Genomic DNA, 113,682 nt, shown 5'->3' on the forward strand with positions numbered 1-113,682 from the left:
AGTTCCCCGCGCCCCTTGGATGGGCCCTTCGGGCCCTCCTTCAGGGGCGCGGGGAACTGCGCGACCAGCCCCCACCGGCCCGCAGACGAAAACGGGGTGCAGGGGCGCAGCCCCGCTTGCCCACCCACCGGGGCCCGGGGCGGAGCCCCGAATCGGGGTGCAGGGGGCGCAGCCCCCGCGAAGGGGTCCGGGGGCGTAGCCCCCGGGAAACGCCCCCTCCCCCCCTCAACCCCCACCCACCCCCGGAGGGTTTAGGGAAGGGGCGGGGTGGGGGCTACTCCTCCGGGGGTGACTCCCGCGCGTACCCCTCGTCCGAACCCCCCGTCGCCCCCGGCGGCAGCCGCGGTGGGCGGTACGACGACACCGGGCCCGCCGCCGGGTCGGGGCGGACCGCGCCGAGCAGGGGGTTCGCCGCGATCGGGGAGATCTTCACCCGCGTCCCGGGCCGCGGCGCCTGCACCACCAGGCCGTCCCCGAGGTACATCGCCACATGCGTGGCCTTCGGGTAGTACACCACCAGGTCCCCGGGCCGCAGCGCCCGCAGCGGCACCCGGGGCAGCTCCGCCCACTGCTCCTGGCTGGTGCGCGGGATGGCCCGGCCCGCGTGGGCCCAGGCCTGGGAGGTGAGGCCCGAGCAGTCGTACGAGCCGGGCCCCTCCGCGCCCCAGACGTACGGCTTCCCGAGCTGGTCCACCGCGTACCGCAGCGCCTGTTCGCCCTCCTCGGACGGCGCGCGCACGCCGCTGAGCGCACCCGTGGCGAGCAGATCGCGCTGGGCCCGCGCCATGCCCTGCTGCTCAAGGCGGGCCAGCTCGGCGAGCTGGTCCGCGCTGAGCGCGGAGAGCAGGCCCTCCACGTCCTTGAGCCGCGCCCGCACCGCGTCCCGCGCGCGCCGCTGGCGCGCGGCCAGTGTCGTCTGCTCGTCCAGTGCCTTGCGCGCCGCCCGCGCCAGCGCGTCGGCCTGCCGCTCGGTCCGCGCGAGCCGGGTCACCGTCGCCCGGCGCTCCTCGGCGGCCCGCCGGAGCAGATGCCCCTGGTCCAGCGCGCCCTGGGGGTCGCGGGCCAGCAACAGCTGCATATACGTGGAGAGTTCACTGTGGCCCTGGTACTGCTCGCGGGCCAGGCGGCCCGCGGCGGCGCGGCTCACCGCGAGCGCGACGCGCGCCTTCGTCAGCCCGGCCGCGACCTTCTTCTCGTCCGCCGCCCGCAGCTTCAGCCGTTCCTCGGCCGCGTTGTACGCCTCGGACGCCTCCTCCGCCTGCCGGTACAGCGTCTGCAACTGCGTCAGGAGTCCGCTCACCGAGGTCTCGGGCGGCGTGGGCGCGGCGTGCGCGGCGGGGACGGCCGACACCAGTGCGGCCGCCACGGCCGCAGCGGTGCACACCGAGCGCAGAGTTCCGACTGACACGTGCTCACCTCCGGTCGGATGGTGGCACGGTGGCCCGGCGCAAAGCGCGCCGAGACGGGTGAACGGTGCGAATCCCTCACCCGTCCGGCCGTACGCCGGTGCGGCCGCTTGCGTACGGGCTACGACACCTGCTTACGGCAGTCGCTCACGACACCGGCAGCGCGTACAGCGTCGCCCCGTGCCACACCACCGCCGTGTCCGCGTCCGCCGCCACCGCCCGGTAGCCGCCCCGGTCCGCCGACTCCTCCTTGGTGCCCGCGTCCTGGAACTTCCACAGCCGCGCGCCGCTAGCCGCGTCGAACGCCGTGACCTGGAACGGGTCGAGAGCGAGGACGGTGCGCCCGGACGCGCCCGCGACCATGTGCGTCTCCACCGGCGTGCCCAGTGCGAGGTCGGTCGTCCCGGCCCACCGCTGCTGCCCGTCCGCCGCCCCGAGCGCCGTCACCTGCGTACCGCTGTCCGGGACGTACACAACTCCCTTGCCCGGGGCCGGGGTTCCGTACGGCGCCTTGCCCTTGGGGTGCTGCCAGCGCGGATTCGTGGTGGTGAGGTCGAACGCCTGGAGACCACCGCCCGCCGTCGTGAGCAGGGTGCCGTCCGGCGCGAGCACCGCCTCGTCGGTCGGGAGCACCGAGCCGTAGGTGCGCGACCACACGTCCTTGCCGGTCTTCGGGTCGACGGCGAAGAACTCCGCGAGCACCTGCTTGGCGCCCTTGGGCGGGGCGGCCGCCGGGCGGCGGGAGACCAGCTGACCGCCGTACGGCGTCGCCCACTCGAAGGTCTCGCCCCGGCCCACCGGCCTGCGCCACAGGACGGTGCGGTGCGCGATGTCGTACGCGTAGAGGGCGGCGTCCTTGCCCGCGGTGGCGGTGAACCACACCGTCGTGCCCGCGTGCGCGCGGACCTCCGGCGTGCCCATGCCGGGGGCGAGCGACGCGTACGGGACCTTCTGGTGGATCGAGCCGTCGGCGACGGCGAACCAGACGAAGTCGGCGGGGCCCGCGCCGAACGCCAAGTCGGTGTCGGCGGGCTGGAGTTGGGCCACCCCGGCCAGCTCCGGGCGGTTCCACAGCTGCCTGCCGGTGCGCAGGTCGACGCCGGTGAGGGCGGCGCCGGGGACGACCAGGACCGTGCCCTGGGCGAGCGGGGTGCCGAGCAGCTTGCCGCCGGGGACCGCGTATCCCCAGCGGGCGGTCGGCGGCGCGCCGGGCACCGGCAGCGGGCGGGCCGCGGGCTTGGCGTCGGCCGTGCTCTTGCTGTCCGTGCCCCCGGAGTCCCCGTCGAACGCGAGTACCGCGCCCGCCCCGAGCGCGAGCCCCGCGACCGAGGCGAGCCCGGCGGTCAGCAGCGACCTGCGGTCGGCGGCGATACGGGCGAGCGGCGAGCCGCCGCCGGGGGCGGTGGCGGCCGGAGCCGGGACCGGCTGCGGGAAGGGCTGCGGGGCGGACCAGGCGGGGAGCGGGGGCGCGGAGTCCGGTGTTGCGGGGGTGGCCGGTGGGGCTTGCGGGGCGGCGGGCACGGGGGCGGCGCCAGGGGGCGCGTCGGCGGGCCACAGCACCGTGCCGCCGAGCGTCACTCCGGGCAACTCCCGTGCCTGTGCGGCCCGTTCCGCGATCGCCGTCGCCACGCGCGGCGGCAGCCAGCCGTCCGGCAGCACCGCGTCCACCCCGCCGGGGACCAGCTCCGCCGCCACCTCGGCCGGGGTGGGGCGGGCGCCGGGCGCCTTGGCCAGACAGCGGCCGAGCAGCGGGCGCAGCGCGGCCGGGACCGGGGTGAGATCGGGGACCGAGTGCGCGATACGGTGCGCGGCCGCGTCGGCCGGGCCCGCGTCGAAGGGACCCGCGCCCCCGGCCGCGTACGTGAGCAGCATGCCCAGCATGAACACATCGGCGGCGGGTCCGGGCTTCTGACCGGCGACCTGCTCCGGCGTCAGATAGCCGACGGTCACGCCGAGGCGCCCGCCCTCCCCGGCGCTCGCCGCGCTCGCGCCGCCCAGTACGCCGAACGCGGTGACCAGCGGCCCGTCCGCGGTGAGCAGCACCACGTCGGCGCCCAGGCCCTGGAACGCCCGGCCGGTCACCGCGTGCGCCCGCTCAAGCGTGGTGGCGAGCGCCGCGCCGAGCGTACGCACGGTCGCCTCGGGCAGCGGTCCGGCGAGCGCCACCGCCTCGGCGAGGGTGAGCGCGGCCGCGAACGGGGTGGCCAGCCACGGCAGCCACTCCTCGGGACCGGTCGCGAGCACCGGCGCCACCCAGGGACCGGCCAGCCGCTCGGCGGCCCGTGCCTCGTCGCGGAAGCGGCTGCGGAAGGCGGGCAGCGCGGCCAGATCGGGCCGGGCGGCGGTGACGGACACGCCGCGCCCGTCCGCGCCGTGGGCGAGATAGACCCGGGCCGTGCCGGTCTCGCGCAGTCTGGCCCGCATCCGGTACGGACCGAGCTCGCGCGGTTCCTCGGCGGTCAGCGCCTCCATGGCTCAACTCCCCCTGCGGCACGGCGTGGACCAGCGAGCTTATCGCGCCACGGGGGTGCTCAGGCGCGCGGTGCCGGCTTGGTCCAGGGCCAGCGGCGGGGCTCGCGGCCCTCCGGCGCGTAGGTGTACTTCCAGCCGCGCTGGATTCCCAGCCGCTTGCTGTGTCCGGCGGGTTCGCGCCGGTACGCGTACACCGTCGCCGGGCCGCCGTCGGCGTCCGGGACCGGTACCTCGTACCACTGGGGCGGCTTGCCCGTCGGGCCGATCAGGACGGGCAGGACGCGCCCGTCGAGGGGCCCGCCCACAAAGAGGGTGTTCTCGCTCTGCACGCCACAAGTGTCACACCGGCGACGGTACGAACGGGCAGGTCGCCCCGCGCGTCACCGCGTCACCGCGTCACAGCAGATGGGCCGCCCCGGCGACGACGGGCACGATCCGGCGGGCGAGGACCCCGGCCGGGCCCTCGGGCGACTCCAGGGCGAGCGCCGCCCCCACGACGGCCGCCGTCTGCGGGTCGGTGGCGGCGGTCGCGGTGAGCAGGGCGACGAGGTGGTCGACCAGCCAGTCGCGCAGTTCGGGCAGCGGCGGCTGCTTCTCCTCGTCGAGCCAGATCAGCGACGCGGCCTCGACGGCCGCGATCCAGGTGCGCACCATCAGCCGCAGCCGTGCACCCGGTGCCTCCACCCCCAGGTGCACGAGGATCTGCTCGGCGGCCGCGCGGCGCACCTCGTCGACTATCGCGGTGGTCCGCGAGGTCTCGGCGACGCTGCCGCCCTGTAGCAGAGCGGAGAACCCGGCGTCGTGCTCGTCCACGAAGGCGAGATAGCGGTCCAGGGCCTGGGCGAGGCGATGCGTGAGCGGGCCGGTCTGGGCCTGCGCGAAGCACAGCTCCAGCTCGTCGGCGGCCGAGCGCAGGGCCGCCTCGTAGAGCTGCTGCTTGCCGCCCGGGAAGTACCGGTACACCAGCGGCCGCGACACACCGGCCGCCTCGGCCACGTCGTCCAGCGACACGTCCTCCGGCGCCCGGTGCGCGAAGAGCGACAGCGCGGCGTCGAGCAACTGGGTCCGCCGCGCCTCTACGCTGAGCCTGCGGTACGCGGGGGTGGCGGCGGGTGACGTCATACGGGCAGCGTAATCCCCGCGCGTGGGCTCCGCCCCGGGCGCGGTCTGGTTCGTCTGCGGACCGTGCGATGGGGGTCCCCCCTGCTCGAACGAAGTTGAGAGCTTGGGGGATGGTCGCTCCCCCAAGTTCTCGGCTCCGCTCGAACAGGGGGGACCCCCATCGCGGCGAAGCCGCACAATGTCACAGCCCCGCGCCCCTCGGTGGCGCTAGCGCGCCAGCAAACCCGAGCTCACCCACAGCCTCCGGCTCACGCCGTTCAGTACCCCGATGTCGTCCAGGAAGTCGGTCAGCCGCTTCGCGCCGTTCTGCATCACCTCGCGGCGGTGGCCGCTCGCCTTCACCTGGGCGACGGCCTCCCTGCGGTCGAGGCCGACGTTCTCGTACACCTGCGGGTTGACGAAGCAGGTGGAGAAGACGCGCGCGGCCTCCCCGCAGCTGACCCGGGTGAGCTCCCGCTCCCAGCGCGGCGCGCTCACCATCTGGCGGCGCAACTCCTCGCGGGCGTACCGGACATGGCGCGCCTCCTCCACCACATGGATCCGGGTGACCCCGCGCATCAGCGTCTGCACCCGGTCGTCCGGGAAGGTGAGCCGCTGCATCCAGTCCAGGATCTCCTCGCCGAGCAGCGTCGCGGCGAACGAGCCGGGCGTCGTCGAGACGGTCTTCAGGACGCGCGCCAGGTTGTGGTAGAGCCGGGGGACCGGGTACGTGGGCGATCCGCTCTTCTTGATCATGCGGGCGAACATCATCGAGTGCCGGCACTCGTCGGCTATCTCGGTGAGCGCGTAGCGGACATGGTTGCTGGTCACCGGCTTGTCGTAGATGTGCCGTACGAGCAGCTGCATCAGGATGATCTCGAACCAGATCCCCAGCGAGCCCAGCGAGGCGGCCTCGTGGCGGGCGAGCTCGAAGCGCTGGTCCTCGGACATCTTGTGCCACAGCGGGGTGTCGTAGAGGGAGAGGAGCTCGGGCGGCCAGAGCCACTTGCCGTCCTCCAGCGGCGCGTCCCAGTCCAGCTCCTTGTCGGGGTCGAAGGAGTGCCGCGCGGAGGACGCGAGGAGTCGTTCGGCGACCTCCTCGCGGTCCCTGAGCAGGCCGAGCGCGTCGTGCAGCAGCTCGCTTTCGGTCACGGTCGTCATGGCTGGTGGCACCTCGGCTGGGGGTCGGTCCGGGCCGATTCGCGATCGGCCGGGGCGGTATCGGTCGTGACGTACCGGCGGTCACCTCTTATGAGACTGCTTGTCAGCAAGCCCGTCAATCCCTTGGCCCCGACTTGTTGACCCGGCGTCTACCAACGTGTGAGCCTGCCAGTGAACCGGCGTGTAACGGACAGTCAGACATCCCCCGGGGCGGTCCGTGAGAGGTCCACAAGAGTTCCGCGAATGACCTGAAGAGTGATTCCGCGAGGCGAAGGAGCCGCACGTGTCGACGCAAGACCTGTATGTGAACGGCCCGCACGACCCCCTGTGGCAGGTCCCGGCGTCGGGCGCGGCGCGCTTCAGCTGGGAATACGACGACGGGCGCGACCGTCTGCTCGCCCTCTACCAGAAGGGCAAGGACAAGCAGTGGGACGGCGCCAGGCGCATCGACTGGGAGCTCGAAGTCGATCCGTACGACCCGCTCGGCACCCCCGACGAGGCGATGACGCTGTACGGGACGCGCTACTGGGCCAAGATGACCGACGAGGACAAGGGCGAGCTGCGCAGGCACTACTCGTCGTGGCAGTTCAGCCAGTTCCTGCACGGCGAGCAGGGCGCGATGGTGTGCGCGGCGCGGATCGTGGAGTCGGTGCCCGACCTGGACGCCAAGTTCTACTCCGCCACCCAGACCATGGACGAGGCCCGGCACGCCGAGATCTACAGCCGGTTCCTGCACGAGAAGATCGGGATGCTCTACCCGGTCAACGACAACCTCCAGGGGCTGCTCGGCGACACCCTGCGCGACTCCCGCTGGGACATGCCCTACCTGGGCATGCAGGTGCTGATCGAGGGCCTGGCGCTGGCCGCGTTCGGCATGCTCCGCGACACCACGGACAAGCCGCTGCCCAAGCAGATCCTCGCGTACATCATGCAGGACGAGGCGCGGCACGTGGCGTTCGGCCGGATGGCGCTGCGCGACTACTACAAGCAGCTCTCCGACGCCGAACTGCGCGAGCGCGAGGAGTTCGTCATCGAGGGCTGCTATCTGATGCGGGACCGGCTGCGCGGCATAGAGGTCCTGGAGAACTTCGGCATTCCCAAGGCGGAGGCCGAGGAGCTGTCCGAGCAGTCCGAATTCCTGCACCTCTTCCGCAAGCTGCTGTTCAGCCGGATCGTGCCGTGCGTCAAGGACATCGGCCTGTGGGGCGAGCGGCTGCAGAAGGCGTACCTCGACATGGGCGTCTTCGACCTCGGCGACTCCAACCTGGACCTCTTGATGGCCGAGGACGAGGAGATCGCCGAACGCCTGGACCGCGAGCGGTTCGCCCAGGAGGAGACGGCACGGGTGGCGGAGGTCGAGGAGGCGATCGCGGACGGGGCGGCCTGAACGGTCGCGTCGACGGCATCGCGGTCGTCCGCCGTCGCCCGCCCGCCGAACAGCGGCCGCGGGCCCGGGGGTCACCGGAGGGGGCGCCCCCTCCGGTCAGCCCGCCAGCGCCGCCTCCATCACCGCCTTCGCGATCGGTGCCGCGTCGCCGCCGCCGCTGATGTCCATCCGCTTCGCCTCCGCGTCCTCGACGACCACCGCGACGGCCACGGCGGGCCGTGCGGCGTCCGGGGCCTGGGCCCAGGAGATGAACCAGGCGTACGGCAGGCCCCGGTTGCCGACGCCGTTCTGGGCCGTGCCGGTCTTGCCGCCCACCCGTACCCCGGGGATGGCGGCGCTGGTGCCCGTGCCCTTCTCCACCACGTCCACCATCAGCTGCTGGAGCTGCACGGCGGTGGCCGGGCTCATCGCCTGCTGGTAGTCGCGCTCGGCGGTCCGGGCGAGCGTCGTGCCGTGCGCGCTGGTCGTGCGGTCCACCAGATACGGGTACTTGAGCTCCCCGCCGTTGGCGACCGCCGCCGCCACCATCGCCATCTGCAGCGGTGTGGCCGTGGTGTCGAACTGCCCGATGGAGGACAGTGCCAGCTGGTCGGGGCCCATCTTCTTGTCGAAGTTGGACTTGGCGACGCCCGACGGGATGCGCAGCCGGGTGTCGTTGAAGCCGAACCTGCCGACCGCTTTGAGCATCCCGGCGAGTCCCACCTTGACCCCGAGGTTCGCCATCACCGTGTTGCAGGAGACCTCCACGGCGTACGCGAGGGAGGCGTTCTCGCAGCCGCTCGCCTCGTTGGGCAGCGTGGTGCTGGTGCCGGGCAGGATGTACGGGTCGGGCGTGACGGTCGGCGCGTTCACATCGCTGACGGCCCCCGCGTCCAGCGCGGCCGCGGCCGTCACGATCTTGAAGGTGGAGCCCGGCGGATACGTCTGCCGGATCGCCCGGTTGAGCATCGGCTGCTCGGGGCCCGTGGTCATCGCGGTCCAGGCCCTCTTGACCGCCGGCCCGTTCCCGGAGAGCCTGCCGGGGTCGTACGAGGGGCTGCTGACCAGGGCCAGGATCCGGCCGGTGGCCGGCTCGACGGCGGCGACCGCGCCCTTCTTGCCGCCCAGGCCCCGGTAGGCGGCCCGCTGCATCGACGCCTTGATGGTGGTGACCGCGTCGCCGCCGCGTTGGCGTTTACGGGTGAGGTCGCCCCACAGCGGAGTGAGCAGCGGGGAGGTGCCGGACAGGACGGCGTCCTCCGCGTTCTCGACTAGCGTGGTGCCGTAGATCTGGGACGCGTAGCCGGTGACGGGCGCGTACAGCGGGCCGTCGGTGTAGGTGCGCTCGTACCGCAGCGGCTGGCCGGTGTCCAAGGAGTCGGTGACCGCTTCGCCGTCCACCAGGATGTCGCCGCGCGGCTGCCCGTAACGGGCCAGTGTGGCGCGGCGGTTGGCGGGGTTGTCGTCGAGCGCGTCGGCCTGGAGGATCTGGACGCGGGCCGCGTTGACCAGGAGCGCGACCAGCAGGACGAGGCAGCAGGCGGCGGCCCGCCGGATGTAGCGGATCATCGGGCCCCCGTGCGGACAGGTGCGAGGGTGCCGGTCTCGACGGCCGGGCGCGGGGTGCGCGCGCTGTCGCTGGCCCGGATGAGCAGGGCCACGATGATCCAGTTGGTGACCACGGACGAGCCGCCCTGCGCCAGGAACGGCATCGCCATGCCGGTCAGCGGGATGAGGCCCGTCACCCCGCCCGCGATCACGAAGACCTGGAGGGCGAGGATCGAGGAGAGCCCGACGCAGAGCAGCCGCCCGAACGAGTCGCTGAGCGCCAGGCCCGCGCGGTAGCCCCGGGCCACGAGCAGCGCGTACAGCAGGAAGATCGCCGTGAGTCCGGCGAGCCCCAGCTCCTCGCCCGCCGTCGCCAGGATGAAGTCGGACTTCGCGGCGAAGCCGATGAGGATCGAGTGGCCCGCGCCCAGCCCCGTGCCGAGCATGCCGCCCGCGGCGAACGCGAACAGCGACTGGGCGAGTTGACCAGGGCCCTGACCGGCGTCGATGGAGGCGAACGGGTGCAGCCAGTCCTGGACGCGGCTGTGCACATGGGGTTCGAGCGAGCCGACCGCCGCCGCGCCGACCGCCGCCAGCAGCAGCCCCACCGCGATCCATCCGGTGCGGCCGGTCGCCACGTACAGCATGATGACGAAGAGTCCGAAGAAGAGCAGCGAGGTGCCGAGGTCGCGCTCCAGGACCAGCACCCCGACGCTCAGCAGCCAGATCGCCACGATCGGGCCGAGCACCCGGCCGGTGGGCAGTTGCAGGCGCCAGATCCGGCGGCCGGTGTACGCGAGCGCGTTGTGGTTGGCGGCCAGGTACGCGGCGAAGAAAACCGCGAACAGGATCTTGGCGAACTCGGCCGGCTGGAAGGAGAGTCCGGCGAGGCGGATCCAGATCTTGGCGCCGTTGACGGCCGGGAAGAAGATCGGCACGACCATCAGGACCAGAGCGGAGGCGGCCGAGAGATACGCGTACCGGGCGAGCACCCGGTGGTCGCGCAGGATCAGGACGACCGCGCCGAACAGGGCGACACCGAGGGCCGACCAGACCAGCTGGGCGGAGGCGGCCGGGGTGTGCGGGGTCTCCAGGTCGAGGCGGTAGATCAGGACCAGGCCGAGGCCGTTGAGCAGGACCGCGATGGGCAGCAGGAGCGGGTCGGCGTACGGGGCGCGGAGCCGGACCGCGAGATGCGCGAGCAGGGCGAGCAGCCCGAGCCCCGCGCCGTAGCCCGCCGCGTCCGGCGGGATGGCGCCGCTCTTGGCGAGCCCGACGTCGGCGTATCCGTAGACCGAGGCGAGGACGGCGCCGACGAGCAGCGAGAGTTCGACGCCCCGGCGGCGGGGGAGGCGAAGGGCGGGCGGTGGCCGGTCCACCGTCGTCGGTGCGCTCATGCCGGGAAACGTAGCAAGCGCGGCCGCTTATGTCCTTTATGTCATAGTGTGCCGAGGGTATCTCGACCAAGAGAACTGACGGACCGTCACTGAGGAGTACGGCCATGGGGCCCGTGGAGTTCATCGTCCTCGCCTTCCCCGAGGAGCAGCTGCGGGTGCAGGCCGTCGACTCGCTCGTCGGGGTGCGCCGATCCCGGGCGGTACGGATGGTCGACGCGCTCGTCGTCACCAAGACGGCGGGCGGCGAGGTGCTGGCGGCCGAGCTCGACGAGTTCGAGGAGCTGAGCGGCGTCCTGGTCGGTGACGGCGTCGAGCGGCTGATCGGACCCGAGGACGTCCAGGAGGCGGCGGGGCTCCTCGACCGGGGCAGCTGCGCGATCATCGCCCTGATCGAGCACCTGTGGGCGGAGGAGGCGGCCAAGGGTGTGCGCGCGGCGGGCGGCCATGTCGCGGGCTCGGTGCGGCTTCCGCCGGAGCGCCTGGACGAGGTGAGGGCCGCGCTGGCCGAACGTGCGGCCGCGCGGAGCGAGAAGGGCTGAGCCGTGTTGGTACGGGACGAGAGCGCCGTGTGCATCCGAGAGGAAGACTGAGCCGTGTTCATCAGATCCACCCGGGCGGTGGTGCGCCCTGTGACCCGTCCGCCGGGCGCGCCCCTGCTGCGCGGGCTGCTGGAGAACGCCCCGCGACCGCCGCGCCCCGAGCCCCCGGCTCCCGCTCCCGGGGCGCCGCCCGAGGCGGCTCCCGGGGCGCCCGACCCCGACGGCGCCGCCCTGGTCGACCGGCTGACCCAGCTGGGGCGGCTCGCCAAGGAAGGGCTGCTCACCCCCGAGGAGTTCACGGCCGCGAAGGCGAAGCTCCTCGGGAAGTGAGCCGGCGGATCAGCACCAGCGCGGCACCGGGCCGAGGTTGTCGATGTAGAACGCCGACCCCCACGCCCAGGTGCCGTCCATCAGCAGATACCAGCGGTTGTTGCCCTCGACGCTGTCGCCGCGCGTCTTGCAGAAGATGTGGACGATCGAGTTGTAAGGCGCCGTGCCGACGATCCGGCTGCTGCGGGTCGGCTTGTCCCGTAGGAGCAGGCCGGACTTGGCCGTCACGCGGCCGGTGTAGCCGCTGTGGTCGGACGGTTCGGCGCTCGCGGGACCGGCCGCCGCGAGGGCGGCGACGGCGCCGGTCGCCAGGCACACGCCGAGCGAAGCAAGGGGAGAACGCGGGGACATGGATGCCTCCTGGGGGAGGGGAGGGCCGTGGGGGACGGTCCTTGGCTCGCCCGGCTCACCCTAGGTTCGCTCCTTACCGTCCGCAAAGAGTCACGAAGGGTGCGTGCCGCCGGACGGACTACCCGCGGGACCCCGCGCACCGGACCCGGGACCCCGCGTACCGGCCCCGGCCTGCGGGTCACCACCGCCCGGCCCGTTCGCGTGCTCGCCGGACCCCGCGTACTCCGGCAGGGACAGCCGTGCCACCGCGCCGCCGTCCGGCGCGTTGCCGAACCGCAGTCCGGCGCCGAGCACCGACGCCTGGCCGACCGCGATGGTCAGGCCGAGCCCGTGGCCCTTGTTGCCGCCCTCGGTGCGGAAGCGCTGGGGTCCGTGGTCGAGCAGATAGGCGGGGTATCCGGCGCCGTGGTCCCGTACGGTCACGACCGGGCCGTCGACGGTCAGGACCACCGGCAGTTCGCCGTGCTTGTGGGCGTTGGCCACCAGATTGCCGAGCACCCGCTCCAGGCGCCGCTTGTCGGTCTCCACACAGGTGTCGCGGACCACCACCACCTCGGTCGGGGTCCCCGACGCCCGCACCACGCGCTCCACCAGCGGCCCCAGATACTCCAGATCGAGGTCGACGGGCTCACTGCCCGCCTCAAGCCGGGAGATCTCCAGCAGGTCCTCGGTGAGCGAGCGCATCGCGCGCACCCGGTCCCGTACCAGCTCGGCGGGCCGTCCCTCGGGCAGCAGTTCGGCGGCCGCGTGCAGGCCGGTGAGCGGGGTGCGCAGCTCGTGCGCCACGTCGGCGGTGAAGCGCTGCTCGCTCAGCAGCTTGTTCTGCAGCGTCCCGGCCATGGTGTCGAGCGCTCCGGCGACCGTGGCCACCTCGTCCTGGGGGCGCGAAGGGTCCTTCGTGCGGGGGTCGTTGACCCGGGCGTCCAGGTCGCCCGCGCCGATCCGGCGGGCCACCGTCGCGGTCTGGTGCAGCCGACGGGTGACCCGGGTGACGCCGAAGACGCCGACCAGCAGGGTGGCGCCGATGGCCAGGATGGAGGAGCCGAGGATCGCCTGGTCGAGGCCGTTGATGGTGCGTGCGCTCTGGCTGTAGTCGATCGTGACGGCCAGCGCGCGCCGCCCGTCCGCCGGGCCCGCCGCCCACATGGTGGGGCGCCCGCGCAGGTTGTCGGCGACGAGCGTGCCGCGCCTGCCGGAGAGGGCGAGCCTGCGCAGCGAGTCGGGCAGGCCCGTCGGGTCGAGTCCGGCACCGGGCGGCAGCGGCTCGCCCGCCTCGTACGCCTCGGACACGTCGTCCAGTTTCGACAGCGCCTTGTCCCGGGCCTGGCCGACGGTCTGCCGGGTCACCGAGACATGGACGAGCACACTGAGCAGGGCCGCCAGGGCGCAGCACATGACGGTGATGAAGACCGCGGCCTTCCAGGTGAGCGTCGCCGTCCAGGCCGGCAGTCGGGGCCGCCTCATCGCTTGCTCGCGGTGGGAGTCGGTGTCTTGGGGTGCGGCGGCACCGGGTTGAGGGAGTGCTGCGGCTCCACCCGGATGATCTCGTCGCGGGTCGGCAGCATGGCGCGCTGGTGGTCGTCCCAGGACCAGGCGGTGCGGTACTCGTAGCCCGGGATGCCCGCGGAGACCGAGTGCAGGATGACGTCCCGGCCGGCCAGCTCCACCCCGATCAGCTGGTCCGAGGTGGACATGATCCGGGTCAGGGTGCCGTTCTTGTCCGGCGTGTAGCAGCGCACGGCGAGCTGCTGCTCGGGCATCTTGATGCCGAGGATCATCTCGTCCCTGCCGTCGCCGGTCAGATCGCGGAAGTACGCCTTGAGCACCGGGCAGCTCTTGGGCTTCGACCGGCACTGAGTGAGCTGGCGAACCGTTTCCTCGTAGAGCCCGTCGGCGCCCGTGTACTGGTCGGGGTGGGCGCGCACCTCGGCCTGGACGACCGCGACCGGGTCGAGGTTGTGGACGTCGCCACCGGGCACCTTGATGCCGGGAACCCGTTCGGTCTGGGACTCGCCGTAGTCCTGCGGCGTCGCCGTGGGCTTCGGCAGGTCCGGCCACAGCTGCACCGGGCCGACCGCCGTCTGGGTGGGGCCCGCGCCCTGCAGCCCGCCCGCGTTGCCGCAGCCGGACAGCAGCAGGGTCACGGCCCCGCCGGCGAGCAGCGCGAGGGCCGCGGCGGCGGGGCGGCGGCGGTGGCGGGTCACGGTGCTCCTGTCGTGAGGGCCTCGGCGCCGGTGGCGGCGAGGGCTACTGCGCCTTCACCAGGTCGGCGTAGAAGATGATGTTGGCCGAGCGGTGGCCGTTCTTGATCGGGCCGCCGCAGGTGATGAGGCGGAGCTCCGGACGGTCGGTCCTGCCGTAAACCTTATTCGTGGGGAAGTCGGTTTTGTCCACCTGCTGAGTCTCGCGGATCCGGAACACGGCCGTCGAACCGTCCGCCCGCCCGACCTCGATCACATCTCCGACGTGCATCTTCTTCACATTGCGCAGGAGCGCCGGGCCCTTGGCCGTGTCGTAGTGCGCCACGATCACCGAAGCGCCCTTCTCGCCGGGCGTGACACTGCCGGTGTACCAGCCCGCCAGCTCCGCCTTCTCCACCGGCGGCACCTGGAGCTCCTGCTTGTCGTCCAGGCCCAGGTGGAGCACCGGACCGGCGTCGACCCCCGCCGACGGGATGACCACCCGGGTCGGCTCGGCCGCCTTCAGCGGGCCGACCTGCTGCCGCGCCTGGGTGGTGGCGGCGTTGCGTACCGAGACATCGGGCGCGGGCGCCTTGCCGCCGCCGGACGAGCCCGAGCCGCAGGCCATCAGCCCGCCGCCCAGGGCCAGGGCGAGCGCGGAGGCGGCCGCGAGCCGCGCCGTGTGGCGCGGACGGGGGCGGGAGGTCGTGGACGCAGTCATGGTCACCACCGTAGGCAGCGGTTGTCGCGGAGCCTTCCCGGCTCTGTAACAGCTCTCCATATCCGTGGTGACCGTGCCGTCACTGCTGGTACGGGTTCTGCCCGTGCATCTGACCCGGCTGCTGCTGGTACCCGGGCTGCGGGGCCATGCCCTGGCCCGGCTGCGGCCCGGCGGCCATCGCCTGCAGCTGCTCGGCCTGCTCCTTGGTGATCTCCTGCTCCAGACCGCAGAACGTGCACTGCGTACGGAACCGGGTCGACAGGGGGAAGAGCGGGATGAAGAAGAACGTGAACTTCTTGACGTACTTGCGCAGTCCGTGGGCCGCGGGGTTGCCGCAGTTCCCGCAGACCAGCGTCATCATCGCCAACTGGTACAGATATCCCCTGGTGCCCCAGATGATCATAGGTGGTGCCTCTCCCGTTCCGATGGCGCGTGCGGCACGCGCCCAGCGGCTCCGCACTATACGAGCCGCGATATTGCCCTGCGCGGGCGGTGCTGGTCCCATGGGCGTGGGGGTGATGCGGGATGTCGGGACTGCGGGTGACACCGGTGCACCGGCACGGACAGGCACGGCTGTACGTCAGCCTCCCGGACGGGAGGAGCGCGGCCTGGTACGACCGGGAGAGCGGGCGGGTCAGCCTGCTCCTGGAGGAGCGCCGGGACGAGGTGCTGGCGGCCCTGGCGCCGTTCGTGGTGGGTGACGTGACGGTCGGGCCGCCGCCCGCGCCGACCCCCGCCGACCTGGCCCGGCTCTCCCTGCACCCCGACGACGACCTCGCGCCCAACCGGCCCGGCGAGGCGCTGTTCGCGGAGCTGGAGCGGCACGGGGAGCAGCGGCGGCTGCGGGCCGACCCGCGCCGGGTGGCGCTGGCCGCGCAGGAACGGGTGGGGGCCGGGCTTGACGGGCTTGAGGGCGCGGGGTGGCGGGTGTTGCACTCGGTGCCGCTGCCGGGGGAGGGGCGGATCGACCATCTGCTGATCGGGCCCGCCGGGGTGATGACGGTGCGGACCGTGCCCGCGCACCGCCACCGCGTCCGGATCGCGGACCCGCTGGTCTCGGTGGGCCGCGCCGCGCCCGCGCCCCAGCTGCGCTGGGCCCGCCGCGACGCCGAGCGCGCGTCCCTGGCCCTGGCGGCGGCGGTCCGCCCGGTCCTGGCCCTGCCGGGCGCGGACCGGGTGGACTGCGTCGCGCCGCCACGGGACGTACGGGTGCTGCGCGATGCGGAGCTGCCGGAGCTGGCGCGGCTGGGGGGCGTCCTGAAACCGGCGGACATCGAGGCGCTGTACTGGACGGCGCGGGATCGCAGGACGTGGGCGCGGGTGTGACACACGGGTGCTGGGCCCCTCCCCGCCCCTTCCCTGAACCCTCCGGGGGTGGGTGGGGGTGGAGCTGGTTTCCCGGGGGCTACGCCCCCGGACCCCGGGCGGGGCTGCGCCCCTGGACCCCGGGCGGGGCTGCGCCCCTGGACCCCGGGCGGGGCTGCGCCCCTGGACCCCGGGCGGGGCTGCGCCCCGGGCCCCGTTTTCGTCTGCGGATCGTGCTGGGTTGCTCGCGCCCACGCGGCGGAGCCGCAAATCGACACAGCCCCGCGCCCCTTAGATGGGCCCTTCGGGCCCTCCTGTAGGGGCGCGGGGAACTGCGCGACCAGCCACACACAACCCGCAGACGAAACGACAACCGCCGGAGCCACGCGGCGGAGCCGCAAAATGTCACAGCCGGGAAGGGGCGGGGTGGGGAAATACCCGCCGCAGGCGGCCCGCAGACGAGCGACAACGCGCCTCACCCGTTACCCCTCAACCCCCCCCGCAGCCGCAGCACCGTCGTCACCGGATGCCGGACCGTCCCCCGTTCCACCTCCGCCAGCAAGTGGCCCGGTTCGACCGGTACGTACGTGATCTCGCCCCAGCCGGGGGCGATCGCCGTGGGGGTGCCGGGGGAGGGGCGTAGGCCGGCGCGGCCCGCCTCCGCACGGAGCGCGGGGCCCAGGGGGCTGGAGACCGCCACCGCGTCGTCGCCCGGGAGCGCCAGGACCAGGGCCGTCGGGCGTCGCGGCGGGCCCACGTAGCCCACCACCACCGCCTCCCACGTATCCGTGTGGCGGAGTTTGCGCCAGGCTCGGGTGCCGGGGCGGTACGGGGAGTCGAGGCGCTTGGCCACCAGGCCCTCCACCCCGCTCGCCGGGAGCGTTTCGTACCAGGTCAGGGCTGTTCGGCGGTCGGTCGTCGCCGGGACCGGTTGCAGCGGAGGGCCCAGGGGGCTCAGCAACGTGAGCAGGTGGGCCCGGCGGGTCTCGTACGGGAGGCGGCGGATGTCCTCGTCGGCGACCGACAGGACGTCGAACGCCGCGTACGACGCCGGCAGGCGCCGCGCCAGCAGCGCCGCCCGCGCCGGCGTGGCCGCCGCCCGCCGCTGGACCGCCGCGAAGTCGGTGCGGCCGCCCGTCCAGACCACCACCTCCCCGTCGAGCACGCACCCCGCGGGGAGCGCGAGCGCCGCCTCCACCAGGTCCGGGAACGCGGCCGTCACGATCCGGCCCGAGCGGGCCTGGAGCACCACACCGTCGGCGGTGCGGAAGACCAGCATCCGGTGGCCGTCGAACTTCGGCTCGTACCCCCAGCCGGGCCCGGTCGGAAGCTCCCGCACCGACTGGGCCAGGGCCACCTTCAGCGGCGGTCGCAGCGGTGTCATGGCAGGCGGCCCGCCCGGTTCAGGTTGATCAGGGGGGCCATCAGGTCCCCGTCCCGGGCCAGCCGCGGCTCTATGTCGCCCAGGAGGAAGACCAGGTCGGACGGGGCGCGGCAGGACTCGACCTCCGGCCAGGACACCGGCGCCGACACCGTCGGGCGCTCCCGGGCCCGCAGGGTGTACGGCGCCGCCGTCGTCTTCGCGGCCGCGTTCTGGCTGTGGTCGACGAACACCTTGCCCGGCCGCAGTGCCCGCGCCATCCGATGGGTGACCAATTGCGGAAGTGCGGCTTCCGCCTCCTGGGCGAGCCCCTTCGCGTACGCCGAGACCCGCTCGGACGGAGTGGGTTCGAGGGGGACGAGCAGATGCAGGCCCTTGGAGCCGGAGGTCTTCGCGTACGCGTGCAGACCGTCCGCCGCCAGGCGCTCGCGCAGCCACCGCGCCACCGCGCAGCACTCCACCACCGTCGCCGGGGCGCCCGGGTCCAGGTCGAAGACCATCCGGTCGGCCTGCGCGGGCGCGTCCGCCTGCCACTGCGGCGTATGGAACTCGACCACCAGGTTCGCCGCCCACATCAGGGTGGACAGGTCCGGGATCAGGACCTGGCGCGCGGCGCTGTCCTGGGAGCGCGGCACCGGGGCGGTCGTCACCCAGGAGGGTGTGCCGGGCGGCGGATTCTTGGTGAAGAAGAGCTGGCCGTCGGGGCCGTCCGGGTAGCGCAGGAACGACACCGGGCGCCCCCGCAGATGCGCGAGGAGTGCCCCGGCCACCGACGCGCAGTAGTGCAGCACCTCGCCCTTGGTGGTGCCGGTCGCGGGATAGAGCACCTTGTCGAGGCGGGAGAGCGCGATCCGCCGCCCCTCCACCCATGTGATCGGCGTCATACGATGAGAATCCCACTAATCCCGGCAGAGGGGATGAAGAGTGCGATCCATATGGAACGGTGCGATCTCCTTTGGGCTGGTCAGTATTCCGATCAAGCTCTTCAACGCCACCGAGAGCCATTCGATCTCGTTCCGGCAGATCCACACCGAGGACGGCGGCCGGGTGCGCTACCGCAAGGTGTGCGAGCTGGACGGCGAGGAGCTGGAGGCCGCCGAGATCGGCAAGGCGTACGAGGACGCGGACGGCTCGCTGATCCCGATCACCGACGACGACCTGGCCGCGCTGCCGCTGCCCACCGCCAAGACGATCGAGATCGTGGCGTTCGTCGCGGCCGACTCCATCGACCCGCTCCAGATCGACACGGCGTACTACCTGAGCGCCAGCGGTGTCCCGGCGGCCAAGCCGTACACGCTGCTCAGAGAGGCGCTGAAGCGCAGCCGCAAGGTGGCCATCGCCAAGTTCGCGCTGCGCGGCCGGGAACGGCTCGGCATGCTGCGGGTCGTCGACGACGTCATCGCGATGCACGGGCTGCTGTGGCCGGACGAGATCCGCGCCCCCGAGGGCGTCGCCCCGGAGACCGGAGTGAAGGTGCGCGACGCCGAACTCGACCTGGCCGACGCCCTGATGGACACCCTCGGCGAGGTCGACGTGGACGCGCTGCACGACGACTACCGCGAGGCCGTGGAAGCCCTCATCGCCTCCAAGGCGGGCGGCGCGCTGCCCCCGTCCGAGACCCCGCCCGAAGCCGGTGGCGGCAAGGTCATCGACCTGATGGCCGCGCTGGAGAAGAGCGTGCGCGCGGCGAAACAGGCGCGCGGCGAGGAGGCCGAGTCCGCCGAGGTGACCGAGCTCAAGCCGCGCAGGACGGCCGCGCGCAGGAGCGAGGCCAAGAGCGAGACCAAGAGCGCCCCCGCCAAGAAGGCGGCCGCGAAGAAGACCACGAAGGCGACCGCCAAGTCGACCTCCGCCGCGAAGAAGTCGGCGGCGTCCCCCAAGACCGGCGCGTCCGGCGCCAAGAAGTCCACCGCGACCACGGCCAAGAAGGCGGCCGCGAAGAAGACGACTCCCCGCAAGCGCGCGTCGGCCTGAGCAACCGGCGTACGCCTACGGGGAGTTCGAGGTCCTGCGGTCGGCGTCGAGGTGTCACACCCCTCGGGCGACCGGCTCGCCCAGCGCTTCGAGCTCCGCGTCCAGGTCGCGCGCGTGCACCTCGCGGGGCAGCGCGAACATGCCGAGCGCGACCAGCACCAGGATGCCGATCCCGTACCAGAGGCTGAGGTCGAAGCTCTTGACGAAGTTGTGGCTCACGGCCTTCTGGCCCTGCGCGGTCAGGATCGGCTGGACCTTGTCGGCGCCCTGCACCGAGGAGGGCAGACAGCTGGCCGGGACCTTGGTCGGGTCCGACTCGGCGGAGCGGTCGTGCACACAGGCCCGGAAGCCCTTGACGATGTCGTCGACGCCGCCCGCCGGGACGCCCGCGGTGACCAGTTCCTGGCGCAGCGCCGGGGTGACCTTGTCGACGCCGTGGTCGGAGTCGCTGGCCAGGTGGCCGAAGAAGAGCACACCGACCAGGGCGACGCCGAGCGCCATGCCGACCTGCTGGGTGGTGCCGAGCAGCCCGGAGGCCGAACCCGCGTCCTTGACCGGCACCTTGGTGAGGATCGCGTCGATCATCGGCGCCACCACCAGACCGAAGCCGAAGCCGGTGACGATCAGCGGCGCGATCATCTGCCAGGACGGAATGCCCGGGCCGTAGTGGTGCGCGACGAGGATGTACGCGCCGAACCCGGCCGCGTTCAGGAGCGCGCCGCCGATCAGCGTCATCCGCCCGATGCGCGGCGTGAACACCTCGACCGCGAGGCCGGAACCGGCGGCGGCGCCGACGGCGAAGGCCGCGCCCGTCAGACCGGCGCGCATCGGCGACCAGCCCAGACCCAGCTGCATGTACAGCGTCCACACCAGGAAGAAGCCGCCGAGCGCGATCCAGAAGAGCGTCCACACCAGCATGCCCGCGGTGAACGCGCGCTCCTTGAAGAGGCTGAGCACGACCAGCGGCGAGCCCACGGTCCGGGTGCGGTACCGCTCGAAGAGGGCCAGCAGGGCGAACACCACGACCGAGCCGCCCATCAGGACGTACGTCCAGGCGGGCCAGCCCAGCGTGCGGCCCTCGGCGAGCGGATAGACCAGCATCAGGATGCCGGTCACCGCGATCACCACGCCGATGGGGTCGAGCTTGGGCGCGGCCGGCGACTTCGACTCCCCGACGAAGAACCAGGCCGCGATCAACGCGCCGATGCCGACCGGGATGTTGACCAGGAAGATCGGGCGCCACTCCAGGTCGGCGATGTTCGCGTCGACCAGCACACCGCCGACGATCAGACCGGCCACGGACGCGGAGCCGAGCACACCGCCCCAGATGCCGAGCACCTTGCCGCGCTCCTCGGACGGGAACGTGACATGGATGATCGCGAGGATCTGCGGGACCATCAGTCCGGCCATCGAGCCCTGGAAGAACCGGGCGGCGATGAGCATGCCGGGGCCGCTGGCCACACCGCAGAGCGTCGAGGCGACGGTGAAGCCCGCGACGCCGATCAGGAACATCTTCTTACGGCCGAAGATGTCACCGAGGCGCCCGCCGGTGATCAGCAGGGCCGCGAAGCCGAGCACATAACCGGCCACCACCCATTCGATCTGCGTGTAGTCCGCGTGCAGGTCCTTCTGGATGCTCGGGATGACGACGTTGACGATCGTCACGTCGAGCATGTCCATGAACCCGGCGACCAGAACGATGATGAGTGCGAGCCAGCGGCGCGGGTCGAGCGTCGGCGCTTCGCCGTGCGCCGCCCCCGCGTGGCTGCCGCCGGGCAGGTCGGCTCCGGCGTGCGTGTCGTGAGTCATGGCGTGTCTACCTCTGGCCGATCGTGGTGACCGAGGCCGTCCCAGCCCGGTCATGACGGATGGAGCGTGATGGGGTGAGTGCCATTTACTGTTCTCCTCGCCCTACAAGGCAGGAAAAATTCGCGTCACAAGGATGACGAAGCAGGGTGTGGCGGTGTGACTTTTCGCAGGTCACATGCCGTATCCGCGGGTCACACCGGGGTCTTGTGAGAGCAGGTCCCGAGGCGGCCGGCCCGGCCGGACAGACCGCCGCCCCGCGAGAGCGGTAGGGAGCTCTCGCAGGGCGGGGGCGCGGCGGGCGGCGGACACGTGAAAGCGCCCTCCCGCACAGGGTGGTGAGCCGAAAGGGGATCTTCGGCACCCTGACTCGTCAAGGCACTCACACGCTCCGGCGACCTGAGCGGCCCAAGCGGAGTGAAGGCAGCCGGCGGCCCAAGTGGTCGACGTGACCCAGGTGACCCAAGTGGCCTGACCGGCTGAGGCGTTCTAAGTGTGCGGAGCTGCCTAAGTCGTTCAAGAGACCGGCTGCTCGGTGTACTCGGCGAGCAGGCGCTGCGCCACCGCGTCGGCCTCACCGGCCGGGACGAGAACGCCCTCGGGGGTCAGCCGCATCGGCTCGCTGCCGGCCATCCGCCAGTCGAACTTCGCGGCGAGCTCGAAGAGATCGGACTGGATCAGCGGCCCGCCCTTCTCGTGCTCGGCCGCCAGCGCGGTCGGGTGGTACAGCTCGTAACCGCCGGGCAGGTGCAGCGTCAGGAAGTGGCAGCCGCCGGAGAGGGTGGTGGACCAGGTGTGCTCGGTGCCCTTGGAGATGTGCGCCATCGAGCCGGGGCCGAGCGTCGTCACCTCGCCGTCGATGTACATGATCAAGGAGCCTTCGAGGACGTAGTACGTCTCGTCGGACTCGGCATGTGTGTGGAGCGGCGGCCCGGGAGTCGCGGCGGCTATCTCGCCCTCCACCATGGCGGCGGTACCACCTGTCGCGCCACTCGGCAGGACTATTTCAAACCCGCGGCGGCCGGCAGGACGGTCCTCGGGGCGGATGATGGTCGTCATGAAACCCTCTCTGGCTGGATTTCTTATCAAGTGGTTACGGGTTTAGCACGGGACGGCGGGTGCGGGTCAAGCAGCGCTCAACTTGTCCGTCATACGCGGCTCTAGCGGCACTCCGGCGGCTAATGCCGTCGGCCGACACGGCAGCGTGCGAGCGCGGGAATTCCGCAGTTGGACACTTGCGCAGAGCGGTCGTTGTCCCGTCAACGAAATTGCCGGGAGTTCACGGCTGTGGAGAAGGCCGTGGAGATACGTGGGGAGATACGTGTGGAGAAGAAAGACACGCGGTTGCCATGAGTGGCCGAATTCTCCGGGTGTCGTCGCTGAGATTTCACGATATGCGCGGGGCGTAGCGGCCGAGATGTACCGGTGGATACGACGCAGGGCGGGAGCAAGCGCTCTCGGCGCCCGCTCCCGCCCTGCGACCCGCACCGGTGTCAGCCCCGCGCGGGGGTCCGTACGTGCTCGGGGCGCGGCCCGTACCCGATCATCCGGGCGATCAGTTTGCCCACCGGCCGCACCCGGTCCGCGACCGCGATCACCCTCGGCGGCCGCGACTCGCGCGTCCCGTCGAGCGTCGGCGCGATGAGCTGGTTCTGCAGCAGGATCTGCATCCGCTGGATGGCGACCGTCGGCGGCAGCCGGCGCTTCTGCACGGCCGCCAGGTGCGCGGTGCTCAACGTGCCCAGCCGCAGCGGTTCGGCCAGCAGATTGGCGGTGGCCACCGCGTCCTGCACGGCGACGTTGATGCCGAACCCGCCGACCGGCGACATCGCGTGCGCGGCGTCCCCGATGAACAGCAGCCCCGGCCGGTACCAGCGCCGCAGCCGCTCCACCCGGACCTCCAGCATCCGGGCGTCCGAGAACTCGATCTTGTCCGGCCGGTCGCCCATCCACGGCAGCAGCGCCCGCACGCTCGCCCGCAGCGCGTCGATGCCCTCCGCCTTCAGCTGCGCGTACATGCCCTTGGGGATGACATAGGCGAACTGCCAGTAGTCCTCCCGGCAGATGCCGATGAGCAGACCCTCGGCGCCGAGGCGGATGAAGGTGTCCGGCGGATCGCTCTCCTCGCGCGGGATGCGGAACCACAGGTCGTCCATCGGCGCCCCGAACCCCCGCGGGACCAGCCCGGCCGGGGCCCGCAGCGCCGAGTCGCGGCCGTCGGCGGCCACCGTGAGCACCGCCCTGAGCTCGTGCTCGCCGTCGGCGTCCCGGTAGCGCACGCCCGCCGCCCGGTCGCCCTCGCGGATCAGCCCGTGCACCTCCGCGCCCATCTTCAGGTGGAAGTGGGGGTACGTGGCGGCCTCCTCGGCGAGCAGGCTGAGGAAGTCCCACTGCGGGACGAACGCGATGTACGGATACGCGCCGGACAGCAGCCGCTGGTCGGCGACGAGTACGTCACGGGTGTCGGTGACCATGTTGATCCCCGGCGTGGTGCGGTGCGGGAGCGCCAGGAACCGGTCCACCAGGCCGAGTTCGGCCATCACGTCCAGGGTGGAGGGGTGGATCGTGTCGCCGCGGAAGTCCCGCAGGAAGTCCCGGTGCTTCTCCAGGACGGTCACTTCGATGCCGGCCCGGGCCAGCAGCAGCCCCAGCATCGTGCCGGCCGGTCCACCGCCGACTACGCAGCAGGTGGTTGTCTCGGTTGCCATGTCGTGCCACCTCGGCGAGCTGATCGAACGGGTCGTCAATTGCCTTGTGGAGCAGTGAAGTTGGCTGCGCGGCGGGTCACCACGTCTGGCCGCCCTGCTGCCGGGTGGCGGCGTTGAGGCGGTTGTAGAAGTTGCTGACAGCGATCCACAGGACGAGGGCCGCGAGCGGCTGCTCCTCGTAGTGCCGGACGGCCTCGGCCCATACGTCGTCGGGGACCGGCTCGGTACGGTCGTTGAGGCGGGTCATCGACTCGGTGAGGGCGAGCGCGGCCCGCTCGGCGTCGGTGAAGTACGGCATCTCGCGCCAGGCGGCCACCGCGAGCAGGCGCTCCGCGCTCTCGCCGCCCTTCATCGCGTACCGGGTGCCGGAGTCCACGCAGGCGCTGCACGCGTTGATCTGGCTGGCCCGCAGATGCACGAGATGCATGGTGGTGGCGGGTACTCCGGCGCTGTGCGTGGCCTTCGTCAGCTCGCGAATGGCTTCCATCGCCCCCGGGACGACGGTCGCCGGGCTCGGCATCCTTGCTTCCATGACGGTTCTCCTGGCTGCCACTCGCGTCGTGGCCTTGGTTCCACTGTCATGGTGGTGACGGAACCGGACAGGAAAGTGTGACGGACGCTCCGCCGGGCTCGCGGCGGACTGCCGCGAGCCCGCTCAGCTCCTGGGACCTCCCACGGCGCCGGCTCCGTCCGGCTCCCCGCGTCTCACCGAACCCGGAGCCCTCCGGGACGGGTGGTCTGCTCGGGCCGCCGAGGTCAGTTGCCAGGGGACGCTGGTGACCATCACCCCGGGGGTGAAGAGGAGGCGGCTCTTGAGCCACAGGGCCGACTGGTTGTGCAGCAGGTTCTCCCACCAGTGGCCCACCACGTACTCGGGGATGAAGACCGCGACCACATCGCGCGGACTGTCCCGCCGCATCGAGCGTACGTATTCGACGACCGGCCGGGTGATCTCGCGGTACGGCGAGGCGAGCACCTTCAGGGGCACGCTGACGTCGAGCTCCTGCCAGCGGCGCTGGAGGTCGTCGGTGGCGGGCTTGTCGACGGCGACCGTGAGCGCTTCGAGGCGGTCCGGCTTGAAGGCGCGCGCGTACGCCAGGGCGCGCAGCGTCGGCTTGTGGACGGTGGAGACCAGGACCACGGCCAACACCCTTGACGGTGGCACCAGTTGCTCGCGCGGGTCCTCGACCGCGAGCTCGGCGGAGGTGGCGTCGTAGTGGCGCCGGATGCCCCGCATCATCACCCACAGCGCGAGCGCCGCGACCACCGCTAGCCAGGCGCCCTGGGTGAACTTGGTGATCAGGACGATCACCAGGACCAGGCCGGTGACGACCGCGCCCAGCGCGTTGACCACCCGCGCCGACTGGTGGCGGCGGCGTTCGGCGGGGTCGGGTTCGGTGCGCAGGGCGCGGTTCCAGTGCCGGACCATGCCGAGCTGGGAGAGCGTGAAGGAGGTGAACACGCCGAGGATGTAGAGGTGGATGAGGCCGGTGACGTCCGCCTTGTACGCCCACAGGAGCGCGCCCGCGACGACGGCGAGCGCCAGGATGCCGTTGGAGAAGGCGAGCCGGTCGCCCCGGTTGTGCAGCTGGCGGGGCAGATAGCGGTGCTGGGCCAGGATCGAGGAGAGCAGCGGGAAGCCGTTGAAGGCGGTGTTCGCGGCGAGGATCAGCACCAGCGCGGTGACCGTCTGGAGGAAGTAGAAGCCGATGCTGTGGTCGCCGCCGAAGACGGACGAGGCGAGCTGGGCGATGACGGTCTTCTGGGTGAAGGTGTCGCAGCTGCCGTCGATGCCGGTCAACTGGCAGGAGTCCTCGGTGATGTGGACCTTCGCCACGATCGCGAGGGCCGTGACGCCGACGAACATCACGACGGCGATGATGCCCATGGCGGCCATGGTGGACGCCGCGTTCTTCGCCTTGGGCTTGCGGAAGGCGGGCACGCCGTTGGATATCGCCTCCACGCCCGTCAGCGCGGTACAGCCGCTGGAGAAGGCGCGCAGCACCAGCATGACCAGCGCCATCCCGGCGAGGTGCTGGTCGCCGGGCTCGGCGTGGATGCCGTACGCGGCGGACTCGGCGACCGGCGCGTCCCCCAGCACGTACCGGATCAGACCGGTCGCGACCATGATGATCACGCCGCCGATGAAGAGGTAGGTCGGGGCGGCGAAGGCGCGGCCCGACTCGCGCACCCCGCGCAGGTTCATCGCGGTCAGGATCGCCACGAACGCGAGCGCGAGCAGCACGCGGTACGGGTTGAGCCCGGGCACCGCCGAGATGATGTTGTCGACGCCCGAGGCGACGGAGACGGCCACCGTCATCACGTAGTCGACGAGCAGGGACGCGGCCACCACCAGACCGGCCGAGGGGCCGAGGTTGCGCGACACCACCTCGTACGAACCGCCGCCGCTCGGATACGCGTGCACGACCTGGCGGTACGAGAGCACCACGACCGCCATCAGGGCGACGACCGCCGCCGCGATCCACGGCGTGAAGTGGAGATAGGCCAGCCCGCCCAGGGTCAGGACGAGCAGGATCTCCTGGGTCGCGTACGCCACCGAGGACAGCGGGTCGGAGGCGAAGATCGGCAGGGCGAGCCGCTTGGTCAGCAGGGTCTCGCCCAGCTCCTCGCTGCGCATCGCCCGGCCGATCACGAGACGCTTGAGGACACCAGTCACGTTCAGCACGCGGCGAGCGTATGAACGGCCACGTGGGCTTGAGTGTTAAGAATCCGTCAGGATCGATGACGCGGGTGGACGAACCATGACAAACCGGCTAGCCGAGGCCGGAGACCTTGAACACAGCGCGGGCCGTCTCGCCGTCGATCCGGGCCGAGACCTGGCGCAGCGCCGTCTCGCCGCAGCAGAGCATGCCGCGCGCCACGCTCGTACGGGCGCCCTCGTCCACGAAGCGCCACAGCGGCGGGTTGTGGACCAGCACCTGGGGGTCGATCTCGGCCCGGTTGCCGTCGGCGTCGCGCAGCAGCAGCCGCTGGGCGACCCCGTCCGACCAGCGCACCGACACCAGCCGGTCGGTGCGCACCGCGCGGGTGCGGGTCAGCGTGCGCGAGACCAGCAGACCCGGGCCGGCCGACACCCGGGCCGGCCACAGCACCGCGAGCAGCAGCGCGGCAAGTCCCAGCCACAGCGCGGCGCGCGGGGCGGTCAGGGTGCCCGCACTCGTGTCGATGAGCAGGAGCAGGCCGAGCACCACCGCCGCGCACCCACCCGCCGTGCGCGCCTCACCGGCCCATCCGAGGTCGTACGCGAGGGGTGCGGATGGCCGCGAGTCACGCGTCGTGGCGGTCGCCGCCGTGGCGGCGGACGCCCACGGGGATCTGCGCCGTCCCATGGCTCTCATGGCTCTCATGTTCCGTGACGCTAGGGCTCGGGCCGGGTCTGTCGTCGCGCGTTGACGAAGTGTTGATGGGCGGCCGGTAAGTCTTGACGGTGGTCATACGGAGCCCCTGACATCCGGCGCATGTGACGCCTTGTCAAGATGCCGTCAAGACGGAGCCTCGCGGCGTCAGGAGACCGTCAACACGGTCTGCGGCTCGAACGGTTGACCTGATGCTGGTGTTCGCACGGGATCGTACGAGCGGCCCGTGGCGAGGTGGGAGGGGCGCGTGAGTATCACCGCCGAGCAGAGCCAGGGGGCGGGGGCCCCGGTGACAGCAGGGAACCTCCCCGCGCCGGCCGTTCGTCACGGGGGGATCCCGCCGGCGCGGCCCGGAGGGGGGCCGCGCAAGGGGCAGCCGTGGCGACGGCCTTCAGTGGTCGTCGCCCGGCTGGCCCGCGAACTGCGGGCGGCGGCCGGGCGCCAGTGGTCCACGACGCCGGGCCGGCTGCGGTTCATGGGAACGGGCTGCGCGCTGCTCGGGGCCGGACTGCTGATCCTGCTGGTGGTCGCCGCCACCGGCGCGTCGGGCACCTGGGACGCCATCGAGCACCGCAACGCGCCCCGCACCGTCGCCGCGACCGAACTCGACCTGGCGCTCAACGACCTGGACGCCCAGACCGCCAACATCCTGCTGTCCAGCGGCGATTCGGGCACCGGAAAGGGCCGCCTCGACCGGTCGTACACCGAGGCGAGAGGCCGGTACACGAGCGCCCAGGAGACCATCAGCCGCTCGTTGCGCACGCTCGGGGCGGCCTCCGAGGGGGACAAGGGGACCGAGGACGCGGTGGTCGCGCTCACCGACGAGTTCGCGCACTACCAGGAGTTCGTCGGGCGGGCGCTGGAGAACGACGGGCACCCCGGCGGCAAGGACGCGGCCCGCGCCGACTACCGGTCCGCGACCGACCTCCTCGCCCATGTGATGCTGCCCGGCGCGGGTCGGCTCGTGGACGCCAACGACACGGTCTACCAGGCGGACTACCGTGCGGCGCACTCCGATGTGAACATCCAGCTGGCCGCCGAGATCGTCCTGGGCGGGCTGCTGGTGGCCGCCCTGGTCTGGCTGCAGATCCAGCTCGCCCGCCGTTTCGGGCGGGTCCTCAACCCGGGCCTGCTCGCGGCGACGCTGTGCGCGCTGGTCGCGGTCGCCAGCGGGGCACAGTTGCTGACCACCACCTCCCACCAGCTGACGGTGGCCCGCCACGACTCCTTCGACTCGGTGGTCGCGCTGTCCCGCTCCAAGGCCCTCGGCTACGACCTCAACGCGGACGAGAGCCGCTACCTCCTGGACCCCGACCACCGTACGGAGTACGCCACGGGCTTCCTGGAGAAGTCGCGGAGGCTGTACGGGGTGGCCGGGGACGACGTGGACGCGTACGGGACGCAGCTGGAGGTGACCTGGGCCGCGTACCGCAACGACAGCACGGACAAGAAGTTCACCGGCGAGTACCGCCGCGAGCTCGACAACCTCACGTTCCCGGGGGAGCGGGAGGCCGCCGAGAAGACGGTCGACGCGTTCGTGGTCTACCAGAGGGACGACCGCGAGTTCCGCGGCCTGGTCGCCCGGAACAAGATCCGGGAGGCCACCGAGTTCTGCGTCGGCTGGGCCCCGGACACCTCCAACGCGCACTTCGGCGCGTGGATGCAGGCGCTGGACGAGGTCACGGCGATCAACAGCCGCCACCACGCCCGGGCGATCGCCTCGGGCCGCACCGCGCTCGCCGACCTGGCCCCGACGGCCGGGGCCGGGCTGGTGCTGATGGTGGGACTGGTGGCGTGCGGGTTGCGGCCGCGGCTGGCGGAGTACCGCTGAGGGGCTGACGGGCGGGGCGGCCGGCCGCTGTGGCGCGCGGCCGCCCCCGCCACGGCGTTCAGGTCGCCGTGGCGCGGGGCATACGGGCTCAGCCGAGCCCCGGAACCATCGACACCAGCAGGTCGATCAGCTTGATCCCGACGAACGGCAGGACGAGCCCGCCGAGGCCGTAGACCGCGAGGTTGCGGCGGAGCAGGTCGTGCGCGGAGGCGGGGGTGTAGCGCACGCCCCGCAGGGCGAGCGGGATCAGCGCGACGATGATCAGGGCGTTGAAGATGATCGCCGAGGTGATGGCCGAGGTCGGGCTGTGCAGGCCCATCACGTTGAGGTGGTCGAGCCCCGGATAGGCGGAGGCGAACATCGCCGGGATGATCGCGAAGTACTTGGCCACGTCGTTGGTGATGGAGAACGTGGTCAACGCCCCCCGGGTGATGAGGAGTTGCTTGCCGATCTCGACGATCTCGATGAGCTTGGTCGGGTTGGAGTCGAGGTCGACCATGTTGCCGGCTTCCTTCGCGGCCGACGTGCCCGTGTTCATCGCGACACCGACATCCGCCTGGGCCAGCGCGGGTGCGTCGTTGGTGCCGTCGCCGGTCATCGCGACCAGCTTGCCGCCCGCCTGCTCCCGCTTGATGAGGGCGAGTTTGTCCTCGGGGGTGGCCTCGGCCAAGTAGTCGTCCAGGCCCGCCTCTTCCGCGATGGCCTTGGCGGTCAGGGGGTTGTCGCCGGTGATCATCACGGTACGGATGCCCATGCGGCGCAGTTCCGCGAACCGCTCGGCGATGCCGTCCTTGACCACGTCCTTGAGGTGGACGACACCGAGGACGCGGGGCCCGTTCCAGTCGTGGATGCCGACGAGGAGGGGTGTGCCGCCCGAGGTGGACACGGCGTCCGCGAACCGTCGTGCCTCGATGGGTACTTGGCCCCCGTACATCTGCACCCAGTCGATGACCTGGGCGGCGGCGCCCTTGCGGATGTGCGAGACGGCGCCGTTGTCCCAGCGCAGGTCGACCCCGCTCATCCGGGTCTGGGCGCTGAACTCCACGAACCGGGCGCCCTGGAGCTCCCCCTCGGCCGGCTCGCGCAGCCCGTACCGCTCCTTGGCGAGGACGACGACCGAGCGGCCCTCGGGGGTCTCGTCGGCGAGCGAGGCGAGCTGGGCGGCGTCCGCGAGGTGTGCCTCCTCGATGCCCGGCAGCGGCAGGAAGGCGGCGGCCTCGCGGTTGCCGAGGGTGATGGTGCCGGTCTTGTCGAGCAGCAGGGTGTTGACGTCACCGGCGGCCTCGACGGCCCGCCCGGACATCGCGAGGACGTTCCTCTGCACCAGCCGGTCCATGCCCGCGATGCCGATCGCCGAGAGCAGTGCGCCGATCGTCGTCGGGATCAGCGTCACCAGGAGCGCCACCAGGACGGTCGTGGACTGCGCGGCCTGCGCGTACTCGGCCATCGGCTGCACCGCGACCACCACCAGCACGAAGACGATGGTGAGCGCGGCGAGCAGGATGTTCAGGGCGATCTCGTTCGGCGTCTTCTGCCGGGACGCGCCCTCCACCAGGGCGATCATCCGGTCGAGGAAGCTGTGTCCGGGCCGCGAGGTGACCCGGACCACGATCCGGTCGGACAGGACGGTCGTGCCGCCGGTGACGCCCGAGCGGTCGCCGCCCGACTCCCGGATCACGGGCGCGGACTCGCCGGTGACGGCCGACTCGTCGACCGCCGCGACGCCGTCCACCACGTCTCCGTCCGCCGGGATCAGCTCGCCCGCCTCGACCAGCACGAAGTCGAACGGCTTGAGGTCGGTGGCCGCCACCGCCTCGGTGCGGGCGTGCCGCAGGTCGGTGCCGACCCGCCAGTTGTCGCGCAGCCGCAGCGCCACCGTGTCCGTCCGGGCCCGCCGCAGCGACTCGGCCTGGGCCTTCCCGCGCCCTTCGGCGACGGCCTCCGCGAGGTTCGCGAAGATCACGGTCAGCCAGAGCCAGACGCCGATCACCCAGGTGAAGACGGACGGGTGGACGAGCGCGGAGAGCGTGGTCAGCGCGGCCCCGATGGCGACCACGAAGAGCACGGGCGTACGCACCAGGGCGCGCGGATGCAGCTTGCGCAGGGCGTCGGGAAACGCCTTCAGCAGCTGTACGGGTTCGAACAGGCCTCCGGGGCGGCGACCGGCCCGACGCCCCGGCCGGGGGGCCTGCGGACCTCGGGGCGGGGGACCGGTCGGGGCCGGGGCGGGCGGGGCCTGCTGGGGAGCGGCGGGAGACATCGAGAAAGCCCTTCGGGGGCGGGAGATGTTCCGGGGCGGCGATGGTCGGGGCCGCACGGGAGCCGGGTCGGCGCCTGGGCCCCGGCGCCGACCCGGCCGGGTGGGACGCGGGGCGGGGAGGCGCTGCCGCGTACTACCGGAAGGTAGATCCATGCATGAGCCACGAAGGGCGTTTTGACGGCCTCCTAATGGCGTTCTGGCGGCCTTCGTACGGCTCGCCCGGAAGGAATTTCCGGCTGCCCCGTGACGGCTTGGCAGCGGTCGAATCCGGGTGGCCGCCCGGGATTGGCCGGGATCCGCGTATGAAAGGCGTCAAGGACGCAGGGGTGGCCGTATGGGGGCCGTCAACGGAACGTGCGGGGGCCGTGCGGAGAGGTTTGCTCTACAGGTCCGCTCGTTTCACGGCTCGTTTTCGGGCCTCTTCCAGTTTCAGGGAGCTTGCGATGGCCGACGTGGCCTTCGTCGTCACCACGATCGCGGTTTTCGCGTTGGTGGCGTTCATTGCCAAGGGGGTGGCGAAGCTGTGACTGCCGAGAACGTTGTCGGTCTGATCGTGGCGGTCGCCCTGCTGGGTTACCTCGTCCTCGCCCTCGTCAAGCCGGAGAGGTTCTGAGCGCCGCTATGTCTCCCGTTCTTTCCGGTGTGCTCCAGTTCGCCGCGCTCGCGGTCGCGCTGGGTCTGTCCTATCGTCCGCTGGGCGACTACATGGCCCGGGTCTACTCCTCCGACAGGCATCTGCGGGTCGAGAAGTGGATCTACAAGGCGGTCGGTGCGAACCCGAACACCGAGATGCGCTGGGCCGCGTATCTGCGCGGGGTGCTCGCGTTCTCTGCGGTCAGTGTCCTGTTCCTGTATCTGCTGCAGCGTGTGCAGGGGCATCTGCCGGGCTCGCTGGGGTTCGTGTCGATCCCGGCGGACCAGGCGTTCAACACGGCGGCGTCGTTCGTGTCGAACACGAACTGGCAGTCGTACTCGGGTGAGCAGTCGATGGGCCATGTCGTGCAGACGGGCGGCCTGGCGGTGCAGAACTTCGTGTCCGCGTCGGTGGGCATCGCGGTCGCGGTTGCCCTGGTGCGTGGTTTCGCGCGTTCCCGTACGGGTGAGCTGGGCAACTTCTGGTCCGACCTGGTGCGCGGCACGGTCCGCGTCCTGCTGCCGATCTCGGTGCTCGGCGCGCTCGTGCTGGTGGCGTGCGGGGCGATCCAGAACTTCTCCGGCATTCATGAGGTCGGGCAGTTCATGGGCGGCTCGCAGCAGTGGAACGGCGGGGCGGTCGCCTCGCAGGAGGCCATCAAGGAGCTGGGCACGAACGGCGGCGGTTACTTCAACGCCAACTCCGCTCACCCGTTCGAGAATCCCAACGGTGTCTCGAACCTGTTCGAGATCTTCCTGATCCTGGTGATCCCGCTCGCGCTGACCCGCACGTTCGGCAAGATGGTCGGCAGTGTCAGGCAGGGCTACGCGATCCTGGCGACGATGGTCACGATCTGGGTCGGTTTCACGGCCCTGATGATGTGGACCGAATTCGCCCACCACGGCCCGGCGTTCGATGTGGCGGGCGGGGCGATGGAGGGCAAGGAGACCCGCTTCGGTATCGGCGGCTCGTCCATCTTCTCGGTGGCGACGACGCTGACGTCGACGGGTGCGGTGAACTCGTTCCATTCCTCGTTCACGGGGTTCGGTGGTGGTATCCAGCTGCTGGGTATGCAGTTGGGTGAGATCGCGCCGGGCGGTACGGGTTCGGGTCTGTACGGCATGCTGATCATGGCGATCATCGCGGTGTTCATCGCGGGCCTGATGGTGGGGCGTACGCCGGAATACCTGGGCAAGAAGATCGGCACCCGTGAGATCAAGTTCGCGGCCTGCTACATCCTGATCACCCCGGCGCTGGTGCTGACGTTCACGGCGATCGCGATGGCGATGCCGTCGACGCGGGACTCGCTGGCCAACTCGGGCGCGCACGGCTTCTCCGAGGTCCTGTACGCGTACACCTCGGGTGCCAACAACAACGGCTCGGCGTTCGCGGGTCTGAACGCGAACACGCCGTGGTTCAACACCTCGATCGGTCTGGCGATGCTGCTGGGCCGGTTCCTGCCGATGGTGTTCGTCCTGGCGCTGGCGGGTTCGCTCGCCGAGCAGAAGCCGATCCCGGAGACCGCGGGCACCCTGCGTACCGAGAAGCCGCTGTTCACGGGCCTCCTGGTCGGCACGATCCTGATCGTCACCGGTCTGACCTACTTCCCGGCGCTCGCGCTGGGCCCGCTGGCCGAGGGGCTGGCGTCATGACGACCGACACCAAGAAGTCTGAGAACCCGAAGTCTGAGGACGAGATGTCCACTGCCACCCCAACCCGCGCCCCGCACAGCGACGTCCCCAGCGGTCACAAGGACCAGGGGAAGGTCGGCGGCGGCCTGTTCGACCCGAAGCAGCTGGTCAAGTCGTTCCCGGACGCGATCAGGAAGCTCAACCCGAAGACGATGGTCAAGTCTCCGGTGATGTTCGTGGTCGAGATCGGTTCCGTACTGACCACGGTCCTCGCGATCAAGCACCCGGGTGACTGGTTCGGCTGGGCGATCGCTGCCTGGCTGTGGCTGACCACGATCTTCGCGAACCTCGCGGAGGCGGTCGCGGAGGGCCGGGGCAAGGCGCAGGCCGACACCCTGCGCAAGGCCAAGACCGACACCGTGGCGCGACGGCTGTCCGCGGACGGCAAGAGCGAGGAGCAGGTCCCCGGCACCGAGCTGAAGATCGGCGACCTGGTCGTCTGTGAAGCGGGTGACATCATTCCCGGCGACGGTGACGTCGTCGAGGGTGTCGCGAGCGTCGACGAGTCGGCCATCACCGGTGAATCGGCTCCGGTGATCCGGGAGTCGGGCGGTGACCGTTCGGCGGTGACCGGCGGGACGAAGGTGCTGTCCGACCGGGTCGTCATCAAGATCACGACGAAGCCGGGCGAGACGTTCATCGACCGGATGATCAGCCTGGTCGAGGGCGCGGCCCGGCAGAAGACCCCCAATGAGATCGCTCTCAACATCCTGCTGGCGTCGCTGACGATCGTCTTCCTGCTGGCGGTGGTCACGCTCCAGCCGTTCGCGAAGTACGCGAACGCCGAGCAGTCCATGATCGTCCTCGCGGCCCTGCTGGTCTGCCTGATCCCGACCACGATCGGCGCGCTGCTCTCGGCGATCGGCATCGCGGGCATGGACCGGCTCGTCCAGAGGAATGTCCTCGCGATGTCGGGCCGCGCGGTCGAGGCGGCGGGCGACGTCTCGACGCTGCTCCTCGACAAGACCGGCACCATCACGCTCGGCAACCGCCAGGCATCCGAGTTCGTCCCCGTACGCGGCACGACGGCCGCCGAGCTCGCGGACGCCGCCCAGCTCTCCTCGCTCGCCGACGAGACCCCCGAGGGCCGCTCCATCGTCGTCCTGGCGAAGGAGACGTACGGGCTGCGCGAGCGCCACCAGGGCGAACTCGTGGACGCCGAGTGGATCGCCTTCACCGCCCAGACCCGCATGTCGGGCGTGGACGTCGACGGACGCAAGGTCCGCAAGGGCGCGACCGGTTCGGTGGTGGCCTGGGTCAAGGAGCGCGGCGGCGAGGTCTCGGCCGAGGCGCAGCAGCTGACCGACACCATCTCGCAGGCGGGCGGCACCCCGCTGCTCGTCGCCGCCGAGGACGCCGACGGCGCCCGGGTCCTGGGGGTCATCCACCTCAAGGATGTGGTGAAGGAGGGGATGCGGGAGCGGTTCGACGAGCTGCGCCGGATGGGCATCAAGACGGTCATGATCACGGGTGACAACCCGCTGACCGCGAAGGCCATCGCCGAGGAGGCGGGCGTCGACGACTTCCTCGCCGAGGCCACCCCCGAGGACAAGATGGCGCTGATCAAGCGGGAGCAGGCGGGCGGCAAGCTGGTCGCGATGACCGGTGACGGCACCAACGACGCACCCGCGCTGGCTCAGGCGGATGTCGGTGTCGCGATGAACACGGGCACGTCGGCCGCGAAGGAGGCCGGCAACATGGTCGACCTCGACTCCAACCCGACCAAGCTCATCGAGATCGTCGAGATCGGCAAGCAGCTCCTGATCACCCGGGGCGCGCTGACCACGTTCTCGATCGCCAACGACGTCGCGAAGTACTTCGCGATCATCCCGGCGATGTTCGCGGTGGTCTACCCCGGCCTGGACAAGCTCAACATCATGGCCCTGTCCAGCCCCAAGTCCGCGATCCTCTCGGCGGTCATCTTCAACGCGCTGATCATCATCGCGCTCGTCCCGCTCGCCCTCAAGGGCGTGCAGTACAAGCCGACCAGCGCCGACAAGATGCTGCGGCGCAACCTCGGCATCTACGGCCTGGGCGGATTGATCGCCCCGTTCATCGGCATCAAGATCATCGACCTGCTCATCTCCCTCATCCCCGGAATCGGCTGACCTGCCATGAACAACTCTGTCGCAAACACCGCCCGCCTGCTCGGCGCGGGCCTGCGGGCCCTGCTGGTCCTCACCGTGATCTGCGGCGTCATCTACCCGCTCGCCGTGACCGGCATCGCCCAGGCCGCGTTCGGCAACAAGGCCAACGGCTCCGAGATCAAGTCCCAGGGCAAGGTGGTCGGCTCCACGCTGATCGGCCAGAGCTACAACCTCCCGAAGAAGAACCCGGACGACGCCAACGAGGCCGCCCGCCCCGACCTGCACTGGTTCCAGCCCCGGCCCTCCGCCGGTCTCGGCTCCAACAAGGCCAACGGCCTCAACACCCAGTACGACCTGCTGGTCTCCGGTGCCACCAACCTCTCCGGCGACAACGAAAAGCTGATCCAGCAGGTCAAGGACGCCAAGGCCGCCGTGGTCAAGGACAACTCGACGGCCACGTACAAGGTGAACCCGTCCGACGTCCCCGCCGAAGCGGTCACCTCCTCCGGCTCGGGCCTGGACCCCGACATCTCCCCCACCTACGCCAAGCTCCAGATCCACCGCGTCGCCGAGGTCAACCACCTCGACGTCAAGCAGGTCGAGAAGCTGGTCGCGGACAACACCACCGGCCGGATCCTCGGTTTCATCGGCGAACCCCGGGTCAACGTCCTCAAGTTGAACATCGCGCTGAAGTCCCTGGTCGCGAAGTGACGGTGACGGTGTGAGCGCGGCGGGGTTACGGGTGCGGGTGCGGACATGGAGCGCGAGTGGCGGAAAGGCGGCGTACCGATGACCCGGGTGCTGGTGGTGGAGGACGAACCACAGCTCGTACGGGCCCTGGAGATCAACCTCCGAGCGCGGAAGTACGACGTCGACGCGGCGGGGGACGGCGCGACCGCGCTGAGCCTGGCGGCCCAGCACCCGCCGGACGCGGTCCTGCTCGACCTGGGCCTGCCGGACATGGACGGCATCCAGGTCATGCGGACGCTCCGCCGCTGGTCACGGGCCCCGATCCTGGTGGTCTCGGCCCGTAACACCTCCGACGAGAAGGTCGAGGCGCTGGACGCGGGCGCGGACGACTACATCACCAAGCCGTTCAGCATGAACGAGCTGCTCGCCCGGCTGCGCGCGGCTACCCGCCGTACGGACGGGCCGAGGGGCGGGGCGGAGCCGGCCGTGGGGCAGGGTGTGGAGCCGGGGGTGGTGCGGGCCGGGGGGTTCACGCTCGACCTGCCGGCGAAGAAGGCGACGCGTGACGGCGCCGCCATCCGCCTCACCCCCACGGAATGGCACCTCCTGGAGGTCCTGATCCGCAACCGGGGCCGCCTGGTCACCCAGCGGCAGCTGCTCCAGGAGGTCTGGGGCCCGACGTACCGGACGCAGAGCAACTATCTGCGGGTGTACATGGCCCAGTTGAGACGGAAACTGGAAGCGGATCCGTCGCATCCGAGGTATCTGGTGACGGCACCGGGAATGGGGTACCGCTTCGAGGCGTGAGGGCCGCCGCGATGCGGGGCGGGAGGACCGCTCATAGACTGACGGCGACGATATGTCCCCGTTAGTCCCATGAGGGGTCCTGAGTGGTCCCGAGTGGTCCCGAGTGGTCCCGAGTGGTCCGATTAGGGAGATGGCGATCCATGTCGAAACGAGGCAACAAGCGCCGCGCGCGGAAGAAGAAGAGCGCCAACCACGGAAAGCGCCCGAACACCTGAAACCCGTGCCCCAGGAGCACCGCGGACGTCTTGCGGGCTCCGGCCCCGGCTGCTGCCATGGTGATGGCATCAGCCGGGGTTTTTGTCGTCGGGGGCCGGGGCTGGGGGCTCAGGTGGGCGATCTGCGGATTACGGCATGGCAGCGGTACGGCCACGACCGGCTGTATGTGAACCTGCGCGACGGTACGGCGGTGGCGTACCTCGACCGGGCGACGGGCCGGGTCACGGTGGTGCGCCCGGAGTACCGCGTCGCCGCGAACGAGGCGCTGGCCGGGTACGTGGCCGCGCTCCCGGCGGACAGACCCCCGCCGCGTCCGGCGCCCCGCCCGCTGCCCGCGCTGGACGCGGCCCACGACCTGGCCCTGAACCGCCCCGGCGCGGCACTGCGCGCCAAGCTCGCGGCGGAGGGCCCGGGCCCGCTGCGCCGGGCCGCCGACCGCCTGCTGCGCCGCGACTCCCCGTGGGACTCCTGGCGCAAGGGCCTGGCGGGCGAGCAGCGCGTAGGGCGTGAGCTGCGCCGATTACGGGCGGTGGCGTCGGGCTGGCGAGTCCTGCACTCCATCGCCCTGCCGCGAGGAGTCGACATAGACCACCTGCTCCTCGGCCCGGGCGGCGCGTTCAGCATCAACACCAAGCACCACGAGGGCAGAACGGTCTGGGTCGGCGACGACGTCGTCAAGGTCGACCACGGCAGACCCCACCCGTACGTCCGCAAAAGCCGCTCCGAGGCGCGGCGCGTGCGGCGGGTCCTGGAGGGCTACTGCGACTTCGACGTCCCGGTGACCCCGGTCCTGGTCTTCGTCGGCGTACGCCGCCTGGACCGGGCGGTCACCCAACTCGACGTACGCGTCTACCGCGAACGCGACCTGGCGGCCCTGGCTCCGACGAACGGGGTGTTCAGCGGGGAGCAGGTGGAGCGGCTGTACGAGATCGCGCGGCGGGGGAGTGTGTGGAGGGAGGCGTGAGGACGCATCCGTTGCCGTAGTCGTTTGTCGCTGTCGTGCGGGCCCACAATGTCCGCATGGACGTGGACCTGGAAGCGGCGCGCGCGTTGCTCGCCATCGCCCTGGAAGAGGCCCGGGCGGGCCGAGCCGAGGGCGGCATCCCCATCGGAGCGGCCCTCTTCGACGCGACCGGCACACTCCTCGGCCGGGGCCACAACCGCCGAGTCCAGGACGACGACCCGTCCACCCACGCGGAGACGGCGGCGTTCCGCGCCGCGGGCCGCCAGCCCACGTACCGCGGCACGACGATGGTGACGACCCTGGCCCCGTGCTGGTACTGCAGCGGCCTGGTCCGCCAGTTCGGCATCTCCCGGGTGGTCATCGGCGAGGCGCGGACGTTCCGGGGTGGGGAGGAGTGGCTGGCGGAGCACGGGGTGGAGCTCGTGGTCGTCGATGACGCGGAATGCCGGGAGTTGATGCGGGAGTTCATCGCGGCTCGGCCGGGGCTGTGGGGCGAGGACATCGGGGAGCCGTCGCCGGGTGGATAGCTGGTCCGGCCCGGGTGCGCGTACTTGTGGCTGGCAGCGGGCGGGGGCGAAAGGCTCCCCGGCCACAGATAGCCAGGTCAGGGGTGGTGCCACCATGGGGAACCTGTGAGCCTGCTGTTAGAGTCGCCCCACTTGCGTGGGGGGTTACGGCCGGGGGGCCTGTTCACTTCGTCCGACGGCGGTATGCGTATTCCCTGCCGCCGTGTCCTTCCATGCCTTCGTGAGGCTTGCGGGAGGGACCATCTTGAGACGTCACACGCTCGTGCGGAGCGCGGTCGCGGCGGTGCTGGGGTTCACCGCGGGAATCGTGCCGCTGAGCGGATCGCCTGCGAGCGCGGCGGAGATGCCCGGTGAGGTTGTCATCCCAGCCGAGCAGCAGACGGATCCCGACGCGGCCGACCTGGTGGGTGCGGGCGAGACGGGCTATCTCTGGGGCGTGCCCGGACAGGGGTACAACTGGACTTCGTACCTCGACGGTTCCACTCGATGGCTCGCCGTTCCCAGCGGGATGCGGGTGGAGGCTCACGGCACGGGCACGGACGTGGTCGCGTTCGCCAACGACGTTCAGCGTTTCGTCGTCCAGCGCAACATGAAGGACGGCTCGGAACGGACCATCGGCCTCCACGACGGGCAGTCCTTGGAGGGTTACTTCGACGACGTGGTGGTGACCAGCGAGCGCCTCCAGGACCGGACGAGCCGGATTCACCTGTTGTTCTGGGAGAACGGAGACGTCGTCGACCGTGTGGTTTCCGGGCTGCCCGAGGGCGCGGAACTGCTGCACGGCCATACTCAGAGCGGCAAGAGCGGAGCGCTCGCCTTCTATGAGCCGAGTGGTGGTCAGCCAAGTGCCGTGTGGATCGACCGTTCCGGTCAGGCCCGCCCGGCAAATGTGCGGGGCGTATCGCGCAGCACCTTCAGTGGGGATCGCTACGTCCAGTGGTGGCCGAGCGGCCTCGTACGGGTGTGGAATACCGCCGACTTCTCCGCGCCCGTCAGCGACTTCAAGATCACCATCCCTTACGACGAGCAGTCGGATCTGATCGGGGTCGTGGGGAACGATCTTCTGGTCGCCCGCAACAATCCGGGTGACGCCCGGCTGGACACTGCTCCCAATCGTCGCATCGTCGCGGTCCCGCTGGGTGGTGGTCCGGAGCGCCTGGTGATCGACAAGGCGGCCGCGCGCCCGGTCTTCAAAGCCGATGGGACGCTGCTGGTCGCACGGGCCGGTGAGGCAGGCGAGGAGTCGGCGCGGTCGGTGTACGCGGTGCGGCCGGGCGCTGACGGCGCGTTCACGGTCGACAAGGTCGCGGACGCTCCCAAGGTTCGTACGCTGATCGAGGGCATGTCCATGGCCCAGGGCCAGTTGGCCACGGTCGACCAGGTGCCGTGGAGACACTTGCGGCTCCGCCGGAGCGACATATCGGTCGCAGGCCCGCTGAAGGCCGGGCCGCGCATCGACCGAGGTTCCGGTGACCACGTCTTCTCCGAGGGCTGCACCGGAGAGTTGTGCCCGGCTCTCCAGGCCACGGGTGACGGCCGAGTGGTGTACGACTCGTACGAAGACCGCGACCTGCACGTGCTCGCCGACGGTGCGTCGCTGCCCGGTGGGAAGGTTTCCCTCCCGCCCGAGGCCTTTCCTCAGCTCGACAGGTCCCACGCGTCCGGGCGCTATGAAGCCGTGGCCTTCAGAGGCTCGGCCGACGACAGGTACGCGCATCACATCCAGGTGATCGATCTGGATACCGGAAGGCCGGTGTACACCAGCCCGGGGTCCAAGGAACTGCCTTCGTATGGGATGGCCGGCTCCACTCTGTGGGTCGAGGACGAGGACAACCGCCCCGGTGCCCTGTACGCCGTGGACGTCCGTACCGGCAAGGTCGTCAGCAGGCCGCGGGTGGCGGACTGCGGCATCACGCGTGTGCAGGCCAACGCGGGCTTCGTCTACTGGGCCTGTGATGCGGCCGGCCTGTCGGTTCCGTCCGCATCGGGCGTGTACGACCTGGCAGCCGAGCGGTCCATCCGGCTGCCCGAGCACCGGAGCGCCATGCTCGGTGACGGGTATGTGGCCTGGGAGAAGGACGGTGTCCTGAACGTCACCGACTTCCGAGGGGCAACCGGCACCCGTGCTGTCGGCCGCCCCGTCCTGCAGGACAAGGACAAGGGCTGGACAGTGGACCGCTTCGGCGGGCCGGTCGCCTACGCCGACAAGGACGGCGACGTCCACCTCGTCCCCTCCGGTGTGAAGACCTCCGACCTCGACGTGATCGACGCGGACACGCCGGCGTCCGCCAATGGCAAGTCCGGTGAATGGAAGGCCCGTTGGTGGCTCTCGAAACCGGCTTCCTCTTGGCAGCTGGTGCTGAGGAACGCGTCCTCGGGCGCAACGGTCCGTACGTTCGACGGCGGCGAAGCGCGAGGGCTCCTCAAGTCGGCCTGGGACGGCAAGGATTCGGCCGGGCAGCTGCTCCCCAAGGGTGCCTACACCTGGAGTCTGACCGCGCGTCCCGCCGACGGGCAGGGGAGTGTGCTCAGCCGGAGCGGCACGGTCACCCTGACGGGCGGCCTGCCGGTCGCCCGTGACCACGTCGGCCCGAGCGGCCCGGACGGTGTCGGCGACCTGCTGGCGTTCACGCCTGGCGGAGTCGCCGACTTCCGCGCGGGCACCGGCCGGGGAGGGATGGACGCAAAGGTCTCGGCGAGCGGCTGGACGGGCACCGGCACGGTCACCGCAGCGGTTCCGTTCGGAGACGTGAACGGGGACGGCTGCAACGACGTGCTCGTACGGCTGAGCAGCGGAGAGCTGCGCGTCCACGAGCCCGCCTGCGGGACGGCACTGGCCCCTTCCACGCCGTACACGAGGATCGGTGGCGGCTGGAACATGTTCGACGCGCTGACGTCGCCGGGAGACATGACGGGTGACGGCCGCCCGGATCTCGTAGCGCGCCAGGCGTCCACCGGCGACCTCTACCTGTACGAGAACGACGGCGCGGGCAACTTCAAGCCCCGTGTACGGATCGGCACCGGCTGGAAGGGTTACCTCCTGGCCGGAGCCGGAGACCTCGACGGGGACGGCAAGTCGGATCTCCTCGCCCGCGATGCCGCGGGGGTGCTGTGGCTGTACCCGGGCACGGGCAACGGCACGCTCGCCACCCGTACCAAGGTGGGCGGCGGATGGCAGATCTACAACGCGCTCGTCGGCGCCGGCGATCTCAACCACGACGGCAAGCCCGACCTGCTCGCCCGCGACACGTCCGGCGTCCTGTGGTCCTACGCCGGCGACGGCAGGGGCAACCTGGCGGGCCGCGCGAAGATCGGTGGAGGCTGGCAGATGTACAAGGACCTCTTCTAAGTCCGGCAAGAAGCTGTTACCGCGATGCGTGACGCTGCATCGCCGTGCCGGGAGCGGGGCCGATGCCCCGCTCCCGGCACCGCACTCTCTCCGCTGCGGTGCCGTGGCGGCGGCAGGATCCGCTTTCTGCGGCTCGGAGTTGCCACCGCACGCCATCGGCGGTCGGCCGTCCGCCCGTACGGGGGCAGAGTGCTCCGATGCGCACCGGCTCGTACGCCCCTGTCGTCGAGTGCATGATCTCGGGCGACGGCAGCACCCAGGGTGGCGCGGCGGAGTTCACAGCGGAGACGGTCGGGACCGTGCTTCAAGAGGCTTGTCAGCAGGCCGACTTGGAGCTGTCGGGTGCAGGGCTGGTGCGGCTGGGGCCGACCACGTCATCGGCCGCAGCGTGGGTGATCTCTGTCGTTGCGGTACTTCTCTGCTGTACTGCAATCGAGGTGTGCCAGATCGTCAGGCGCGGCGCCACGCTTCGAAAAATCGCTCGCGATCCTGCGCCGTTTCGAACTCCCGTCGACTGGCCAGAGCCACGCGCCATGCGCTCATCTCTGCGTCTCGTAGCCACAGCTCGCCCCCGTAGCTGCCACCGACACCGATGGTGCGGCGATCCAGGGCTGAGCCGATGACCTCGGCCACAGCGGTGCGCTGAGATGGTTCCAGTCCTTCCAAGAAGCTCAGAACGCGGGAGGCGATGCCGCTCTCGTTGCCATTGTGGATGTGGTCGAAAAAGGGGCCGCCCATATTGGCAGGATCGATATCCATGGCTCCGCGGCCGCCGGCATCACGCATGCGCTTCCAGAAGCTTCGCCCGTCTTCGGTTCCTGGCAACGGGAGCGCCGCAAACAGGTCGATCAAGTGACCGTTAGCAGCTTGGTTGTACGCGGTGTCGCAGGTTGCGGCAGCGGCGATTGCGGCGACGTGGCTGGCAGTGAGGTCGCTGTCTTCGGGCCAGTCGAGTGGGACGTTGAGCTTCTGCGTGAGGTGCTGTTCTAACTCGTCGTGCTCATCGGGCTGTTCCCTGCTGATACGCCGGTTCACGATCACGCTGTCCCCCCTGGGGCTGCGGTCCGATACTCGGATCTGCCAGCATGCCAGCGTCGGGTGTCTTGCCGTGGGTGCTTTCTGGACGAGCTGGCTCGTCATCGTGAGCCCCGAGCCTTGACCGGCCGACTGCTTCGTCCCGAACCAATTTGGGTGGGGCCGCTGCCTTGGGCTGGTGTTCCTGTCACCTGCGCGGTCGGTCCACAGACGTCCGCGCTCGTCCGTCGTTGTCCGTCGGCGTTGTCACGCAATAGACACTCACCCGTGCCTGTGCCCTACTTCTTGCGACGCTTGCTCGCCCTCTTCTTCAGCTCGGCCTGGCCGCGCTTCGTCCAGTCACCTTGGTGGCGGTAGCACCGTGACGTGCCCTTCATCGTTTTGTTCTGGCAACGCCTCCCAGCCGCCGTCGGCCAGCCGCACGTGCCCTGCTTCCACTCTCCCACCGCTCGCCCCCCCCCGGTAGTTCGCCCGAAGACTCGGCCAGCACCCAGCGTGCGGCGCGGTGCCATTACTGGGTAGGGCGCAGAGCCAGCGATGTGAAAGCTCCATGCGCGCGCGAGTCGGTACAACACGTCGCGTGTGCACCGTGCGAAGGGGAAGCAAGAGTGCGTCTACATGTGGCCAGTCTTCAACTGCCGTCAGCTGGGTCTGCCAGTACCAGGGGCACCGCGGGCGGCAGCCAGGGAGCGCTGTCACTCCGCTCAAGCACCGGCGCCGGGCAGTCATCCGGCAACGGGCTCCCGTCGATCACGGCCTCAAGATTTCATGACTTGGGGGCCGGTAATTCAAACCCGGTCCCCAAGTTCCGTATGTAGTGTGCCGCTTAGAAGTGCAGAACGGCGTAAAGGTCATAGATTACGCCGCCGTGGTGAGAGCAAGCTCCTCGCTTTCCGATGGAGCCCGATGGCCAACCATCGGCACACTGCGCCGGGCTTGGCATGTCGACGGATGTCACGGTTTCTGGAGTGTTCAGCACCTGTTGGGCTACGGAACGATCTGACCAGTCGAAGCAGGACTGATACTGGAGGACGACTCTCGATGCTTCACCCAGATACTTTCGACGCTGGTTGTATGCAATCAGAATCCACCTGTCCGTAGCGTTGGATTCCGGAATGTATGCGTTGTTGGGCCAGGGAGACGAGATCGGGTCCCCGATGACTGGAATTTTCTCCAGGTCGGCTTCTTTCACCGCTGCCGCGCGCTGGCTCCGGGGAGATTTGCAGGCTGCCTCGGCCGCATCGTGCTGCCACGCCCGCCATGTGCTCCAAGCGATCATGGCGACGATGAGGCTGAGCGCCCCCATGGCGACGATCTTCACTCTTCGGACAAGCTGCGCGTCCTGCCGTGCCAGCACGTCGCGTCGCTCGCGGTGCAGTTCGGCAGCCCGCTCCCTTTCCGCTGGCGTGGCGTGGTGGCGGCACCCTCCGGTTTGCGTCGCTCGGAGTCGGCACGGCGTGCCCTTGGTGGTCGGCCGTCCACACAGAGGTGACGGCCTTGCGCTCGGCCGGGACTGGTAGCGGCTTCGGCTTGCCGGGCGCCGGGGTCTTCGCGGCATAGAGGCGTTATAGCGAGTGCGAGCCCGGCCGTCTCCCGGTCTCACAACTCTCGTTGGAGATCCTTCAGCGCGCGAGCCGCCGCGGTGGTGGGCGGGCGTGCAGACCTGGGGGAAGGCGTCCAAGGTCGGTGCGTCGTCATTACGTGATCACTGGCAATCAGTCGCTTCCGGCGGCACCCGCCTGCGCACGCAAGAAGACCCCGCACCCAGCAAAGTGGCTGGTGGCGGGGTCTTTAGGCACCTTCTGCAAGGTGCCCCCGGCAGGATTCGAACCTGCGCACACGGCTCCGGAGGCCGTTGCTCTATCCCCTGAGCTACGGGGGCGTTCACCGCGCTTGGCGGCGACGGGTAGAACCCTACCAGCTCCTGCGGGGTCGCTGTGAACAGGTATTTCGGGTGGTCGGCGGGGGCGGGGTCCCCCGCAGGGGGCGGAAGTGGGGAAAACCCGGACGCGGCGACGGTCGCGGACCTAACCTCAAGATGTGTCAGGCGTGTCCGGCCGGGTGCTTGTTGTCGACGACAACAAGGTCATCCGGCAGCTGATCAGGGTCAACCTTGAGCTGGAGGGCTTCGAGGTCGTGACCGCGGCCGATGGTGCCGAGTGTCTGGAAGTGGTGCATCGGGTCTGTCCTGATGTGATCACTCTGGACGTCGTGATGCCACGGCTCGACGGGCTGCGTACGGCCGCGCGGCTGCGGTCGGATCCGCGTACGAGTCGGCTGCCGCTCGCGATCGTCAGTGCGTGTACGCAGTACGAGGTCGAGACCGGGCTCGCGGCCGGCGTCGACGCGTTCCTGGCCAAGCCCTTCGAGCCGGCCGAGCTGGTCAAGGTCGTACGACAGCTGATGCATCGGGAGGCTCCGCCGTCTCCCGACGGCAACAGGCAGCCCGGCCGAGCCGGGCGCGCGGCCGGCACCTCCCGGGGATGACGGATGACCGATGACCGATGACCGATGACGGATGACATGGGGATGAGAGCCGTCCCCTTGGCGATGGGGATGAGACCTGTCCCCTTGGCAGCGTGTGCGCCCTGCTTTCTGAGGTGAGTGGCGCTTGAGCCTGCGTCCCGGTGGCTCGGATTGGCGGGTCGCGGCCTCGGTGTCGGTGAGCTCGTTGGCGGCGCGGCTCCGCCCCGTCCCCGCCGCACACACCTCCCCCCCCGCCCCCCCCGGAGGGCCCGCTCACATCGCGAAACCGGTTGGCCGACCCACCCCCCCTCTCCCATACGCTTGTCCCGTGACCCCCGCCGAGCTCTCCCTTACCGTCGTGCGTGCCGTGCGCAGCGCCGTCGACGAGGGTGTGCTGTGTGTGGACGTGCCCGCCGGGCGGGACGTCAAGGTGGAGCGGCCGCGGCCCGGTGGGGTCGGGGACTACGCCAGTCCCGTCGCCCTCAAGCTGGCCGCCGCCTCCGGGCTCGCGCCCCGCGCCGTGGCCGAGGCGTTGCGCGGGCGGCTCGCCGACGCGCCCGGGGTCGCCCGCGTCGATATCAGCGGACCCGGGTTCCTGAACTTCACCCTGGACGCCGCGTCCGCCCAGGACGAGCACGTACGACTCGTACGTACGGTCCTCGCGCTCGGACCCCGGTACGGGCACGGCGACGCCCTCGCCGGGCAGCACATCGCCTTCGCCCGCGTGGACGAGCCCCGCGCCCTCGCCGTCACCTCAGCCGCCGTGGAGCTGCTGCGCTCACAGGGGGCCACCGCCGAGATCGGCTCGTACGGGAACGAGCGGCCGCACGTCCTGCCGGACCAGGGCGGCCTCCCCGACCTCGTCGGGCCCGAAGCCGCCCGGTGGGCCTACCTCCGCGCCGCTCCGCACGACCGGCCCGCCCCCGCCGCCGAGCTGCTCGCCCAGCGCGACAGCAACCCGTACTTCCGGGTGCGCTACGCCTACACCCGTACCCGCGCCCTCACCCGTAACGCCCACGCCCTCGGCTTCACCAGCGCCCCCGGCGACCTCGGCCTCGGAGCCAACCCCGGCGCCCCCGGCCCCGCAGCGAACCCCGGCCCCACCGCAACCGGCGTCGACCTCCTCACCCACCTGGCCGATCACCCCCCCACCCTCCTCCGCGCCGCCGAGCTCCGCGCCCCCGACCGGGTCGCCCGGCACCTCGAAGGCGTCGCCGACGCCCTGCTCGACTTTCAGCACTGTGTGCTGCCTCTCGGTGACGAGAAACCCTTGGCCGCCCACCGTGCCCGGCTCGCGCTCGCCGAAGCCGCCGGGGCGGTGCTGGCCGGTGGCCTGTCCCTGTTCGGCATCCGCGTACCCGAATACCTGTGAGAGTTGAGAGACAGCAATGAGCCGTTCCGCACACCCCGCCGGGCCCCGTCACGCAGATGTCCTTCCCGAGGGGCGCTCCATCGCAGGCACAGTGCCGCCCGCCGACCTCAACTCCCTTGACCCGAAGGTCTGGTCGCAGACCGTCGGTCGCAACACCGACGGTGTCGCCACCGTCGGCGGCCTCGATGTCACCGCGCTCGCCGAGGAGTTCGGCACCCCGGCCTACTTCCTCGACGAAGTCGACTTCCGCGCCCGCTGCCGCGCCTGGGCCGACGCCTTCGGCAAGGATGCCGATGTGTTCTACGCCGGTAAGGCTTTTCTTTCGCGGGCCATCGTCCGGTGGCTGCATGAAGAAGGGCTCAACCTCGATGTCTGCTCCGGCACCGAACTCGCCACCGCTCTCTCGGCCGGAATGCCCGCCGAGCGCATCGCTTTCCACGGCAACAACAAGTCCGAGGACGAAATCACGCGGGCCGTCGAAGTCGGCGTCGGGCGCATTGTCCTCGACTCGTTCCAGGAAATCGTTCGCGTCGCCCACATCGCCCAGAGCCTCGGCAAGCGTCAGCGCGTCCAGATCCGTGTGACCGTCGGCGTCGAGGCGCACACCCATGAATTCATCGCCACCGCCCACGAGGACCAGAAGTTCGGGATCGCGCTGGCCGGGGGGCAGGCCGCCGAGGCCGTGCGGCGCGCCCTGAAGCTGGATGGTCTTGAGCTGATCGGGATCCACTCGCACATCGGGTCGCAGATCTTCGACATGGCCGGGTTCGAAGTCTCCGCCCGGCGCGTTGTCCAGCTCCTCGCCGAGGTGCGGGACGAGCACGGGGTCGAGCTGCCCGAGATCGACCTCGGTGGCGGGCTCGGCATCGCGTACACCTCCGACGACGACCCCCGCGAGCCGCACGAGATCGCCAAGGCGCTCAACGAGATCGTCTCGCGCGAGTGCGAGGCCGCCGGGCTGCGTACGCCGCGGATCTCCGTCGAGCCGGGGCGCGCCATCGTCGGGCCCAGCGCCTTCACGCTCTACGAGGTCGGCACGATCAAGCCGCTGGAGGGGCTGCGGACGTATGTGAGCGTGGACGGGGGCATGTCCGACAACATCCGGACCGCCCTGTACGACGCCGAGTACTCCGTCGCGCTCGTCTCGCGCACCTCCGACGCCGAACCGATGCTGGTACGGGTCGTCGGCAAGCACTGCGAGAGCGGGGACATCGTGGTGCGGGACGCGTTCCTGCCCGCCGACCTGGCCCCCGGCGACCTCGTCGCGGTGCCCGCCACCGGGGCGTACTGCCGCTCCATGGCCAGCAACTACAACCACGCCCTTCGCCCGCCCGTCGTCGCCGTGCGCGACGGTGCGGCCCGGGTGATCGTCCGGCGCGAGACCGAGGAAGACCTCCTGCGGCTCGATGTCGGGTGACAGCCGTCGGCCGAAAGGCCGACACCGCTCAATAATGGAATAAGCGTCTCGGGATCCGGACGGGGGGCGGAAATCCCCGTCCGGTGAGTGAGACTGGATCGCATTCAAGCTGGTAGAGGGAAACGAGGTCGGATGATGCGTACGCGTCCGCTGAAGGTGGCGCTGCTGGGCTGTGGAGTGGTCGGCTCAGAGGTGGCGCGCATCATGACGACGCACGCCGACGACCTCACGGCGCGCATCGGCGCGCCGGTCGAGCTCGCCGGTGTCGCCGTCCGCCGGCCCTCCAAGGTGCGCGAGGGCATCGACCCCGCCCTCGTCACCACCGACGCCACCGCCCTCGTCAAACGCGGCGACATCGATGTGGTCGTCGAGGTCATCGGTGGCATCGAGCCCGCTCGTACGCTCATCACCACCGCCTTCTCGCACGGCGCCTCCGTCGTCTCCGCCAACAAGGCGCTGCTCGCCCAGGACGGGGCCGCGCTGCACGCCGCCGCCGTCGAGCACGGCCGGGACCTCTACTACGAGGCCGCCGTCGCCGGGGCCATTCCGCTGATCCGCCCGCTGCGCGAGTCGCTGGCCGGTGACAAGGTCAACCGGGTGCTCGGCATCGTCAACGGCACGACCAACTTCATCCTCGACAAGATGGACTCGACCGGGGCCGGATACCAGGAGGCCCTGGACGAGGCCACCGCCCTCGGGTACGCGGAGGCCGATCCGACCGCCGACGTCGAGGGCTTCGACGCCGCCGCCAAGGCCGCCATCCTCGCCGGGATCGCCTTCCACACCCGGGTCCGGCTCGACGACGTGTACCGCGAGGGCATGACCGAGGTCACCGCCGCCGACTTCGCCTCGGCGAAGGAGATGGGCTGCACCATCAAGCTGCTCGCCATCTGCGAGCGCGCCGCCGACGGCGGGTCCGTCACCGCGCGTGTGCACCCGGCGATGATTCCGCTCGACCACCCGCTGGCCTCCGTGCGCGGCGCCTACAACGCCGTCTTCGTCGAGGCCGAGGCCGCCGGACAGCTCATGTTCTACGGGCCCGGCGCGGGCGGCGCGCCCACCGCGTCCGCCGTTCTCGGCGACCTGGTCGCGGTCTGCCGCAACAAGCTCGCCGAGTCCACCGGACCCGGTGAGTCCGCGTACACGCAGCTGCCCGTGAGCCCCATGGGCGAGGTCGTGACGCGCTACCACATCAGCCTGGACGTGGCCGACAAACCGGGTGTCCTCGCCCAGGTCGCCACCGTCTTCGCCGAGCACGGGGTCAGCATCGACACCGTGCGCCAGCAAGGTCGACAAGACGGGGTCGGTGAGGCCTCCCTCGTCGTCGTCACCCACCGCGCGGCCGACGCGGCCCTCACCGGGACCGTGGACGCCCTGCGCAAGCTCGACACCGTGCGGGGTGTCGCCAGCATCATGCGTGTTGAAGGGGAGTAAAGAGCAATGACCCACCAGTGGCGCGGAATCATCGAGGAGTACCGGGACCGGCTCCCCGTCTCCGCTACGACCCCGGTCGTCAGCCTCCGCGAGGGCGGTACGCCGCTCGTGCCCGCGCAGGTGCTCTCCGAGCGCACGGGCTGCGAGGTGCACCTCAAGGTCGAGGGTGCCAACCCCACCGGGTCCTTCAAGGACCGCGGTATGACCATGGCCATCACCCGGGCGAAGGAGGAGGGCGCGAAGGCGGTCATCTGCGCCTCCACCGGCAACACCTCCGCCTCGGCCGCCGCGTACGCGGTACGGGCGGGGATGGTGTGTGCCGTCCTGGTGCCGCAGGGCAAGATCGCGCTCGGCAAGATGGGCCAGGCGCTGGTGCACGGCGCGAAGATCCTCCAGGTGGACGGGAACTTCGACGACTGCCTCACGCTGGCGCGCAACCTCTCGGACAACTACCCGGTGGCGCTGGTCAATTCGGTCAACCCGGTCCGTATCGAGGGCCAGAAGACCGCCGCGTTCGAGATCGTGGACGCGCTCGGTGACGCGCCCGACATCCACGTCCTTCCCGTGGGCAACGCCGGCAACATCACGGCGTACTGGCGGGGGTACCGGGAGTACGCGGCGGACAAGGTGTCCACCCGCGCGCCCCGTATGTGGGGCTTCCAGGCCTCGGGTTCGGCGCCGATCGTGCGCGGTGAGGTGGTCAAGGACCCCTCCACGATCGCCACCGCGATTCGCATCGGCAACCCCGCGTCCTGGGAGTTCGCGGTGGCCGCGCGCGATGAATCGGGCGGTCTCATCGACGAGGTGACGGACCGTGAGATCCTGCGCGCCTACCGGCTGCTCGCCTCCCAGGAGGGTGTCTTCGTGGAGCCCGCGTCGGCCGCCTCGGTCGCCGGTCTGCTGAAGGCCGCCGAGCAGGGCCTGGTCGACCCGGGCCAGAAGATCGTGTGCACGGTGACCGGAAACGGTCTGAAGGACCCCGACTGGGCGGTCGCGGGTGCCCCGCAGCCGGTCACGGTTCCGGTGGACGCGGCTACTGCCGCACAGCGCCTGGGCCTGGTGTAATCGGGTCGTACGGGCCGCGCGCCGGGCGCTGTGCACGCGCCCGGGGCAGAAACCCGTACAACTGGCACGTAGGGGCACAGGGGGCTCGCGACACGCTTCGTGCGCCTCCTGTGCGCCCTATGTCGCCACAGAACCTTCCTTCGATAGGCTGTACCCAACCCGCCCCGCCGCATATGCCGCGGTGCAGTTGCCCACGTGGCCGTCGGGTCTTGGGTACCTCTTCGAAAACCTCGCAGCAGTCTCACAAGGAGAGTCATCAGAGCGATGGCCGGTCCCGCATTCCGCGCCGCCGCCGTACGGGTGCGCGTCCCCGCCACCAGTGCCAACCTCGGCCCGGGTTTCGACTCCCTCGGCCTGTCACTGGGGCTGTACGACGACGTGGTCGTCCGCGTCGCCGACTCCGGCCTGCACATCGACATCGCGGGCGAGGGCGCCGAGACGCTGCCCCGCGACGAGAGCCACCTTCTTGTACGTTCGCTGCGCACCGCGTTCGACCTGCTCGGCGGGCAGCCGCGGGGACTTGAGGTCGTCTGCGCCAACCGCATCCCGCACGGCCGGGGCCTGGGCTCCTCGTCGGCCGCCATCTGCGCCGGCATCGTCGCGGCGCGCGCGGTGACGATAGGCGGCGACGCGCGGCTCGACGACGCGGCGCTGCTCGAACTGGCCACCGAGATCGAGGGCCACCCCGACAACGTCGCCGCCTGTCTGCTCGGCGGATTCACGCTCTCCTGGATGGAGGGCGGAGCTGCGCGGGCCATCAGGATGGACCCGGCGGATTCCATCGTTCCGGTGGTCTTCGTACCGGGTAAGCCGGTCCTGACGGAGACCGCGAGGGGGCTGCTGCCGCGTACCGTCCCGCATGTGGACGCGGCGGCCAACGCCGGGCGTGCCGCACTGCTCGTGGAGGCGCTGACCAGGCGCCCCGAGCTGCTGCTCCCGGCCACCGAGGACCGGCTCCACCAGGAATACCGGGCACCGGCGATGCCCGAGAGTGTGGCGCTGGTCAACCGGCTGCGCGCGGACGGCGTCCCCGCAGTCATCTCCGGCGCGGGCCCCACGGTGCTCGCGCTGGTCGAGGACGGTGCGGCCGACAAGGTCGCACGGCTGGCAGGTGAGGGGTGGGCCGCGAACCGGCTCCGCCTCGACGCCCCGGGCGCGAGCGTCCTGCCGCTGGGCTCATAGGGCCAGGCGGAGGGGGCGCGCGGCTTGCCGGTGAACGAGAGGGGGAATGTTTGTTGGATCCGGTAGTGTTAACCTCAAGTCTGCATCGGTCGTCATTGTGGCGCGGTGCTTCGTGTCCCCTTCAGGGACCGCCATTCTTCCGGGAGCCTCCCAAACTGCCTGCGCAGCCTGCCTGAGCAGTTTCCGAGCACGCTCCGGAACCGGCACGACACCCCCCGCTTTTCCCAGGGGGCCGAGTAGGGGAACTCGGGCCGGACCCCACGCACGTTTATCTCTCCGCCGTACGCGGCGGACCACCGCCCCGGCACGGTCAGTGACCCCAGGTCACGGGCCATGTTCGGACAGCACAACCGGTCGCCGAGCCAGACAGGCCGACGTCCGCTCCAGGGAAGGACCCTTCGTGAGCGACACCACCGATCTGATGGGCGTGACAGCCGACACCTCTGTCGACAACGCCGCGCCCGCCGCAGGTGCTGCCTCTGGCACCACCTCACGGCGCCGCCGCTCCGGCACCGGCCTCGACGGCATGGTCCTGGCCGAGCTGCAGCAGGTCGCGTCCGGCCTCGGCATCAGGGGCACCGCGCGGATGCGCAAGAGCCAGCTGATCGAGGTCATCAAGGAGGCGCAGGCAGGAGGCTCCTCCGCTCCGGCCAAGAGCGCCGACGCGGGCGAGACCAAGCCGAAGCGCCGCGCCACCTCCAAGGCCCGTACGGGTGACGAGGCCGCCGAGAAGCCTGCCGCCCAGCAGCAGATCGAGATCCCCGGCCAGCCGTCGGCCAAGGCCTCCGACCAGGGCGACGACCAGCCCGTCGGCGAGCGCCGCCGCCGTCGCGCGACCGCCGCCGCCGGCTCCCCGGAGTCGTCGACCGCCGTGGCCGAGCCGCAGGCGAAGGCCGACGTCAAGGCCGAGCCGAAGACCGACGCGCAGCCCGAGGCCAAGGCCGCGGACGCCGTGGACACCGCCGAGGGCCGGCGCGAGCGCCGGGACCGCGGCGAGCGCGGTGGCGAGCGCGGCGAGCGCCAGGGCCGCCAGCGCGGCGACCGTGGCGAGCGGGGCGAGCGCGAGCGCGGTGACCGTGGCGAGCGCGGTGGCCGTGGCAAGGGCGACGACCAGCAGGGCCAGGGCGGCCAGCGCCAGCAGCGCCAGGGCGGCCAGCAGGGCCAGCAGAACAACGGTCCGCAGGACGACGGTTACGACGACGAGGGCCGTCGCGGCCGCCGTGGCCGTTACCGGGACCGTCGCGGCCGCCGTGGTGGCCGTGAGGAGTTCGGCGCCGAGCCGCAGGTCAACGACGACGACGTGCTGATCCCCGTCGCGGGCATCCTGGACATCCTCGACAACTACGCGTTCATCCGGACCTCCGGCTACCTGCCGGGCCCGAACGACGTGTACGTCTCGCTCGCCCAGGTCCGCAAGAACGGCCTGCGCAAGGGTGACCACGTCACCGGCGCGGTCCGCCAGCCCAAGGACGGCGAGCGCCGCGAGAAGTTCAACGCGCTGGTGCGTCTGGACTCCGCGAACGGCATGGCGGCCGACTCCGGCCGCGGCCGCCCGGAGTTCAACAAGCTCACCCCGCTCTACCCGCAGGACCGGCTCCGTCTGGAGACCGACCCGGGCGTGCTGACCACGCGGATCATCGACCTCGTGTCGCCGATCGGCAAGGGCCAGCGCGGTCTGATCGTGGCCCCGCCGAAGACCGGCAAGACCATGATCATGCAGGCGATCGCCAACGCGATCACGCACAACAACCCCGAGTGCCACCTGATGGTCGTCCTGGTCGACGAGCGTCCGGAAGAGGTCACCGACATGCAGCGGTCGGTCAAGGGCGAGGTCATCTCCTCGACCTTCGACCGCCCGGCCGAGGACCACACCACGGTCGCGGAGCTCGCCATCGAGCGCGCCAAGCGCCTCGTGGAGCTCGGCCACGACGTGGTCGTGCTGCTCGACTCGATCACCCGCCTGGGCCGTGCGTACAACCTGGCGGCCCCGGCCTCCGGCCGCATCCTGTCCGGTGGTGTCGACTCGACCGCGCTCTACCCGCCGAAGCGCTTCTTCGGTGCCGCGCGCAACATCGAGGACGGCGGCTCGCTGACCATCCTCGCCACCGCGCTCGTGGAGACCGGCTCGCGCATGGACGAGGTGATCTTCGAGGAGTTCAAGGGCACCGGCAACATGGAGCTCAAGCTCGACCGCAAGCTCGCCGACAAGCGCATCTTCCCGGCGGTGGACGTGGACGCGTCCGGCACCCGTAAGGAAGAGATCCTGCTCGGCAGCGACGAGCTGGCCGTCGTCTGGAAGCTGCGCCGGGTGCTGCACGCGCTCGACCAGCAGCAGGCGATCGAGCTCCTGCTCGACAAGATGAAGCAGACGAAGTCGAACGCGGAGTTCCTGCTCCAGATCCAGAAGACGACTCCGGGCAACGGCAACGACTGACCTCGTCGCCGCGGCTGAGCCGGCTGCGTCGAAACGCCCCCGTCACCTCGGTGCCGGGGGCGTTTCGCGCGTAACGGACCCATCATGGGCTCATGAGGCAATGCGAGAGCTTCACCACAGGCTCCGGTCGCTCTTAGGGCCTTCTTAGAACCCTGTGCAACCCTTCTTGGTGCTTCTCCGTCTGACAAGTGTCGACAAACCGTGCCTGACAGACAGGGCGGGGGGTACCAGGAGCTGCGAGGACTGAGGAGAACATGGCCGACCAGAGTGAGAGCGGCAGCGCCCATATATCCGGCGGTGGCCGCGGCAGGCGCCACAAGCGCCCCCCGCGCCGCCGTGCGCTGAAGATCGCCGCGTGGTCCGCGGCGGGCGTCGTCATGGTCGGCGGCGTCGGCCTCGGCTACGTCTACTTCAAGCTGAACGGCAACATCAAGGGCGTCGACATCAACGCCCAGCTCGGCACCGACCGCCCGCAGAACGTCGACAACGGATCCATGGACATCCTGGTCCTGGGCTCCGACTCCCGGGCGGGGGCCAACAAGGAGTACGGGCAGGACGACGGGGGAGCCCGCTCCGACACCGCGATGATCGTGCACGTGTACGAGGGCCACAAGACGGCCAGCGTCGTCTCGGTCCCGCGCGACACCCTGATCACCCGCCCCTCCTGCACCACCCCGGACGGCAAGACCGACCCCGGTGGCAAGCGCCAGATGTTCAACACGGCGTACGAGGTCGGCGGGCCCGCCTGTGCGGTCAAGACGGTCGAGCAGATGTCCGGGGTCCGCATGGACCACTACATCGAGGTCGACTTCACCGGCTTCAAGAAGCTCATCGACGAGCTCGGCGGGGTGCCCGTCACCACCCAGAAGCCGATCAAGGACAACAAGAGCCACCTGGATCTGCCGGCCGGCAAGCACACCCTGAACGGCGAGCAGGCGCTCGGCCTGGTCCGCACCCGGCACGGCGTCGGCGACGGCTCCGACCTCGGCCGCATCCAGCTCCAGCAGGCGTTCATCAAGGCGCTGATCGAGCGGGTCAAGGGCATCGGTGTCTTCCACAGCCCCACCAAGCTCTACGGGCTCGCCAACGCCGCCACCAAGGCCATCACCACCGACTCCGACCTCAGCTCCATCAACGCGCTGATCGGCTTCGGCAACGGCCTCAAGGGCCTCGGCTCCGACAACGTCAAGATGATCACGCTGCCGGTCATGTACGACCCGGCCGACCCCAACCGCGTCCTGCCCCAGCAGGCCCAGGCCGAGCAGGTCTGGGACGCGCTGCGCAAGGACCAGCCGATCCCGGCCTCCGCGACGAAGGACTCCGCGGGTGACAAGGGTGACGCCGGAACTGTGGTCAAAACGGGCTGACCAGCACTTTCTCCGCTGCGGGGACGCCGTGGAATAGATCGGGGCCGACCCCGGTTTTGGGAGATACGGCCAGTCCTGGCAGACTGGTACGTCGGCCCCGGTTCACGTGCGCGCATCCCCGCGCGGACGACCCGGAGCCCTCCCGGAACTAGGAGACACCCTTGAAGCGCGACATCCACCCCGAGTACGTCGAGACGCAGGTCAGCTGCACCTGTGGCGCGTCGTTCACCACCCGTAGCACCCTCGCCGAGGGCACCATCCGTGCCGAGGTCTGCTCCGAGTGCCACCCGTTCTACACGGGCAAGCAGAAGATCCTCGACACCGGTGGCCGTGTGGCCCGCTTCGAGGCCCGCTTCGGCAAGGCTGCCGGCTCCGCCAAGTAGCGAGCCACTGCGCCGGTCTTCGGCTGCCCCCGCGCGGGGTGGCCGGGACCGGCGCTTTGCCGTCTGTCGCAGCCACTATTTTCACTGAACCAGGAGCCCCCGATGTTCGAGGCGGTCGAGGAACTGATCGGCGAGCACGCCGATCTGGAGAAGAAGCTCGCCGACCCGTCGGTCCACGCGGATCAGGCGAACGCGCGCAAGCTCAACAAGCGCTACGCCGAGCTGACGCCGATCGTCGCCACGTACCGCTCCTGGAAGCAGACCGGCGAGGACATCGAGACGGCCAAGGAGCTCGCGGCTGACGACCCCGACTTCGCGGCCGAGGTCAAGGAGCTGGACAAGCAGCGCGACGAGCTGACCGAGAAGCTGCGCCTTCTCCTGGTCCCGCGCGACCCCAGCGACGACAAGGACGTGCTCCTGGAGATCAAGGCGGGCGCGGGCGGCGACGAGTCGGCCCTGTTCGCCGGCGACCTGCTGCGGATGTACCTGCGGTACGCCGAGCGGGTCGGCTGGAAGACCGAGATCATCGACGCCACCGAGTCCGAGCTGGGCGGCTACAAGGACGTCCAGGTCGCCGTGAAGACCAAGGGCGGCAACGGCGCCACCGAGCCCGGCCAGGGCGTCTGGGCGCGGCTGAAGTACGAGGGCGGGGTGCACCGCGTGCAGCGCGTGCCCGCAACCGAGTCGCAGGGCCGCATCCACACCTCCGCCGCCGGTGTGCTGGTCACGCCCGAGGCCGAGGAGGTCGACGTCGAGATCAACATGAACGATCTGCGCATCGACGTCTACCGCTCGTCGGGCCCCGGCGGCCAGTCCGTCAACACGACCGACTCCGCCGTCCGCATCACGCACCTGCCCACCGGTGTCGTGGCGTCCTGCCAGAACGAGAAGAGCCAGCTCCAGAACAAGGAGCAGGCCATGCGCATCCTGCGCTCGCGCCTTCTCGCCGCCGCCCAGGAGGCCGCCGAGCAGGAGGCCGCCGACGCCCGGCGCAGCCAGGTGCGTACCGTGGACCGCTCCGAGAAGATCCGCACGTACAACTTCCCCGAGAACCGCATCTCGGACCACCGCGTCGGCTTCAAGGCGTACAACTTGGACCAGGTGCTCGACGGCGATCTGGACGCGATGATCCAGGCGTGCGTCGACGCCGACTCCGCCGCCAAGCTCGCCGCGGCGAGCTGACACCCGTAAGACACCCCGTACTTCCCCGGGCTCGTTGAGCAAGGGGAGGCCCATTGCAGCCCGGAGGACCAGCGTGCCGCAACATTCTGGGGGGCGAACCCCAGGCCCCCGCAGTGTGCTGCTCGCGGAGGTGGCGCAGGCCACCCAGCGGCTGGCCGACGCCGGCGTGCCCTCACCGCGGTTCGACGCGGAAGAGCTCGCCGCGCACATCCACGGGGTGAAGCGGGGCGAGCTGCACCTCGTCAAGGACACCGACTTCGACGCCCGTTACTGGGAGGCCATCGCCCGGCGCGAGGCGCGCGAGCCGCTCCAGCACATCACCGGCCGCGCGTTCTTCCGCTATCTGGAGCTCCAGGTCGGCCCCGGCGTCTTCGTGCCGCGCCCCGAGACCGAGTCGGTCGTCGGCTGGGCCATAGACGCCGTGCGGGCCATGGACGTGGTCGAGCCGCTGATCGTCGACCTGTGCACCGGCTCCGGCGCGATCGCGCTCGCCATGGCCCAGGAGGTGCCCCGCTCGCGGGTGCACGCGGTGGAGCTGTCCGAGGACGCGCTCGACTGGACCCGCAAGAACGTCGAGGGCTCGCGGGTCGTGCTGCACCAGGGCGACGCGCTGAGCGCGCTGCCCGAGCTCGACGGCCAGGTCGACCTGGTCATCTCCAACCCGCCGTACATCCCGCTCACCGAGTGGGAGTACGTCGCCCCCGAGGCCCGGGACCACGACCCCGAACTCGCCCTGTTCTCCGGCGAGGACGGCCTCGACACCATCCGCGGCATCGAGCGCACCGCCCACCGGCTGCTGCGCCCCGGCGGCCTGGTCGTCATCGAGCACGCCGACACCCAGGGCGGCCAGGTGCCGTGGATCTTCAACGAGGAGGCCGGCTGGGCGGACGCGGCCGACCACCCCGACCTGAACAACCGCCCGCGCTTCGCCACGGCCCGCAAGGCCCTGCCGTGACCGTCCTGACCCTTTCCTGCTTCGAGACCGCGTACGTGTACGAGGAGGCCCGTTAAATGGCTCGGCGATACGACTGCAACGACGCGACCGACCGCACGACCGGTCTGCGAGAGGCCGCCTCCGCAGTGCGCCGCGGTGAACTCGTCGTCCTGCCGACGGACACCGTCTACGGCATCGGCGCGGACGCGTTCAGCTCCGAGGCCGTCGCTTCCCTGCTGGACGCCAAGGGCCGCGGCCGCAACATGCCCACCCCGGTGCTGATCGGGTCCCCGAACACGCTGCACGGCCTCGTCACGGACTTCTCCGAGCAGGCGTGGGAGCTGGTGGACGCGTTCTGGCCGGGCGCCCTCACGCTGGTCGCCCGCCACCAGCCGTCGCTCCAGTGGGACCTCGGCGACACCCGGGGCACGGTCGCGATCCGGATGCCGCTGCACCCGGTCGCCATCGAGCTGCTGACCGAGGTCGGCCCGATGGCCGTGTCCTCCGCCAACCTCACCGGGCACCCCTCTCCCGAGGACTGCGACGCCGCGCAGGAGATGCTGGGCGACTCCGTCTCGGTCTACCTGGACGGCGGCCCGACCCCGGGCATCGTCCCGTCGTCGATCGTGGACGTCACGGGCAAGGTCCCGGTGCTGCTGCGCGCGGGCGCGCTCGACGCCGACGAGCTGCGCAAGGTGGTACCCGACCTTGAGGTGGCGAATTGACAGCCCCTGAGACGGGGCGTGGCATAGGCACCGGGTTCACCGGCACCACTTTCCGCATCCTCCACGTCAGCACCGGCAACGTGTGCCGCTCGCCCATCACCGAGCGGCTGACGCGGCATGCCCTCTGCGACCGCCTCGGCGACCCGTACACGGGGGGCCTGATCGTGGAGTCCGCGGGCACCTGGGGCCACGAGGGCGCCCCGATGGAGGCCAACGCGGCGGCCGTCCTCGCGGACTTCGGCGCGGACGCGACCGGCTTCACCGGACGCGAGCTCCTGGACGAGCACGTCATCACCGCGGACCTGGTCCTCACCGCCACCCGCGACCACCGCGCCCAGGTCATCTCGATGGGCCACTCGGCGGGGCTGCGCACCTTCACGCTCAAGGAGTTCACCCGGCTGGTGCGCGCCATAGACCCGGCGACGCTGCCCGACCCGGACGAGGGCATGGTCGAGCGCGCCCGCGCCCTGGTGCGCGCGGCCGCCGCCCTGCGCGGCTGGCTGCTGGCCCCGAGCGCCGAGGCGGACGAGGTCAACGACCCGTACGGCGCCCCGATCACGTTCTTCCGCTCGATCGGCGACGAGATCAACACGGCGCTGGAGCCGGTGGTCACCGCCCTGACGGGCGTACCGGCGCCGCACTGAGGCGGGCGGGGCCCCGGTCGGCGGACGGAGTCCGACGCAGCGGCTCGATGCCGGTGAGGCCCCTGGGGCCGAGCCTCGCGAGAGGCGCGTGGAGAAGGGTGCTCGACACGGCGCTCACGGGTGTGCCCGCGCCGTACTGAGGCGGGCGGGGCCCTGTGCCCCGCTGACGGGCCGACGGCCCCGCGCCGACCCTGGCGCACCGGTACCGCGCCGAAAGGCGCGCAGGCGGCGCCAGGCGGGTTGTGGGGGCCTTGTGGGCGCCCGGCGCGCGCAGGGGTGACGTGAATCCGCCGGGCGCGGGGGCACGCGGCGGCCTACATTGGATCTGACGCCTCACCCGCCCCCTGCCAGGCCCGGAGACCCCGATGACGGTCACCACCGCAGCCGTATCCGCCGCCCACGGGCAAGTCCCCGCCAAGGCCCCGGAGGGGGCGCTCGACGCCCTGCGGCGCCAGGACCCCGAGATCGCCGAGGTGCTGCTCGCGGAGGAGGCGCGCCAAGGCGCCTCCCTCCAGCTCATCGCCGCCGAGAACTTCACCTCGCCCGCCGTCCTCGCCGCTCTCGGCTCCCGGCTCAGCAACAAGTACGCCGAGGGCTATCCCGGCGCCCGCCACCACGGCGGCTGCGAGGTCGTGGACGTGGCCGAGCGGATCGCGGTGGACCGGGCCAAGGCGCTCTTCGGGTCCGAGCACGCCAATGTACAGCCGCACAGCGGCAGTTCGGCCGTCCTCGCGGCCTACGCGGCGCTCCTGCGGCCGGGCGACACCGTGCTCGCGATGGGGCTCCCGTACGGCGGACACCTCACCCACGGCTCGCCCGCCAACTTCTCCGGGCGGTGGTTCGACTTCGTGGGGTACGGCGTCGACCCGGAGACCGGGATCATCGACTACGCCGAGGTCGCCGAACTGGCCGAGCGGCACCGCCCGAAGGCGATCGTCTGCGGCTCGATCTGCTACCCGCGCCACATCGACTACGCGGCCTTCCGCGAGGTCGCCGACGCCGTCGGGGCGTACCTGATCGCGGACGCCGCGCACCCCATGGGCCTGGTGGCCGGGGGAGCGGCCCCCAGCCCCGTCCCGTACGCGGACGTGGTCTGCGCCACCACCCACAAGGTGCTGCGCGGCCCGCGCGGCGGCATGCTGCTGTGCGGCGAGCGACTGGCGGCCCGGATCGACCGGGCGGTCTTCCCGTTCACCCAGGGCGGCGCCCAGATGCACACGATCGCGGCGAAGGCGGTCGCGTTCGGCGAGGCGGCGACGCCCGCGTTCACGGGGTACGCCCATCAGGTGGTCGCCAACGCGCGCGTGCTCGCCGCCGGGCTCGCCGCCGAGGGGTTCTCGCTGGTCACCGGCGGTACCGACACCCACCTGGTGCTCGCCGACCCGGCACCGCTCGGCGCCGACGGCCGCGGCGCCCGGGGTCGGCTCGCGGGCGCCGGGATCGTGCTCGACACCTGCGCCCTGCCGTACGACGACGCCCGCGGCATCCGGCTCGGCACGGCCGCCGTGACCACCCAGGGGATGGGCGAGGCGGAGATGGCGAGGATCGCCGTGCTGTTCTCGGCGGCGCTGCGCGAGGAGCCAGACATTCGCGCCGAAGTGCGCGAACTGGCCGGAAGATTCCCTCCTTACGCACACTAGACGGGGTTGGCTGCAACCATCTCGTGTACCCGCATGTCCTCAACCATGTGGTCGCGAAGCTAGTGTGTGGGGCTGAGATGGCCAGCGATACCTCTGGGGCAGCCCGTGCGTGAATACCTGCTGACGTTGTGCGTCACGGCCGCGGTGACCTACCTGCTGACCGGGCCGGTGCGGAAGTTCGCCATCGCGACCGGTGCGATGCCGGAGATCCGTGCCCGCGACGTGCACCGGGAGCCGACACCGCGGCTCGGCGGTATCGCCATGTTCGGCGGTCTGTGCGCGGGTCTGCTCGTCGCCGACCACCTCGACAGCCTCAACGGCGTCTTCGAGCGGTCCAACGAGCCGCGCGCGCTGCTCTCCGGCGCCGCCCTGATCTGGATCATCGGCGTCCTCGACGACAAGTTCGAGATCGACGCGCTGATCAAGCTCGGCGGCCAGATGATCGCCGCGGGCGTGATGGTCGTGCAGGGTCTCACGATCCTGTGGCTGCCGATCCCCGGCATCGGCACGGTCTCGCTGACCTCCTGGCAGTCGACCCTGCTCACGGTCGCCCTGGTGGTCATCACCATCAACGCGGTGAACTTCGTGGACGGCCTCGACGGCCTCGCCGCCGGCACGGTCTGCATCGCCGCCGCGGCGTTCTTCATCTACGCGTACCGGATCTGGTTCGGTTACGGCATCGAGGCCGCGGCCCCGGCCACCCTGTTCGCGGCCATCCTGATGGGCATGTGCCTGGGCTTCCTGCCGCACAACATGCACCCCGCGCGGATCTTCATGGGCGACTCGGGGTCGATGCTGATCGGCCTGGTGCTCGCGGCGGGCGCGATCTCGATCACCGGACAGGTCGACCCGGACTCGATGAACCTGTTCGTCGGCGGCGAGCGCGCGGCCACGCACGCGATGCTGCCGGTCTTCATCCCGCTGCTGCTGCCGCTGACGATCATCGCGCTGCCGATGACCGACCTGGTGCTCGCGATCGTGCGCCGCACCTGGAAGGGCCAGTCGCCGTTCGCGGCCGACCGCGGGCATCTGCACCACCGCCTCCTGGAGATCGGCCACTCGCACAGCCGGGCCGTGCTGATCATGTACTTCTGGTCGGCGCTGCTGTCCTTCGGCGCGGTGGCGTACTCGGTGCACTCGGCGTCGATGTGGATCGTGTTCCTGATCGTCGCGCTCAGCGCGGTCGGTCTGGTGCTGCTCCTGCTGCCGCGCTTCACGCCGCGAGCCCCGAGGTGGGCCGAGGCGTTCGTCCCGCCGCGCTACCGGCGCCGTACGCGGCTCGCCGCCGCCTCGGCCGGGGCCGCTGGTGCGGATGAGTGGGACGGGACGGAAGAGGAGCGCACACCGGTCGGCGCGGGTGTTTCCGGCGTCAACGGAGCGACCGCGGTCGGCCCCCGTTCGCGCTTCCCCGACCGGCGGAAGACGAGTGCGTCACGCTGACGAATTGCCGCACGGGGTCCCAATACCAGACAAGTCGCCGCCCGTTTTGCACATGCGCGCACGTTCACTCTCATGTGTGACGGGCAGCACACCACCATGGTAAAGACCTCATCAAATAGTTTGTGATACGGTTCACGAGACCCGGCAACAGAGCCGAAGGACCGTAGTGCGACGGCCCATTGGCCCGAGGGATCACCTCGGCCGGGGCCTACGCTCGTCCATGACGACACCCTGCCCCCACCAGTAAGCGGAGCTGCCGCCATGCCGTCCAACGACGCCCGCACTCTCCTTCAGACCGCCGTACCCACCGCTGCCGCCGGCGCGCTCGCCGTCGTGATCAGCGCCGTGGTCGCGGGCGGCAAGGGAGCCATCGGCGCCGCCATCGCGACGGTCGTGGTCATCGCTTTCATGGGGATCGGGCTCATCGTCCTGCAGCGAACGGCGCGAAACCTGCCGCATCTGTTCCAGGGCATGGGACTGATGCTGTACACGGCTCAGCTGTTGCTGCTCTTCATCTTCGTCGCGGTCTTCAAGAACACGACGCTGTTCAACCCCAAGGCATTCGCCGCCACGCTCGTCGCGCTGACCCTCGTCTGGATCGGCATGCAGGCGCGTGCGCACATGAAGGCCAAGATCCTTTACGTGGAGCCGGATTCGGAGGGTCACAAGCCCGAGAAATCCGGGTCTTCGTCGTGAAGGGTAGGGGCGGGATAAATGCGAGTTCGAGACCCTGCTATCGTCCGGTGCCAACTGCGGCACTGCGGACGCGGGCATCTGAGCTGACGCCTGCTCGATCGCGAGGCTCGATGCCCGACCGCCGCCCCATCATCCGTAACACCAGTCCAGTGCCGAACCGCGGCTGCGCGCCGCGCCGACACAACGAGGTTGCCGTACCTATGCGCCACGCTGAAGGAGCCCGCGGTGAGTGCTGACCCGACGCAGCTCGCTTTCGACACGAGTTGCCACCTGTTCCAGGACTGCGGTGGCTTCGAGGGTCCGGGCCTGCACTCGTTCCTGTTCAAGCCTCTCTGGGGCAACGCGGACGGCAACGGCGCCTATTTCAACAAGCCGATGCTGCTCGCCCTGCTGGGCTCGATCATCATCGTCGGGTTCTTCTGGGCCGCCTTCCGCAAGCCGAAGGTCGTCCCCGGCAAGCTCCAGATGGTCGCCGAGGCGGGCTACGACTTCGTACGCCGCGGCATCGTCTACGAGACGATCGGCAAGAAGGAGGGCGAGAAGTGGGTCCCCCTCATGGTCTCGCTGTTCTTCTTCGTCTGGATGATGAACCTGTGGTCGATCGTTCCGGTCGCGCAGTTCCCGGTGACGTCGATCATCGCGTACCCGGCGGTTCTCGCGGGGATCGTCTACATCGTCTGGATGAGCCTGACGTTCAAGCGCCACGGCTTCGTCGGCGGCTTCAAGAACCTCACGGGCTACGACAAGTCGCTCGGCGCGGTCCTGCCGATGGTCATGGTCATCGAGTTCTTCTCGAACGTCCTGGTGCGTCCGTTCACCCACGCGGTGCGACTGTTCGCGAACATGTTCGCCGGTCACACCCTGCTGCTGCTCTTCACGATCGCCAGCTGGTACATGCTCAACGGCATCGGCATCGCCTACTCGGGTGTGTCGTTCGTGATGGTCATCGTGATGACCGGCTTCGAGCTCTTCATCCAGGCCGTCCAGGCGTACGTGTTCGTGCTTCTGGCCTGCAGCTTCATCCAGGGCGCCGTCGCCGAGCACCACTGACCGCCCGCCCACTCAAAACCCCCAGTCGTCCGGTGGCCAACCCCCACCGGTCCGTGAAAGAGAAGGAAGAACTGGCATGTCCCAGATCCTCGCTGCTGCTTCCGATGGCGTCACCGGCTCCCTCAGCTCCGTCGGTTACGGCCTTGCCGCGATCGGCCCCGGCGTCGGCGTCGGCATCATCTTCGGTAACGGCACCCAGGCCATGGCCCGTCAGCCCGAGGCGGCCGGCCTGATCCGCGCCAACCAGATCCTCGGTTTCGCGTTCTGTGAGGCGCTGGCCCTCATCGGCCTCGTCATGCCGTTCGTCTACTAAGACGAACGACGACTAGACCGATCCGACGAAAGGCACTGATGTGAACCTCACCATGGTTCAGCTGGCGGCCGAGGGCAAGGAAAACCCCCTCGTTCCGCCGTGGCCTGAGCTCGTCATCGGCCTGATCGCCTTCGTCATCGTCTTCGGCTTCCTCGCCAAGAAGCTCCTCCCGAACATCAACAAGGTTCTGGACGAGCGGCGCGAGGCCATCGAGGGCGGTATCGAGAAGGCCGAGGCCGCGCAGACCGAGGCTCAGAGCGTGCTGGAGCAGTACAAGGCCCAGCTCGCCGAGGCCCGCCACGAGGCTGCCCGCCTGCGCCAGGAGGCGACCGAGCAGGGCACCGCGCTCATCCAGGAGATGAGGGCGGAAGGCCAGCGGCAGCGTGAGGAGATCATCGCTGCCGGTCACGCCCAGATCGAGGCGGACCGCAAGGCCGCCGCGCACGCGCTCCGTCAGGACGTGGGCAAGCTCGCCACCGACCTGGCCGGCAAGCTCGTCGGCGAGTCCCTTGAGGACCACGCCCGGCAGAGCCGCACCATCGACCGCTTCCTTGAGGGTCTTGAGGACAGCGCGGCGAAGGCCGAGGCCACGCGATGAACGGAGCGAGCCGCGAGGCACTGGCTGCCGCACGCGAGCGACTCGACGCGCTGATGGACAACACGTCCGTCGACGCGGCGACGCTCGCCGGTGAGCTGGCCGCCGTCACCGCGCTGCTCGACCGCGAGGTGTCGCTGCGTCGGGTCCTGACCGACCCGGCGCAGGCCGGCGAGGCCAAGGCTGAGCTGGCCGGACGCATCCTCCGCGGCCAGGTCGGCGGCGAGAGCGCCGACCTGGTGAGCGGCATGGTCCGCTCCCGCTGGTCGCGTTCGCGCGATCTGGTGGACGCGCTGGAGGAGCTGGCGAACACCGCCGACCTCACCGCGGCGCAGAAGTCCGGCGCGCTGGACGACGTCGAGGACGAGCTGTTCCGGTTCGGCCGGATCGTCACCTCGAACTCCGAGCTGCGGTCCGCCCTGACCAACCGCGCCGCCGCGCCGTCCGCCAAGGGCGAGCTGCTGCGCAGCCTGCTGGGCGGCAAGGCGAACCCGGCCACCGAGCGGATCGTCACGCGGCTGGTCACCCAGCCCCGTGGACGTAGCCTGGAAGCGGGCCTCGAAGCCCTGTCCAAGCTCGCCGCGGCGCGCCGGGACCGCATGGTCGCGGTCGTCACCTCGGCGGTGCCGCTGACCGACGCCCAGAAGCAGCGCCTCGGCGCCGCCCTGGCGAAGGTGTACGGCCGCCAGATGCACCTGAACCTGGACGTGGACCCGACGGTCCTCGGCGGGATCTCGGTGCGGGTCGGTGACGAGCTCATCGACGGGACCGTCGCGGAGCGTCTCGACGAGGCGAGCCGGCGGCTGGCCGGCTGACCTGCTCCGGCAGCGTCACCAACTCAACAAAGCATCACCAGCGGCCCGGTTGGGCCGTGCAGAGATTGCAGAAGATTCCTGGGGGTCGGCCCCCAGACCCCCAAAGAAACTTCGGGCCCAACAAGGAGAGCAGGGAACCCAGATGGCGGAGCTCACGATCCGGCCGGAGGAGATCCGGGACGCGCTGGAGACTTTTGTCCAGTCGTACCAGCCGGACGCGGCCTCGCGCGAGGAGGTCGGTACGGTCAGCGTTGCCGGCGACGGCATTGCCAAGGTCGAGGGCCTTCCCTCGGCGATGGCCAACGAGCTGCTGAAGTTCGAGGACGGCACCCTCGGTCTCGCCCTCAACCTTGAGGAGCGCGAGATCGGTGCGATCGTCCTCGGCGAGTTCAGCGGCATCGAAGAGGGCCAGCCGGTCACCCGTACCGGCGAGGTCCTGTCCGTCGCCGTCGGCGAGGGCTACCTGGGTCGCGTCGTCGACCCGCTCGGCAACCCGATCGACGGCCTCGGCGAGATCGAGACCGAAGGCCGCCGCGCCCTTGAGCTGCAGGCCCCGGGCGTCATGGTCCGCAAGTCGGTGCACGAGCCGATGCAGACCGGCTACAAGGCCGTCGACGCGATGGTGCCGGTCGGCCGCGGCCAGCGTCAGCTGATCATCGGCGACCGTCAGACCGGCAAGACCGCGCTGGCCGTCGACACGATCATCAACCAGCGCGACAACTGGCGCACGGGCGACCCGAAGAAGCAGGTCCGCTGCATCTACGTCGCCATCGGTCAGAAGGGCTCCACCATCGCCTCGGTGCGCGGTGCCCTGGAAGAGGCCGGCGCGCTGGAGTACACGACCATCGTCGCCGCCCCGGCGTCCGACCCGGCCGGCTTCAAGTACCTTGCGCCGTACACCGGTTCGGCCATCGGTCAGCACTGGATGTACCAGGGCAAGCACGTCCTGATCATCTTCGACGACCTGTCGAAGCAGGCCGACGCCTACCGCGCCGTGTCGCTGCTGCTGCGCCGTCCGCCGGGCCGCGAGGCCTACCCGGGCGACGTCTTCTACCTGCACTCGCGTCTGCTGGAGCGCTGCGCCAAGCTCTCCGACGAGATGGGTGCCGGTTCGATGACCGGTCTGCCGATCGTCGAGACCAAGGCGAACGACGTGTCGGCGTTCATCCCGACCAACGTCATCTCCATCACCGACGGCCAGTGCTTCCTGGAGTCGGACCTCTTCAACGCCGGTCAGCGCCCCGCGCTGAACGTCGGTATCTCCGTCTCCCGAGTCGGTGGTTCCGCGCAGCACAAGGCGATGAAGCAGGTTTCCGGCCGACTCCGCGTGGACCTCGCCCAGTACCGCGAGCTGGAGGCGTTCGCCGCCTTCGGTTCCGACCTGGACGCGGCCTCCAAGGCGTCGCTGGAGCGCGGTAAGCGCATGGTCGAGCTGCTGAAGCAGGGCCAGTACCAGCCGATGCCGGTCGAGGAGCAGGTCGTCTCCGTCTGGGCCGGTACCACCGGCAAGATGGACGACGTCCCGGTCAACGACATCCGTCGCTTCGAGGCCGAGCTGCTGGAGTACCTGCGCCGCGAGCGTAAGGAGCTCCTCACCTCGATCGCCGAGGGCGGCAAGATGTCGGACGACACGCTGCAGTCGATCGCCGACGCCATCGCTGCCTTCAAGCGCCAGTTCGAGACCTCGGACGGCAAGCTCCTGGGCGACGACGCGCCGGTCTCCACCAGCAAGTGACGACGGAAGGGACCTGACTCATGGGAGCGCAGCTCCGGGTCTACAAGCGTCGCATCCGTGCCGTCACAGCGACCAAGAAGATCACCAAGGCGATGGAGATGATCGCCGCCTCGCGCATCGTCAAGGCGCAGCGCAAGGTGGCGGCATCGATGCCGTACGCGACCGAGCTCACCCGCGCGGTGACCGCGGTGGCGAACGGTTCGACCACCAAGCACCCGCTCACCACCGAGGCCGAGTCCCCGGTCCGGGCCGCGGTCCTGCTCATCACGAGCGACCGCGGTCTGGCCGGCGGCTACTCCTCCAACGCCATCAAGGCGGCGGAGCAGCTGACCGCGCGTCTGCGCGGTGAGGGCAAGGAGGTCGACACGTACGTCGTCGGCCGCAAGGGTGTCGCCTACTACGGGTTCCGTGAGCGCAAGATCGCGGACTCGTGGACCGGCTTCACCGACAGCCCGGCCTACGCCGACGCCAAGCGCGTCGCGGCGCCGCTGATCGAGGCCGTCCAGACGGACACGGCCGAGGGCGGCGTCGACGAGCTGCACATCGTCTTCACGGAGTTCGTGTCGATGATGACGCAGAACGCGGTGGACAGCCGGATGCTGCCGCTCAGCCTCGACCAGGCTCAGGACGAGGAGGGCAGCAAGAAGGGCGAGATCCTTCCGCTGTTCGACTTCGAGCCGTCGGCGGAGGACGTTCTCGACGCCCTGCTGCCGCGCTACGTCGAGAGCCGTGTCTACAACGCGCTGCTGCAGTCGGCCGCTTCCGAGCACGCCGCCCGCCGCCGCGCGATGAAGTCGGCGACCGACAATGCCGGGGATCTCATCAAGAGCCTCTCCCGGCTTGCCAACGCGGCCCGCCAGGCCGAAATCACCCAGGAAATCAGCGAGATCGTCGGTGGCGCGAGCGCCATGGCCGACGCGACCGCGGGGAGTGACAAGTAATGACGACGACAGTTGAGACGGCCGTTGCCACGGGCCGCGTCGCCCGGGTCATCGGCCCGGTCGTCGACGTGGAGTTCCCCGTCGACGCGATGCCGGAGATCTACAACGCGCTGCACGTCCAGGTGGCCGACCCGGCCGAGGACGGCAAGCTCAAGACGCTGACCCTGGAAGTCGCCCAGCACCTGGGCGACGGCCTGGTCCGCACCATTTCGATGCAGCCGACCGACGGTCTGGTCCGCCAGGCCCCGGTCGTCGACACCGGCGACGGCATCAAGGTGCCGGTCGGCGATGTCACCAAGGGCAAGGTGTTCAACACCCTTGGCGAGATCCTGAACAAGCCCGAGGCCGAGTCCGAGGTCACCGAGCGCTGGGCGATCCACCGCAAGGCCCCGAACTTCGACCAGCTTGAGTCGAAGACCGAGATGTTCGAGACCGGCGTCAAGGTCATCGACCTTCTCACCCCGTACGTCAAGGGTGGAAAGATCGGTCTGTTCGGTGGTGCCGGTGTCGGCAAGACCGTTCTGATCCAGGAAATGATCTACCGCGTCGCCAACAACCACGACGGTGTGTCGGTGTTCGCGGGTGTCGGTGAGCGTACCCGTGAGGGCAACGACCTCATCGAGGAGATGACGGACTCCGGCGTCATCGACAAGACCGCGCTTGTCTTCGGCCAGATGGACGAGCCCCCGGGCACGCGTCTTCGGGTCGCCCTGGCCGGTCTGACGATGGCGGAGTACTTCCGTGACGTCCAGAAGCAGGACGTCCTCTTCTTCATCGACAACATCTTCCGGTACACCCAGGCGGGTTCCGAGGTGTCGACCCTGCTCGGCCGTATGCCCTCCGCGGTGGGCTACCAGCCGAACCTGGCCGACGAGATGGGTCTCCTCCAGGAGCGCATCACCTCGACCCGTGGTCACTCGATCACCTCGATGCAGGCGATCTACGTCCCCGCGGACGACCTGACCGACCCGGCCCCGGCCACCACGTTCGCCCACCTCGACGCGACGACGGTTCTCTCCCGTCCGATCTCCGAGAAGGGCATCTACCCGGCCGTGGACCCGCTGGACTCCACGTCCCGCATCCTGGACCCCCGCTACATCGCGGCGGACCACTACGCGGCCGCCATGCGTGTCAAGGGGATCCTGCAGAAGTACAAGGACCTCCAGGACATCATCGCGATCCTCGGTATCGACGAGCTGGGCGAGGAGGACAAGCTCGTTGTCCACCGTGCCCGTCGCGTCGAGCGCTTCCTGTCCCAGAACACCCACGTCGCCAAGCAGTTCACCGGCGTGGACGGTTCGGACGTGCCGCTCGACGAGTCGATCGCCGCGTTCAACGCGATCTGCGACGGTGAGTACGACCACTTCCCCGAGCAGGCGTTCTTCATGTGCGGTGGCATCGAGGACCTGAAGGCCAACGCCAAGGAGCTGGGCGTCTCCTGAATCGCCTGACTCGTAAGAGTCGCGTTTCGGCGGAGAGGGGCGGGCCGGTCCCGCCCCTCTCCTTCCGCCTACTAGACTTTGACCCAACACCCGGCAGTAACCGCCGGGTGGTGACCCGAGGAGCCCACCTTGGCTGCTGAGCTGCACGTCGAGCTCGTCGCCGCGGACCGCAGTGTCTGGTCCGGCGAGGCCACCCTGGTCGTCGCGCGCACCACGTCCGGCGACATCGGCGTCATGCCCGGTCACCAGCCGCTCCTCGGAGTGCTGGAGTCCGGCCCGGTGACCATCCGTACGAGCGAGGGCAGCACCGTCGTCGCCGCTGTGCACGGCGGGTTCATCTCGTTCGCGGACAACAAGCTCTCGCTGCTCGCGGAGATCGCGGAGCTCGCGGACGAGATCGACGTCCAGCGTGCCGAGCGCGCGCTGGAGAGCGCCAAGTCGGCCGAGGACGCCGTCGCCGAGCGGCGCGCCGAGGTCCGGCTGCGTACGGTGTCGGTGCGCTGACGCCCCGACGAACAGTTTTGCCCTCAGCCGCGGTCACGGGTCTGGAATTTTCCGGACCCGGCCGCGGCTGAGGCGATGCAGGCACATGAGACCGGGGCGATCCCCCGGCCCCGAATGGAGCGAGGAGGTCGGTGTAGATGACCCTCGTTCTGCTTGTGGGCGGAGTGGTCGTCGCGCTGGTACTGGTGGGACTCTTCGTCTTCGGTCTGCGCCGACGCCTGATCCAGCGTTCCGGCGGGACCTTCGACTGCAGTCTCCGCTGGAACGTACCGGAGGGCGGTGACCCCGGCGGCAAGGGCTGGGTGTACGGGGTGGCCCGCTACAGCGGTGACCGCATCGAGTGGTTCCGCGTCTTCTCGTACGCGCCCCGGCCGCGGCGGCTCCTTGAGCGGTCCGCGATCGAGGTCGTGGCGCGGCGGCAGCCGGCGGGCGAGGAGGAGCTGGCGCTCCTGTCCGACGCGATCGTGCTCGGCTGTACGCACCGTGGTGTGCGGCTCGAACTCGCGATGAGCGAGGACGCGCTGACGGGTTTCCTGGCATGGCTGGAGGCGGCGCCGCCGGGGCAACGGGTGAACGTGGCGTAGTTTTCCCCACCCCGCCCCTTCCCGAAAGCCCTCCGGCGGGCGGCCGGGTTCTTCGTCTGCGGGCCGGTGGGGGCTGGTCGCGCAGTTCCCCGCGCCCCTAGGAGGGCCCGAAGGGCCCATCACCGGGGGAGGGGGACGGGCCCTCGCCCCGGTGCTGGAATCGGGGGCTACCTCAGCCCGGAATCGATCGCCGACATCAGCTCGCCGCCAGGCGTGTCGCCGCTGAATTCCCAGAAGAACGCGCCCTTCAGGCCCTGGGCCTTCACGTACGCCATCTTGCCCGCGATCGTCGACGGGGTGTCATAGCTCCACCAGTTCGACCCGCAGTGCGCGTACGCCGTGCCCGCGATCGTCCCGGTCACCGGGCACGCGGACTTGAGGACCTTGTAGTCCTCGATGCCCTGCTCGTACGTCCCGGGCGCGGGGCCGGTCGCGGTGCCGCCGGGGGCGTCCTGGGTGACGCCGGTCCAGCCGCGGCCGTAGAACCCGATCCCGAGGTTGAGCTTGTTCGCCGGGATGCCCTTCACCTTGTACTTCTGGATCGCCGCGTCGGTGTTGAAGCCCGCGATCGGGATGCCGTCGTACGAGGTGAGCGGCGAGTGCGGGGCCGTCGGCCCCTTCGCGTCCCACGCACCGAAGAAGTCGTACGTCATCACGTTGTACCAGTCGACGTACTGTGCCGCACCGGCGTAGTCCGCCTGGTCCATCTTGCCGTTGGCCGAGCCGTCGGCGGTGACGGCCGCCGTCACCAGCGCGCCGCCGCCGAACTTGGCGCGCAGCGCCGCCAGCAGGTTCTTCAGGGACGCCTGGCCGCTGGTGTCACAGGAGAGCCCGCACGCGTTCGGGTACTCCCAGTCGATGTCGATGCCGTCGAAGACGTCGGCCCAGCGCGGGTCCTTGACCAGGGAGTAGCAGGAGTCGGCGAACGCGGCCGGGTTCGCCGCCGCCGCGCCGAAGCCGCCCGACCAGGTCCAGCCGCCGAACGACCAGAGCACCTTGAGGTTCGGGTACTTCTTCTTCAGCTCGCGCAACTGGTTGATGTTGCCCGCGACCGGCTGGTCCCAGGTGTCGGCGGTGCCGTCGACGCTGGAGGAGGCGTCGTACGTCTTCTGGTAGTCGGCGTACGCGTCACCGATGGCGCACTGGCCACCCGTGACGTTGCCGAACGCGTAGTTGATGTGCGTCAGCTTCGCCGCCGAGCCCGAGGTGACGACGTTCTTCACCTGGTAGTTGCGCTGGTAGATGCCCCAGTCGGTGAAGTAGCCGAGCTTGACCGTGGAGCCGGGACCGGGGTTCTGACCGCCGCCCGTGGTGGTGACGGTGAGCGTGCCGGAGGAGGGGCCGGTCTGGTCGGCGCTGTCGCGCGCGGTCACGCTGTACGAGTACGTCGTCCCGGCGGTGAGGCCCGAGTCGGCGTACGTCGTGCCCGGCACCGTCGCGATCCTCGTCGAGCCCCGGTACACGTCGTAGTTCTTGACGCCCTTGTCGTCGGTGGCCGCGCTCCACGACAGGGTCAGCGAGGTGTCGGTGACGTTGCTCGCGGTCGGGGTGCCGGGCGCGGAGGGCGGGTTGTCGCCGGGCGGGGTCGAACTCCCGTCGCAGGAGCCGCCGTTGAGCTTGCAGCCGGAGGGGGCGCCGGGGCCCGCGCCGTTGAAGCCGAAGGTGACGCTCGCGCCGGGGGCGAGCGTGCCGTTGTACGACTTGTTCTTGGCGGTCCAGTGGTTGGTGTCGTGGGTGACGTCCGCGTCCCAGAACGAGGTGACGGACGTACCGGAGGGGTAGTCCCACTCCACGGTCCAGGAGGTGAGTGTCGTGGTGCCGGTGTTCTTGACGGTCCACTGGGCGCCGAAACCGGAGCCCCAGTCCTGGGTCTTGGTGTAGGTGGCGGTGGCCGAGGCGGCTGCCTCGGCGGGGGACGCGGCGGCCAGGCCGACGAGCGCGGCCAGGGGGAGTGCCAGCGCGGTCAGGGCCGCGGTCGCTCTCGATCTCAAGCGGGTGCGCAGGCGTGGTGCAGTGCTCAAGGGAGACTCCCTGAGTGAGGTCCGACGGGTGTGGGGGTGGGACCCTGCTCCGTCCGGTGAGCACACGGTGGTGTGGCACGCTCACACAGCAGTGCCGTGAGCGTAGGAAGGTCTGTACCAATCGTCAAGAGGTCCAGACCAACGGCCGGAAGTCGTCCTCATATCCCCAACTCCTGGGCGAGAACCGCAGCTTGGACCCTGCTGCGCAGTTCCAGCTTTCCCAGCAGACGGCTGACATGCGTCTTCACCGTGGCCTCCGCCATCGCCAGGCGCAGGGCGATCTCCGCGTTGGAAAGTCCCTCGCCCAGACACGACAGAACCTCGCGCTCGCGCCGGGTGAGCGTGTCCAGGGCGGCCGGTGGCTTCGCCGGGGCCTTGGTGGTGGGCGCCGCGAACTCCGCGATCAGGCGGCGGGTGACCGCCGGGGCGATCAGGCCCTCGCCGCGCGCCACCGTCCGTACCGCCTCGATCAGATCCCTCGCCTCGGTGTTCTTCAGCAGGAAGCCCGCGGCGCCCGCGCGCAGCGCCCCGAAGACGTACTCGTCGAGGTCGAAGGTGGTCAGGACCAGGACGTCCGCGAGCCGTTCCGCGACCACCTGGCGGGTCGCCGAGACGCCGTCAAGGCGTGGCATCTGAATGTCCATCAGGACCAGATCCGGGCGCAGCTCGCGCGCGAGGCGCACCGCCTCCTCGCCGTCGGCGGCCTCCCCGGCCACCTCGATGTCGGGGGCGCTGCCCAGGATCAGCACCAGACCGGCCCGCACCGCCGACTGGTCCTCGGCGACCAGTACCCGGATCGTCATACGCTCGACTCGCCTTCCACGACGGGAAGTTCGGCCCGCACCCGCCAGATCCTGCCGCCGTCCCCGGCCGGTTCCGGGCCCGACTCGAAGGTCCCGCCCAGCAGCACGGCCCGCTCCCGCATCCCCACCAGACCCGCCCCCGACCCGGGCGCGCGCGGCCCCGGACGATCACCATAAGGGCTGGTCACCGCCACCGTGAGAGCTCGCCCGGTGTGCGCGAGCGCCGCGGTGACGGTACCCGGCGCGGCGTGCTTGAGGGCGTTGGTCAGCGACTCCTGCACGATCCGGTACGCGGCGAGCTCGACCGGGGCGGGCAGCGCGGCGCCCGGCGGCCGCGTGTCGTGAAGGGCGAAGTCGAGCCCGCTGGAGACGCCGTTGGTACGGGCCCGGGCCAGCAGGGCGTCGAGCCCGGCCAGGGTGGGCGCGGCCACCGGTTCGCTCTCGGCGCCGCTGTCCCGGAGCAGCCCGATCAGCCGGCGCATCTCGGCGAGCCCGGCCACGCTGTTCTCGCGGATCACGGTGAGCGCCCGGCCGGTGGTCGCCGCGTCGTCCAGGGAGAGCGCGGCGGTGGAGTGGATCGCGATGGCGGAGAGGTGGTTGGCGACCATGTCGTGCAGCTCGCGGGCCATCCGGGCGCGCTCGGCGACGACGGCCTGGGCGCGGTCGATCTCGGCGAGCAGCGCGGTCTGCTCGGCGCGCAGCGTGGCCGCCTCGGCCGCGTCGCGGTGGTTGCGCACCAGCGCGCCCGTGGTGGCGGGCGCGAAGGAGACGAGCGCGGTGACGATCCCGACGAGCAGGGCCTGCGGGGTGCGGAACCAGGCGAGGAAGCCGATGGTCACGGCCACGCTGATCAGCCCGGTGGTCACGGGGATGCGGCGGGCGGCGGCGGACGTGCCGTACAGGACGGCCGCGTAGACGATGTCCGTGAACATCAGGATCGTGGCGAGGTTGCCCGCGGTGAACTGGTCGGCGACCACCATGGCCGTACCGCCGACGATCGCGCACTGCGGGCGGGTGCGGCGCAGCAGCTCCAGGGCCGCCGTCACCGCGAGCGGCACCAGCGCCCAGCCGCCGCCGAGCAGGCCGCTGCCGCGGCTGAACAGACCCAGGATCCACAGCAGCACGCCGCCGGCCAGCCCGGCGACGGCGATCTGGACGTCGTGGTGGTGCGGGCGGGGAAGACGTTTCACGGTCCCATGAAACACCGGCGCGGGGGCCGTGACCTCGGCGTGCGGGGCGAACCCGAGCGCGTACGACTACATCGAAAGATGCAGTCGAAGCGCTCGGGTGTCGATGGCGCGGGACCGGCTAGCGCTCGCCGCCCGGCACCCAGAGCACGTCCCCGACCTCCTTGTTCGCGGTGCGGGCCAGGATGAACAGCAGGTCGGAGAGCCGGTTGAGATAGGTCGCGGTCAGCGGGTTCATCGCCTCGCCGTGCACCTCCAGGGCCGCCCAGGTGGAGCGCTCCGCGCGGCGGACCACCGTGCACGCCTGGTGCAGCAGCGCCGCGCCCGGGGTGCCGCCCGGCAGGATGAAGCTGCGCAGCTTCTCCAGCCGCTCGTTGAAGTGGTCGCAGTCCGCCTCAAGGCGGTCGATGTAGAACTGCTCGACCCGCAGCGGCGGGTACTTCGGGTCCTCCACTACCGGCGTCGACAGGTCCGCGCCCACGTCGAACAGGTCGTTCTGGACCCGGACGAGGACCTTCGCCACGTCCTCGGACAGCTGCCCGAGCGCCAGCGCGGTGCCGATCACGGCGTTCGCCTCGTTGGCGTCCGCGTACGCCGAGATCCGCAGATCCGTCTTGGCGGTACGGCTCATGTCACCGAGGGCCGTGGTGCCCTTGTCGCCGGTGCGGGTGTAGATACGCGTCAGATTGACCATGAGGCCAGAGTAGTTAGGCCCCGGCCGTCCGGAAGACGCGTGTGCCCACCGTCACGGCGGTGAGCGCGAGAGCGGCCGCGACGAGCACGCCGTAGAGCATGTGAGCGCTCGTGTACGAGCCGACGTACGCGTCCCTCATCGCGTCCACCAGGTAGCGGAACGGCATGAAGTGCGAGAGCACGTCCAGCCAGAGCGGCCCCAGCGTCATCGGCAGCATGAGCCCGGAGAGCAGCATCGACGGCATCGCGAGCCCGTTGACCGCCGGGCCGAACGAATGCGCCGAGGGGAGCTTCAGGGCCAGCGCGTACGAGAGCGCGGCGAGCGACAGCGTCAGCACACCCACGAACACGAAGCCGATCAGCACCCCGGCGACCGGCGCCCGCAGCCCCATCACCAGCGCCGCGAGCACCAGCACCACGGCCTGGAAGACGAAGAGCGCCGCGTCCCGCAGCACCCGGCCGAGCAGCAGCGCGAGCCGGGACACCGGTGCCGCCCGCATCCGCTCGAACACCCCCCAGCCCTGCTCCAGGATGACGGCGAAACCGCTGAACGAGGCGCCGAACAGGCCGAGTTGGAGCAGCAGCCCCGGCACCAGGACCTGCCAGGAGTCGCCGTGCGGGGCGAGCGGCAGATCGGTGAGGAGCGGGCCGAAGAAGAGCAGGTAGAGCAGCGGCATCAGTACGCCGAAGAAGATCTGGAATCGGGACCGCAGGGTCTGCCGGGCGTACCGGCCGAAGACGATCGCGGTGTCGTGCAGGAGCATCGGGGGTCCTATACGGCTACGGGGGCGGAGTCGGCGGGCGCGGGGCCGCGGCCGGTGATGGCGAGGAAGGCGTCCTGGAGCGTGGCGCAGCCGTGCCGGGCCTTGAGCGCGGCGGGGGAGCCCTCGGCGGTGACGACGCCCTCATCGACGATGACCAGCCGGTCGGCGAGCGCGTCCGCCTCGTCGAGGTAGTGCGTGCTGAGCACGACGGTGGTGCCGTGCTCGGCCCGGACGCGGCGGACCACGTCCCACAGGTCGGCGCGCCCGGCGGGGTCGAGGCCGGTCGTCGGCTCGTCCAGGAAGAGCACGTCGGGCCGGTGGGCCAGGCCCATCGCGAGGTCCAGGCGGCGCCGTTGGCCGCCGGAGAGCGCGGTCGTCCTGCGGTCCAGGAGGTCGGCGAAGCCCAGCTCGGCCGCCAGCTCCTCGGCCCGCTCCCGCGCCCGGGAGTGCGGGAGCCGGTAGAGGCGGCCCTGGGTGACCAGCTCCTCGCGTACCGACATCTGCGGGTCGAGACCGCCGGACTGGGCCACATAGCCGCACCGCTCCCGTACGCCCGCCGGGTCGCGCAGCAGGTCGCGGCCGGCGACCGTGGCCGCGCCCGAGGTCGGCCGGAGCAGTGTGGTGAGCATGCGCAGGGTGGTGGTCTTGCCCGCGCCGTTGGGGCCGAGCAGGCCCAGGATCTCGCCGGTGCGGACGGTGAGGTCGATGCCGCGCACGGCCTCGACGGGGCCGCGTCCGGTCTGGAAGGTCCGGGCGAGCCCGGCGGTGCTGATGACTGGCATGGCACCCAGAAAAACAGAGTCTCTTAAATTTTGCAATGACACCAAGTTTTCAGCGAACCCACTCCCGCCCGTACGATGAGGCCATGGCTGAAGGACTTCGGGAGCGCAAGAAGCGGCAGACCAGGCAGCACATCTCGGACACGGCCACCGGCCTGTTCCTGGAGCGGGGCTTCGACGCGGTGACGATCGCCGAGGTCGCCGAGGCCGCCGACGTCTCCGTGAACACCGTCTACAACTACTTCCCGGCCAAGGAGGACCTGTTCCTCGACCGGATGCGCGAGGTCTCGCACCGCCTGTCGCGCTTCATCCGGGCCCGGGACGCGGGCGAGTCGGCGGCCGACGCGGTCCTGCGCGAGCTGCGCTCGGCCCTGGAGAACGTCTCGCCCGCCTTCGGCCTGATCGACGGCTTCGCCGACTTCATGCGGGTCATCGAGGGCGCGCCCACGCTCAAGGCCCGGCTCTGGTACCTCCAGCAGGAGGTCGTCGAGTCGGTGGCCGCGACGCTGCGCGAGGAGACGGGAGCGGCCGCCGACGACCCGCTGCCGCTGCTGATCGGCGGTCAGCTCGCGTGGATCGAGAGCGCCGTCGTCGCGTACATCAGCGCCGAGATGATGGCGGGCCGCAAGGCCACCAAGGTGTCCCGTGACGCGCTCGTGGTGCTCGATGACATTGAGGAGCTGTTGGGCGAAAAGGTGCTCAAGTACGCGGTAAAGGCCGAGCGATGACAGTGATCCCTGCCCCCGATGAGACGTGGCACACCCATCTCGGTGTGATGTCCGTCATCTGAGACGTGACGCGCATCTCTTAGGGCTCCCAAGAGCCTCCGTGGCCGATAGCCTCCGCCCCAGAGCCGTATCAGTAAGCCGTCAAAGGGGTGTGAAGTGGCCAGGAAGCTCGCCGTCATCGGGGCCGGACTCATGGGTTCGGGCATCGCGCAGGTCTCCGCCCAGGCCGGCTGGGACGTGGTGCTGCGTGACGTGACCGACGCGGCGCTGGCCCGGGGCACCGACGGCATCAAGGCCTCGTACGACAAGTTCGTGAGCAAGGGCAAGCTGGCCGCCGAGGACGCGGAGGCCGCGCTCGCCCGCATCACCACCACGACCGATCTGGACGCGGTAGCCGACGCCGACATCGTCGTCGAGGCCGTCTTCGAGAAGCTGGAGGTCAAGCACGACATCTTCCGCGCGCTCGACCAGATCGTGCGGGACGAGGCCGTGCTCGCCTCCAACACCTCGGCCATCCCGATCACCAAGATCGCGGCGGTCACCAAGCGCCCCGAGCGGGTCGTCGGCGCGCACTTCTTCTCGCCGGTCCCGATGATGCAGCTGTGCGAGCTCGTACGCGGCTACAAGACCAGCGACGAAACCCTCGCCACCGCCCGTGAGTTCGCCGAGTCCGTCGGCAAGACCTGCATCGTCGTCAACCGCGACGTCGCCGGTTTCGTCACCACCCGGCTGATCTCGGCGCTCGTCGTCGAGGCCGCGAAGCTGTACGAGTCGGGCGTGGCCACCGCCGAGGACATCGACCTCGCCTGCAAGCTGGGCTTCGGCCACGCGATGGGACCGCTGGCCACGGCCGACCTCACCGGCGTGGACATCCTGCTGCACGCGACCGGCAACATCTACACCGAGTCCCAGGACGAGAAGTTCGCGCCGCCGGAGCTGATGCGCCGGATGGTTGACGCGGGTGACATCGGACGCAAGAGCGGGCAGGGCTTCTACAAGCACTGATTGACACACCCTCACCTCCTGTCGCCCCAGGATCACTCCATGGGGTGAATTAGGTATCGGTTCGCTCACAGACGGCAACTTCCCTGCGGTCTGTGCAGTCAGTTGGTGCAGTAAGAGACGACAGGCAGACAGGCATACGGAGCACTCCGGGGAGTACACATGCATATCAGGGGCGACCACGTCGAGCTGGTCGTCGGGGGCCGCCTCGACGTCCGCAGCGCGGCGGACGCCCGTACGGTGCTGCACTCGGCCGTCGACGACGGAGCCGGCGACCTGGTGCTCGACCTGACCGAACTCGACTCCTGGGACGCCACCGGGCTCGGCGTGATCATGGGCGCCCACCGGCGGGCCGGGCGCTGCGGCCGACGGCTCGTGCTGCGGGGCGTGCCGCCCCAGATGCAGCGCCTGCTGGTGGCGACCCGGCTGCACCGCATCCTCGCCATCGAGGGCGGCATCGCGGCGGAGGCACTGCCGCGCGTATGACCCTGGTGCGGGGCTCTCGCGTACGACTTGTGCGGTAGTTGTGCGCGGGGTGTGAGAGCGGCACTCCGCGCGCAATCCTCACCGGACTGTGACGCTCTGGGCGGGGTGGCACCCCGCCGGTTCATAGATACTGGTCGAAGGTTTAGGGTGCGGTCTCCCGCCGGTCGACATCCCAAGCGGCGGGGACCGGACCAGAGCGACAGCGCAGTACGTAGCGGCCGGGAGGGGCACCGTTACGCACGCGCATCTGGGGGGCTTTCACCATGGACCCGATGGACAACCGGGGACCGGAAGAGTTCGACCACGATTCGGACGGCCCGGGCGCCACGGGCGCTTCGGGCGCCGACGCGCCGCGATCGCCGCGCGACCGCGACGCCGTGAGCCCCGGCCTCGGCCAGCGCGCCGCCGGTCCGGCCCGCACGGTCCAGCTCGTCTCCGGCGACTTCCTGCTGACCGTCAATCCCGTCGACGGCAGCGAGATCGAGCCGTGCCCGCCCGGCGAGATACCCGGACGGCCCGCCCGCCGCACCGCCGCCGAACGCGCCGAGCGCGAGCGCTCGCTCAAGCCCCCGGTGCCCGCCGCACCCGCCGCACCCGCGCCCGTCCTGCTGGAACGCGGCGAGGAGCGCGAGCGTCTGGGCCGGCTGCTCGGACGCGGCCGCTCGGTGCGGCTCACCGGCCCGGCCGGCTCCGGGCGCACGGTGCTGCTCGACGCCGTCGCCGCCGACTGCGCGCGCCTGGCGCCCGACGGCGTCGTCCGCCTCAACGGACACCGCCGTACCGCCCATGAACTGCTGCACGAGCTGTACGCGGCCGTCTACCGCTCCCCGCTGCACCGGCCCGACCGGGCCGGGCTCCTTGAGCGGGTGCGCGAGATCGGCGCGATCGTCCTCGTCGACGACCTGGAGTTCGGCGGGGCCGCCCTGGAGGAACTGCTCGACGCCGCGCCCGAGTGCGCGTTCCTGCTCGCGGCGACACCGGAGGTCGCGGCTCCCCTCGCCGACTCGCACCTCGAAGAGGTCTTCCTCGCCGGTCTCGGCCGGGGTGCCTCGCTTGAGCTCCTGGAGCAGGCCGTGGAGCGGCCGCTCACCGACGACGAGGCCAACTGGGCGGGCGACCTCTGGTTCGAGTCGGAGGGCCTGCCACTGCGGTTCGTCCAGGCGGGCGCGCTGCTGCGGCAGCGGGACACGCTGCGCGGCGAGGGCGTCGCGCGCGACGAGTTCGGGCTGCCGGTGGAGGAGCCGTCCGACCTGTCGGTGTTCTCGGCCGAGGGCCGGGAGGTGCCGCTGCCCTCGCTCGGCGACGGCGCGGCCCCCGCCGCCCCGCTCGCGGCCCGGCTCGGCGAGGCCGCCCGCGACACCCTGCGGTTCGCCGTCGCGCTCGGCGGCGAGGTGCCGCACCAGGCGCATCTGCCCGCGCTCATCGGCGACACGCACGCCGACGCCGCGCTCGGCGAACTGCTCGGCTGCGGCCTGCTCTCCCCGGCCGGTACCCGCTACCGGCTCGCGGCGGGCGTGCTCACCCAGCTCGACGCGGCCGGATACGGCGAGGACGCGGGGGAGCGGGCGCACACGGCGGCCCAGCACTACGCCTGGTGGACCGGGCACCCCTCGGTCACCCCCGAGCGGGCGGCCGCCGAGTCGGACGCGGTGATCGCGGCGCTCGCCGCGCTGGTGCCCGGCGCGGACTCCGGCCACCCCGCCACGGCGGTCGAGCTCGCGCGCAGCGCGGCGCCCGCGTTCGCGGCGGGACTGCAGTGGGGCGCGTGGGAGCGGTCGCTGCGGATGGGCTCGGCGGCGGCGCGGGTGACGGGCCAGGTGGCCCAAGAGGCGTACTTCCACCACGAGTTGGGCGTACTGGCGCTGTGCAGCGGGAACGTGGACCGCGCGCGGGCCGAGCTGGAGGCGTCCATCGGGCTCAAGGGCGCGCTCTCCGACAAGCGCGGCACGGTCGCGGGCCGGCGGGCGCTGGCCCTGGTCGAGGACCGCTCCGGCGGCCCGGTGGTCTCCGGCGGCCGCACCCCGGCGGGCGACGAGGTCCCGGCGGCGCGGTACGAGGAGTCGCAGTCGCCCCCGGGCGGTGTTCCGGCGGCGCCGATCCCGCTCGAACTGCCCGACTCCACGCCGACCGTGCTGACCCCGCGCGTGGTCACCGCCCCCGCTCGGCGCCGCCGCACGCTGCTGACCGGTACGCGGCGCAATCTGGTGGCGGCGGGTGCGGGAGCGGTGCTGGCGGTGGTCCTGGGCACCGTGGTCACCCTGGGCGCGACGTCCAGCGGCTCGGACTCGCCCGGCGACAAGGTCAAGCAGCAGCAGTCGGCGAACGAGGGGGATGTGGGCGGCGAGGGCGGGCTGCCCGCGCAGACGCCGTCGGACGGCTCGACGCAGCGGGCTCCGGGCGGCGCCCATTCCTCCCCCGGCCACACGGGCAAGCCCGGCACGCCCGGGACGACCCCGGACACCCCCGGCAGCACGCCGCCGGACTCCACGACGCCCACGGGCAAGCCGTCCACGCCGTCCGGCAAGCCGTCGAAGCCGACGGGGAAGCCGTCGTCGCCCACGACGGGCGGGACGTCCGGGTCGCCCACGTCGGGGGGTTCGTCGGGTACGGGCGGCACGACGGGGACGACGGGTGGGACCACGTCGACCGGCGGCTCGTCGACCGGGCCGACCACGGGTGGGTCGACGACCACGTCGGGCGGCGGTTCGGGGTCGACCGGGTCGAGCACGGGCGGCACGACGTCGACGGGGCCGAGCTCTGGTGGGTCGACGACGTCGGGCGGCGGTACGGGTTCGGGCGGCACGACGGCGTCGGGCGGATCGGGTTCGGGCTCCGGCGGCACGACGACGTCCGGCACGTCCGGTACGACGGGGGCGGCCTCGGGCACCCCCGGGGGCAGCACGTCCCCGAGCCCGTCCCGCTCGTAGGAGCCCCCACCCCGCCCCTTCCCGAAAGCCCTGGGCGGGCGGCTGGGTTCTTTGTCTGATCGCCGGTGGGGGCTGGTCGCGCAGTTCCCCGCGCCCCTTAAATGGGCCCGAAGGGCCCTCCTTCAGGGGCGCGGGGCTGTGTCGATTTGCGGCTCCGCCGCGGTGGGGGTCCCCCCTGTTCGAGCGGAGTCGAGAACTTGGGGGAGCGAGCAACCCAGCACGGTCCGCAGCTGAACCGGGGTGCAGGGGCCCGGGGGCGTAGCCCCCGGGAAACCTTCCTCCGCCTCAGAACAGGCGGAGCTTGTCGTCCTCGATGCCCCGGAGCGCGTCGTAGTCCAGGACCACACACCCGATCCCCCGGTCCGTGGCGAGCACGCGAGCCTGCGGCTTGATCTCCTGCGCCGCGAACACCCCCTGCACGGGCGCAAGGTGCGGATCGCGGTTCAGCAGCTCCAGGTAGCGGGTGAGCTGCTCGACCCCGTCGATCTCTCCCCGCCGCTTGATCTCGACCGCCACCGTCCCGCCGGACCCGTCCCGGCACAGGATGTCGACCGGCCCGATCGCCGTCGGGTACTCGCGGCGGATCAGCGTGTACCCCTCGCCCAGCGTCTCGATCCGGTCCGCCAGCAGCTCCTGCAGGTGCGCTTCCACGCCGTCCTTGATGAGCCCGGGGTCCACACCCAGCTCGTGCGAGGAGTCGTGCAGGATCTCCTCCATCGTGATGATGAGCTTCTCGCCCGCTTTGTTGACGACCGTCCAGACGCCGGAGTCGTCCCCGGCCCCCTCCTTGAGGGTGCAGGGCGGAGACATCCAGTTGAGGGGCTTGTACGCCCGGTCGTCCGCGTGAATGGAGACACTGTTGTCCGCCTTCACCAGGATCAGCCGGGTGGCGGAGGGCAGATGGGCGGTGAGGCGGCCCGCGTAGTCGACGGAGCAGCGGGCGATGACGAGACGCATGGTCGGCAACGCTACTCGAATCCCCCCGCCGAACGCGATTCGTCCGGCAAAGCGCTGTTCGTTATTGGCCGGTTACGTGCCGAGTACCTGTCGCGCTCCCCATACCGCGCCTACCGTATAAGCGGGAGGTTGTCGGCCAAGCACGCTGCGTGGCCGACTTCGTTCCTTTCCCTGCCCGTAAGACCCCCACCTTCGGGGTCGCGAGAGGAGAAACCATGTCGCTCGACGTCTCACCGGCCCTACTCGAACAGGCCGAGCGAGGCGAGGTCGACGAAGCCGATTTCGTCGACTGCGTCCGGACCTCCCTGCCGTACGCATGGGAGATGATCAGTTCGCTGGTGGCTCAGCTGAAGGTCGACGGTGGTGAGTTCGCCGACAACCAGACGCCTCCGCCGGACGAACAGGCACGCGGCCAGCTGCTGCGCGCGCTCGCGAGTGACGCCATCCGAGGTGCTCTACAGCGGCATTTCGGTGTCCGCCTGGCGTTCCAGAACTGCCACCGTGTCGCGGTGTTCCCGCTGGACCCGTCGTCCGACGAGCGGCTCGCCCGCTTCACGTCGATCCGGGGCCAGCTGCTCAACCAGTCGCCGGAGCTGAGGGACTGCTGAAACCTTGCCGCCGCTCCGCATCGCGGGAGGTGCAACTGATGCGGAGCGGGGGTCCGATCGCGGGGCTCCGCCCACCAGCCCCGCCCTACACCCCTCCCGACCCGTCCCCGGCGGCAGCGTCCCTCACCCCACCTCCGGCCGCTCCAGCAGCGGCACCACCTCAGCGCCCAGACGTCGTACGTTCTCCTCCGTCGCCGCCAGGTCGCCCGCCCCCTCGACCAGGAAGGCGAAGCGCGTGATCCCCGTCTTCTCGGACGTCGCCGCGATCCGGTCCGCCGCCAGCCGTGGCGTGCCCACCGGGTGCAGCGAGCACAGGAGTTCCGTGTACGCGATCGGGTCGCGCATCGCGCGGTGCCGGCCGTCGACGGTCACATGGGCGTCGAGCCCCTGCTTCAGCCACCCGGGCATCGCCTTGAGCAGTGTCTCGGCCGCGTCCGGCTGGCTGTCCGCGATCTGGGCCACCCCGGCCGACACATGCGGCGCGGCCGCGACCGCGTCCGGGGCGATGCCCGACGCCAGCGCGTGCGAACGCCACAGCGAGACCATCTCCGCCTTCTCCTCGTCGCCGCAGTGCATCCCGAGCAGCATCGGCAGGCCGCGCTCGGCGGCGAGCTTGACGCTGTTGGGCGACGTGCACGCCACGATGACCTCGGGCCCGGGCGGGCCGTCCGCCAAGAGCTCGTCGGGCCTGGGCACCACCGGGACCTCCCGGAAGGCGAAACGTTCTCCCAGGCTGGAGACCCGGGGTTCGGTCAGCCATCGCAGGAGCAGGTCGAGCGACTCGGGGAAGCCCTCCTCGTACGCCCGCAGCCCGGAGCCGAAGACCTCCAGGTCGACCCAGGGTCCGCCGCGGCCCACACCCAGCGAGAACCGGCCACCGGACGTCAGGTGCAGCAGCGCCGCCTGTTCGCCGAGCGCCACCGGGTGCGCGCTGGGCAGCACGCTGACCGCCGTGCCGACGCGGATCCTGCGCGTGCGGCCCAGGAGCAGCGCCGCCAGTGTCACCGCCGACGGGCACACCCCGTACGGCACGAAGTGGTGCTCGGCGAGCCACACACAGTCGAGGCCCGATTCCTCGGCCACCTCGGCGGACCGCACTGCCCGGTGCAGTGCCTCCCCCTGGCCCTGGCCCGGGAATTGGGCTGCCAGTACAAAAGTTCCGACGCGCATCGCTCTTGCCTCCTCACGGCCGACGCGGCTCCCCCTCTTACCGGCAACAACGCCTGACAAGTGCCAAGGGCACGGCCCGGCGTGAACTTCTTGCGATAGTCCGGTAAGTGTCCCCCGTACGAGTTAACGTCCCACCCCGGTCCAGGCTCGGGTACCCGGGGCCGGTGGCTCTACGCTGGAGGCAGTCCGTCCGCCCGGCCCCGTGAGGTGTTTCCGTGTCCCCGCGCCGCAACCGCCCCAAGGGCGGCGACCAGCCGACCGAGCCGTCCGCCGCGACGGGCGGTGACCGCTACGGCCTCCAGCGCACCGAGACGTACCAGGGCGAGGAGTGGTCCGTACGGCATGTGAGCGGTGCGAGCTCCGGCGGCAAGCGGTACCGCTGTCCAGGCTGTGATCAGGAGATCCCGGCCGGCGTGCCGCACGTCGTGGCGTGGCCCGAGTACGGCGGCGTGGACGACCGGCGGCACTGGCACAAGGCGTGCTGGAACGCGAAGGACCGCCGCACCAGCAGGGTGCAGCGGTCCAGGAACGCGCCGAGGTACTGACCGTACGGAGTACGGACGCGGGCGTCAGACGTCGCGCTTGCTCAGGGACGCGAACGCGCCACCGAGGGCAACTGCCGTCACGCCCGCCAGAATCAGCAGCGGCATCCAGCCGTGCGGGCCGGAATCGGTCACCGACGCGCCGTAGAACACGGCCAGTTGGCTCGGGATCGAGTACTCGAAGAGGGCCTGGCGCACTGATGCGAGCGACGCCGAGAACATGAACAGCGCGAGCACGAGCGGCAGCAGCACCACGCCGATCATGACGGTGATCGCCCCGGCCGAGTGCCGGATCAGCGCGCCGATCGCGAGCGAGAGCAGGCCGAGCGTCGAGATGTAGAGCCCGACGCCGACGGTCGCCTTCAGGAGTTCGCCGCCGGTGGGCTGCCTGCCGCCGTCCACCATGCTCGTCTGGATCATCGCCACCAGGAAGGTGGAGACCGTCACGATGACGAACGACAGCAGGAAGAACACGATCGACTTGGCGGTGAGGATCCGGGCCCGGCTGGGGCACGCGGTCAGCGTCGTGCGGATCATGCCGGTGCCGTACTCGGACGCGATGGTCAGCACGCCGAGCGTGATCACGCAGATCGAGCCGAGCAGGACGCCGTAGAAGCCGAGGCTGACCACCGGGTTGTCGCCCATGTGCGACCCGGACGTGTTGACGGCGACGGCCGCGAGCAGCCCGATGCCGAGCACGAGCACGAGCAGCGTGCCCAGCGTCCACATCGTGGAGCGTACGGAGCGGATCTTGGTCCACTCCGAGGCGAGCGCGTCGCCGAGCGTCGCCGGGCGCACCGGGATCGGCGAGGTGTACGCGCCGTAGGCCGCACCCTGCGCCTGCTGCGGGGCCTGCTGCTGGTAGGGGGTGGTCATCGGGCGTCGTCCTCGGGCTTGGTCAGGGAAGGGGCGGGCGCGGCGGCGGGCGCCTGGGCCGGGGGAGCGGCCGGAGCCGCCGGAGCGGCCACCGGGCTCTGCACGGGGGCGGCCGGGGGCGCGGGAGCGGGCGCCTGGCCCGGGTGCGGGGCCTGCGCGGCCGCGTACGGGTTCTGTCCCGGCGGCGGCGGTGCGTACCAGCCCTGGGTCGGCACCTCGGGGATCACCGGCGGCGGCGCGTACCCGGGCGGCAGCGGCTGCATCAGACCGGCCTTCTGGTCGGCCGTGGAGCGGTAGTCCACCACGCCCTGGGTCATCCGCATGTACGCCTCCTCAAGGGAGGCCTGGTGCGGCGAGAGCTCCCACAGGCGTACGTCGGCGCCGTGCGCCAGGTCGCTGATGCGCGGCAGCGCGAGGCCGGTCACCCGCAGGGCGCCGTCCGGCTCGGGCATGACCTGGCCGCCCGCCTCGGTGAGCGCGGCCGTCAGCTTCTCGCGCCCGGTCTGCTCGGGCGTGCGCACGCGTGCGAAGTCGGCCGAGTTGTGCGAGATGAAGTCCTTGACGCTCATGTCGGCGAGCAGCTGGCCTCGGCCGATCACGATCAGGTGGTCGGCGGTCAGCGCCATCTCGCTCATCAGGTGCGAGGAGACGAAGACGGTCCGGCCCTCGGCGGCCAGCTGCTTCATGAGGTTGCGCACCCACAGGATGCCCTCGGGGTCGAGCCCGTTGACCGGCTCGTCGAAGAGCAGGACATGCGGGTCGCCGAGGAGGGCTGCGGCGATGCCGAGGCGCTGGCCCATGCCGAGCGAGAACCCCTTGGAGCGTCTGCCCGCGACGTCCTGGAGGCCGACGACGCCCAGGACCTCGTCGACCCGGCGGGCCGGGATGCCGGAGAGCTGGGCGAGCGAGAGCAGATGGTTGCGGGCGCTGCGGCCGCCGTGCACGGCCTTGGCGTCGAGTAGCGCGCCCACCTGGCGGGGCGCGTTGGGGAGCGTACGGAAGGGGTGGCCGCTGATGGTGACGTGGCCGGAAGTGGGCTGGTCCAGGCCGAGGATCATGCGCATGGTCGTCGACTTGCCGGAGCCGTTGGGCCCCAGGAAGCCGGTAACGGCGCCGGGCCTCACCTGGAAGGAAAGGTTGTACACGGCTGTCTTGGCGCCATAGCGCTTCGTCAGGCCGACTGCCTCGATCATTCTCCAGCCCCATCGACGGTGTGGGTCGTCGGGGCGGTGGCCGTCCGCAGCCAGGGTGCCCCCGTATGAGTGAGGAGCTTATCCAGGACTTTACGGTTCCGGCCAAGCGGAGACATGTGCGTTACGTGTACTTCTGCCCGGTATGCATCGCCGGTCTCCCGCCTCTCACCAGGCGTTACGCGTCCCGCCTCTTCAGCACCAGATAGCCGCCCGCCAGCGCCGCGATCACCCACAGCGCCATGATCCCGAGCCCCGCCCAGGGCCCGTACGGCGGCGGCTCGCTGTTCATCGCGTCCGGCACCACCCGCATGATCTTCGAGCCCGCCTGGTCGGGGAAGTAGCGGGCCACCTTCTTGGCGCCCGGCACCGCCGAGAGGATCTGCGAGACCAGGAAGAAGAACGGCATCAGGATGCCGAGCGAGAGCATCGAGCTGCGCAGCATCGTGGCCACGCCCATCGAGAAGAGCGCGATCAGCGCCATGTAGAGGCCCGCGCCGAACACCGCGCGCAGCACGTTGGGCTCGCCGATGGTGGTGCGGTGCGGGCCGAGCAGCGCCTGGCCCAGGAAGAACGAGAGGAAGCTCGTCGCCATGCCCACGACCAGCGCGAGCGCGGTCGCGACCGCCAGCTTGGCGAAGAGGAAGGTGGCCCGCTGCGGCACGGCGGCCAGCGAGGTGCGGATCATGCCGGAGCTGTACTCGGTGCCGACCACCAGGACGCCGAAGACCACCATCGCCAGCTGGCCCAGGACCATCCCGGAGAAGCTGATGAAGGTCGGGTCGAAGGTGGCGCGCTCGGCCGGCTTGAGGTCGTTGAACTGCGACTTCATCAGCGCGGACAGGGCCGCGCTCACCGCGACCGTGACGACGAACGCGCTGATCAGGGTCCAGGAGGTGGAGGAGACCGAACGGATCTTGGTCCACTCGGAGCGGAGTACGGCGGGTGCCGATGCCATGGTCAGACCCCCTCGCCCCGGGATCCGGCGCCCTCGGCCGGGGACGCGTCGCCCTGGGACCCGGCGCCGTCGGTCCGTGCCCGGTAGCTCTCGCCCCAGTTCGGCCCCGGGGCCTCGGGCGCCCGGGGCGGACCGTGGGCGGTGTCCGAGTGCGCGTGGTACTCCACCGACCCCGCCGTCATCTGCATGAACGCCTCCTCCAGGGACGCCTGCTGGCCGGAGAGCTCGTGCAGCACGATCTGGTGCTGGGCGGCCAGTTCGCCGAGCCGCTCGATCCTGCCGTTGTCGATCTCCAGGGCGCCGTCGGCGGTCTGGGTCACGGCGATCCCGGCCCGGCTCAATACGTCGAGCAGGTGTTCCCATTGAGGTGAGCGAAGTCGTACGAAACTCCGAGAATTCTGGCGAATGAAATCCGCCATCGATGTGTCGGCGAGCAGTCGCCCCTGCCCGATTACGATCAAGTGATCCGCGGTGAGTGCCATTTCACTCATCAGGTGAGACGACACGAAGATCGTTCGGCCTTCGGCCGCGAGCGCTTTCATGAGATTGCGGATCCAGTGAATTCCCTCGGGGTCCAGACCATTGACGGGTTCGTCGAACATCAGGATCTCGGGGTCGCCGAGCAGCGCGGACGCGATTCCCAGCCGCTGGCCCATGCCGAGCGAGAAGCCCTTCGACTTCTTCCTCGCGACGGGCGTGAGGCCCACCGTGTCCAGGACCTCCGCGACCCGCCGCTCGGGGATCCGGTTCGACTGGGCGAGGCACAGCAGGTTGTTGTAGGCGCTGCGGCCGCCGTGCATCGCCTTGGCGTCGAGCAGCGCCCCGATGTACTTCAGCGGCTCGTCGAGGTCGCGGTAGTGGTGGCCGTCGATGCGCACCGTGCCGCTGGTCGGGTTGTCGAGATCGAGCATCATGCGCATGGTCGTGGACTTGCCGGCGCCGTTGGGGCCCAGGAACCCGGTCACCACACCCGGTCTGACCTGGAAGGACAGATCATCGACCGCGATCTTGGAACCGAAGCGCTTGGTAAGACCCGCTAGCTCGATCATGCCGCCACGCTAGACGCGGACAAAGCCCCCCGCCACTTGTGTGACGGGGGGCTCTGTGCCGTATCAACGCGTCCCGTACCACCGCGTGGATGTACGCACGCGGTGGCAGACGGACGCAGCCCACGGGGGAGGAGCTGCGGCCGCGGGCGGACTAGCGGGACTGCTGGGCCGGGACGCCGCGCGAGACCGGCTCGTCGTCGACCGGGGAGCCGGCCGCCGCGACCGCCGCGCCCGTCAGGGTCGCCAGCATCTCGCGGACGTTGGTCAGCTGCGCGTTGATCGAGTCGCGGCGGTTGGTGAGCGCCGCCAGCTCCCGCTCGGATTCCGAACGGATGCGGTCGGCCTTGGCGTTGGCGTCCGCCACGATGTCCTCGGCCTGGCGCTGGGCCGTCTCGACCGTCTGACGGGCCCGGCGCTCCGCGTCCGTACGCAGCTTCTCGGCCTCCAGGCGCAGCTGCTCCGCGCGGTGCTCGATCTCCGCGAGGCGCTTCTCGGCCTTGGCCTGACGCGACGCCAGGTCGCGCTCGGACTGCTCGCGGCGCTTGGCGAGGTTCGTCTCGAAGTCGGCGGCGGCCTGCGCGGCCTTGGCGCGGGTCTCCTCGAAGAGGGCGTCCGCCTCCTCGCGCTTGGACTGCGCGTCCTTCTGGGCCTCGGTGCGCAGCTGGGAGGCGTCACCCTTCGCCTTCTCGACGATGCGGACGCCCTCGTCCTCCGCCTTCGCCTTGCGCTCGGCGGCGAACGATTCTGCGTCGTTGCGCACCTGCTGGGCCGCCGACTCGGCGAGCTCACGGTGCTGCTCGGCGGCCCGGCGGGCCTCCTCGCGCAGGTCCTTCGCCTCTTCCTCGGCGAGACGGAGGATCTTCTCGACCCGCGCGCCGAGACCCGCGTACGACGGCTCCGCGTCGCTCACCTGGGCCTGGGCGTTCTGCGTTTCGAGGTGCAGCTCCTCGATGCGCTTTTCCAGAGAAGTGATCCGTGCCAGAGCGCTGTCGCGGTCGGAGACGATCTTGGTAATGCGGTCGTCCACCTGACCGCGGTCGTAACCACGCCGCACGAGCTCGAAGCCGAAGGGGGAGGAAGTGTCGCTCATGGGGTTCCTGTCGAATGAGACCGGTGAGGTGATAGGGGGAATCCTAGGGGCCCAGGCGGCGTGTCATCGAGCGGATGCCCGTTTGATCTGGAGAATTACCAGCCTTTTGAGTGGCTACCCCTCCGAAGACTTGCCACTCGAACGTGTACTTCCCGCCGCCGCACCCGCCTTGGCCGCCTCCTTGCCGGCGGCCTTGCCGCCCAAGGACGGGGCCTCGAAAGACTCCAACGCCTCAAGTACGTCCTGGACACGGGAGATCTCGGCATTGATGTCCGCACGCCGCCTGACCAGCACGTCCAGCTCGCGCTTGCCCTCCTCGACGGTGCGCTTGGCCTCCGCCTCGGCCTCGTCGCGCAGCTTCGTCGCCTCGCGGATCAGCTCGGCCTTCTTGGTCTCGGCCTCCTTCAGGAGCGCCTCCGCCCTCTTCACGGCGGCGATACGGACCTTGCTCGCCTCGGAGTTGGCGTCCGAGAGAAGTTCCTTGGCCTTCGCCTCGGCCTCGGCGGTCTGCTCGGTGGCGGCCGCGACCAGCTTGTCGACGCGCTCGCCCGCCGTCTTCATCTGCTCGGCGCTCTCCCGCCGGGCCCGCTCGTGCAGCTCCTCGATCTCCGCCTCGGTCCGCGCGCGCACCTCTTCGGTGCGCTCCCTTATGGCGGTGGCGTCGGTGCGGGCACCGGCCAGCAGCTCGTCCGCGTCCGTACGGGCCTTCTCCACCAGGGAGTTGCCCTCCACGGTCGCCTCGGAGACGATCCGCTCGGCCTCCTTGCGGGCCGCGCCGACCATGGTGTCGGCCTGCTCCTCGGCCAAGGTGGCCGCGAGCAGCGCCTCCTCCTGGGCCTTGTTCATCAGCTGGTCGGCCTGCTCGGCCGCGTCCGCCCGGCGCTTGGCCGCGGCCGTACGGGCCTCGTCGAGCAGCCGGTCGCACTCCTCGCGGGCCTCGGTACGGGCCTTCTCGGCGGCCTCCTCGGCCTGGACCCGCGTCTTGTCGGCCTCCGCGCGGATGCGCTGGGCGGCCTGCTGCGCGGAGCCCACGGTCTCGGCGGCCTCGGCACGCAGCCGCTCCGCCTCCGCGTTCGCCTCGGTACGCATGCGCTCGGCGTCCGCGCTCGCCTCGGCGAGAATCCGCTCGGCCTCGCTGCTCGCCTCGCCGATGAGCTGGTCGGCCTGCTCGGCGGCGTCGCCGCGGCGCTTGTCGGCGGCCTGACGGGCCTCGTCGAGCAGCCGCTCCGCCTCCGTACGGGCCTCGCCCACCAGCTGTTCGGCCTCGGCGCGCGCCTCGGCGACGGTCTGCTCGGCCTCCGCGGCCGCGGCGCCCAGCGTCGAACCGGCGTCCGCACGTGCCTCGGTGGTGACCAGCTCGGCGTACGTGTCGGCCTCGGACGTGGTGCGCTCGGCCTGCGCGGTCGCCTCCGCGAGCAGGCGGTCGTGCTCCGACTGGCCCTCGTCGCGCAGCTGCTGGGCCTCCGCGATCAGCCGCTCGGCGGTCGCCGTCGACTCGGCGGCGAGCCGCTCGGCCTCCGCCGTCGCTTCGGTGACCAGACGGTCGGCCTGGCTCGCGGCGTCGCTGCGGATGCGGTTGGCGTCCTCGCGGGCGTCCGCCCGGGTGCGGGCGGCGTCCTGCTCGGAGGAGGCGAGCGCGTCGGACGCCTCGGTGCGCATCCGCTGTGCGTACTCGGACGCGTCCGAACGCGCCTTCTCCGCCTCGGCGATGGCGTCCGCCATCGTCCGCTCGGCGAGCGCCTTGGCGGCCTCGGCCTCCTCGGTGGCGCGCGCCCGGGTGCGGCCCGCGTCCTCGGTGGCGCGCTCGCGCTCGGCGTAGGCGTCGGCGCGGACCCGGTCCGCCTCCTCCTGCGCCTCGTTCCTGGTCCGCTCGGCGACGTGCTCGGCGGTGGAGCGCAGACCCGAGATCTCCTGCTCGGCCTCCTCGCGCAGCCCCGCCACCGAGTCCCGCACCTGCTGGGCGGTCTGCTCGGCGGCCGCCACCAGCTCGGTGGCGCGCCGGTCGGCCTCCTCGCCCAGGCGCTGCGCCTCGGCCTGCGCCTCCTCGACCCGGCGACGGGCCGAGGCGAGCAGTTCCTCGCTCTGCTCGCGGGCCTGCGCCCGCTCCGAATCGGCCTCGGCGCGCGCCGAGTTCAGCGTCTCCTCGGCCTCGCGGCGGCGACGGGTCGCCTCCTCCTGGGCGGCGGCCAGCGCCTCGGCGGCCTCGGCGCCGACCCGCTCGGCGGCGGCCGCGGCCTCCGCGCGCATCCGGTCGGCGGTGTCCTGGGCCTCGCTCTTGAGCCGCTCGGCCTCGGCGGCGGCCTCGGAACGCAGCCGTACGGCCGCGCTCTCCGCCTCCGCACGGGCGCCCGAGGCGTCGGCGGCGGCCTCGGTGCGCAGCCGCTCGGCCTCCTGCTCGGCCTGCGCCTGGAGCGTACGGACACGCTCGGCGGCCTCGGTGCGCAGCCGCTCGGTCTCCTCGGCGGCCTCCCGGCGGATCCGCTCGCTCTCGGCGCGCGCCTCGGTCAGGGCCTGGTCGGCGGAGGCGTGCCGGTGCTCGGCCTCGGTGTGCAGCCGGGCCAGCTCGTCGGCGGCCTCGGCCTGGCGGGCGGCGACGGCCCGCTCGGTCTCCTCGCGCAGGGCGACGGCCGCCTGCTCGGCCGACGTCCGGGTGGACTCGGCGTGCTCCTCGGCCTCGGCCCGCATCCGCTCGGCCTCGGCGCGGGTGCGCTCCAGGGTCTCCTCGGCCTGCTTGCGCAGCGTGGTGGCGCGCTCCAGGGCCTCGCCCCGTACGCGCTCGGACTCCGCGCCCGCGGAGGTGCGCAGCTCCTCGGCGTCCGCCTTCGCCTTGGTCAGCAGCTCCTCGGCGGTCCTGGCCGCCTCCTCGATCTGCTGGACGCCCTCGCGGCGGGCCTCGCCGCGGATGCGCTCGCCCTCGGCGACCGCCTCGGCCCGCAGCTGCTCGGCCTCGCCGCGCAGCCTGCGCGCCTCCTCCTGCAGCTCGACCGTCTTGGCCCGGTACTCCTTGGTGTCGTCCTTGGCCGCGCCCTTGAGCTCGACGGCCTGCTCCTCGGCCTGCGAGCGCAGCCGCTCGGCCTCCGCCTCGGCCTCGCGGCGGATCCGCTCGGCCTCCTCGGACGCCTTGCGGGTGGTCTCCTGGGCGTCCGCGGACGCCTTGGTGAGGACTTCCTCGGCGCTGCGGGCGGCCTTGGCGAGCTGGGCGGCGGTGTCCTCGGCGGCGCTGGTGCGGGCCTTCTCGGCGGCCTCCGCGACCAGCCGCTCGGCCTCGGCGCGCGCGTCGTCGCGGGCCTGCTCGGCCTCGGCCTTGAGGGCCTCGGCCTCCTGGGTCGCCTCGGCCACCAGCCGGGCGATCTCGGTCCTGGCGGTACGGGTGCGCTGCTCGTTGGCCGACTCGGCGGCGGCCAGCTGCTTGCCGGCCGAGTCCTTCGCCTCGGCGAGCACCTTGTCGGCCTCGGCGCGCGCCTCGCGCAGCGCGCTCTCGGCCTCCTGCATCCGCTGCTCGGCGGCCCGGCTCAGCTCGGCGGCCTGCTGGCGCGCCTGGTCGGACTCGGCGGTGGTGGACGAGCGCAGCTGCTCGGCGTGGGAGGTGGCCTCCTGGGCCTGCGTGGAGGCGGCGTTGAGCAGCCGCTCGGCGTCCTTGCGGGCGCGCAGCAGGATCGCTTCGGCCTCGGCGCGGGCCGACTCGGCCTCGGCGCCCAGGCGTTGACGGGCCTCCTCGGCGACCCGGGCGGCCTCCGCGCGGGCGGCGGCCAGCGACGCCTCGCTCTCGGCGCGCGACTCGTCGAGCAGCCGGCGGGCCTGCGCCTCGGTACGGGCGCGCAGCTGCTCGGCCCACGCCACGTTCTCGTTGACGTGCGACTCGACGGTGGCGCGGCGCTCGGCCAGCTCCTGGTCGAGCCGCTGGCGGCGGTTGACCGCCTCCGCGTGCAGCTCGGCCTGGAGCCGGGCCTGGTGCTCGGCGTGCTCCTGGAGGATGCGCTGGGTCTGCGCCCGGGCGTCGCGCAGTTCGCGCTCGGCGTCGTTGCGCAGCTGCTCGGCCTGCATCTGCGCGTTGCGCAGCAGCTGTTCGGCCTGGTAGCCGATGTCCGCCGCGTCGTAGGCAGGGCGAGTCGCGAGGTTGCGGCGCGCCTCGTGCAGCTTGGCGCGCAGCACCTCGACCTGGTAGCCGAGGTCCTCGGCGTGCTGAACGGCCTTCTCCCGCTCGGTCTTCAGCCGGTCCATCTCGGCCTCGAACCGCGAGAGGTGGTCGTCAGGCCGGTGGCTGTCCTGGCGTTCGTAGCCCCGCACTGCGCGGTCCCATCCGTCCCCTGGTCGCGAACACTGCCCGTACGAGCACCGTCCGACGACGGACGGGCCCCCGGTGAATGGTGTCAGATCGACAAGGGGGCGTGGGTCCCAGGCCCCGACCCGACCCCGGCCCGGAACCGCCCACTGTACCGGCCCCGGAATCCGGTGGTCAGTGCTCCGTTGCCGAGGTGACCAGTTCGGTCAGTACGCCGTGGCAGTCCTTGGGGTGCAGGAACGTGATGCGGGAGCCCATCGAACCGATGCGCGGCTCGTCGTAGAGGACCCGGACGCCCTTGTTCCGGATGGCTTCCGCGTCGCCGTCGACGTCGGCGGTGCCGAAGGCGATGTGGTGCACTCCTTCGCCGTTCTTGGCCAGCCACTTGCCCACCGCGGAGTCCTGGCGGGTGGGCTCCAGGAGCTGGAGGTACGAGGCGCCGCCGTCCGACGTACCGTTGATCTTGAGCATGGCCTCGCGCACGCCCTGCTCCTCGTTGACCTCGGAGTGGAACACCTCGAATCCGTACGTAGCACGATAGAACTCGACGGTCTTGTCGAGGTCGAAACAGGCGATCCCGATGTGGTCGATTCGCGTCAGCATGGGTCCAGTGCAGCGCCCCGGGAGGTGGTTACGCAACGTGCGCGCGATCACACCGGCTGGCCGGTGACGCCGCCGGTACCGCTCAGTACATTTCCAGTAAACCCTCGTTCACTTCTCACCTCCCAAGGGGCTGTGCCTCATGTCTGGAACGACCGGTACCACTTCAGTGATCGTCGCGGGCGCCCGGACGCCCATGGGCCGTCTGCTCGGCTCGCTCAAGACCTTCTCGGGCGCCGACCTCGGCGGCGTCGCCATCAAGGCCGCGCTCGACCGGGCCGGCATCGGCGGCGACCAGGTCCAGTACGTGATCATGGGCCAGGTGCTCCAGGCCGGCGCGGGCCAGATCCCGGCCCGCCAGGCGGCCGTCAAGGCCGGCATCCCGATGAACGTCCCGGCGCTCACGATCAACAAGGTCTGCCTCTCGGGCCTCGACGCCATCGCGCTCGCCGACCAGCTGATCCGCGCGGGCGAGTTCGACATCGTGGTGGCCGGTGGCCAGGAGTCGATGACCAACGCCCCGCACCTGTTGCCGAAGTCCCGCGAGGGCTACAAGTACGGCGCGATCGAGATGCTGGACGCGATGGCGCACGACGGTCTGACCGACGCCTTCGAGAACATCGCCATGGGCGAGTCCACCGAGAAGCACAATGCTCGCCTGGGTATCCAGCGCGCCGACCAGGACGAGATCGCCGCGCTCTCCCACCAGCGCGCGGCCGCCGCCCAGAAGAACGGCCTGTTCGAGGCCGAGATCACGCCGGTCGAGATCCCGCAGCGCAAGGGCGAGCCGGTGATCTTCGCCAAGGACGAGGGCATCCGCGCCGAGACCACGGCCGAGTCGCTCGGCAAGCTGCGCCCGGCGTTCGCCAAGGACGGCACCATCACGGCCGGCACCTCCTCGCAGATCTCGGACGGCGCGGCCGCGGTCGTCGTGATGTCCAAGGCGAAGGCCGAGGAGCTGGGCCTGGAGTGGATCGCGGAGATCGGGGCGCACGGCAACGTGGCGGGTCCGGACAACTCGCTCCAGTCGCAGCCCTCCAACGCCATCAAGCACGCCCTGTCGAAGGAGGGCATCGGCGTCGAGGACCTCGACCTCATCGAGATCAACGAGGCGTTCGCGGCGGTCGCGGTCCAGTCGATGAAGGACCTCGGGGTGTCCCCGGAAAAGGTGAACGTCAACGGTGGCGCGATCGCGCTGGGCCACCCGATCGGCATGTCCGGCGCGCGCGTGGTGCTCCACCTCGCCCTTGAGCTCAAGCGCCGGGGCGGCGGCACGGGCGCGGCCGCGCTGTGCGGCGGCGGCGGTCAGGGCGACGCCCTGATCATCCGGGTGCCCGGCAAGTAACGGCCCGGCTCGCGTCAACTCCCGTACGTACGCACTGAACCGAACGGAGCGGCAATGGTGGACGTCCCCGAACTGGTGGCCCGGGCGAGGGAGGGCAGGCCGCGTGCGGTGGCCCGGCTGATCTCGCTGGTCGAGGGGGCGTCCCCGCAACTGCGCGAGGTGATGGCGCAGTTGGCTCCGCTGACGGGCGGTGCGTACGTGGTGGGGCTCACGGGGTCGCCGGGTGTCGGCAAGTCGACATCCACGTCGGCGCTGGTGACGGCGTACCGGCGGGCGGGCAAGCGGGTCGGCGTGCTGGCTGTCGACCCGTCGTCGCCGTTCTCGGGCGGCGCGCTCCTGGGCGACCGGGTCCGGATGTCCGACCACGCCTCCGACCCCGGGGTGTACATCCGCTCCATGGCGACCCGGGGCCACCTGGGCGGCCTCGCCTGGGCCGCCCCGCAGGCGATCCGGGTGCTGGACGCGGCGGGGTGCGAGGTGATCCTGGTGGAGACGGTCGGCGTGGGCCAGTCGGAGGTGGAGATCGCCTCTCAGGCGGACACGTCGGTGGTGCTCCTGGCGCCCGGCATGGGCGACGGGATCCAGGCCGCGAAGGCGGGGATCCTGGAGATCGGCGACGTGTACGTGGTGAACAAGGCGGACCGGGACGGGGCGGACGCGACCGCCCGGGAGCTGAACCACATGCTGGGGCTCGGCGAGTCCCGGGGCCCCGGCGACTGGCGGCCGCCCATCGTCAAGACGGTCGCGGCGCGGTCCGAGGGCATCGACGAGGTGGTCGAGGCGCTGGAGAAGCACCACGCGTGGATGGCGGAGCGGGGGGTGCTGGCGGAGCGGCGCCGCGCACGGGCGGCGCGGGAGGTCGAGACGATCGCGGTCACGGCCCTGCGCGAACGCATCGGCGACCTCCACGGCGACCGCCGCCTGTCCGCGCTGGCAGCGCGGATCGTGGAGGGTTCGCTGGACCCGTACGCGGCGGCGGACGAACTGGTGGCGGGGCTGACGTCCGGGGCCTGACCCCCACGGCGGGGCTGCGCCGCGAACCCCGTTTCCACCTGCGGCGGGCATTCCCCCACCCCGCCCCTTCCCGAAAGCCTCCGGCGGTGGTCGTGCGTCTGCGGGCCGGTGAGGGTTGCTCGCGCAGTTCCCCGCGCCCCTGAAGGAGGGCCCGAAGGGCCCATCTAAGGGGCGCGGGGAACTGCGCGAGCAACCCAGCACGATCCGCAGCCGAACACCCCCGCAAAGGGGTCCGGGGGCGAAGCCCCCGGGTAAAGGGCTAAAGCTTGCCGCGGTGGCCGCGCAGATGGTCCGCCACCGGTCCGAGCGCCGCCCGCAGATCCGACAGCGCGTCGCTCGACAGCAGGTCGATGAAGTGCTTGCGCACGGACGCCACATGGTGCGGCGCGACCTTCTCCATGGTCTCCGCCCCCGTGTCGGTCAACACCGCGAACAACCCCCGCCGGTCCGACTCGCAGTTCTCCCGCCGCACAAGCCCCGCGTTCTCCATCCGCGTGATCTGATGCGAGAGTCGGCTCTTGGACTGAAGGGTCGCGGCGGCGAGGTCGCTCATGCGCAGCCGCTGCCCCTCGGCCTCCGAGAGGTTGACCAGGATCTCGTAGTCGTTGTTGGTCAGGCCGAACGGCTGCAGGTCCTTTTCCATCTGGTGCGTCAGCATCCTGTTGACGTCCAGATAGGTACGCCAGGCGCACTGCTCGCTATCGGTCAGCCAGTTGGTGGCCGTCTCGGTCTCCATATGTCGATTCTACCTAAGAAGTTGAATTCTGAACGAAGCCTGGGAGTGTGACGCCCCGCACGCACCGGCACAAGGGTCGTGGTCAGCGCCCGGCAAGGGTGCACGCGTTCGACGTCACACTCCGCAGACTACCGCTCACAGGCCGAAGCGACGCTGGAGGTCTCCGAGCTGGCCGGGAAGGCGCGGTCCGGAACCCGCCGCACCGTGCTGCCCGCCCGAGCCCCCGCCGCCCGGAACGCCCGCCTCATCGGGCACCTGCCCGGTCGACTGCTCGGCCATCAGCACTTCGGTGGACTGGAGCAGGACCGTTCCGGCGCCCACGAACTCGAACTGGTGCTCCTCGCCCGAGGTGCCCCCGAGGCCCGTGAGTGACCGGATTCCGCCCAGCACGCCCGTCATATAGCCGTGATCGTAGTGGTGGCAGGGCGACGGGCAGTCCGCCCAGCCGACCAGCGCCTGCGGGTCGACCCGGATCGGCGGCTCCATGAAGACGACCGGCCCGTTCGAGGCCGCCACGAACTTGCCGGTCCCGATCAGCGTCAGAAAGCCCGGCACGATCGACTGCTTCAGGGCCAGCGTCGGCTGGTACGCCAGCAGGTTCCCGGCCCGGATCGTCAGGTTGCCGTCGTCCAGGTCGTACGAGTTCACATCGAAGGCCCGGTCCGCGAGCAGCATCTTTCCGGAGCCGTCCGCCACCACCCAGTCGCTGGCGTGCAGCGGCGAGTGGAAGCTGGTGCGCAGCAGCCGGTCCAGGCGCCCGTGGCCGATGCCGTTGAACTCGATCCGCCCGTAATAGGCGATCATCTTGCCCTTCTGCAGGAACCACTGGCTCGATTTGAGCTCCACGCAGAAGGTGTACTTGTTGACGTTGTCGTCGGACGGGAGCGAGTACGGGTCGAAGACCGCCGGGCCGCCCGGCTGAGGGGTGTTCACAGCTTCTCCTCCGAGGCCTGGACGTACACCGCGCCGCTGCCGGACAGTTCGAGCTGGAACGCCTCGCCCGAGCCCCGGCCCACCATGTCGCGCCAACCGAGCGCCGTGGAGAGCTTGTTGCGTACGTCACCGTGGTGGGCCACATACGCCTGCGGGTCGACGTGGACCGGGCGCTGCGGGGTGATCGGCAGCTCGACGACCCCGCCGTGCGCCATCACCGCCACCGCGCCGTGGCCCTTGAGCGTGGTCGTGAACAGGCCCTGGCCGGTCACCTGGCCGCGCACCATGCCCATCACACCGCCCTGCGAGCCCATGAACATGGTGCCCTGCTGGAGCGTCCCGTCGAAGGCGAGCAGCCGGTCCGCCTCCACGTAGAGCGTGTCCCCGGCGAGGTTGATGACCTGGATGTGGTGGCCGCCGTGGCCGAACATCACCGTGCCGTTGCCCTCGACCGTCATCAGCGGCGTCGCCTCGTTGGCCACCCGGCGGCCGATCATCGACATGATCCCGCCCTGGCCGCCCTGGATGTTGGGCGTGAAGGACACCTCGCCCTTGTACGCGAGCATCGCGCCGCGCTGGCTGAACATCTTCTGGCCGGGGGCCACCGTGGCCTCGACCATCTTGGAGTTGATCTCGCGGAACGGCATCAGAGGTCGCCCCCGATGGTGTTGCGCTCGCTGGGCTGCACGTACACCAGGCCCTCGCCCTCGAACCGGATCTGGAACGCCTCGCCCGAGCCCTCGCCCAGGAACGTGCGGAAGGTCACCCCGGACTGGAAGTGCTGCTGGAGGTTGCCCTGGTGCGCGATGTAGGCGCCGGGGTCGACGGAGAGCGGGTACTGGGCGCTGACCCGCAGCACCACGGCCGGGCCGTCGGACATGATCGCCGCCTGGCCGTGGCCCTCGACCGTGGTGGTGAACAGGCCGTTGCCCTGGGTCGCGCCGCGCAGCCCGGTGAAGGTGGTGCCGGTGCGCAGGCCGGTGTCGGTGGCGAGCAGATTGCTCGCCTCGACGTAGAGCTTGTCGCCCTGGAGCGAGACGAGGTTGATCTCGCTGGCCCGGTCGGCGAAGTAACAGGTGCCGTGTCCCTTCACCTCCATCACGGCCATCGATTCGCCGGTGAGGCGGCGGGTCACCATGCCGCGTAGGCCCTCACCGCCGCCGGACATCTTCTTGAATGCCATCTGGCCGTCATAGGCGACCATCGAGCCGTTCTTCGCCTTGACGGCGTCACCGGTCATCTCGACGGCCAGCATTTTGCTGCCTTGGAGTCGGAACGTTGCCACGGGGTGAAGGTAGCGGCCGCGCCCCCGCCCGGACAGGGCCCTGGGGATGATCCGCCCCTGGTCGGCCCCTGATCCGGTCCTTCGGTCCGCCCTGGTCAGGCCCGGATCCCGGCCCCCGCCCGCCCCCCGCCGAAACCCCCGCGCCCCTGATGTCACAATGGGGAACGTTTGTGCTTGCGTTCACAAGCGACACGCTCCGAACTCCTCCCACCGAAGGTGCCCCCGTGGACATCAAGACCGCATCCGCGTTCCACCGTCTCCGACTGATCTCGGCCCCGGAGGCCGTCTCCTTCCTGCTGCTGCTCGTCTGCTCGGTGCTGAAGCGGACGACCGACGTCAACGCCGTCCCGGTCATGGGCGCCATCCACGGCATCCTCTTCATCCTGTACGTGATCTTCTGGGCGGACGCCTGGAACAAGGCGAAGTGGCCCGCGAAGACCGCCGCTCTGTTCTTCGTGCTCTCCGTGCTGCCGTTCGGCGGCTTCGTGGCCGAGCGCAAGCTCAAGCGCCAGGCCAAGGACGCCGTGATCGCCGCCCGCGCCCGCAAGGAAGGCGTGGTCGGAGCGTGATCGTCGCCTTCTCGGTCACTCCGCTGGGTGTCGGCGAGGACGTCGGGGAGTACGTCGCCGACGCCGTACGGGTCGTACGCGAGTCGGGTCTGCCCAACCGCACCGACGCCATGTTCACCTCCGTCGAGGGGGAGTGGGACGAGGTGATGGACGTGGTGAAGCGCGCCGTCGCCGCCGTCGAGGCCCGCGCCCCGCGCGTCTCGGTCGTCCTGAAGGCGGACATCCGTCCGGGCGTCACCGACGGCCTCACCACCAAGGTGGAGACGGTGGAGCGCCACCTCTCGGCGTAAGCGCTTCGCTGGAAGTGCACGATGCTTCGGCTGCGGACCGTGCGTGGTTGCTCGCGCAGTTCCCCGCGCCCCTTTGGCGCGCGCGGTACCGCAGCGGACTTCCACCAGTTCGCTCAGCCCCCGCCCCGAAGCGCCCTCCCCACCCCGCAGTTCGAGCCCCCGGCCGCCGCCCCCGGCAACCGGGGGCTCTGTCGTGCGCCGACCCCGGACAAGGCCCCGCACGCCGCCCAAACCAAGATCGCTCACTCGGAGTACTCCGCTCGACACGCCGATGAATATCCACTTTTGTAGGGATATCTACCTGGCTCGATCAGCTGGAGGGCACAGTGCGGTCGGAGAGTACGTCGGCGCATTACGACTACGAGACCCACAGCCGGCTCGCCGGACCGCTCACGGAACCGGACAGGGCGGCCTACCGGGTGCGCTACCGGAGTCTCCTCTCCAGTGAGCCCCGCCGAATACGCGCCGTCCTGCTGATGACGCTCGCGCCCGTGCTCACCGCCGTCCTGCTGGTCTACCTCGTGTGGCCGACCCACTGGGTGGAACGCGAGGGCGGCGACGAGTGGCTGGTCGCCCTGGACATCGCGATGCTTGTGGCCATCGGCCTGATCGAGTTCTTCATGGTCGTCAACGTCCTCTCGATCGCCCACGCCACGATGGTCGCCCGGGACCCGATACCCGTGGTCCCCGAGCCCGGCACCCGGGTCGCCTTCCTCACCACGTACGTGCCCGGCAAGGAACCGATATCCATGGTCCGGGCCACGCTCGAAGGCGCGGTCCGGCTGCACCACAGCGGCCCCCTCGACGTCTGGCTCCTGGACGAGGGCGACGACGCCCGGGCCAAGGCGCTCTGCGAGGAGCTGGGGGTGCGCCACTTCACCCGCAGCGGCGTCCCCGAGTGGAACCGCCCCAAGGGCCCCCACAAGGCCCGTACCAAACACGGCAACTACAACGCCTGGCTGGCCATGCACGGCCGGTCCTACGACTTCTTCGCCTCCGTCGACACCGACCACGTGCCGCTCCCCAACTTCCTGGAGCGGATGATGGGCTACTTCCGCGACCCGGACGTCGCGTTCGTGGTCGGACCGCAGGTGTACGGGAACTACCGCTCGCCGGTGACCAAGGCCGCCGAATCCCAGCAGTTCCTCTTCCACGCGCTGATCCAGCGGGCCGGCAACCGCTACCGCGCCCCGATGTTCGTCGGCACCAACAACATCGTCCGCGTCAGCGCACTGGTCCAGGTCGGCGGGCTCTACGACTCGATCACCGAGGACATGGCCACCGGCTTCGAGCTGCACCGCCGCAAGAACCCGAGGACCGGGCACTTCTGGAGATCCGTCTACACCCCGGACGTGCTGGCCGTCGGTGAGGGCCCGGAGTCCTGGACCGACTTCTTCACCCAGCAGACGCGCTGGTCGCGCGGTACGTACGAGACGCTGCTCAAGCAGTACTGGAAAGCGCCGTTCCGCGTCCCGCCCGGGCGGCTGCTCTCGTACACCCTGATGCTCGTCTACTACCCGATGACCGCCGTCAACTGGCTGCTCGGCATGGTCAGTTGCGTCCTGTTCCTCTGGTTCGGCGCCTCCGGCACCCAGGTCTCCGCCTCCGTCTGGCTGATGCTCTACAGCGACGCGGCCGCCCTGCAGATCGGGCTCTATCTGTGGAACCGCCGCCACAACGTCTCGCCGCACGAGCCCGAGGGCTCCGGCGGGCTCGCCGGGATGGGGATGTCCGCGCTCTGCGCGCCCGTCTACCTCAAGTCGCTCGGCTCGGCGCTGCTGCGCACCCGGGGCCGGTTCGTCGTCACCCCCAAGGGCGACGAGGCCAGCCCCGACCGGCTCTGGACGTTCCGGATCCATCTGTTCTGGGCGGCCGTGCTCGTCGCGTCGCTCGGCGCCTCCGTCGTCTTCCGGCACACCCACGCGGCGATGCGCACCTGGGCCGTGCTCGCCCTCGCCATCGCGCTCGCCCCGGTCGCCGTCTGGTCCCTGACCACCGTGCGCGAGCGCGCCGCCGCCCGCCGCCGCCCGCTCGCCGAGCCCGCCGAGGCCGAGGCGCCGCTCGCGGCCACCGCGCCGGCCGCCACGACGACCGGAGGGAACTGACCCATGGCCTACCGGCCCTCCCAGCGCACGAAGAAGACACTGCTCGGCGGCGGCGCGATCGTGCTGCTCGCCGGGCTGAACGCCCCGGCCGCGCTCTCCTTCGCCGAGGAGCAGTACCACGCGTACCAGATCCGCCGGCCCGACTACATGCGCAAGTACGGCGCCTGGGACACCGTCGACATCCCCGCGAAGTACCGTACGAACGCGATCCACGCGGCCCTGCTGCACACCGGCAAGGTCCTCATCATCGCGGGCTCCGGCAACAAGCAGGAGAAGTTCGACGCGGGCTCCTTCGACACCGTGCTGTGGAACCCGAAGGACAACACCTTCAAGAAGGTCCACACCCCCGAGGACTTCTTCTGCGGCGGCCACGCCCAGCTCCCGGACGGACGGCTCCTGGTGGCGGGCGGCACCGCGCGCTACGAGGTTCTCGACGGCCAGGTGAAGCGGGCCGCGGGCGGGATGCGGGTCAAGAACGAGAACCCGGAGAAGGCCGTCACGATCAAGAAGGGGACCAGGTTCCGCTCGCCGTCCGGTGTCGAGTACGTGGCGAAGTTCGATGTGACCGTGCCGAGGGCCAAGCGCGAGTTCGTCGTCAGCTACTACGCGACCGGCCAGATGATGCCCTGGAAGACCAAGGTCACCGCCGCCGAGGCGCGGGTCTTCGTGGAGGCGGTGGCCGACGGCCCCAAGTCGGTCGCCACCGACCAGGCCCAGTACGAGATCGAGGGCCTCAAGGGCGAGGACGCCGACAACACGTACGGGCTCGCCGAGAAGATCACCATGGAGAAGCAGGACTTCCAGGGGATCCGGGCGGCCTACGAGTTCGACCCGAAGGCCGAGAAGTACGTGCCCGTCGCGCCGATGCGGCAGGCGCGCTGGTACCCGACGCTCACCACGCTCCAGGACGGCAAGGTGCTCGCCGTCTCCGGGCTCGACGACGTCGGCACGATCCTCGCGGGCGACAACGAGATCTACGACCCGAAGACCAAGAAGTGGGGCAAGGGGCCGTTCCGCTACTTCCCCACCTACCCCTCGCTCTTCCTCACCAAGAGCGGCAAGCTCTTCTACTCCGGCGCCAACGCGGGCTACGGACCCGCCGACAAGGGCCGTGAGCCGGGCCTGTGGGACGTGACGACCAACACCTTCAAGAAGATCGACGGTCTCGGCGACCGCGACCAGACCGAGACGGCCAGCTCACTGCTGCTGCCGCCGGCCCAGAACCAGAAGTTCATGATCCTCGGCGGCGGCGGGGTCGGCGAGTCCGCGAAGTCCACGCCCCGCACCGCGCTGATCGACCTCAAGGAGAACAGCCCCGCCTTCAAGTCCGGTCCCGAACTCCCGCAGGGAACGCGGTACTTGAACAGCGTCATCCTCCCCGACGACTCGGTCTTCACCAGCGGCGGCTCCGAGGACTACCGGGGGCGCGGCGGCAGCAACATCCTCAAGGCCCAGTTCTACGACCCCCGGGCCAACGCCTTCCGTGAGGCCGCCGATCCGACGGTCGGCCGCAACTACCACTCCGAGGCGCTGCTGCTGCCCGACGGCCGGGTCGCCACCTTCGGCTCCGACTCGCTCTTCGGCGACAAGGACAACACCAAGCTCGGCAGGTTCGAGCAGCGGATGGAGGTCTACACCCCGCCGTACCTCTACCGGGACAAGGAGAAGCGGCCCGCGCTCGGCGACGGGCCCGAGGCGGTCGGGCAGGACCGCCGGGCCACGTTCAGGGCCGAGCACCCCGAGCGGATCGCGAAGGCGCGGCTGATGCGGCCGAGCGCGGTCACCCACACCACCGACGTCGAGCAGCGCTCGATCGAGGTGGGCCTCACGAAGGACAAGAACTCGGTGACGGTGACGGTGCCGGGCGACAAGGCCCTGGTGCCGCCCGGCTGGTACATGCTCTTCGTCACGGACGCCGAGGGCACGCCGTCCGAGGCGAAGTGGCTGCAGGTGGACTGAGCAGGCGGTCAGGCCTTCGCGCGGCGGGCGAGCCCCAGTGCGTACTCCGGCCACCAGGCGCCCGCTGCCGGGCCGCCCCGGCAGGTGCCGTCCGAGTCGCCGGGCCGCTTGATCCAGAGATACGCGTCGACCAGCGGGAACCCGGTACTGGCGGTCGGCGGCGTGCCGAGCGCCCGGCCCGGCGGGTTGCACCACGCCTGCTCGCGGTCGTCAAGGAGCGGGCCCGCCCCGTTGCGGCTGGTGTCGACGACGAAGTGCTTGCCGCCGAGGCCCTGGGAGACCTTCGTGCCGTACGCGCGTACGGCGTCGTCGGTCTGGAAGTTGGAGACGTTCAGGGCGAACCCGTCGGCCCGGGCGACCCCGGCGCGGGTCAGCGGCTCGACGAGCTTGTTCGGGTCCGGGATCCAGGCCGGGTTGCCCGCGTCCAGGTAGACCTTGGTGTGGGGCAGCTTCTTGAAGTGGTCGACGGCCTCGTTGAGCAGCTGGTAGCGCTCGTCCCAGTGCTCGCGGGTGGTGCAGCCGTCGACCATGTGGGCCACCGCGTCCGGCTCCAGGACCACGATCGCCTTCGCGTCGCCGATGGCCTCGCCGAACATGCCGTACCAGGTGCGGTAGGCGGCCACGTCCGCGGCGCCGCCCGCCGAGAGGCCGCCGCAGTCGCGGTGCGGGATGTTGTACGCGACGAGCAGGACGGTGCGCCGGTCCTTGGCGGCGCCCGCGACCGCCGCGCGGATGCCGGGCCGGGGGTCGTCCCAGGCGGCCCACAGGGCGGTCGGCCGGTCGGCGATCCGGCGCAGTGCCTCGGCGTCGGCGGTGCGGCCCTGGGCCTCCCAGATCTTGATCTGCCTGGCCGCGCTGCTGTCCGGGTCCACCCAGAACGGGCCCTCGGGCGCGGGCTCGGCGCCGTCGCCGGACCGCCCTTGGGCGGCGGGGGTGGCCGGTGCGGGGCCGGGGTCGGCGGAGCCGGAGGAGCAGCCGGAACAGGCGACGGCGAGGGCGAGGAGGGCGGCGGCAAGGAGGCCGCGCTGCCGGGGGATGTGCCGGGACATTCGGCCCCTTGGGGTCACGGGCGTACACGGGACAGCGACAATCGTGACATATCGGTCACGCTCCGCAGCGGAGCGCCACGGGGCGTAAGCGGGCCGAAGTGTGAGACGGGGCTGACCGGCATGTGACCAGTGGGTAAGGTCGACGCGTGCCGAAGCCGCTCAGCCTCCCGTTCGATCCCATCGCCCGCGCCGACGAGCTCTGGCAGCAGCGCTGGGGGCCGGTGCCCTCGATGGGCGCGATCACCTCGATCATGCGCGCGCACCAGATCCTGCTCGCCGAGGTCGACGCGGTGGTCAAGCCGTACGGGCTGACCTTCGCGCGGTACGAGGCGCTGGTGCTGCTCACCTTCTCCAAGGCGGGGGAGCTGCCGATGTCGAAGATCGGCGAGCGGTTGATGGTGCACCCGACGTCGGTGACGAACACGGTGGACCGCCTGGTGCGGTCGGGCCTCGTCGACAAGCGCCCCAACCCGAACGACGGGCGCGGCACGCTCGCGTCCATCACCGACAAGGGCCGCGAGGTCGTCGAGAACGCGACGCGGGATCTGATGGAGATGGATTTCGGGCTGGGTGTCTACGACGCGGAGGAATGCGGCGAGATTTTCGCCCTGCTGCGGCCCCTTCGGGTCGCGGCGCGCGACTTCGAGGACGAGTAGGTCCGGCCGTCTGTTGGCTGCGGATCGTGCTGGGTTGCTCGCGCAGTTCCCCGCGCCCCTTAAATGGGCCCTTCGGGCCCATTCCTAGGAGGGCCCGGAGGGCCCATCAAGGGGCGCGGGGAACTCTCCCAGGGCGCCGCAAGATCGCGGCGGCGTGGCCGTTACGCTCGTAGGCATGAAAAAGAGCGTGCTGACCCGGTACCGGGCGATGGCCTACATCACGGGCGTCCTTCTCGTCCTGCTGACGCTGGGCGTCATCGCCAAGTACCTGCTGGACATGAACGGTGCCGCCGACTTCACCAAGATCGTGGGCATCGCGCACGGCTGGCTGTACGTGATCTACCTCGTCGTCGCCTTCGACCTGGGCTCCAAGGCGAAGTGGCCGGTCGGGAAGCAGCTCTGGGTCCTGCTCGCCGGCACGATTCCCACCGCCGCGTTCTTCGTCGAGCGCAAGGTCTCCCGCGAGGTGGAGGCCCTGGTCACGGACCCGGCGCCGGTCGCGGCCAAGGCGTAACCCCACGCGTGACCCCACCGCCCGCGGAGAACCGCGGGCGGTCTGCCATCGACATTTACTAGGACGTCCTAGTAAATTCGAAGGTATGGACGCTGACGCCATCGAGGAGGGCCGCCGTCGCTGGCAGGCCCGTTACGACAAGGCCCGCAAGCGGGACGCGGACTTCACCACGCTCTCCGGGGACGAGGTCGAGCCGGTCTACGGCCCCCGCCCCGGCGACACCTACGAGGGCTTCGAGCGGATCGGGTGGCCCGGTGAGTACCCGTACACGCGCGGGCTGCACGCCACCGGCTACCGGGGGCGTACGTGGACGATCCGGCAGTTCGCCGGGTTCGGCAACGCCGAGCAGACCAACGAGCGCTACAAGATGATCCTCAAGGCGGGCGGCGGCGGCCTCTCGGTCGCCTTCGACATGCCGACCCTGATGGGCCGCGACTCCGACGACCCGCGCTCGCTCGGCGAGGTCGGGCACTGCGGCGTCGCCATCGACTCGGCCGCCGACATGGAGGTCCTGTTCAAGGACATCCCGCTCGGTGACGTCACCACGTCCATGACGATCAGCGGCCCGGCCGTCCCGGTCTTCTGCATGTACCTGGTCGCCGCCGAGCGCCAGGGCGTCGACCCGGCGATCCTCAACGGCACGCTCCAGACGGACATCTTCAAGGAGTACATCGCGCAGAAGGAGTGGCTCTTCCAGCCCGAGCCGCATCTGCGCCTCATCGGCGACCTGATGGAGCACTGCGCGCAGGGCATCCCCGCGTACAAGCCGCTCTCGGTCTCCGGGTACCACATCCGCGAGGCGGGCGCGACGGCCGCGCAGGAGCTGGCGTACACGCTGGCGGACGGTTTCGGTTACGTGGAGCTGGGGCTCAGCCGCGGTCTTGACGTCGACGTCTTCGCCCCCGGTCTCTCCTTCTTCTTCGACGCCCACCTCGACTTCTTCGAGGAGATCGCCAAGTTCCGCGCCGCGCGCCGGATCTGGGCGCGGTGGATGAAGGAGGTGTACGGGGCGAAGTCCGACAAGGCGCAGTGGCTGCGCTTCCACACCCAGACCGCCGGTGTCTCGCTGACCGCGCAGCAGCCGTACAACAACGTCGTGCGCACGGCGGTGGAGGCGCTGTCCGCCATCCTCGGCGGCACCAACTCGCTGCACACCAACGCCCTGGACGAGACCCTGGCCCTGCCGAGCGAGCAGGCCGCCGAGATCGCCCTGCGGACGCAGCAGGTGATCATGGAGGAGACGGGCGTGGCCAATGTGGCCGACCCGCTGGGCGGTGCCTGGTACGTGGAGCAGCTCACCGACCGCATCGAGGCGGACGCGGAGAAGATCTTCGACCAGATCAAGGAGCGCGGGACGCGAGCGCACCCCGACGGCCGGCACCCCATCGGGCCGATCACCTCGGGCATCCTGCGCGGCATCGAGGACGGCTGGTTCACCGGCGAGATCGCCGAGTCGGCGTTCCAGTACCAGCGGTCGCTTGAGAAGGGGGACAAGCGGGTCGTCGGGGTCAACGTCCACCACGGCTCGGTCACCGGTGACCTGGAGATCCTGCGGGTCAGCCATGAGGTGGAGCGCGAGCAGGTACGGGTCCTGGGCGACCGCAAGGGCGCGAGGGACTCGGCGCGGGTGAAGGCCGCCCTGGACGCGATGCTCGCCGCCGCGCGCGACGGCTCGAACATGATCGCGCCCATGCTCGACGCGGTGCGGGCCGAGGCCACGCTGGGTGAGATCTGCGGGGTGCTGCGGGACGAGTGGGGCATCTACGTGGAGCCGGCGGGGTTCTAGGCGCCGCTATTGGGTCCGGTCTTCGTCCGCGGGTGAGTGGTCGCTGGTCGCGCAGTTCCCCGCGCCCCTAAAAGATCCGGGGCTGAGCTGAGTTCTTCGGTTGCGGCGGATCCGCTAAGGGGCGCGGGGAACTGCGCGAGCAACCCAGCACGGTCCGCAGGCGAAGGCAGGTTTGGGGCGCGGGGCTGTGTCGATTTGCGGCTCCGCCGCGCGGGCGCGACCAGCCACCTACGGTCCGCAGCCGAAGGGATCCTCGCGACGCGGGGTTACGCGGGCCACGTCACCCGGAACTCCGCACCCCCTCCCACCGCGTTCCGGACCGACAGTTCCGCCCCGTGCGCCCGGGCGATCTGGCGGGCCATCGCCAGGCCGAGGCCCGAGCCGGGGAGGGCGCGCGCCCGGTCCGCTCGGTAGAAGCGGTCGAAGACGTACGGCAGGTCCTCCGGCGCGATGCCGGGGCCGTGGTCCCGCACCGTCAACTCCCTCGCGGTGAGGGTGACTTCGACCGGCGCGCCCTGTGGGCTGAACTTCGCCGCGTTGTCCAGGAGGTTGGACAGCAGGCGGGCCAGGCGGGCCGGGACGCCGGGGACCGTGGCGGACGCGTCCGTGAGGTCGAGGTGGAACGGGGTCGCGGGCCAGTGCGCGCGGGCCGTGTCCACCGTGTGGGCGACCAGCGGGGCGAGGCGGACCTGTTCCAGGAGCGGGGTCGGCTCCTCGTCCCGGGCCAGGTCGATCAGGTCGTTCACCATCACCGTCACCTCCCGGATCTGGCGGCCGAGCGCCGACGACGCCCGGGTGCGCTGAGCGTCCGTCAGGCGGTCGGCCCGGGCCAGGAGTTCGGCGTTGGTGCGCAGCGCGGTGAGCGGGGTGCGCAGTTCGTGCGAGGCGTCCGCGACCAGGCGGCGCTGGGCCGTCACCGACTGCTCCAGCTCCCCCAGCATCGTGTTGAAGGACGCGGCGAGCCGGGTCACCTCGTCCTCCTTGCGGGCCGGGCCCGGCGGCAGCTCGATGCGGTGGCTCGGGTCCCGGGTCGCCGCGATGTGCTCGGCGGTCGCGGTGAGCCGGGCGACCGGGGCGAGCCCGGTGCGCGAGACCCAGTAGCCGAGCCCGGCCGCGAGCAGCACCCCGGTGGCGCCGACCCCGGTGAGCAGCTGCGCCGCCTGGCGTACGCCCTGCTCCACCGTGTCGGCGCGCAGGGCGACCTGGAGAGCCTGGCCGTGCGGCAGGCCGGTGGTGAGCATGCGCGCCGGATGGCCGGACAAGGTGATGTTGGTGAAGTACGGGCGGCGCTGCCCGGCCGCGACCTCGCGGGCCTGCGGCGGGACCGGCAGCAGATAGGGCCGCGCGGAGTCCGACGCCCGGTCGGCCGGGACGATCTGGGCGCAGGCCGGGGCGGCGAGGAAGCGGCACTCGCCGTTGAGCACGCCGGGTGCCTCGCCCCGGTTCTGCTGGGCGGCCAGGGTCGCCGACTGGGTGAGGTTCAGGTCGAGTTGGTGGAACAGCTCGTAACGGATCACGAAGAACGCGGCCGCGCAGACGCCGAGCGCGACCAGTGCCACCGCCGCCGAGGCGGCGACCGCGAGCCGGGTGCGCAGCGGACGGTGGCGCCGCCAGCGGGCGCCCAGGCGGCGCCGCGCGCTCACGGGGTGTCCAGCCGGTAGCCGACGCCGTGGACGGTGTGGACGAGGCGCGGCTCGCCGCCCGCCTCCAGTTTGCGCCGCAGATACCCGACGTACACGGCGAGGGAGTTGGAGTCCGGGCCGAAGTCGCGGCCCCAGACGATCTCCAGGATCATCTCGCGCGGCAGCACCTGGCCCGGGTGGCGCATCAGCAGTTCGAGCAGGGCGAACTCGGTGCGGCTGAACTCCAGCGGGCGCCCGGCGCGGTGGCCGGTGCGGGTCGCGGGGTCGACCACCAGGTCCGCGAAGGACAGCTGTTCGGGCTCCGGCTGGTCGGGCGCGGCCCGCCGCAGCAACGCCCGTACGCGTGCGACCAGTTCATCGAGGGCGAAGGGCTTGACGAGGTAGTCGTCGGCGCCCGCCTCCAGGCCGTCGACGCGCTCGCTCACCGAGTCCAGCGCGGTCAGGACCAGGACCGGGGTGCGGTCGCCAAGACCTCGCAGTCGGCGGCAGACGGCCAGCCCGTCCAGGACCGGCATCATCACATCGAGGACCACCGCGTCCGGCTGCCAGGCGGCGATCTCGGCGAGCGCCGCGAGGCCGTCGGCGGCGCCCCGCACCTCGTACCCCTCGACCGCGAGACCGTCCTCGACGGCCGCCCGCACCTCCGGCTCGTCGTCGACGACGAGGATACGGACGGGGGGCCGGGCGGGTGCGGCGCTGCTGTCGGGACCGCCGCCGCCTGCGGGACCGCTGCTCATGGGGCTGCTGCTCATGGGCAAAGAGTGCCAAAGGGCGCTCTTAGAAGCCTCTTAAGCCACCCCGCGAACGTTTCGGCCATGCGCACACCACTCTCCGTCGTGATCGGTGCGGGCGGCACCGGCGGCCACATCTATCCAGGGCTCGCGCTCGCCGAGGCGCTGCGCCGGGCCGTCCCGGACGCGGTGATCTCCTTCGTCGGTACGGACCGGGGCCTGGAGACCGAGCTGATCCCCGGCGCCGGACACCGGCTGCACACCGTCGACATGATCCCCTTCGACCCGGCGCTCGGCGCCCGGCGGTATCTGCTCCCCGCCGCCCTGCTCAAGTCGGGCGCCCAGTGCCGCGCGATCCTGCGGGCGCAGGGCGCGCACGTCGCCGTGGGGATGGGCGGCTATCCGAGCGCGCCCGTCATCGTCGGGGCCAGACTCGCCGGACTGCCCAGCCTCATCCACGAGTCCAACGCGGTACCGGGGCGGGCCAACCAGTTCGCGGCCCGGCTCACCCGGAACATCGCGGTCGCCTTCGACCGCAGCCGGGCCCATCTGACCGGCGGCGCGGACGCCGTCACCACCGGCATGCCGATCTCGGCGGCGCTGGCCCGGCTCGACCGGCCCACGATGCGCGCCGAGGCCCGCCGCGCCCTCGACGTCCCGCCCGGGGCCCGCCTGGTGCTGGTCAACGGCGGCAGCCTGGGCGCTGCCCGGCTCACCGAGGCGGCGGTCGGCCTGGCCGAGCGCTGGCAGGGTCGCGACGACGTCCACCTGATCATCAAGA

General features: G+C 70.9%; 102 protein-coding genes and 1 tRNA gene (1 of these 103 only partly in view). 57 read left to right on the top strand and 46 right to left on the bottom strand.

Translation table 11 applies throughout. From position 1 onward, the window contains the following. Positions 1-274: 274 nt before the first annotated feature. The 5 genes from ACGFRG_RS16275 to ACGFRG_RS16295 form a co-directional block, all read right to left on the bottom strand. Complete coding sequence (locus ACGFRG_RS16275; protein WP_361426490.1) at positions 275-1,408, bottom strand: C40 family peptidase; 1,134 nt, start codon at positions 1,406-1,408, stop codon at positions 275-277. Between the two features lie 145 nt (positions 1,409-1,553). Then, positions 1,554-3,878: a PQQ-binding-like beta-propeller repeat protein gene (locus ACGFRG_RS16280; RefSeq protein ID WP_393264447.1), complete on the bottom strand. Its 2,325-nt coding sequence runs from the start codon at positions 3,876-3,878 to the stop codon at positions 1,554-1,556. A 59-nt stretch (positions 3,879-3,937) separates the two neighbouring features. Further along, positions 3,938-4,207 carry a hypothetical protein gene (locus ACGFRG_RS16285; RefSeq protein WP_361426496.1) on the bottom strand — a complete coding sequence of 90 codons (270 nt, stop codon included), beginning with the start codon at positions 4,205-4,207 and terminating at the stop codon, positions 3,938-3,940. Positions 4,208-4,274: 67 nt separating this feature from the next. Beyond that, positions 4,275-5,000: a TetR/AcrR family transcriptional regulator gene (locus ACGFRG_RS16290; RefSeq protein WP_361426499.1), complete on the bottom strand. Its 726-nt coding sequence runs from the start codon at positions 4,998-5,000 to the stop codon at positions 4,275-4,277. Positions 5,001-5,207: 207 nt separating this feature from the next. Continuing rightward, a complete protein-coding gene (locus ACGFRG_RS16295) occupies positions 5,208-6,140 on the bottom strand; it encodes a diiron oxygenase (protein ID WP_361426502.1) in 933 nt (310 codons plus the stop codon). A gap of 283 nt (positions 6,141-6,423) precedes the next feature. Here ACGFRG_RS16295 and ACGFRG_RS16300 point away from each other — a divergent pair, with 283 nt between their 5' ends. Continuing rightward, on the top strand, positions 6,424-7,527 hold the full coding sequence (locus tag ACGFRG_RS16300; protein WP_361426505.1) for a ferritin-like domain-containing protein: 1,104 nt from the start codon (positions 6,424-6,426) through the stop codon (positions 7,525-7,527). Between the two features lie 96 nt (positions 7,528-7,623). Here the strand turns inward: ACGFRG_RS16300 and ACGFRG_RS16305 are convergent, their stop codons facing one another. Both ACGFRG_RS16305 and ACGFRG_RS16310 read right to left on the bottom strand, forming a co-directional pair. Further along, the gene (locus ACGFRG_RS16305) at positions 7,624-9,075 is read right to left on the bottom strand and encodes a penicillin-binding transpeptidase domain-containing protein (protein ID WP_393264452.1); all 1,452 of its coding nucleotides are present in this window, start codon (positions 9,073-9,075) and stop codon (positions 7,624-7,626) included. Next, entirely contained in the window at positions 9,072-10,451 is a 1,380-nt protein-coding gene (locus ACGFRG_RS16310) for an FtsW/RodA/SpoVE family cell cycle protein (protein WP_361426511.1), read from the bottom strand. Before ACGFRG_RS16310 ends, ACGFRG_RS16305 begins: the two co-directional genes overlap by 4 nt. A gap of 104 nt (positions 10,452-10,555) precedes the next feature. Between ACGFRG_RS16310 and ACGFRG_RS16315 the strand changes: the two genes are divergently transcribed. Then, complete coding sequence (locus ACGFRG_RS16315; RefSeq protein WP_361426514.1) at positions 10,556-10,990, top strand: DUF6325 family protein; 435 nt, start codon at positions 10,556-10,558, stop codon at positions 10,988-10,990. Between the two features lie 54 nt (positions 10,991-11,044). Next, positions 11,045-11,320 (top strand): SHOCT domain-containing protein, encoded by a 276-nt coding sequence (locus ACGFRG_RS16320; protein ID WP_393264455.1) that lies wholly within the window; start codon positions 11,045-11,047, stop codon positions 11,318-11,320. Between the two features lie 9 nt (positions 11,321-11,329). Here the strand turns inward: ACGFRG_RS16320 and ACGFRG_RS16325 are convergent, their stop codons facing one another. The 5 genes from ACGFRG_RS16325 to ACGFRG_RS16345 form a co-directional block, all read right to left on the bottom strand. After that, the gene (locus ACGFRG_RS16325; RefSeq protein WP_361426520.1) at positions 11,330-11,671 is read right to left on the bottom strand and encodes an SH3 domain-containing protein; all 342 of its coding nucleotides are present in this window, start codon (positions 11,669-11,671) and stop codon (positions 11,330-11,332) included. Between the two features lie 90 nt (positions 11,672-11,761). Further along, the gene (locus tag ACGFRG_RS16330) at positions 11,762-13,135 is read right to left on the bottom strand and encodes a histidine kinase dimerization/phospho-acceptor domain-containing protein (protein ID WP_393264458.1); all 1,374 of its coding nucleotides are present in this window, start codon (positions 13,133-13,135) and stop codon (positions 11,762-11,764) included. Next, entirely contained in the window at positions 13,132-13,875 is a 744-nt protein-coding gene (locus ACGFRG_RS16335) for a hypothetical protein (RefSeq protein WP_393264461.1), read from the bottom strand. Before ACGFRG_RS16335 ends, ACGFRG_RS16330 begins: the two co-directional genes overlap by 4 nt. Positions 13,876-13,918: 43 nt before the next feature. Further along, positions 13,919-14,572, bottom strand: a complete 654-nt coding sequence (locus ACGFRG_RS16340) for a class F sortase (RefSeq protein WP_361426526.1) — start codon at positions 14,570-14,572, stop codon at positions 13,919-13,921. A gap of 79 nt (positions 14,573-14,651) precedes the next feature. Beyond that, positions 14,652-14,975, bottom strand: a complete 324-nt coding sequence (locus tag ACGFRG_RS16345; RefSeq protein ID WP_361426529.1) for a zinc-ribbon domain-containing protein — start codon at positions 14,973-14,975, stop codon at positions 14,652-14,654. A gap of 122 nt (positions 14,976-15,097) precedes the next feature. On the opposite strand from ACGFRG_RS16345, the gene ACGFRG_RS16350 reads away from it, so the two are divergent. Next, positions 15,098-15,898 (top strand): nuclease-related domain-containing protein, encoded by an 801-nt coding sequence (locus ACGFRG_RS16350; protein ID WP_393264465.1) that lies wholly within the window; start codon positions 15,098-15,100, stop codon positions 15,896-15,898. Between the two features lie 454 nt (positions 15,899-16,352). On the opposite strand, the gene ACGFRG_RS16355 is transcribed toward ACGFRG_RS16350, so the two are convergent. Beyond that, the gene (locus ACGFRG_RS16355) at positions 16,353-17,261 is read right to left on the bottom strand and encodes an ATP-dependent DNA ligase (RefSeq protein ID WP_393264467.1); all 909 of its coding nucleotides are present in this window, start codon (positions 17,259-17,261) and stop codon (positions 16,353-16,355) included. Further along, positions 17,258-18,142: a non-homologous end-joining DNA ligase gene (gene ligD, locus ACGFRG_RS16360; RefSeq protein WP_393264470.1), complete on the bottom strand. Its 885-nt coding sequence runs from the start codon at positions 18,140-18,142 to the stop codon at positions 17,258-17,260. Before ligD ends, ACGFRG_RS16355 begins: the two co-directional genes overlap by 4 nt. A 40-nt stretch (positions 18,143-18,182) precedes the next feature. Between ligD and ACGFRG_RS16365 the strand changes: the two genes are divergently transcribed. Beyond that, positions 18,183-19,232 (top strand): Ku protein, encoded by a 1,050-nt coding sequence (locus ACGFRG_RS16365; RefSeq protein ID WP_393264473.1) that lies wholly within the window; start codon positions 18,183-18,185, stop codon positions 19,230-19,232. Between the two features lie 54 nt (positions 19,233-19,286). Here ACGFRG_RS16365 and ACGFRG_RS16370 read toward each other — a convergent pair whose 3' ends face one another. The 6 genes from ACGFRG_RS16370 to ACGFRG_RS16395 form a co-directional block, all read right to left on the bottom strand. Further along, positions 19,287-21,041 (bottom strand): MFS transporter, encoded by a 1,755-nt coding sequence (locus ACGFRG_RS16370; protein ID WP_361431201.1) that lies wholly within the window; start codon positions 21,039-21,041, stop codon positions 19,287-19,289. 513 nt (positions 21,042-21,554) lie between these two features. Next, positions 21,555-22,097, bottom strand: coding sequence for a cupin domain-containing protein (locus ACGFRG_RS16375; RefSeq protein ID WP_361431198.1), 543 nt, complete (start codon positions 22,095-22,097; stop codon positions 21,555-21,557). A gap of 434 nt (positions 22,098-22,531) precedes the next feature. Further along, a complete protein-coding gene (locus tag ACGFRG_RS16380; RefSeq protein WP_361431196.1) occupies positions 22,532-23,746 on the bottom strand; it encodes an FAD-dependent oxidoreductase in 1,215 nt (404 codons plus the stop codon). Between the two features lie 76 nt (positions 23,747-23,822). Further along, entirely contained in the window at positions 23,823-24,278 is a 456-nt protein-coding gene (locus ACGFRG_RS16385; protein WP_361431194.1) for a carboxymuconolactone decarboxylase family protein, read from the bottom strand. A gap of 123 nt (positions 24,279-24,401) precedes the next feature. Next, entirely contained in the window at positions 24,402-26,384 is a 1,983-nt protein-coding gene (locus ACGFRG_RS16390; protein ID WP_393264900.1) for an APC family permease, read from the bottom strand. A gap of 136 nt (positions 26,385-26,520) precedes the next feature. After that, entirely contained in the window at positions 26,521-27,114 is a 594-nt protein-coding gene (locus ACGFRG_RS16395) for a hypothetical protein (RefSeq protein WP_361431190.1), read from the bottom strand. Between the two features lie 403 nt (positions 27,115-27,517). On the opposite strand from ACGFRG_RS16395, the gene ACGFRG_RS16400 reads away from it, so the two are divergent. Continuing rightward, positions 27,518-28,954, top strand: a complete 1,437-nt coding sequence (locus tag ACGFRG_RS16400) for a hypothetical protein (protein ID WP_393264478.1) — start codon at positions 27,518-27,520, stop codon at positions 28,952-28,954. A gap of 88 nt (positions 28,955-29,042) precedes the next feature. On the opposite strand, the gene kdpB (ACGFRG_RS16405) is transcribed toward ACGFRG_RS16400, so the two are convergent. Then, entirely contained in the window at positions 29,043-31,214 is a 2,172-nt protein-coding gene (gene kdpB, locus ACGFRG_RS16405; RefSeq protein ID WP_393264481.1) for a potassium-transporting ATPase subunit KdpB, read from the bottom strand. Positions 31,215-31,369: 155 nt separating this feature from the next. Here kdpB (ACGFRG_RS16405) and ACGFRG_RS16410 point away from each other — a divergent pair, with 155 nt between their 5' ends. The 10 genes from ACGFRG_RS16410 to ACGFRG_RS16455 all read left to right on the top strand — a co-directional run bounded on the left by ACGFRG_RS16410 (position 31,370) and on the right by ACGFRG_RS16455 (position 42,179). Beyond that, entirely contained in the window at positions 31,370-31,741 is a 372-nt protein-coding gene (locus tag ACGFRG_RS16410) for a hypothetical protein (RefSeq protein ID WP_361431182.1), read from the top strand. Beyond that, positions 31,738-31,827, top strand: coding sequence for a K(+)-transporting ATPase subunit F (gene kdpF / locus ACGFRG_RS16415; RefSeq protein ID WP_361431180.1), 90 nt, complete (start codon positions 31,738-31,740; stop codon positions 31,825-31,827). Before ACGFRG_RS16410 ends, kdpF begins: the two co-directional genes overlap by 4 nt. Before the next feature lie 8 nt (positions 31,828-31,835). Continuing rightward, positions 31,836-33,500, top strand: a complete 1,665-nt coding sequence (kdpA, locus tag ACGFRG_RS16420; protein WP_393264485.1) for a potassium-transporting ATPase subunit KdpA — start codon at positions 31,836-31,838, stop codon at positions 33,498-33,500. Beyond that, positions 33,497-35,647 (top strand): potassium-transporting ATPase subunit KdpB, encoded by a 2,151-nt coding sequence (gene kdpB / locus ACGFRG_RS16425; protein WP_361431176.1) that lies wholly within the window; start codon positions 33,497-33,499, stop codon positions 35,645-35,647. Before kdpA ends, kdpB (ACGFRG_RS16425) begins: the two co-directional genes overlap by 4 nt. 6 nt (positions 35,648-35,653) lie before the next feature. Then, entirely contained in the window at positions 35,654-36,337 is a 684-nt protein-coding gene (locus ACGFRG_RS16430; protein WP_361431173.1) for a potassium-transporting ATPase subunit C, read from the top strand. Positions 36,338-36,415: 78 nt separating this feature from the next. Then, the gene (locus ACGFRG_RS16435) at positions 36,416-37,123 is read left to right on the top strand and encodes a response regulator transcription factor (RefSeq protein ID WP_361431211.1); all 708 of its coding nucleotides are present in this window, start codon (positions 36,416-36,418) and stop codon (positions 37,121-37,123) included. 140 nt (positions 37,124-37,263) lie between these two features. Then, positions 37,264-37,338, top strand: coding sequence for a 50S ribosomal protein bL37 (locus ACGFRG_RS16440; RefSeq protein ID WP_371657075.1), 75 nt, complete (start codon positions 37,264-37,266; stop codon positions 37,336-37,338). Positions 37,339-37,451: 113 nt separating this feature from the next. Next, the gene (locus ACGFRG_RS16445) at positions 37,452-38,303 is read left to right on the top strand and encodes a nuclease-related domain-containing protein (protein ID WP_393264489.1); all 852 of its coding nucleotides are present in this window, start codon (positions 37,452-37,454) and stop codon (positions 38,301-38,303) included. A gap of 56 nt (positions 38,304-38,359) precedes the next feature. Further along, positions 38,360-38,830, top strand: coding sequence for a nucleoside deaminase (locus tag ACGFRG_RS16450; protein WP_393264492.1), 471 nt, complete (start codon positions 38,360-38,362; stop codon positions 38,828-38,830). A gap of 244 nt (positions 38,831-39,074) precedes the next feature. Then, the gene (locus ACGFRG_RS16455) at positions 39,075-42,179 is read left to right on the top strand and encodes an FG-GAP-like repeat-containing protein (RefSeq protein WP_393264495.1); all 3,105 of its coding nucleotides are present in this window, start codon (positions 39,075-39,077) and stop codon (positions 42,177-42,179) included. A 450-nt stretch (positions 42,180-42,629) separates the two neighbouring features. Here the strand turns inward: ACGFRG_RS16455 and ACGFRG_RS16460 are convergent, their stop codons facing one another. The 3 genes from ACGFRG_RS16460 to ACGFRG_RS16470 all read right to left on the bottom strand — a co-directional run bounded on the left by ACGFRG_RS16460 (position 42,630) and on the right by ACGFRG_RS16470 (position 45,096). Next, positions 42,630-43,220 carry a hypothetical protein gene (locus tag ACGFRG_RS16460; protein WP_393264497.1) on the bottom strand — a complete coding sequence of 197 codons (591 nt, stop codon included), beginning with the start codon at positions 43,218-43,220 and terminating at the stop codon, positions 42,630-42,632. Positions 43,221-44,040: 820 nt separating this feature from the next. Continuing rightward, complete coding sequence (locus ACGFRG_RS16465) at positions 44,041-44,535, bottom strand: hypothetical protein (RefSeq protein WP_393264500.1); 495 nt, start codon at positions 44,533-44,535, stop codon at positions 44,041-44,043. Positions 44,536-45,024: 489 nt separating this feature from the next. Beyond that, positions 45,025-45,096: transfer RNA gene (locus ACGFRG_RS16470), tRNA-Arg, on the bottom strand. Positions 45,097-45,254: 158 nt separating this feature from the next. Between ACGFRG_RS16470 and ACGFRG_RS16475 the strand changes: the two genes are divergently transcribed. From ACGFRG_RS16475 to ACGFRG_RS16595, 25 genes are all read left to right on the top strand, one after another. Next, positions 45,255-45,701, top strand: a complete 447-nt coding sequence (locus tag ACGFRG_RS16475) for a response regulator (RefSeq protein ID WP_188275756.1) — start codon at positions 45,255-45,257, stop codon at positions 45,699-45,701. 307 nt (positions 45,702-46,008) lie between these two features. Further along, positions 46,009-47,052, top strand: coding sequence for an ArgS-related anticodon-binding protein NrtL (gene nrtL / locus ACGFRG_RS16480; protein ID WP_393264502.1), 1,044 nt, complete (start codon positions 46,009-46,011; stop codon positions 47,050-47,052). Positions 47,053-47,068: 16 nt separating this feature from the next. Then, positions 47,069-48,469, top strand: coding sequence for a diaminopimelate decarboxylase (gene lysA, locus ACGFRG_RS16485; protein WP_361430434.1), 1,401 nt, complete (start codon positions 47,069-47,071; stop codon positions 48,467-48,469). Between the two features lie 135 nt (positions 48,470-48,604). Further along, on the top strand, positions 48,605-49,903 hold the full coding sequence (locus ACGFRG_RS16490; RefSeq protein WP_361430487.1) for a homoserine dehydrogenase: 1,299 nt from the start codon (positions 48,605-48,607) through the stop codon (positions 49,901-49,903). Positions 49,904-49,909: 6 nt separating this feature from the next. Next, entirely contained in the window at positions 49,910-50,968 is a 1,059-nt protein-coding gene (gene thrC, locus ACGFRG_RS16495) for a threonine synthase (RefSeq protein ID WP_361430435.1), read from the top strand. A gap of 264 nt (positions 50,969-51,232) precedes the next feature. Continuing rightward, a complete protein-coding gene (thrB, locus tag ACGFRG_RS16500; protein WP_361430436.1) occupies positions 51,233-52,150 on the top strand; it encodes a homoserine kinase in 918 nt (305 codons plus the stop codon). Between the two features lie 400 nt (positions 52,151-52,550). Continuing rightward, positions 52,551-54,584 (top strand): transcription termination factor Rho, encoded by a 2,034-nt coding sequence (gene rho, locus ACGFRG_RS16505; RefSeq protein WP_393264506.1) that lies wholly within the window; start codon positions 52,551-52,553, stop codon positions 54,582-54,584. 254 nt (positions 54,585-54,838) lie between these two features. Beyond that, the gene (locus tag ACGFRG_RS16510) at positions 54,839-55,951 is read left to right on the top strand and encodes an LCP family protein (protein ID WP_361430439.1); all 1,113 of its coding nucleotides are present in this window, start codon (positions 54,839-54,841) and stop codon (positions 55,949-55,951) included. A gap of 161 nt (positions 55,952-56,112) precedes the next feature. After that, entirely contained in the window at positions 56,113-56,334 is a 222-nt protein-coding gene (gene rpmE, locus ACGFRG_RS16515; RefSeq protein ID WP_188275749.1) for a 50S ribosomal protein L31, read from the top strand. A gap of 102 nt (positions 56,335-56,436) precedes the next feature. Further along, the gene (prfA, locus tag ACGFRG_RS16520; protein WP_361430440.1) at positions 56,437-57,516 is read left to right on the top strand and encodes a peptide chain release factor 1; all 1,080 of its coding nucleotides are present in this window, start codon (positions 56,437-56,439) and stop codon (positions 57,514-57,516) included. A gap of 73 nt (positions 57,517-57,589) precedes the next feature. Next, positions 57,590-58,471 (top strand): peptide chain release factor N(5)-glutamine methyltransferase, encoded by an 882-nt coding sequence (prmC, locus tag ACGFRG_RS16525; RefSeq protein ID WP_361430441.1) that lies wholly within the window; start codon positions 57,590-57,592, stop codon positions 58,469-58,471. Between the two features lie 56 nt (positions 58,472-58,527). Continuing rightward, the gene (locus ACGFRG_RS16530) at positions 58,528-59,175 is read left to right on the top strand and encodes an L-threonylcarbamoyladenylate synthase (protein ID WP_361430442.1); all 648 of its coding nucleotides are present in this window, start codon (positions 58,528-58,530) and stop codon (positions 59,173-59,175) included. Then, positions 59,172-59,819, top strand: a complete 648-nt coding sequence (locus ACGFRG_RS16535) for a protein-tyrosine-phosphatase (RefSeq protein WP_393264510.1) — start codon at positions 59,172-59,174, stop codon at positions 59,817-59,819. The genes ACGFRG_RS16530 and ACGFRG_RS16535 overlap by 4 nt, the downstream gene beginning before the upstream one ends. Before the next feature lie 365 nt (positions 59,820-60,184). After that, on the top strand, positions 60,185-61,459 hold the full coding sequence (gene glyA, locus ACGFRG_RS16540; RefSeq protein WP_393264512.1) for a serine hydroxymethyltransferase: 1,275 nt from the start codon (positions 60,185-60,187) through the stop codon (positions 61,457-61,459). Between the two features lie 93 nt (positions 61,460-61,552). After that, positions 61,553-62,899, top strand: coding sequence for an MraY family glycosyltransferase (locus tag ACGFRG_RS16545; protein ID WP_361430489.1), 1,347 nt, complete (start codon positions 61,553-61,555; stop codon positions 62,897-62,899). A 261-nt stretch (positions 62,900-63,160) separates the two neighbouring features. Further along, on the top strand, positions 63,161-63,595 hold the full coding sequence (locus ACGFRG_RS16550; protein WP_361430445.1) for a hypothetical protein: 435 nt from the start codon (positions 63,161-63,163) through the stop codon (positions 63,593-63,595). A 225-nt stretch (positions 63,596-63,820) separates the two neighbouring features. Beyond that, on the top strand, positions 63,821-64,645 hold the full coding sequence (atpB, locus tag ACGFRG_RS16555) for a F0F1 ATP synthase subunit A (RefSeq protein ID WP_361430446.1): 825 nt from the start codon (positions 63,821-63,823) through the stop codon (positions 64,643-64,645). 76 nt (positions 64,646-64,721) lie between these two features. Beyond that, positions 64,722-64,958: an ATP synthase F0 subunit C gene (atpE, locus tag ACGFRG_RS16560; RefSeq protein WP_188275742.1), complete on the top strand. Its 237-nt coding sequence runs from the start codon at positions 64,722-64,724 to the stop codon at positions 64,956-64,958. A 52-nt stretch (positions 64,959-65,010) separates the two neighbouring features. Next, positions 65,011-65,556 carry a F0F1 ATP synthase subunit B gene (locus tag ACGFRG_RS16565; RefSeq protein WP_188275741.1) on the top strand — a complete coding sequence of 182 codons (546 nt, stop codon included), beginning with the start codon at positions 65,011-65,013 and terminating at the stop codon, positions 65,554-65,556. Next, positions 65,553-66,368, top strand: a complete 816-nt coding sequence (locus tag ACGFRG_RS16570) for a F0F1 ATP synthase subunit delta (protein ID WP_361430447.1) — start codon at positions 65,553-65,555, stop codon at positions 66,366-66,368. Before ACGFRG_RS16565 ends, ACGFRG_RS16570 begins: the two co-directional genes overlap by 4 nt. A 142-nt stretch (positions 66,369-66,510) precedes the next feature. Beyond that, complete coding sequence (atpA, locus tag ACGFRG_RS16575; protein ID WP_361430449.1) at positions 66,511-68,103, top strand: F0F1 ATP synthase subunit alpha; 1,593 nt, start codon at positions 66,511-66,513, stop codon at positions 68,101-68,103. A 20-nt stretch (positions 68,104-68,123) separates the two neighbouring features. Continuing rightward, entirely contained in the window at positions 68,124-69,044 is a 921-nt protein-coding gene (locus ACGFRG_RS16580) for a F0F1 ATP synthase subunit gamma (protein ID WP_361430451.1), read from the top strand. Continuing rightward, complete coding sequence (atpD, locus tag ACGFRG_RS16585) at positions 69,044-70,486, top strand: F0F1 ATP synthase subunit beta (RefSeq protein ID WP_361430452.1); 1,443 nt, start codon at positions 69,044-69,046, stop codon at positions 70,484-70,486. Before ACGFRG_RS16580 ends, atpD begins: the two co-directional genes overlap by 1 nt. 129 nt (positions 70,487-70,615) lie before the next feature. Then, on the top strand, positions 70,616-70,990 hold the full coding sequence (locus ACGFRG_RS16590; protein ID WP_361430454.1) for a F0F1 ATP synthase subunit epsilon: 375 nt from the start codon (positions 70,616-70,618) through the stop codon (positions 70,988-70,990). 137 nt (positions 70,991-71,127) lie between these two features. Then, positions 71,128-71,574, top strand: coding sequence for a DUF2550 domain-containing protein (locus ACGFRG_RS16595; RefSeq protein ID WP_361430455.1), 447 nt, complete (start codon positions 71,128-71,130; stop codon positions 71,572-71,574). Between the two features lie 167 nt (positions 71,575-71,741). On the opposite strand, the gene ACGFRG_RS16600 is transcribed toward ACGFRG_RS16595, so the two are convergent. From ACGFRG_RS16600 to ACGFRG_RS16625, 6 genes are all read right to left on the bottom strand, one after another. Beyond that, the gene (locus ACGFRG_RS16600; RefSeq protein ID WP_361430456.1) at positions 71,742-73,595 is read right to left on the bottom strand and encodes a glycoside hydrolase family 18 chitinase; all 1,854 of its coding nucleotides are present in this window, start codon (positions 73,593-73,595) and stop codon (positions 71,742-71,744) included. A gap of 158 nt (positions 73,596-73,753) precedes the next feature. Further along, on the bottom strand, positions 73,754-74,398 hold the full coding sequence (locus tag ACGFRG_RS16605) for a response regulator transcription factor (RefSeq protein WP_361430457.1): 645 nt from the start codon (positions 74,396-74,398) through the stop codon (positions 73,754-73,756). Further along, positions 74,395-75,588, bottom strand: a complete 1,194-nt coding sequence (locus ACGFRG_RS16610) for a sensor histidine kinase (protein WP_393264519.1) — start codon at positions 75,586-75,588, stop codon at positions 74,395-74,397. Before ACGFRG_RS16610 ends, ACGFRG_RS16605 begins: the two co-directional genes overlap by 4 nt. A gap of 118 nt (positions 75,589-75,706) precedes the next feature. Then, on the bottom strand, positions 75,707-76,279 hold the full coding sequence (locus ACGFRG_RS16615; RefSeq protein ID WP_361430459.1) for a cob(I)yrinic acid a,c-diamide adenosyltransferase: 573 nt from the start codon (positions 76,277-76,279) through the stop codon (positions 75,707-75,709). A gap of 13 nt (positions 76,280-76,292) precedes the next feature. Beyond that, the gene (locus tag ACGFRG_RS16620; RefSeq protein ID WP_361430460.1) at positions 76,293-77,042 is read right to left on the bottom strand and encodes an ABC transporter permease; all 750 of its coding nucleotides are present in this window, start codon (positions 77,040-77,042) and stop codon (positions 76,293-76,295) included. 8 nt (positions 77,043-77,050) lie between these two features. Next, on the bottom strand, positions 77,051-77,824 hold the full coding sequence (locus ACGFRG_RS16625) for an ABC transporter ATP-binding protein (protein ID WP_393264522.1): 774 nt from the start codon (positions 77,822-77,824) through the stop codon (positions 77,051-77,053). A gap of 83 nt (positions 77,825-77,907) precedes the next feature. Between ACGFRG_RS16625 and ACGFRG_RS16630 the strand changes: the two genes are divergently transcribed. The 4 genes from ACGFRG_RS16630 (at position 77,908) to ACGFRG_RS16645 (ending at position 82,964) form a co-directional block, all read left to right on the top strand. Continuing rightward, positions 77,908-78,549 (top strand): TetR/AcrR family transcriptional regulator, encoded by a 642-nt coding sequence (locus ACGFRG_RS16630; RefSeq protein ID WP_361430463.1) that lies wholly within the window; start codon positions 77,908-77,910, stop codon positions 78,547-78,549. Positions 78,550-78,705: 156 nt separating this feature from the next. After that, a complete protein-coding gene (locus ACGFRG_RS16635; protein ID WP_393264525.1) occupies positions 78,706-79,554 on the top strand; it encodes a 3-hydroxyacyl-CoA dehydrogenase family protein in 849 nt (282 codons plus the stop codon). A 159-nt stretch (positions 79,555-79,713) separates the two neighbouring features. Then, positions 79,714-80,037 (top strand): STAS domain-containing protein, encoded by a 324-nt coding sequence (locus ACGFRG_RS16640; RefSeq protein WP_067163978.1) that lies wholly within the window; start codon positions 79,714-79,716, stop codon positions 80,035-80,037. Positions 80,038-80,300: 263 nt separating this feature from the next. Further along, positions 80,301-82,964, top strand: coding sequence for an ATP-binding protein (locus ACGFRG_RS16645; protein WP_393264529.1), 2,664 nt, complete (start codon positions 80,301-80,303; stop codon positions 82,962-82,964). Positions 82,965-83,249: 285 nt separating this feature from the next. Here the strand turns inward: ACGFRG_RS16645 and nucS are convergent, their stop codons facing one another. Then, entirely contained in the window at positions 83,250-83,921 is a 672-nt protein-coding gene (gene nucS / locus ACGFRG_RS16650; RefSeq protein ID WP_361430467.1) for an endonuclease NucS, read from the bottom strand. A gap of 215 nt (positions 83,922-84,136) precedes the next feature. On the opposite strand from nucS, the gene ACGFRG_RS16655 reads away from it, so the two are divergent. Beyond that, complete coding sequence (locus ACGFRG_RS16655; protein ID WP_361430468.1) at positions 84,137-84,529, top strand: SCO5389 family protein; 393 nt, start codon at positions 84,137-84,139, stop codon at positions 84,527-84,529. Between the two features lie 123 nt (positions 84,530-84,652). On the opposite strand, the gene ACGFRG_RS16660 is transcribed toward ACGFRG_RS16655, so the two are convergent. Then, a complete protein-coding gene (locus tag ACGFRG_RS16660) occupies positions 84,653-85,699 on the bottom strand; it encodes an LLM class flavin-dependent oxidoreductase (protein ID WP_361430470.1) in 1,047 nt (348 codons plus the stop codon). A 215-nt stretch (positions 85,700-85,914) separates the two neighbouring features. On the opposite strand from ACGFRG_RS16660, the gene ACGFRG_RS16665 reads away from it, so the two are divergent. Continuing rightward, positions 85,915-86,244 (top strand): ATP/GTP-binding protein, encoded by a 330-nt coding sequence (locus tag ACGFRG_RS16665; RefSeq protein ID WP_361430472.1) that lies wholly within the window; start codon positions 85,915-85,917, stop codon positions 86,242-86,244. Positions 86,245-86,268: 24 nt separating this feature from the next. Here the strand turns inward: ACGFRG_RS16665 and ACGFRG_RS16670 are convergent, their stop codons facing one another. From ACGFRG_RS16670 to mce, 7 genes are all read right to left on the bottom strand, one after another. Continuing rightward, on the bottom strand, positions 86,269-87,117 hold the full coding sequence (locus ACGFRG_RS16670; RefSeq protein WP_393264532.1) for an ABC transporter permease subunit: 849 nt from the start codon (positions 87,115-87,117) through the stop codon (positions 86,269-86,271). Further along, positions 87,114-88,310, bottom strand: a complete 1,197-nt coding sequence (locus tag ACGFRG_RS16675) for an ATP-binding cassette domain-containing protein (protein ID WP_361430475.1) — start codon at positions 88,308-88,310, stop codon at positions 87,114-87,116. The genes ACGFRG_RS16670 and ACGFRG_RS16675 overlap by 4 nt, the downstream gene beginning before the upstream one ends. Before the next feature lie 175 nt (positions 88,311-88,485). Further along, entirely contained in the window at positions 88,486-89,265 is a 780-nt protein-coding gene (locus ACGFRG_RS16680) for an ABC transporter permease subunit (protein ID WP_361430477.1), read from the bottom strand. A 2-nt stretch (positions 89,266-89,267) separates the two neighbouring features. Beyond that, positions 89,268-90,314 carry an ATP-binding cassette domain-containing protein gene (locus ACGFRG_RS16685; protein WP_361430478.1) on the bottom strand — a complete coding sequence of 349 codons (1,047 nt, stop codon included), beginning with the start codon at positions 90,312-90,314 and terminating at the stop codon, positions 89,268-89,270. Between the two features lie 151 nt (positions 90,315-90,465). Next, complete coding sequence (locus tag ACGFRG_RS16690; protein WP_361430479.1) at positions 90,466-91,404, bottom strand: cellulose-binding protein; 939 nt, start codon at positions 91,402-91,404, stop codon at positions 90,466-90,468. A 114-nt stretch (positions 91,405-91,518) separates the two neighbouring features. Further along, complete coding sequence (scy, locus tag ACGFRG_RS16695; protein WP_393264535.1) at positions 91,519-95,691, bottom strand: polarized growth protein Scy; 4,173 nt, start codon at positions 95,689-95,691, stop codon at positions 91,519-91,521. Between the two features lie 169 nt (positions 95,692-95,860). Beyond that, on the bottom strand, positions 95,861-96,289 hold the full coding sequence (mce, locus tag ACGFRG_RS16700) for a methylmalonyl-CoA epimerase (RefSeq protein WP_361430482.1): 429 nt from the start codon (positions 96,287-96,289) through the stop codon (positions 95,861-95,863). 139 nt (positions 96,290-96,428) lie between these two features. On the opposite strand from mce, the gene ACGFRG_RS16705 reads away from it, so the two are divergent. Both ACGFRG_RS16705 and meaB read left to right on the top strand, forming a co-directional pair. Further along, positions 96,429-97,631, top strand: coding sequence for an acetyl-CoA C-acetyltransferase (locus tag ACGFRG_RS16705; RefSeq protein WP_393264538.1), 1,203 nt, complete (start codon positions 96,429-96,431; stop codon positions 97,629-97,631). Between the two features lie 54 nt (positions 97,632-97,685). Beyond that, positions 97,686-98,645, top strand: a complete 960-nt coding sequence (meaB, locus tag ACGFRG_RS16710; protein ID WP_393264541.1) for a methylmalonyl Co-A mutase-associated GTPase MeaB — start codon at positions 97,686-97,688, stop codon at positions 98,643-98,645. Between the two features lie 259 nt (positions 98,646-98,904). On the opposite strand, the gene ACGFRG_RS16715 is transcribed toward meaB, so the two are convergent. The 4 genes from ACGFRG_RS16715 to ACGFRG_RS16730 form a co-directional block, all read right to left on the bottom strand. Further along, positions 98,905-99,381 carry a MarR family transcriptional regulator gene (locus ACGFRG_RS16715; protein ID WP_361420838.1) on the bottom strand — a complete coding sequence of 159 codons (477 nt, stop codon included), beginning with the start codon at positions 99,379-99,381 and terminating at the stop codon, positions 98,905-98,907. 135 nt (positions 99,382-99,516) lie between these two features. Next, positions 99,517-100,314 (bottom strand): AIM24 family protein, encoded by a 798-nt coding sequence (locus tag ACGFRG_RS16720; protein WP_361420835.1) that lies wholly within the window; start codon positions 100,312-100,314, stop codon positions 99,517-99,519. After that, a complete protein-coding gene (locus ACGFRG_RS16725) occupies positions 100,311-100,961 on the bottom strand; it encodes an AIM24 family protein (RefSeq protein ID WP_361420832.1) in 651 nt (216 codons plus the stop codon). The genes ACGFRG_RS16720 and ACGFRG_RS16725 overlap by 4 nt, the downstream gene beginning before the upstream one ends. Then, positions 100,961-101,599 carry an AIM24 family protein gene (locus ACGFRG_RS16730; protein WP_361420829.1) on the bottom strand — a complete coding sequence of 213 codons (639 nt, stop codon included), beginning with the start codon at positions 101,597-101,599 and terminating at the stop codon, positions 100,961-100,963. Before ACGFRG_RS16730 ends, ACGFRG_RS16725 begins: the two co-directional genes overlap by 1 nt. Before the next feature lie 224 nt (positions 101,600-101,823). Between ACGFRG_RS16730 and ACGFRG_RS16735 the strand changes: the two genes are divergently transcribed. From ACGFRG_RS16735 to ACGFRG_RS16750, 4 genes are all read left to right on the top strand, one after another. After that, positions 101,824-102,168, top strand: coding sequence for a DUF3817 domain-containing protein (locus ACGFRG_RS16735; protein ID WP_361420826.1), 345 nt, complete (start codon positions 101,824-101,826; stop codon positions 102,166-102,168). Further along, positions 102,165-102,458, top strand: coding sequence for an MTH1187 family thiamine-binding protein (locus tag ACGFRG_RS16740; RefSeq protein ID WP_361420824.1), 294 nt, complete (start codon positions 102,165-102,167; stop codon positions 102,456-102,458). The genes ACGFRG_RS16735 and ACGFRG_RS16740 overlap by 4 nt, the downstream gene beginning before the upstream one ends. A 326-nt stretch (positions 102,459-102,784) precedes the next feature. Then, positions 102,785-104,563 carry a glycosyltransferase family 2 protein gene (locus ACGFRG_RS16745; protein ID WP_393264547.1) on the top strand — a complete coding sequence of 593 codons (1,779 nt, stop codon included), beginning with the start codon at positions 102,785-102,787 and terminating at the stop codon, positions 104,561-104,563. Positions 104,564-104,566: 3 nt separating this feature from the next. Further along, a complete protein-coding gene (locus tag ACGFRG_RS16750; RefSeq protein ID WP_393264550.1) occupies positions 104,567-106,522 on the top strand; it encodes a galactose oxidase-like domain-containing protein in 1,956 nt (651 codons plus the stop codon). Positions 106,523-106,530: 8 nt separating this feature from the next. On the opposite strand, the gene ACGFRG_RS16755 is transcribed toward ACGFRG_RS16750, so the two are convergent. Further along, complete coding sequence (locus tag ACGFRG_RS16755; protein WP_393264553.1) at positions 106,531-107,571, bottom strand: glycoside hydrolase family 6 protein; 1,041 nt, start codon at positions 107,569-107,571, stop codon at positions 106,531-106,533. A gap of 146 nt (positions 107,572-107,717) precedes the next feature. On the opposite strand from ACGFRG_RS16755, the gene ACGFRG_RS16760 reads away from it, so the two are divergent. The 3 genes from ACGFRG_RS16760 (at position 107,718) to ACGFRG_RS16770 (ending at position 110,527) form a co-directional block, all read left to right on the top strand. After that, positions 107,718-108,227, top strand: a complete 510-nt coding sequence (locus tag ACGFRG_RS16760) for a MarR family transcriptional regulator (protein ID WP_329401795.1) — start codon at positions 107,718-107,720, stop codon at positions 108,225-108,227. A gap of 175 nt (positions 108,228-108,402) precedes the next feature. After that, positions 108,403-108,741, top strand: coding sequence for a DUF3817 domain-containing protein (locus tag ACGFRG_RS16765; protein ID WP_361420811.1), 339 nt, complete (start codon positions 108,403-108,405; stop codon positions 108,739-108,741). A gap of 85 nt (positions 108,742-108,826) precedes the next feature. Continuing rightward, on the top strand, positions 108,827-110,527 hold the full coding sequence (locus ACGFRG_RS16770; RefSeq protein ID WP_361420808.1) for a methylmalonyl-CoA mutase family protein: 1,701 nt from the start codon (positions 108,827-108,829) through the stop codon (positions 110,525-110,527). A 266-nt stretch (positions 110,528-110,793) separates the two neighbouring features. Here the strand turns inward: ACGFRG_RS16770 and ACGFRG_RS16775 are convergent, their stop codons facing one another. After that, a complete protein-coding gene (locus ACGFRG_RS16775; RefSeq protein WP_393264557.1) occupies positions 110,794-112,170 on the bottom strand; it encodes a sensor histidine kinase in 1,377 nt (458 codons plus the stop codon). Next, entirely contained in the window at positions 112,167-112,907 is a 741-nt protein-coding gene (locus ACGFRG_RS16780; protein WP_393264904.1) for a response regulator transcription factor, read from the bottom strand. The genes ACGFRG_RS16775 and ACGFRG_RS16780 overlap by 4 nt, the downstream gene beginning before the upstream one ends. 78 nt (positions 112,908-112,985) lie before the next feature. Here ACGFRG_RS16780 and ACGFRG_RS16785 point away from each other — a divergent pair, with 78 nt between their 5' ends. Next, a protein-coding gene (locus tag ACGFRG_RS16785; protein WP_393264560.1) for a glycosyltransferase crosses the window boundary here: on the top strand, positions 112,986-113,682 show its 5' portion. Its footprint extends 467 nt past the window's final position; 697 of the gene's 1,164 nt are visible here — the first part of the coding sequence; it begins with the start codon at positions 112,986-112,988; its stop codon lies beyond the right edge, outside the window.

It is taken from the genome of Streptomyces sp. NPDC048696, from assembly GCF_043198895.1.
GTDB lineage: Bacteria > Actinomycetota > Actinomycetes > Streptomycetales > Streptomycetaceae > Streptomyces.

Bases quoted from the DNA above. Each gene is read 5' to 3' on its own strand.
- ACGFRG_RS16280 (WP_393264447.1), bottom strand. From the start codon at position 3,878: ATGGAGGCGCTGACCGCCGAGGAACCGCGCGAGCTCGGTCCGTACCGG.
- ACGFRG_RS16290 (WP_361426499.1), bottom strand. From the start codon at position 5,000: ATGACGTCACCCGCCGCCACCCCCGCGTACCGCAGGCTCAGCGTAGAG.
- ACGFRG_RS16295 (WP_361426502.1), bottom strand. From the start codon at position 6,140: ATGACGACCGTGACCGAAAGCGAGCTGCTGCACGACGCGCTCGGCCTG.
- ACGFRG_RS16305 (WP_393264452.1), bottom strand. From the start codon at position 9,075: ATGATCCGCTACATCCGGCGGGCCGCCGCCTGCTGCCTCGTCCTGCTG.
- ACGFRG_RS16310 (WP_361426511.1), bottom strand. From the start codon at position 10,451: ATGAGCGCACCGACGACGGTGGACCGGCCACCGCCCGCCCTTCGCCTC.
- ACGFRG_RS16315 (WP_361426514.1), top strand. From the start codon at position 10,556: ATGGGGCCCGTGGAGTTCATCGTCCTCGCCTTCCCCGAGGAGCAGCTG.
- ACGFRG_RS16325 (WP_361426520.1), bottom strand. From the start codon at position 11,671: ATGTCCCCGCGTTCTCCCCTTGCTTCGCTCGGCGTGTGCCTGGCGACC.
- ACGFRG_RS16330 (WP_393264458.1), bottom strand. From the start codon at position 13,135: ATGAGGCGGCCCCGACTGCCGGCCTGGACGGCGACGCTCACCTGGAAG.
- ACGFRG_RS16340 (WP_361426526.1), bottom strand. From the start codon at position 14,572: ATGACTGCGTCCACGACCTCCCGCCCCCGTCCGCGCCACACGGCGCGG.
- ACGFRG_RS16345 (WP_361426529.1), bottom strand. From the start codon at position 14,975: ATGATCATCTGGGGCACCAGGGGATATCTGTACCAGTTGGCGATGATG.
- ACGFRG_RS16350 (WP_393264465.1), top strand. From the start codon at position 15,098: ATGTCGGGACTGCGGGTGACACCGGTGCACCGGCACGGACAGGCACGG.
- ACGFRG_RS16355 (WP_393264467.1), bottom strand. From the start codon at position 17,261: ATGACACCGCTGCGACCGCCGCTGAAGGTGGCCCTGGCCCAGTCGGTG.
- ligD (WP_393264470.1), bottom strand. From the start codon at position 18,142: ATGACGCCGATCACATGGGTGGAGGGGCGGCGGATCGCGCTCTCCCGC.
- ACGFRG_RS16370 (WP_361431201.1), bottom strand. From the start codon at position 21,041: ATGACTCACGACACGCACGCCGGAGCCGACCTGCCCGGCGGCAGCCAC.
- ACGFRG_RS16375 (WP_361431198.1), bottom strand. From the start codon at position 22,097: ATGACGACCATCATCCGCCCCGAGGACCGTCCTGCCGGCCGCCGCGGG.
- ACGFRG_RS16380 (WP_361431196.1), bottom strand. From the start codon at position 23,746: ATGGCAACCGAGACAACCACCTGCTGCGTAGTCGGCGGTGGACCGGCC.
- ACGFRG_RS16385 (WP_361431194.1), bottom strand. From the start codon at position 24,278: ATGGAAGCAAGGATGCCGAGCCCGGCGACCGTCGTCCCGGGGGCGATG.
- ACGFRG_RS16390 (WP_393264900.1), bottom strand. From the start codon at position 26,384: ATGCGCAGCGAGGAGCTGGGCGAGACCCTGCTGACCAAGCGGCTCGCC.
- ACGFRG_RS16395 (WP_361431190.1), bottom strand. From the start codon at position 27,114: ATGAGAGCCATGAGAGCCATGGGACGGCGCAGATCCCCGTGGGCGTCC.
- kdpB (WP_393264481.1), bottom strand. From the start codon at position 31,214: ATGTCTCCCGCCGCTCCCCAGCAGGCCCCGCCCGCCCCGGCCCCGACC.
- ACGFRG_RS16410 (WP_361431182.1), top strand. From the start codon at position 31,370: ATGAGCCACGAAGGGCGTTTTGACGGCCTCCTAATGGCGTTCTGGCGG.
- kdpA (WP_393264485.1), top strand. From the start codon at position 31,836: ATGTCTCCCGTTCTTTCCGGTGTGCTCCAGTTCGCCGCGCTCGCGGTC.
- kdpB (WP_361431176.1), top strand. From the start codon at position 33,497: ATGACGACCGACACCAAGAAGTCTGAGAACCCGAAGTCTGAGGACGAG.
- ACGFRG_RS16430 (WP_361431173.1), top strand. From the start codon at position 35,654: ATGAACAACTCTGTCGCAAACACCGCCCGCCTGCTCGGCGCGGGCCTG.
- ACGFRG_RS16435 (WP_361431211.1), top strand. From the start codon at position 36,416: ATGACCCGGGTGCTGGTGGTGGAGGACGAACCACAGCTCGTACGGGCC.
- ACGFRG_RS16450 (WP_393264492.1), top strand. From the start codon at position 38,360: ATGGACGTGGACCTGGAAGCGGCGCGCGCGTTGCTCGCCATCGCCCTG.
- lysA (WP_361430434.1), top strand. From the start codon at position 47,069: ATGAGCCGTTCCGCACACCCCGCCGGGCCCCGTCACGCAGATGTCCTT.
- ACGFRG_RS16490 (WP_361430487.1), top strand. From the start codon at position 48,605: ATGCGTACGCGTCCGCTGAAGGTGGCGCTGCTGGGCTGTGGAGTGGTC.
- thrC (WP_361430435.1), top strand. From the start codon at position 49,910: ATGACCCACCAGTGGCGCGGAATCATCGAGGAGTACCGGGACCGGCTC.
- thrB (WP_361430436.1), top strand. From the start codon at position 51,233: ATGGCCGGTCCCGCATTCCGCGCCGCCGCCGTACGGGTGCGCGTCCCC.
- ACGFRG_RS16510 (WP_361430439.1), top strand. From the start codon at position 54,839: ATGGCCGACCAGAGTGAGAGCGGCAGCGCCCATATATCCGGCGGTGGC.
- prfA (WP_361430440.1), top strand. From the start codon at position 56,437: ATGTTCGAGGCGGTCGAGGAACTGATCGGCGAGCACGCCGATCTGGAG.
- ACGFRG_RS16530 (WP_361430442.1), top strand. From the start codon at position 58,528: ATGGCTCGGCGATACGACTGCAACGACGCGACCGACCGCACGACCGGT.
- glyA (WP_393264512.1), top strand. From the start codon at position 60,185: ATGACGGTCACCACCGCAGCCGTATCCGCCGCCCACGGGCAAGTCCCC.
- ACGFRG_RS16550 (WP_361430445.1), top strand. From the start codon at position 63,161: ATGCCGTCCAACGACGCCCGCACTCTCCTTCAGACCGCCGTACCCACC.
- atpE (WP_188275742.1), top strand. From the start codon at position 64,722: ATGTCCCAGATCCTCGCTGCTGCTTCCGATGGCGTCACCGGCTCCCTC.
- ACGFRG_RS16565 (WP_188275741.1), top strand. From the start codon at position 65,011: ATGGTTCAGCTGGCGGCCGAGGGCAAGGAAAACCCCCTCGTTCCGCCG.
- ACGFRG_RS16570 (WP_361430447.1), top strand. From the start codon at position 65,553: ATGAACGGAGCGAGCCGCGAGGCACTGGCTGCCGCACGCGAGCGACTC.
- atpA (WP_361430449.1), top strand. From the start codon at position 66,511: ATGGCGGAGCTCACGATCCGGCCGGAGGAGATCCGGGACGCGCTGGAG.
- ACGFRG_RS16580 (WP_361430451.1), top strand. From the start codon at position 68,124: ATGGGAGCGCAGCTCCGGGTCTACAAGCGTCGCATCCGTGCCGTCACA.
- atpD (WP_361430452.1), top strand. From the start codon at position 69,044: ATGACGACGACAGTTGAGACGGCCGTTGCCACGGGCCGCGTCGCCCGG.
- ACGFRG_RS16595 (WP_361430455.1), top strand. From the start codon at position 71,128: ATGACCCTCGTTCTGCTTGTGGGCGGAGTGGTCGTCGCGCTGGTACTG.
- ACGFRG_RS16605 (WP_361430457.1), bottom strand. From the start codon at position 74,398: ATGACGATCCGGGTACTGGTCGCCGAGGACCAGTCGGCGGTGCGGGCC.
- ACGFRG_RS16615 (WP_361430459.1), bottom strand. From the start codon at position 76,279: ATGGTCAATCTGACGCGTATCTACACCCGCACCGGCGACAAGGGCACC.
- ACGFRG_RS16620 (WP_361430460.1), bottom strand. From the start codon at position 77,042: ATGCTCCTGCACGACACCGCGATCGTCTTCGGCCGGTACGCCCGGCAG.
- ACGFRG_RS16625 (WP_393264522.1), bottom strand. From the start codon at position 77,824: ATGCCAGTCATCAGCACCGCCGGGCTCGCCCGGACCTTCCAGACCGGA.
- ACGFRG_RS16630 (WP_361430463.1), top strand. From the start codon at position 77,908: ATGGCTGAAGGACTTCGGGAGCGCAAGAAGCGGCAGACCAGGCAGCAC.
- ACGFRG_RS16640 (WP_067163978.1), top strand. From the start codon at position 79,714: ATGCATATCAGGGGCGACCACGTCGAGCTGGTCGTCGGGGGCCGCCTC.
- ACGFRG_RS16645 (WP_393264529.1), top strand. From the start codon at position 80,301: ATGGACCCGATGGACAACCGGGGACCGGAAGAGTTCGACCACGATTCG.
- nucS (WP_361430467.1), bottom strand. From the start codon at position 83,921: ATGCGTCTCGTCATCGCCCGCTGCTCCGTCGACTACGCGGGCCGCCTC.
- ACGFRG_RS16655 (WP_361430468.1), top strand. From the start codon at position 84,137: ATGTCGCTCGACGTCTCACCGGCCCTACTCGAACAGGCCGAGCGAGGC.
- ACGFRG_RS16660 (WP_361430470.1), bottom strand. From the start codon at position 85,699: ATGCGCGTCGGAACTTTTGTACTGGCAGCCCAATTCCCGGGCCAGGGC.
- ACGFRG_RS16670 (WP_393264532.1), bottom strand. From the start codon at position 87,117: ATGACCACCCCCTACCAGCAGCAGGCCCCGCAGCAGGCGCAGGGTGCG.
- ACGFRG_RS16675 (WP_361430475.1), bottom strand. From the start codon at position 88,310: ATGATCGAGGCAGTCGGCCTGACGAAGCGCTATGGCGCCAAGACAGCC.
- ACGFRG_RS16680 (WP_361430477.1), bottom strand. From the start codon at position 89,265: ATGGCATCGGCACCCGCCGTACTCCGCTCCGAGTGGACCAAGATCCGT.
- ACGFRG_RS16685 (WP_361430478.1), bottom strand. From the start codon at position 90,314: ATGATCGAGCTAGCGGGTCTTACCAAGCGCTTCGGTTCCAAGATCGCG.
- ACGFRG_RS16690 (WP_361430479.1), bottom strand. From the start codon at position 91,404: ATGAGCGACACTTCCTCCCCCTTCGGCTTCGAGCTCGTGCGGCGTGGT.
- mce (WP_361430482.1), bottom strand. From the start codon at position 96,289: ATGCTGACGCGAATCGACCACATCGGGATCGCCTGTTTCGACCTCGAC.
- ACGFRG_RS16705 (WP_393264538.1), top strand. From the start codon at position 96,429: ATGTCTGGAACGACCGGTACCACTTCAGTGATCGTCGCGGGCGCCCGG.
- meaB (WP_393264541.1), top strand. From the start codon at position 97,686: ATGGTGGACGTCCCCGAACTGGTGGCCCGGGCGAGGGAGGGCAGGCCG.
- ACGFRG_RS16715 (WP_361420838.1), bottom strand. From the start codon at position 99,381: ATGGAGACCGAGACGGCCACCAACTGGCTGACCGATAGCGAGCAGTGC.
- ACGFRG_RS16725 (WP_361420832.1), bottom strand. From the start codon at position 100,961: ATGCCGTTCCGCGAGATCAACTCCAAGATGGTCGAGGCCACGGTGGCC.
- ACGFRG_RS16750 (WP_393264550.1), top strand. From the start codon at position 104,567: ATGGCCTACCGGCCCTCCCAGCGCACGAAGAAGACACTGCTCGGCGGC.
- ACGFRG_RS16755 (WP_393264553.1), bottom strand. From the start codon at position 107,571: ATGTCCCGGCACATCCCCCGGCAGCGCGGCCTCCTTGCCGCCGCCCTC.
- ACGFRG_RS16765 (WP_361420811.1), top strand. From the start codon at position 108,403: ATGAAAAAGAGCGTGCTGACCCGGTACCGGGCGATGGCCTACATCACG.
- ACGFRG_RS16770 (WP_361420808.1), top strand. From the start codon at position 108,827: ATGGACGCTGACGCCATCGAGGAGGGCCGCCGTCGCTGGCAGGCCCGT.
- ACGFRG_RS16780 (WP_393264904.1), bottom strand. From the start codon at position 112,907: ATGAGCAGCGGTCCCGCAGGCGGCGGCGGTCCCGACAGCAGCGCCGCA.